Origin of the sequence: Coleofasciculus sp. H7-2 (genome assembly GCF_042747725.1) — a bacterium.
Classification (GTDB): domain Bacteria; phylum Cyanobacteriota; class Cyanobacteriia; order Cyanobacteriales; family FACHB-T130; genus FACHB-T130.
Genome location: NZ_JBHZGO010000113.1, coordinates 1 through 86364 on the forward strand (window position 1 = coordinate 1; position 86364 = coordinate 86364).

Consider the following 86364-nt stretch of genomic DNA (forward strand, 5'->3'; position numbering starts at 1 on the left):
ACTGTTCCCATGTCAGATTGCTACGATATGCTTTAGTCATTCGCTCACAAGGTGCTGGTTTCTACAAATCTCAGCATAAGCTTTGTGAGCTTTCTTACAACAGTACCCTACTTTTAAAACATCCTCTTAGGCAAATCCAGTTCAGCAGCTTTTTTTTCAGATATATCAAGACCAGACAACCATTTAATTGCAAAAGGGGCATGAACTTCTGAGAGTGTCCATAGAATAGCCCGCACAACATCAGGATCGCTGATATGAGGTTTCGTTCTTAGAACCGCTTGGGTCAGCTTATCCATTCCATGTTTTTTGAGCCATAAAGGAAATTGTTTAATGCTTTCTGGAGGAGATTTTTTATTTTTTATAGATTGGTTTATCATAGCCGTAGCTAGTTCTTGCCACTGCTTTACCCCCTGACTACCCACTTGGCTAAGACTATCTCCCAAAGTTTGCAAGAATTGGTATTGAATCCGGTCTAAGTCACTAAACCTAACAGCACTGGCGTAAACAAACAAAGCACCCCCCTGAGCTTGCAAACGGTGGCGAATGCGACTAATAAGGTGAGTTTTGCCAACTCCTTGTTCAGCTGTTATGGCGATAGAGGTAACTTTGCCTTGACCAGAGCTAACCTGTTTAATCGCTTGAAAAATAGCGTCAGAAGCATGGGCGTTCAAAGTTGGAATATCGGGAAATCCTTGCCCCCAAACATCCTGAATCCTGACAGAAGCACCTTTAAGAGCAAACGGGTTGTGACTTTCGATAGCAGCGTTGAGCTGTTCAATTGGAGAGGCAGAAAAGTTTGTCATGGCAATTTGTGTGAGGTAAGCAAACAAAAAAGGGTCAAGTTCAAATTTAGGAATTTAAGCGCTTGGCGTAGTAGCGCAATCCGCTTAGTTCAGTAGTGATTGAGTCCTCAGCTTTATCGGGGGTGATACCTGACATCTCTCCAGCCATTAGCTGAAAAATGTCGTTGGCTTGCATTTCCAGCAGCCACTCGTTGAAGTGCGATCGCGTAACTCGTTCCCCAATCTCACGCCGAATCCGGTAAATCGGTACCAGATTGTCCAGGTTATAATCCCGGTTAAGCTGGTCGTACACTTCTAACGCCACTGGCTTAAACTCGTCGTAGGACGCGATCGCTTTCCCTGTTACCTGATTCGATGTAGCAGTCGCCCCATTTGCTAGCGTTCCCGTCTCTCTAAGCCACTTCAACAAAGCATTAGCAGTTTTTGCCCCAATTTGGCTGTCAAACTCGAAATCAGCGTTTTTCAATCCCTCCCCAAGCATCTCAACGCCTTTGCCAGACAGGGATATTTTGTTTTTGGAGATAGCGATCGCTCCAGATGTTTGCAACTGTTCAAAAACGCCCTGATAATCCCCTGATTTTTCGTGCGTCCGTTTAACTCTTTCGGTTAAATCACCTTTTTTAACTTCCTCATCGGCTCCCTTCATATCCCACAAAGCAAGAAGCACGCGAGTTTTAGCTTGAGCTTCCGTACCTCTTAACCCTTTAGCTGTATCTTTTGATTTCTCTTTGGTTGTCATTTCAGTAATTCCAGATAATTGCGATCTACAATTAGTATTCCCATTCAATCTAGCCAAAGTTAGGGTTCCCGTCACTCTCAAGCAAATTGCGATGAGACACGGTAAAAAAGCCAATTTACTAAAACATTAAGTTTAATTAAAAAAAAGTTAGTATCTGGTTGCTTGTGGATATCGACTCAATTCTTCAACCATTTCAGCGCTTTGGCGTTCATCTCGGTTTAGAGCGCATTCAAAAATTATTGGCAAACTTGGGCAACCCGCACCACAAAGTGCCAATGATTCATGTCGCTGGCACGAATGGCAAAGGATCGGTTTGTGCTTACCTCTGTGCAGTGCTGACTGAGGCAGGTTATCGCGTCGGGCGATATACTTCCCCTCATTTAGTGGATTGGAATGAGCGCATCTGTCTAAAGGAACAGGCGATCTCTCTGGAAACGCTAGAAAAATTGCTGCTACAAGTCCAAGCGGCAATTCCACCCGGTGAAGAGTCACCCACGCAATTTGAAGTCATCACCGCCGCCGCTTGGTTGTATTTTGCCCAGCAGCAGGTAGATGTGGCGGTGGTGGAAGTGGGTTTAGGAGGGCGTTTGGATGCGACGAATGTATGCCCTAACCCCCTCGTCACAATTATTACTTCTCTCAGTCGAGAACACTGGCAGAACCTTGGCCCTACTTTAGCGGATATTGCCAGAGAAAAAGCCGGTATCCTCAAGGCGGGATGTCCTGCTGTCGTGGGACAGTTGCCAGAGGAGGCGAGGGCGGTGGTACAACAGCGGATTATTGAGTTAGGGTGTCCGGTTGTTTGGGCTGAACCGGCGGTGGAGTTAGGAACCGCGAAGACGCAAAGGGAAGAAAGAAGGGTGGAGTATCAGGGGATAAAGTATCCTTTGCCTTTGTTGGGAGATTTTCAGCTGAGTAATTCGGCATTAGCGATCGCATCTGTGCAAATTCTCTCCTCACAAGGTTGGGAAATTTCCGAAGCAGCGATCGCTTCTGGTATGGCAAAAACTCAATGGCTGGGGCGTCTTCAGTGGACAAGTTGGCAAAATCATCCGTTATTGATCGATGGTGCCCATAATCCAGCCGCCGCGATCGCTCTGCGCCAATATGTCGATACCCTGGATAAATCGCCGATTCATTGGGTGATGGGGATGCTTTCTACTAAAGATCATGCTGATATTTTTAGTGCATTACTCAGAAAGGGCGATCGCTTGTACTTAGTCCCTGTCCCGGATCATAGTTCCGCCGATCCAGAATATTTAGCTACCATTGCTCAAAATATCTGCCCAGAATTAGCTGATTGTCGCACCTACCCGGATCTCACCACTGGATTAGAAGCTGCCATCTCCCCAGAAAGTTTATTGGTTCTGTGCGGTTCACTTTATTTACTGGGTCATTTTCTGAAACAAAACCGCTTTGCTGCACCTACATAATCTTATTTTTAACGCAAACAGGACTTACGCAAAGCTTATACATATAGCGTTTTTTCGGGTTCAATCCCCCTGTGGTTGCCCTTACTATGTGGTGATGTGCGGCGAGTCCTGCTTATTTTTAACGCAAAGTAACGCCAAGGTAAGCGCAAAGGAACGCAGAGGAACAAAAATCCTTCTGTTCTACCTTTGCCATACATTGTGACCTCTCCCCAACCCCTCTCCTGCTAGGGAAGGGGCTGGGGGTTAGGTTTTTTTGAGTCAAATGAGAACCTCTCTATTTGTAAAAAGACAGATAATACAGCACTTTTGAAGCTAGTGAGGTACGAGGATCGCCTAAAACCTTTGATTTTGGAAGCTTGACTGTACCTCATCCAGAAAGAAAACGCTGTATTGCCCCTGTATTACTCAGCACTCGCTGCCAAGTTTTTGCACAAAATGTCGTGCTGCACTTGCTCTGGGGTTTGGTTTCCGTTGACAGTCAACAAGCGTTGGCGATGTTCGTAGTATTCCAAAATGGGAATCGTGCGTTCTTGGAATAATTGGAGGCGGCGTTGTACGATTTCTGGTTGATCGTCTGAACGCGATCGCTCTCTGGAACGGCTCATCAACATTGATTCTGGCACCTCCAGCCAAATTGCCCAATCTAGATGTTGCCCCAAACCTTCCAACAAAAAGTCTAATTCCTCTGCTTGAAAAGCAGTGCGAGGATAGCCATCTAACAGCCAACCGCCTTTGACATCCGGCTGTTGGAGACGCTGGCGCATGAATTCGATCATGACGGGATCGGGTACTAATTCACCCTTTTCTACATAGGTCTGTGCTTGGATACCGAGGGGAGTTTGGGATGCGATCGCTTGCCGCAAAATGTCGCCCGTGGCAATTCCAGGAATCCCCAGGTGACTACATAGCAGTGCAGTCTGCGTTCCCTTACCTGCCCCAGGCCCTCCCAGAATTATCAGTCTCACGGCACCTTGCTCAGAAGTGTGATTGAATTAAGCACTGTTTAGACGCTGAATTTTGATCCAGCTTTCAACCAAGCCTATGCTGGCTATTTTGCCATTGATCGGGCGATCGCGCGAGACTGACAAAGCCAAGAAGCCATTCAGGATAGTCAACTCTTGACGGATGGATATATCTAGTGTTTGATTATGAGGCAAAATAAAAAAATACACTACATATCGTTTGCTAACCAAACCTTTCTGGGGCAAGCGATTCGCTCTTCAAGATTCCTCACGATTAAACTTCGCCTTATGGTTGCCCAGCTAGAAACTCCAGCGCTTCATTCAGATCGTCGCCTGATCCCCACTATTGAAGGACTGGTGCAAGTTTTTACCGGCGCTCACCGCAGCTTTTTTACCGGCGTGATAGCCCAAGCGCTGCGAATTGCCGGTCAAGGAACCCCAGTTTTAGTGATTCAGTTCCTCAAAGGCGGAATTAATCAGGGACACGAGCATCCCATGCGCTTAGGGCAAAATCTAGATTGGGTTCGCTGCGACTTACCCCGTTGCATTGATACCCCGCACCTCGACGAGGCGGAAACTCACTCTTTACTCCAGCTTTGGCAACATACCCAAAAAGTAATCTACGACGGCAAATATTCCCTCGTCGTTCTGGATGAATTGAGCTTAGCGATTAACTTTGGCTTAATTCCGGAATCTGAGGTACTGGCGCTGCTCGAAAAACGCCCCGCTCATGTAGATATCATTTTGACTGGCCCAGAAATGCCCCAAGCGCTTCTGGATGTCGCCGATCAAATTACTGAAATACGTCGCAGTCACAGACCTTAAGGAATGCGCTCACTTCACGCTATCCTAGTATTCCGGTTGGGATTACTTGTGAACCTGTGATTAAGAACGATATCTGGATTACTGAAATGGCTCAAAAGGGTATGATTTCGCCCTTTGAGCCTAAATTAGTTCGTCGTGTGGACGATTTACCTGTTATCTCATTTGGTCTGAGCAGTTTTGGTTACGATATCAGGCTTTCGCCTGTGGAATTCCGCATTTTCAGGCATATTCCCGGCACAGTCGTCGATCCCAAAAACTTTAATCCTGAAAATTTGGAGCAGACAAAACTCCATACCGATGCCAATGGTAGCTATTTCATTCTGCCCGCTCATACCTATGGATTAGGCGTGGCATTAGAAAGACTAGAAGTGCCTGAAAATATTACTGTATTGTGCATTGGGAAAAGCACGTATGCGCGATGCGGGATTATCTGCAATCTAACGCCTGCTGAGGCTGGTTGGAGAGGACATTTAACCCTAGAGGTTTCCAATTCATCAAATGCAGATTGCCGTATTTACCCCAATGAAGGAATTGTGCAACTGTTATTTTTTGAGGGTAAACCTTGCGAGGTGAGCTATGAATCTCGGCAGGGTAAATATCAAGATCAGCCGGAAAAAATTGTTATAGCACGAATATAAGGAAATACTCAGGTGAAATACTTTCGTGTTGAGGTAGTTGCTGCCACGCCGAATCCCCAACAAGTTATTTGGGCAGCAATGCATCAAGATTACTCCGAAGAGTTGGTTTGGGATAGTTGCGATCGCTGGCCTGATGAGGAGCGAAGTGGCGAACTGATTATTAAACATTTATTATCAGGCGATCGCGGACATTACGGCCCTCTGGAACATCCTCAAATTACAGTGAATGTGGGTTATTTCCCGCACTCAATGATGCAGCAACTCCGCACTCATCGCGTCGGCGTGAGCTTTGATGTCCAATGTCTGAGCGGAGATACTGAGGTAACATTTGTCAAGGCTTCAGGTGGTTTGAGAAAGATAAAAATTGCCGAGCTTTACGATTTATGGGCAAATGGTGAAAAGGCTATCCGCGAAAGAAAAATTAAGGGTCGCCACGGAGAACTACCGGGAGAATATCGAAGAGATTCTAAATCCCGTCTTAGGAACATGAACCTCAGAGTTCTTAATGAAGATACTGGGGTTTTTGAAATTGGTCATGTTCAGGAAGTGTTCGATCAAGGAATACAGCCTGTTTATCGGTTAACTCTTGAAGATGGTAGGACATTAGACTGTACTGCTGAGCATCGTCTTCTCACCAAACAAGGTTGGCAGAAGATGAAAGAAGCGATTGGATTAATTACTAACACGAACCAAGAAGTTCTTTCTTATCAGCCTGATTGCTACTTAATGACAAATGGAGTAATTGTTGGCGAAGGATTGTATCGAGAAAGAAGTTGGCTCATTGAGCAACTATCAGCCGGATTAACTGCTCAACAGATGGCTGAGAAGGCTGGGTGTTCGGTTGAGGCTATCAAAAAGTGGGTTTATAACCACAAGCTAAATCTAAATAAGTGCAAGCCTGGAACGAAAAACCCTTGGAATAAAGGATTTCGGGGAGCTTACGTTTTAAACCTAACTTCTGAACAGCGACAGCAAAGAAGGGAAAGAGCAAAGCTATTTACACGTCGAGGTGCGGACAGTCATTTTTGGAAAGGTGGAGTAACTGAAGAACGAGTTGCTATCGGAGCCTGGACTCGTACGATTGCACCTCAAATTCACGAGAAGTTTGACTTTACTTGTCAGCAGTGTGGTGTTCGTGGGGGTCAACTTCATGCACATCACTTACTTCCAGTTTACTCACACCCAGAACAAGCTTATGATTTTGACAATCTAATCCTTGATTGTCAAAATTGTCATCGACAAATCCACAATCAAGGATTAGAACTAAAGTTTGCCCAAAACTTTCTTCCGATCCAAGAGCTTCCCGAAAAACCTAAACCGATAGGCCACAAGCTAAAAGCTCACCCGATGAAAGTTGTCCAGGTGCGATACCTCGGACTACAAAGAACTTACGATTTAGAAGTTGCTGGAAAATGGCATAATTTTGTAGGTAATGGAGTTGTAGTTCACAATTCTTTTCGCTATACAGGGCAAAGAATTGTTGATGTAACGGAGGGCAAATTAGATATAGAAGAAGCTTTCTATTTACGTCCCGTTGGTAACTATACGAACCGTCAAGGAAAACGCTATTTGTATTCGGAAGAACAACGTCAGGATGATTTGCAATGGTGCGTTTCGGCCTGCAAACATTATAAGAAACGTATAGATGAAGGACTTTCAGAAGAACACGCTAGAGGGATGATTCCTTTTGATGCCAGACAGCATTTTGTGCTGAGTTGTAATGTGCGATCGCTCATGCATCTTTTAGACCTAAGATGGAAAAAAGATGCCCAATTAGAGGCGCAAAAGTTTTGCGAGTTGCTCTATCGTCATTTTGAACAATGGACTCCGGCGATCGCTCAATGGTATTTGGAAAACCGAGCAAAAAAGGCAAAGTTAGCTCCATAGCTTGCTAAAATAAGCTTTATATGCTTATGAAGACCATGACCGCCGCAGGTTAAAAAAGCCTTCTAAGAAGTCTTGCAGGCGGGTGTTATTGCTTAATCGTTGTTGGTGCCACTCGTTAGCGGTTAGCTGAATAATTTCTGATAGGGTGGGAGAAATGGCAGGCAGTTGGCACAGAGCATCCACTTTGATTTTCTGCCGCATGGCGATCGCGATCGCTCCCATTAACTCACCCGCTTCCATTCCCACTAGCGTTGCGCCCAGAATTTCTCCATTGCGACGCACCAGAATTTTACAAAATCCCGTGATTTCCCCTAATATCTGGGCTGCTGCCACTGTCTTGAAATATTGTCGCAACACTAAGACATCTTTACCGTACTGGCGTCTCGCTTGCACCTCGGTTAAGCCAACCCGCGCCAGCATCGGTTCCGAAAAAACGCCTGTAGGAATGCCGCGATAGTCTACTTTGAAAATGGGCGCAAACAAAGCATTTTTTAGGGCGATGCAGGCTTCGTACTGGGCAATGTGGGCAGCTTGATAACCCCCAGCAACGTCACCACAAGCGTAGATGCGGGGGTTCGTTGTTTGCAGTTTCTCGTTCAACTCCATGCCACGGCGATTCATCTTGACGCCAACTCCTTGCAAGTTTAAAGATGTGACATTCGGTTGCGATCGCGTACACAGCAAAATTTCATCAGCTTCGATAGCTTTGTTGCCAGCTAGAACCCACTTTTTGCCGTCAATTCGTTTGACTTGTGTCACCTCTGTTTGAGTCAGAACCCGGACGCCCTCAATTTCTAGCTGGGAATGCACCACTCTCGCCGCCTCTGGGTCTTCTTTCGGCAGAATGTGGGAACTGCGTACCACCAGGGTGACATCTGCGCCCAACCGAGATAAAGTCTGCGCCAGTTCGGTGCCAGATGCGCCACCGCCAATCACCACCCAGCAGGGGCGGCGAGATGCATCTACAGGTAGCTGTTCGGGGGATTGCTGCCAAATATCTGTCGGCGTCAGATAGCCGGTGGCTTGGAGTCCGTCAATTTCTGCAATCCCAGGACGAGAACCCGTGGCAATCAGGTAGGCACGCGATCGCAATCTCCGTCCGTTGACGACAAAGGCGAGGTAAGGTTTTCGGCAAAATTCTCCCTCTCCAACAATCACATCAACGCCCAAAGAAGCCAAAATCGCTGGAGAATGTTGTTCTTCTAAAGTGGAGACGACGCTATCCGCCCACTGGATTGCCTCGGTGAATCGCACCCCTGGAACGGTTCGCTGTTCTGTGGAATCAGCTAGATCCCAGGGGACACCGAATCGATCGGCGTCACTCAGGGGGTGAATAACTCGCCTAACCTGAGTCAAAGCTTTGCTATAGATAGACCCTAACTGTAGGGACGATCGCCAGCGTTGCCCCTCAGGAGGCGGCTGGGGTTCGACTAAGGCGACGCGGGCTTGCAGGTTGGCAGCAGCAACTGCGGCATGACGCCCTGCCTCTGTGCCGCCTATTACGACTAAGTCGTACTCAACTGCCATGATTTGTTCTTTGTCAGTTGTTAATTGCTGATTGCTAATTATTTATGGCTAATGGCTAATGGGAAAAATGAACAATTAGCCATTAGCGATTACAAGATTGCAGCTAGACCGTCGATTAGGCGCTGGTTATCAACTTCGGAACGCACGGCGACTCGGAAGTAGCGATCGCCCAATTCTGGAAAGCTCAAGCAGTCACGAATCAGAATTTTACTCTGCTTGAGAAGTTTTTCCTGTACTTCGCTACTGGGTTGTTCTGACTCAACCAGTAAAAAGTTAGCGGCACTCGGTAGCGGTTGCAATCCCGGTATTTGCGCCAAACCTTGAAACAGGTGGGACTTTGCCGGTTCCAACCAATCCCAGGTTTGCTGTTGAAATTGTGTATCCTTTACCACAGCGACACCAGCGGCAGCAGCCAAGGTGTTTACGGGCCAAGGATCGCGCCACTGTTGCCAGCGCCGCAGGCGGTCTGGGTGAGCTATAGCATAACCTAAGCGCAGCCCTGGCAGACTGTAGAACTTGGTGAGCGATCGCAAAATCACCAAATTCGGGTACTCTTGCACCACTGGAATTAGGCTTTGCTGCTGGTCTGGCGGCAGAAAATCCATAAAGGCTTCGTCCATCACCACCAGAGCAAATTGCTCCAGATAAGGTATCAGAGTCTCCCGCAAAAACATCTGACCCGTGGGATTGTGTGGATTATTCACCAGTAAACCCATGCGATTTTGGATGTGGGATTTGGGATATTGGATTGGGAATCGCAAATCCAAAATCGAAGATCGAAAATCGGCAAGCGGGCACTCAAGTACGTTGGCGCTAAACGTCCGGAGTGCCCGCCAGTAGTCGCCAAATGCTGGTGTCACCAGACACGTTCCCGTCAGTTCTGATAAATCCCAACTTGCCCAGGTTAGTAACTCTGCCGAGCCGTTCCCAGGCAGAATCCAGTCTGGCGGGAGTTGGTGCAGCTGACCCAGAGACACCCGCAACTCCCCGTAATCTGGGTCAGGATAGGCACGTAAGCGCTCCAGATGTGCCCCAATCGCTGCGAGTGCTGACTGGGGAGGCCCCAACGGGTTAATACTGGCAGAAAAATCAACAATGAGGTCGGGGGAACAGCCTGCCAGTGCAGCTGCCCAGGCTAAGTTACCCCCGTGAACAGGCCGAGTCAAGGATGATTGCCGCTTTGGATGAGTAGTTACTCTTCGGGCGCGACTTTTTCTTTAAACAACTTACCCGCAGAAAATGCAGGAACCTTCGTTGCTGGGATTTCCATCTTGTCCCCAGTTTTAGGGTTGCGACCCTCGCGGGCTTTGCGTTCCCGCGATTCAAAAGAGCCGAATCCCACCAAAGTCACCTTATCGCCAGAAGAAACAGCTTCCATGATAGCTTCCAAGGCAGCCGTCAAAACAGCATCTGCTTGCTTCTTAGTGACAGAAGCCTTGTCTGCCACTGCATCAACCAATTCACCTTTATTCATGTTTAGTCACTCCAAATGGATTACACGGGCGTGATTATCACAGCGCTAAAGTCCCAAATAGGGGCTATAGACACCAGCCTTCGAGGGTAATTTAGCCTCAAAAAAGCTGAAACTCTCGCTGTCTCGAAGTTTCACTGCATTATTCTAAAGTCTGCGTGCTGGATATGGATCGTCGAAAGCTTTAAGTTATGTAGATTTGAGGATTTTTTTGACTAATTTTACGACAACGGGCACTTTTCGAGAGTCGCACAGCCTAATTTCCTAGCCAAAAACTCCATCTACGACACAAATAAGCCCCCTGTCGGAAGTCGAACAGGGGGAAGTTGTATTTTGTCTCCTCAAGACTCTAGCGCTACCTGTTACTGACGCTCCAATATCTGACGCGCATTTTGTCCTGGGGTGTAGCTGTAGCCAAATGCGGCACGCGACGAGTCATCGATAATCTGAGGCGTCAGCAACACGATTACCTCTTGTCGCTGATTTACCTTATTGGTACTTCTAAACAGGGCACCCAGCAGAGGAATATCACCCAAAATTGGCACTTTAGATACTGTCGTTCGCTCTGAATCTTGAATAATGCCTGACAAAATCAGCGTCTGACCATCTCGCAGGCGAAGTTGTCCAGAGTTCAGGTTACGCACCGTCAGCAAAGCGATTTGGTTGACATCATCACCAACGACTATATTTTGCTGACCCCCAATCGCAGTTACTGTGGGATTTACAGCTAAAGTGACAAAACCATTATCGTCAATCCGCTCGACTCTGATATTGAGTATTAAACCTGCCTGCTTAATTTCTGCGGTGACTGTTGTATTCGTAGTATTGTCGGTTGTTTCCGTTTCCCGCCTAATATTGCCGACGACCTCTTGAGTCAGATTGACGGTAGCCGACTGTCCTTCCTGGACAACCAGAGTCGGGTCAGTCAAAATCTTAGCATTGCCACTTTGAATCTGCGCCTGTAATGACGATAGAAACCGGCTGGGGAATTGGAAAAAGCTGGGAAGAGCTGTAGTAACTGTCCCCAGAGTTCCCGCTGTGAAGGTAGCAGTAGTAGTAGCAGGAGTACCAGCAGTACCAGGAATAATTGTCCCAGGGGTTCCTGGAGGAGAACCAGCAGGAGCAGGAATGAATTGAGCAGCAGTGCCTGGAGTACCAGGAGTTGTAGTGACAGTACTTTCGTTTGGCGTTCCCCGTGTAAAGTCGGTTATACCGGCTCGGAATGGATTTCCTGAAACTCCCGCGCTAGGTTGAGGAAATGATAAAGCCGCTCCTGGTGTCTCGTTAACCGTCACAGCAGGATTATTGCCCGGATTGATAATCACGCTTCTGGTGCCTGTTCCAGTTCCGGGAACAGGTACGGAATTGTTGAAATCTAGGAAAGTATTTCCACCTGCAAAGGGGTTCGCAATCACTGTTGGAGAAACCTGACTCCCCTGTGTCTGCGCTGCCGTAGGTGGTCTGACACCGCCATAGTTAAAGACGGCTGCTCCCCGGTCAACGTTGAAGAAACTATCCCCGATCCCGAAGGAGAAGCTAGTATTAAAGTCCTTGGTGTTTAATAGGTTGACATCAACGACCTTGACATTCACCGCCACCTGACGACGGCGGGCATCTAGCTGGGTCAGAAGGTTTGTCGCAATTTCAACTTTGCGAGGAGAGCCAACCAGAGTGATGGCATTGAGTCGCTCGTCGGCTGACACTGCTAACCCTTTGAGTAGTAAGGGGGCATTTCCCTCGGTGGCTCTGAGTGCTAGAATGCTTGGCGTTCTGATTTCTACGGTTCGAGCGGCGGCTCCCTCTCCAATGGTCTGAATTTGAATTTGCTCTGTAGGGATTTGAGTCTCTGCCCCTTGGGTCGTCAAGAAGTTTGCAGCCGCCGTGACCGGGACTTGATTGAGTCGCAGGCTGCGCGTGATGATATTTCGAGCATCGTCGGGCAGTCTGGCACCCACAAAAATTGTTCGTCCAACTCGGTTGGCTTCCAAGCCGCTCAACTGAAGGACGTAGTTGAAGACATCTTGAACTGGTTCGTTTTCGATATCGAGGGAAATGGTAGGTCCCCCCTCGGTAGTTGCACCACCCGGAGCGGGGGCTGGTTGCCCAGGAGTACCAGCTGCCGAGCCTCCCGTAAAGGCAAGGTTGAGACCAGCAGAACGGGCAAGTAGCCCTAAAACTTCTCTGACTGGGGCATCCCGCAACACTAAGCGGGGTACGCGCTCAGATGTACCGAGATCGATGACAGCGGGGGCAGCATTGGTGTTGGAGGTGGTAATATCGCCGACTGGGGGCGCGATCGCTCTCGGCAAGAAAGGTGGTGCCGGACTGACGGGTTGCACTGTCCCAGCCGCTGGAGCCGGAACTCCGTCAATGGTAATGCGCGGGTTGGGTACCAGAACGTCTGGGTTTGGCGGGTTTATGACTGGTTGAGGCGTTTGCGAAGGAACTCCTGGTAGCCCTAGGGTAGGGGTTATGCCACTGGGTGTTGGAGCCTGTGGGATTTGACCAGCTGGCGTTTGGGGGAATACACCGCCCGGAATTGGCGTTTGAGCGAGTCGGTTTGGAGCCGGTGGCGTCTGGGCCGTAGGTGCAGGTGCAGTAGGAGAAGAATTAACAGGTGTCTGGGAGGAGAGCGTCGCCGGGGTTACTCCGGTCGGCGGCACAACAGAGTTAACGTTTAAGGTTATTCCCCCCTCCTTGTTCTGGCTAATCTGCCCGGTCGGTGTGCTGTTAGCAGCGCTGACCGTTACTCGGACGCTATTGTCATCCCGCTGGCTCACGACGACTGACTTAATGCCAGGAGCTGGGTTTTCCTGACGGAAGCTGTCTCCCTCAGGTAAGCTCAGCTTGACATTCCGTACATCTGCCATTAACTCATTACCACGGCTGAGTGTGAACATCTGAGGGCGTAGGACAGAGTCCTGACCGGGGGTATCGCCCTCAGATGTCTTTAACATCACTTCAACACCGTTATCCGTGGGATTGAGTTGCACAGCGGTTACTTGCGTGGCAGCTGCTAAGACCCGTTGTGTTCCGGGTAGAACCAGTGCTGAACCGAGCAAGATTCCACCCAATATTGATAGCTGTTTCACCGTTTCCTCCTCACACAAAAGCAATTTTTGCACCTGAATAACAGCTTTCAGGTCGAATTCTCGTCACCTACTCGCTGTCTCCTACTGGGCTGGTTGAGCTGCCGCCGCCGCTGCCGCTGCCGCTGCCGCCGCCTCTTTCGCTTCCTGCTCCGATAATGGCAGCAGCACCTCTAACTTAAAAGAGGTGTTAATCAAGGTTCGCTCTTTTGGTTTGCCACTGGGGACAATTTGACCCTGCCGGTTTACCGTAATTTTCTGACTGGTCGCCGCCTCTTTCAACTCTGATTTCAAGTCTTTTACTACTAGCAGTTGCTGGAGTCGCTCTAGACTTCTCAGAATGGATTGGGTTTGTCCGTAGTCGCCTTCAAAACTTACATTGTATACCTTACGTTTGAGCTTACCATTGACTTCTGGTCCTAAAGAGCCATCATTAATAATGTCATTACTGTTGGCATCAGCGGCATCGTTTCTTCTTGGCTCATACTTGGTCAATTTGCCTTGTCTTGCCTTAACAAAACGATTGATATCCAGCATTAAGGTGTCCAGGGTTTTCGCGCTACCAAACATGGAAAGGACAGCAGCTTTTTGCTGTTTTGCCTTATTTAGGTTTACTTTCGCCTCATCAATTTTTTTCTGGAGTTGTGCCTGTTGATTAATTTGCTCCTGGGTGTTTTCTACCTCAGTTTGCAGTTGTTGATAAGAATTCCACGCAGGCAGCAATAGGTTAACCACCAAATAAGCTGCTCCTGCTAAACCCAACACTGCCAGCAAGGCACCGCTGACTGTTGGTGTGAACGTAATACCAAAGGCACTGGGATAGGCAGCCTCCTCTTGGCCTTCATTGGATGGTATAAAGTCTTGACTCACCGTCATTTTGGCAGCGCTCCTGTGTTCTGAAGGTTTCTAAGCCGAGTCGCCAATCCCACTGCACCTTTGCGCTCCCACTCTCTGAGTAATTGGGAAGCCGGGGCATCGCTCAGGCTCGTTTTAATGGTGTATTCCACCACTTTTGGCAATTTAATTTCTACTTTAGCGTTGGAATTTCCTTGATCCTGGGGCTGTTGCACCTGGGTTTGATTGTCTTTCAACTCGGCAGTCACGATTTGGGTATCTTCGCTATCGAATAATTTAGATCGCTGTAGCGTTAGCAAAAAGTCGTTCACTTCATCAAAGGAGCGAGCGTACCCTTTAATTGCCACGTTAGAGCTGGGAGGGGCAGCGGCAGCAGTGGGGCTAGGGGCTGCCGTGGTGGTAGCTGGATCTGGAGCGGTTTGTTCAATGCTGGTAATTTGCAGACCGGGTGGGACGCGATCGCGTATATCCTGCAAAATCGCTGACCAAGGAGCCAATTGATTAAACACACTGGCGAGTGCCTGCGTTTCTCCTTTAACTGTCTGGGTTTCGTTGTTGATTGCTTGAATCTGCTGTTCTTTGGCTTTGCCTTCATTCAAGCGCTGTTCCAATTGAGCTTTTTTTGCCGTCAATTGTTCGGTTTGGTTTTGCAGCAAAAACCACAACGCCCCAACCCCTGCTGGCAACAGCAGACCGACTGCCAATCCCGCCAACAGCGGCGTCATGTTTTTATTACCAGAGGGCGCTTTGGCACCGGGGACATCGCGTCGTATGATGTCCGGGCGATCCTTAAGAAAATTAATATCTAGGCTATACATCCCTTTAAACCTCTCGTAGTCCTAATCCCAATACAACTCCCAATCCCGGTCTTTGCACTGGTGAAATTTCCTCTATCATCTCCAAGGAAAGGGCTGCAACTGGGTCTACTTGCGTCGTCGGCAAGCTCAACCGTTGCGTGAAGAATTCATCCAGTTGTCCAATTCCTCCTCCTGGCCCAGCGAGTAGCAGCTGCGCCACTTCCAAATTTTCGCTCTGATTTAGATAAAAATCGATAGAGCGACGCAGTTCATCGGCAAGCTCTCCCAATACTCTAACTAAAGCTCCCATACCGGGATTGATCCCCGTTGCACCCGTGCGGACATTATCGACGGGGGTGTTGGGAATTGTCATCCCTTGCAGGATTTCCGTGTTTCTCGATGTCGGTAAATTCATCGCCCGATTCAGGGCACTCTGTAGCTGATACGTCCCAATCGGTACGGTACGGGAGAATTGGGGCACCCCATCCACGATGATGGCAATCTCGGTGCTGTCGAACTCAATGTCCACCAGAACGGCAGCTTCTTGAGGGCCAAATTGCCGCAACTGCTCTCTAATCGTCCGAATCAGAGAAAAACTACTAATCTCCAATACATCGATTTTTAATCCAGCTTCCCGGAAGGTTTCAATATAGGTGTCTGTCACTTCCTTGCGGGTAGCGACCAGCAGCACCTGCACCTTCTCAATTCCATCTTCATCGGTGAAAAATCCCAGCTTCTGGTAGTCTACATCTGCTTCTTCCCGTGGAAATGGCAAGTAGAGACCGGCTTCGTGATCCAACACCATTTCCCGCAACTCTTTGTCATCAAGTTCCGCAGGCACTGGGATAACGCGCACCACGGCTTCGCGCCCCGATACGGCAGTGGCGACGTTCTGGACTTTTATCTTACTTTCAGCGATCGCTTCCTTAATCAGTTCGGCTAAAGTCGGGGCATCCATAATCTTGCCTTCTTGAAAGACCCCTTCCGGAACTTCTTTAGAGGATAGCGTTGTTAATTTGAATCCTTGACCCTGCTTGCGTAGTTGAGCAATATTAATCCGTTCAGGGGCAATTTCTATACCAATTCCTTTGGTACGTTTAGCTAATAATCCTTTAAACCGGGTGAACATATCTTTAGGTTTGCTGAGGGAAGCAGAAAAAAGAAAGTTTAGTTAGGTAAGAGAGATTGCGTGTAGGGAGATAGAGACAGATTTATGGTACCCAATCTAGCTGACAAACACATCGGTAGAGACAAAAATACACCCTGGTAGATTCCGTACCATTAGATATACCTCATCAGGTAGGATGAGTTACTGCTAGCTGGGTTACTGCTAGCGCTGAAAGTGGAATTGCAATTTACATGATCCGTAGGAAAACCTGGAGACGATTGGGCGTATGTACCCTGTTGGGGTTCATTCTCAGCTGGGTTATCAGCTGTAGCCCAGGCTCTACCCCATCTGGAAAAGGGGAAATTGAGTTCTGGACGATGCAGCTGCAACCGCAGTTTACTGACTATTTCAACAAACTGATTGCCAACTTTGAAGCCGAAAATACCGGCGTCAAAGTGCGCTGGGTAGATGTACCCTGGAGTGCGATGGAAAGCAAAATCCTGACGGCGGTTTCAGCGAAAACGGCACCCGATGTCGTGAACCTGAATCCGGACTTTGCCTCCCAGTTGGCGTCGCGCAATGCCTGGTTGGATTTAGATACTAAAGTTCCCCAAGCGGTGCGCCAGCAATATCTCCCTAATATATGGAAGGCTAGCACGCTCAGCGACCAAAGTTTTGGCATTCCTTGGTATTTAACGACGCGGGTGACGATTTACAACCAGGATTTGTTTAAAGTAGCAGGTGTGAGCAAACCCCCGGCGACTTATGCTGAATTAGCACAAGTCGCTCAGCAAATTAAGGAAAAAACCGGCAAGTATGCGTTTTTTGTGACCTTGGTTCCAGAAGATTCGGCTGAGGTGCTGGAATCTATGGTACAGATGGGGGTTCAATTGGTGGATGCCAAAGGAGAGGCGGCTTTTAATACACCCGCAGGGAAAGCGGCGTTTCAATATTGGGTAGACCTTTACCAGAAGAAGCTGTTACCCCAGGAGGTATTGACACAAGGACATCGACGTGCAATAGAACTGTACCAAGCGGGTGAAACGGCTGTGCTGGCTTCGGGTGCAGAGTTTATGGCGACGATTGAGAAGAATGCACCAGCGATCGCGCAAGTCTCCGCTGCGGCACCCCAGATTACTGGCGAAACTGGTAAAAAGAATGTAGCAGTGATGAATCTGGTGATTCCCCGCGACACTCAGAAGCCGGATGACGCCCTCAAATTTGCTTTATTTGTCACGAACGATGAAAATCAGCTGGCTTTTGCCAAGGCGGCGAACGTGTTGCCGTCTACAGTTCAGGCAGTGCAAGAGTACCAACGCCAGATAGCCAGTAGTGCTAAGGTGTCGCCAGTGGAACAAGCTCGCGTCATTAGTGCCAGCCAATTGACAGCGGCAGAGGTTTTAGTCCCGGCGATGAAGGATCTCAACAAGTTGCAGAAGGCAATTTATGAAAATTTGCAAGCAGCGATGTTGGGGGAAAAGACAGTGGAGAAAGCAGTTGCGGATGCAGCTTTAGCGTGGAATCAACGGTAAGGATTCGCTGTTCGCTCCCCAACCCCTCCCCGGAATCGGAGCTACCGTGTACGCACATCTCTGTTCCTGATGAATCGTCTCGAGATCCCCCCTAGCCCCCGCGAAGAGAGCGCATCCCTCTCGCGCATCCGCGCCGCTACGCGAACGCTAACGCTAGTAAAAAGGGGGGAAATGGAATTCAAAGTCCCCCAATTTATCGGGGGATGCAATTGAAGATCAATCAACGTTCTGCAACTTAACCAAAGATGTGTGTACACCGTAGCTTCCCTAGTAGGGAAGGGGGCTGGGGAGTTAGGTTGAGATTATCGTAGAATTATTGGCACTTGATGTGACTTCACGGGGCAACTCTAGCCGGAAAGTTGAACCCTCTCCTGGCTGACTTTCTACTTGAATTTTTCCGTGCATCATGCGAACCAATCGATCAGTAATGGCAAGCCCCAAACCCGTACCACCATAAGTGCGCGTCAGGCTTTGACTGAGTTGCCGAAATTCCTGAAAAATTTGTTGGATTTCCGACGGATCGATACCAATACCAGTATCGCTGATGGCGATCGCTATTTGGTCGGGTGCCGGTTCGCAAGCGTCCACGGTTATGCTACCCGAATCGGTAAACTTAATCGCATTGGAAAGAAGATTGACTAATACCTGCCGCAGGCGATTACTGTCATTCACAACACAAGGGTTATCGAGACAAGCGTGAATATGCACTGATAAGTGCTTCTGCTGAGCCAAACTCTGGAGTTCTTCCACTGTTTGCTCGACTAGCTCGGCTAAGTTAAATTCTTCCAAGTTTAAATCCAGGCGTCCCGCCTCCAGCTTAGAGAAGTCCAGAATATCCTCAATCAGCTTGAGCAGGTGTTTGCCACTATTAAAAATGCGTTCTAGCATATTTAGTTGGTTTTGACCCAGCTGATGCTGAGCTTGGCGCATCAACAGTTGCGAAAAGCCTAGAATCGCGTTCATCGGAGTCCGCAGTTCGTGGGACATCAGCGCCAAAAACTGCGACTTCAGCCGGACTTCTTCTTGAAGTTGCAAATTTTGCAGATGATAAAAGCGAATTTTTTCCTCCCCTTGCTTGCGGGCGGTAATATCGCGTAGCATCCAGCGTAGAGAAGACGCCTTACCTTGCTTATCTTGGACGTTAGCGACAGTCAAAGCAGCATCAAAGAGATTGCCTTGACGCGATTTTAGTCGCACCTCCCACTCCTGAAGTAAGCCGATTTTAGGGAGCTGATTCAGTTGGGAACGAAAGGCTCGACGAGCTTCTTCAGGCACAAATATGATTAGCGGTTTGCCCACCAGGTAAGTGTGGGAGACACCGAGAAGCTCGGTGGCGGCACGGTTGGCTTCCCGAATCGTTCCAGCTGTATCTGTCACCAGATAGCCGTCTGGAGCCAACTCGAATAGGTCTTGGTAGCGTTGGCGTTCCGCTTCCAATGCCCCCCTCGTCGCTAGCAAAGTCTCATTCTGTTGGCGCAGTTCTTCTTCGGCTACGTGCAATTCTTCTAAGGCGGTTTTTAATTCCTCCAGCGATACCGCTAGCAGCTCTGGTTGTTGCCGGGGCGATTCGCTGACACGCTGCTGTAACGCCGCTGCGCGGTGGCGTGCAGTTTCTATTTTCTGGGTAAACCGCTCTCCTTTTAGGTGAAAACTCATGAAATTATTGATAAATACCTTTTTTAAACTTTTGTTAAGCTATTGAAGCACCCATTTTGCTTTTTGAGCAATTTGAAAATCAGATTAGCTGAAAGTGCCCTAAATGACTAGACAAATCGCACCTAGCTTTTCGCTTTTGGCAACAATTGCTGTGGAATTTATTCAATGAATAAATTCCAGTAACTCGAAGGGTGTGCAAAATCTCAGCAAAACATTAGGCACACACCTTGAGTTAACTGTAAGAAATTTATTTGTAAATCCTCTTTGAGACTGATAAGTTAGGTGGACATCAATCAGATGTAACCGGAGCCTAATCCACATAACCTTCATAGCCTTCTTGAACCCGGAAAAGCCCGCTCCCCCAGCCTTTTTCCCACTTCGCGCTAAGCCTCTTCTGGTTAGAAGAAAAAATAGTTAAAATATTTTAGCTTCTTTTAAGGAGAAGAAGGCTAACTTTAACTTTCTTCATCTTGTCGGATCGAGGTGCGGAAAGTGGTTGGTTTTATTACCAGTAGGTTTAATTTTTACACGTACTTAGAAAATATATATAGCAATTCTATTTGATTTGTAATATATTTTTTTGACGAACCGCCAAGAACGCCAAGAACGCCAAGAGAGAGAAAGAAGAGAATTTTAGAAATCACTTAGGATTGCTATAGCAAGACAAACTGTAGCTTTGAGATGTTTATAACGTTGGCATGATGCTGTGCAATTCTTGCATTAACACAATCACCCCTTGAATATCTTTTTTTAAGCTAAATAGAGGCATACAGGTGACTTTACACTGAATTGTCCTGCCGCGCCGGTTGATAGAATCTAGCGTTTCTTCGTAGGATTCGGACTCCCCGGTTAAACAGCTTTGAAGCGGCTGTCTGAGTTGTACCGACAAGCCAATCTCCAAATTTAGAAAGTGTTGTCCTTGGACTTCATCGCTTTGCAATCCCCAGAAATTTTCAGCTTGAGAATTCCAGATTTGGATGTTTAGCTCTTGGTTTAACACGACGATGCCGCCCGGTAGACTGGTCAAGATAGACTTTAGAAAGGCGTTGGCTTGGTTGAGGTCGTCGCTGCATAGTCGCAGTTCTTCCGTTGCTGTCTGTAGCTCTTTGTTGCTCGTGTCTAATAGTTCCGATGTTATTTGGAATTCCTCGTTACGCGCCTTGCAGTTGCTCATTGATGACTTCGAGCGTCTGCTTGGAGTATTCTATCTGTTGCAACTGTTGAAACTGGTTCCTGTTTTGGCGATCGCTCTGGCGAGTCCCTGAATACGACGGGATCGTTAGATACTCGTTGTATTGAGATAGCTCCTCGTGTTCCACCAGTAAGTCTTCCCTGTCCTGATTCATGTAGTAGCGCCGTCCTGTTCCTCCATGAATAAAAGCACTCCCCGAATCTCTCCATCCTTTGCCAACAGAGGTTTACAAGTGAATTTACACTCAATTGCCTTGCCGCGTCGGTTAGTGGCATTTAGAATAATATCTTGAAAGTTGCAGTCTCCGGCTAGGCAGTTGCGAATCGGCTGTTTGAGTTGCTCCATCGACAAGCCAATCTCCAAATTTAGAAAGTGCTGTCCTTGGACTTCATCGCTTCGCAGTCCCCACATATCTTCGGCTTTGCGATCCCAACTCTGGATATGCAAATCTCGCCCAACTACGACGACGCCACCCCGAAGACTGCCCAAAATCGACTCTAAAAAAGCGTTCGCGTCGTTGAGTTCTTCGCTGCGGCGGCGCATTTCATCGTTGAGCGTCTGCAATTCCTCATTCGTGGATTGCAGCTCTTCGTTCATCGTTTCCAGCTCTTCATTAGAAGATTGGAGTTCCTCGTTTGTCGTCTCTAACTCTTCATTGGAGGATTGGAGTTCCTCGTTTGTCGTCTCCAACTCTTCATTCGTAGACTGGAGTTCCTCATAAGCCATTTCCAGTTCTTGGTTGGATTGTTGCAGATCATCCTGTAGCCGTTTGTAGCGGCTGACATCAATGAAGGAAATACTGACGCCCAAAAGACTGCTGGTGACATCCACTAGCGGTACCACTAGCACGTCTAGAGAGATCGTTTCCCCTTTTGGGGTTTGCCACTGCACATCCCTGACAGTAATCTGTCGCCCCTCCGCGTAGGCTTGATCGATACAAGAGCGTAATTCCAGCGGACGATAAGAAATTTCCAAATCTTGCAAGGGGCGACCCTGATCCCTCGGACTCAAGGGAAACATTGCCCTCGCTTGTTCATTCACCAGCGCTAGAAAGCCATTGACATCTATCACTATCTGGGATGTTGGACTGCTGTCGAAAGCGACTTCCCGGATGCGTACATGAGTGGCTAGATTGTCCGCTGCTTCCTCGCTGCCAGATTGAGCCATAAGCAACAACCGTTCGCGTATTCCTATTCTAGGGACTTTGGTAAAGACACGCCGCTTCAAATCCGCAGGTGTAAAAGTATGGCTGTGACTGAGCAACATCTCCGCCTTACCTAAGAAGATAAAGCCATCCTCATTCAGGGCGAAGTGAAAACGGGCGAGGATTTTGGATTGGGTTTCGGCATTGAAATACATCAAAGTGTTGCGGCACACCAGCAAGTCAATGCGGGAGATGGGAGCATCAATCGTCAAGTTGTGACGCCCAAAAATCACCGAGCGGCGCAGATCCTTACGAAAGTTATAGCAGCGATCGCATTCCTCGAAGTATTTCTCTAGCATTTCGGGAGCCAGATCCGCGACATCCTTTGCTGAATAAGTGGCTTGGCGGGCTTGATTTAGGGCTTCCTCGTCTAACTCGGTGGCATAAATTTTCACCCGTTCTTTGAATTGTTCTACTCCCAGCGCTTCGGCGAACGCCATCGCTATCGTATAAGCTTCTTCTCCAGAAGCACAGCCAGCACTCCAGATGCGGATGGGTTCGTTGATGTGTTTGCGGGCGGCAATTAGAGGAATAATTTCTTCAATGATGTAGTCCCAAGCTGAGCGATCGCGGAAGAAGGCAGTTACATTAATCAACAACGTGTTGAATAGGTGAATAAATTCTTCTGGATATACTTCTAGGTAATCCATATAATCGTTGTAGCTTTCCGTTCCTACCGTCTGCATCCTTTTGAGGACGCGACGCATTAGAGTGGAGCGTTTGTAGCCAGTAAAATCAAAGCCACGGCTGCGTTTAAGATACTCCAGCAGCGCTTCAAATTCGGGGTTGATGGTTGAGGAATTCATAAGTAGCTGTTAGTTATAGCAGTTCTCGGTAGGTGCGGTACAGTTTTAACCTCGCTTCCATTCCGCCTCCAGAGGTTGGGAGCGAGGCTTGGAATTATTCACCCACAACCGCGTCGGGAAGGGGGGGTAGGTCTCGTTTGCATACCTCACCCAATTGAAAATAGCTATAATAACTGTAAGTTAATAGCTATTCGCTTAATTGAATATTTTTTTTACAGAACATCAATTTATTAAGTACATGATCGTAATTAAATATCACGCTTTGGGAGTGGTAAAAAGGTCAGTAGTCATTAGCAGCAAACCAAGGACTGAGAACCCATAACTACTGACTTTTTCCAAATTACCAGTTTTCAACAAAGTTACATTGAGTACCCCGCTTTGATTAGCGACTTTTGGTAAATTGCTAGCTTTTTACCTTATTTTTATTACCCAATTTTATCTGTAAATGATTGGCAATCGGTGACAACAATTCGCCATTCGCTATTAACAATTTAGCAGATTCACCAAAGTAGCGGCAATTTTATTTAATGGGAGTATCCAATCAACTGTTCCAGTTTCAATAGCGGCTCCCGGCATCCCAAAACACTCCGAAGATTCCCGATCTTGCGCGATCGCTATCCCGCCCATTTCTTTAATCGCTCTCACGCCGGTTGCACCATCGCTACCCGTCCCGGTGAGGACGACAGCGATCGCCCGTTCTTTAAAACTCGCCGCGACTGATTCAAATAATAGGTCAGCGGAGGGACGGACAAAATGCACCAGTTTGGTCTGGGTGAGGGAGAGGGTCGCGTCTGGGTCGATCAGTAGGTGATGATTAGGAGGAGCGATATAGATTGTCCCCGGACGCATTTGCTCTCCCACTTCTGCCTGCTTGACCGCTAGAGACGTGCGACGATTCAGGATTTCTGCGAGTAGGCTGGGGTGTTTGGGATCTAGGTGCTGTACGATGGCGATCGCTGCCGGAAAGTCTTCTGGCAAGGCAGAAAGCAACTCGCTGATAGCTTTTATCCCACCCGCAGACGCCGCCACTGCCACTACGGGAAAGGGCATCAAGGAGTGAGATTTTTCTTCTGTCTCTTGGTTCGATATTTCTTTTTTTCCGTTTTTCTTTTCTTCTACCTGTCTCCCGTTCTCCCGGTCTGCGTCCGTGTCTTTATCCCCATTGCCTAAAAGCAGTTGCCGAATCACAGTGGCGTTGTGCTGGGCTTGGTGCGCCTGCTCTTCAAAGCGTGCCGCCGATCGAGTTTGGTTGCGATCGCGTGCCCCTTGATGCATCCGACGGGACAAAGCGGCACGTTCTTCCAGTGCCCTAAACGCATTCCACAGTGCCGTCTCTAGTGCCTCAGATTGCTCTGCCAGCAGAGTCTCGGCGGAAAAGGCGTGACCCGTGCGGCAGCGGAACCGAATCAACTGACCGTCGCGCAGTTCCCACAGGGTACCCCCGCAATCTGGACAGCCAAAGCCTGAGGGAGTTCCGGGTCTATCATCTTTGTGTAGAGCCGCCATATCTAATTCCGCGATCTCGGATTCGATTTCTATCTCGTCAGTTACGGAGTCTTCTCCTTCCTCTACCACTGGCTCCTGAGCCAAGCTTACCAGGGTAGGAGCGATCGCTGACAAAGGCAAAATATAATCTACTTCTACGTTCTCAATGGCGCTGCGGGGCATTCCGGCAAACAAGGCGTCGTTGGGATCTTGAACCACTGCTACACCGCCTCGCTGCTTCACAGCTGCGAGTCCAGCCGTTCCGTCGTCGAGATTGCCTGAAAGCACCACACCCACCACGCGCCGCCCATAGAACTGCGCTGCCGTACGAAGCAGGGGATCGATGGCGGGTCTGTGACCGTTCTCCCTGGGACCGCGAGCCAGGTGAATGTATCCGCGTTTAACTAATAAGTGGTAATTTGGGGGTGCCACATAAATCCGCCCATGCTGAATTGCTTCACCGTCAGAAGGGTGACACGCTTTCAAGGAGCCGCAGCGGTTCAGAATACTTGGCATGACGCTGGTGCTGTGGGCAGGAAAGTGTATGACTACAAAGATTGCAGCTGGCAAGTCCGGCGGCAAAGCCTTCACCAGTTGAGTCAGCGCTTCTACCCCACCAGCAGAGGCACCGAGGACGATAATATCGTGACCAGGCATTTATTTTCTCAATGCAGCGGGTGAATTAGATTACCAAAGATAGCGAAGACCGAATCCTCACGACTCTCCCCAATCGAGCCAGTAGCTGAATCATCGCCGCATACGCTTCGAGATCCCGCATTGCTTACTCTAAGCTAACAGCTGTCACTCGTCATCAATCGTTGGCATGAAAGCAATAACTGAGTGTAGAGGTAGGTTTATCAGTAAAGTTATTACTCGCAGATAGCATCTCATACCAATTTACTTTTTTACCGCTACATTTTAGCTTCTATTGCCCCCCTTTTTAAGGGGAGTTGGGGGGAGCAAATGTGTCGCATCACAAAGCTCAAATACAAGACCTAACCCCCCAGCCCCCTTCCCTACGAGGGAAGGGGGAGCAAGCCCATTTAGAGATAAAAATCCAAAATCTGCGTAGGTTGGGTTGAGGAACGAAACCCAACAAATCAGGACTTACGCAACATCACCACATCTGGGGCAACCACACAGGGATTGAACCCGAAAAAACGCTATATGCATAAGCTTTGCGTAAGTCCTAAAATGCTTATGGGTGTTGGGTTTCGTTCCTCAACCCAACCTACAACTATTCGGTAGTGAACCGTATTGCCCCATCGCCAATCCCTATATCTTGATAAAGAACCGTCCCGACACAACTGACAGATGAAAACGAACTAAGCACTCACCCGGCGGGGAAATTCTACTTGGAAGGTAGATCCGTGACCTAAATGACTTTCCACTGATATTTTTCCATGCATTAATTGCACCAATGAGTGAGTGATGGCAAGTCCCAAACCCGTACCGGGATATCTTTTGGCGAGGGACTGATCGACTTGCCGAAATTCTTCAAAAATATGCTTTAAGTTTTCCTTGGCAATCCCAATTCCGGTATCTTGAACGGTGAGTACCAATTGATCCGGGGAAAGTTCTTGCACCTTCACGCACACGGTTCCGGCGTCGGTGAATTTAATGGCATTGGAGAGAAGATTCACCAAAATCTGCCGCACGCGGGCGCTCTCGTTGAATATCTGAGAGTTTTGTAAATCTGCCTGGACTTGCAGCTCCAAATGCTTTTCGGAAGCAAGCGATCGCAGTTCTTCTGCGGTTGTTCTCACCAGCACTGGCAGATTAAATTCTTCCGGTTTGAGTTCCAATCTTCCGGCTTCAATTTTGGAGAGGTCAAGGATGTCATTAATCAGCGTTAGCAGGTGTTTCCCATTGCTGAGAATGCGATCTACCATATCCAATTGCTGGGGACTGAGCTGATTTTGCCGCTGGCGCAACAGCAGTTGAGAAAAGCCGATCACGGCATTCATCGGCGTTCGCAGTTCGTGGGACATGGTGGCGAGAAACTGCGATTTCAACCGCGCGGCTTCCAGCAATTGCAGATTCTGAAGTTGAATCTGCGTGGAAAGATTTTCTAGTTCCTTGTTTTGCTGAGCCAAGATTTCGTTTTGTAAGGCTAAGCGTTCTTCGCGTTCCTCTAAAGCATTGATCAAACGGGCATTGTTAATAGCGATCGCTGCTTGTTCCCCCACCGCCGTCAGTAGATATCGGTCTTCCTCGTCAAACGCATGGGAATTTTCCCAATTGCCGATTGCCAGCACGCCCAACCGTCCAGCTTGCGCGGACTCAATCGCCACCACATAAAGCGAAGCAGGCAACTCTGAGGAGTTTACAGTGTCGGGTGTCGAGTGGAGGAAAGCGGCTTCTTCCCCTTCGATAAACTGGGAATTCCCTGTCAAAAATACCTGGGAAAGCAATCCTTCCCCCGAAGCAAAACCATCTTCCAGCCGCAATTTTTCCGTACCGATTCCCGCCGTCACCGTCAACACCAGGCGATCGCACTGGGGGTTTTGCAGCATGATAAAGCAAAACTGGGCACCTGCGATCGCATCGCAAACAGCTTGAACCATCACCCGTAACAAACCGGGTAAGTCACTCAGGCGCTGGTTCAGTAAATTCGTCAGCTGCTGGAGTGTCCGGAGTTGTTGCTGTTGTTCGCCCAGAATGATGATCGCCTTGCGTAAGTTCTCGCTCGCCGCCTGCGCCTCCCGGTACAATTTTCCATTTTCTACCGATAAGGCAGCGCGACGGGCAAGTTCCTCTGCCAGCGCCAAGTCCATTGCGTCGTAGCGGCGTTTTTCTTGAGTGGATACCAACAAAATTGCCCCCAGCGTCTGTCCGCGCACCAACAGCGGCACTACCATATAAGACTGAAAGCCGATCTCCCGAATCATTTGCAGATGTTCGGGACTGCGGGTCACAGCTACTAGCATTTCGTCGTCAATTTCATCGGCAAGTTTTGATTTGCCCGTGCGTAATACAACGCTGGCGGGGTGTTCTCCATTCGGGTCGGGGGGGAACAGATGCAGCATCTCCTGCACCAACTTCTCTTGAGTGGGGTTTCCATGAGCTGTTCCCAGCCGCTGAATTGAACCGTCTGCTGCCAGAATATCTACCATGCATAAATCGGCTAAGTGAGGCACTGCCAGTTGAGCCAGATTTTCCAAGGTAGTTTTGTAATCTAGGGAAGTAGAAAGGATACCACTGGCTTCTGCCAGGAATCGCTGGTTTTCTAATGCCCGCTTGCGCTCCGTAATGTCGCTAATAATTCCAGACATCCGGAAAGGCTTGCCGTTCCCATCTCGTTGCGCTTTGCCTCTAGCGATGCAGTAACGATAATGCCCAGAAGCGTGCAACAGCTGAAATTCCACATTACATTCAACTTGATGCTCCAGGTGAGCGCGGACTGCCTGGATGATGCGGTATCGATCTTCTGGATGCAAAAGTTGGCACAATGCCTGGTAATTGCCCACAAATTCTTCGTGGGACAAGCCGCTGATTTCAAAACAGCGGTCATTCCAATAAACTGTGTTAGTGGCGATATCCCAGTCCCAAATCCCGTCGTTCGATCCCTCTAGAACAAATCGATAGCGTTCTTCGCTTTCTTTGAGTAATTGGTTCGCCTCTGATGCCTGCCTTTCCGCTCGATAGAGGCGAATCGCATTGTACAGGCTGCGAGAGAGACTCTCTGGAGAGACTTTGCCTTTAGAAATATAGTCGGACGCTCCCGCTTTCATCAGTTCGACAGCGGTTTGCTCGTCTCCCTGACCCGTCAATACGACCAAGGGTATTTTAAACCCGGACGAGCGGATTTCCTGAACTAGGGTGAGTCCATCCCCGTCAGGCAGGCGATAGTCGAGGAAGACACAGTCAAAATTGTCGCTATGTAAAGTAGCGATCGCTCCTTGGCAGTCGCTGGCTTCCACCAATTCCATTTGTACGCCAGCCGTTTTGAGCGACCGGCGAACCGCCATCCGGTCTACTTCATCATCATCGACTACAAGTATTTTTAACTTTTCTTCCATAACTATTAAAGGAGGTAATTGGTAAAAAGTTTTAAGCGATTAATCGCGTCTGAGTTTTGAATTAAAACACTCTTTTCTAACTCAACACTCATAATCACTACCCATTACCCATTCTCCAAAATCAGGGCATCTCACTGAGCATCCAATATTGATTGAGTGTTGCCACTACCTCCACGAATTTAGCAAATGTTACGGGTTTGACAATATACCCCGCTACATTGAGATTGTAGGCTTCCACCTTGTCTTTGTCTTCATTGGAAGTCGTCAGTACAATCACTGGAATTGCTCTGAGTTCCGGGTCTGCCCGCAATTCCCGCAAAAATTCAATTCCACCCATTTTGGGCATATTTAAATCAAGTAAGACGAGCCGACGCTCTCGCGGCACCTTTGTTGAATCGTCAGTACCCCGCAACATAGCCAGTGCTTCTAGCCCATTGTTGGCGACATAAAAGGGATTTTGAATATTGTTTTTTTTGAACGCCCGTTGCACGGTCATCACATCAACTTCGTCGTCATCAACTAGCAAAAGGTTTGTCATCTTATCTCCCATGATTAAAAAAATTAGCAATTAGCGTTTTTTAATTCATTTTTTATCAATTATTCACTAGAAATACCAGACAAAAAGCTAATTGCTACTGATTGGTTGTTTGGGCCATGTAAAGTAGAAAGTTGACCCTTGATTGATTTGAGATTCTAGGCGAATGGTTCCTCCTTTGTTTTCGATAATTTTCTTAACAATGGCGAGTCCCACGCCGGTGTTTTCTACCTTATCTCGTGCCTCCAGAGTTTGAAACATGACAAAAATTTTTTCATGATATTGGGGAGCGATCCCACACCCATCATCTGCCACGGCAAATTCATAGAATGCTTCTTTATCTTGTACCGATATGGTCGCGTTTCCATCCGACCGAGGGTGGTGTTTGAGGCAGTTACCCAGCAGATTCGCAAACACCTGTTCTAGGGGCAAACGCTCGGTGAGGAAAGTAGGCATTCCGGGCTGGATGGTGATGGTGAAGGTGGGTGGAGGTGCAAGCGAGTTGACGATCTCTGAGAGTAAGGCGTCAACGTTCACAAGATCCACGATGGTCTTGACCCGCCCCACACGAGAATACTGCAAAAGACCGTTGATGAGAGCTTCCATCCGATGAACGCGCCCCCGCAGTAGATTCATATTCCGCTGGGTTTCCGGATTTAGCAAGTCGAGTAGGTCTTCTTCAATCCAAGTGGAGAGGTTAGCGATCGCTCTCAGGGGTGCCTTGAGATCGTGGGAGACAATATAAGCGAAGTGGTCGAGTTCGGCGTTACGTTTTTCTAAAGCGGCGTTGGTTTTGGCAAGGATGGTACTCAGACGGGCTAATTCCGCCGCGCGATCGCGCAAAGCTTCTTCGGCGATTTTTCGCTCGGTAATGTCAATACACGAGCCAATATAACCCGCAAAACTGCCATCCGCCAAAAATCGCGGCGTTCCCGTATCCAAAACCCAGCGATACTCCCCATCTGCCCGCAACAGACGGTACTCCATTTGGAAATTTTGGCGGACATGAAAAGCCGCCATATAAATATCCAAGCAGCGCTGTAAATCCTCTGGATGCACGCCTTCTGCCCAACCTTTGTCTAGTTCTTCCTCGAAGTTACGCCCCCGGAAGGTCAGCCAACGCTGATTGAAGAAATTACACCGTCCATCCGTACCTGCCACCCATAACAAGACGGGCGCACTATCTGCCATCGTGCGGAAGCGTTCTTCGCTCTCTCGCAATGCCGCCTCCGTGCGCTGACGCTCTGCGAGTTCTTGTTGAACCGTTTTAAACAAACCAGCGTTATCAACGGCTAAAGCGGCGCGACGGGCAAGTTCGCAAGCAAAGGTAAGGTCAGCTTGACCGTAATGACGACCCGACTCGGCTGAGGTAAAGGTAATTGCCCCCAAGGTGCGGGAGCGAGCTACCAAGGGCACCACCATTGCCGATGTAAAGCCTATCTTCCTCAAGATTTCCAGGTGTTCGGCGTCACGAGCCACCTGTACCAGTAGGGAGTCGGGAACCTCAGAGTATAATTCCGCCTGACCTGTGCGTAAAACGTTGGGAAGACCATAAGGTTCATGGGGATCGGGCGGGTAGCGCTCCTGCAATTTGTAAGCCCAATCTACCTTCGATGGGTCTTGATGGACAACTGCCAGTCGGCGAATCGTTTGATTTTCGTCCAGAATATCGATGGAACACCAGTCAGCCAGCTGAGGGACTGCCAGCTGAGCCAGGGTTTCCAAGGTAGTTTGATAGTCAAGAGAGCTAGTCAGGAGGGTTGTCGCTTCGCCCAAAAAGCGCTGTTGTTCGTCAATTTGCTGGCGAGCGCTAATGTCCGTACCCACCCCGATCGTCCGTACCGCGTTGCCGGTTTCGTCGCCAAAAACCTGACCTTTTCCAGAGATCCAGTGGGTGCTACTGTCAGGCCAAACGACGCGGAATTCCAGCTCAAAGTCAGTCTTCTGCTCCAGCGACTGAGCGATCGCCCTGTTTAAGGAATCCCGATCCTCCGGATGAACGAATTCTACGAAGGCGGCAAAGGTACCGGCAAAAGTTCCTGGAACAAGACCGTGCAGGCGTTCCAGGGTATCCGACCACGTCAGTTCGCCCGTGAGGATATTCCAGTCCCAGATCCCCATCTGTCCTGCCTTCAGGGACAATCGCAGTCGCTCTTCGCTCTTTTGCAGCGCTGCTTGCGTTTGCTGCCGACTGGTAACATCCAGAACCAGAGATAGCACTGACACCAAGTGACCCGATTCATCTAGCAAAGCCGAGTTGTACCACTCGCAGTAGACAATCGAGCCATCTTTTGTATAGTTACGGTTTTGGGAGACGCTGCGCGGTTCGCTGCCTTTGAGCAAGCGAGCGATCGCATCATTGACTACCGCTGCATCTTCGGCGCAGATAAATTGCCATTCCTGAGGATGTTTACCCGTTACTTCGGCGCTTCGCCATCCAAAGAGCGCTTCAGCTTCCCGCGACCACCTCACCACTCGAAAGTTGCTGTCCCACTCGATCAGTGCCAGGGGTGAGTTTTCCAGATGGAAGTTGAGTTTGTGCAGTTCATCTCCCGATGCCGTTGGAGTTGGCTGTAAGAAGCCGCGACCGCGTAGCATCTGCTCCCAGGAGCGATCGCGGCTTCGGTCTGGCGTTCTTAGAGACATTTGGAGATAATTGCTAACAGCACTGCCCAGCCTCGTTTCCAAAACGGAATCGCTTGAGCCTCCAGCTTCTGGATACTTCTTGGCTTGGGCGAAAGCCGCTAAAACAGCACTCCACAGACCCAGTTTCGTGCCACTATACCAGGTGCCAATCAATATGGCAGCAAAAAGGATTAGAAAAGGAGTTTCTTTTCCGCCAGTTAGAATGTTTAGAATCAGTTTAATTAGCAGTGCCAGTGTCACCGCTAATAGAGCGATACCGTAACGCATTAGCTGGGAGCCTACCACCGGCAAAAGTTTCATCCTTCTAAACACAAATTGCCATAAAAGCACTTCCTCAGTCATCAACCACTAGGAAGGTGATCGATTGTAAAGGGTTTTCGGCTGTGTTAAGGAGGATTTGCATCCAGTATTATAGAATCGCTCCAGAAAGTCCGCGCAATTCAGGTGTCGTAGCGATCGCGAAGCGTAGAAAAAGTCAGTTCGCGCACGAGTTTTCTGGAGTCTCTGTTTAGTAGAATCAACCCTGGCTTAGCATCAGCCATAGGAGCGATTAAACAGATTCGGCATCCACAATTTGCACGGTTACTCCATCGAACCTAGATTAAGGAATTATTGCTAAGGGTTCAATCCCAATAAAAAGGTTTAACCTTTGGTCAAAGTAAAAACAACTAATTCCAAGTCGCGTTCATAGCTTACCCAAAATAACAGAATAGAGTGTTGGGTTTCGTGTCAAGGAGCCAACCCAATACGGTAACAAAGGTAGGTTGGGTAGAGGCACGAAACCCAACAAATGCTTATGCGTGTTGGGTTTCGTGCCTCTACCCAACCTACAATTGAGATGATCTATCACGCCCATCTAAACTACCAAAGGTAACAGCATCCGTGCCCAGGGTCCAACCTACAAAGGTGACTTAACCGAAAAGTATTGCCGTATACCCCTACGCACTCAGAACTGATTTAGACCAGGTAAAGCGAAAGGTTGCTCCTTGACCTGCTTGAGATTCTACCCAGATGGTTCCACCTTGGGTTTCAACAATTTTTTTGACGAGGGTTAGACCAATGCCAGTGTTTTCGACGGTATCGCGGGCTTGTAAAGTCTCAAAGATGGCAAAAACTTTCTCGTGATATTCTGGGGCAATTCCCGGCCCGTTATCTGCTACAGCAAACTCATAGAAGTTGCCTTGGTCTTGAACAGATATCGTCACTTGTCCATCTGCTTGGTGATTGTGTTTAATCGCGTTGCTAATCAGATTGGCAAACACCTGTTGCAGGGGCAAGCGTTCGGTGCGTAGGGTAGGCATTCCAGGGTTGACGGCGATGGTGAAGGTGGGTGGCGGTGCGAGGGTGTCAATGACCTCTGCGAGTAGTTTTTCGACATCCACCAATTCCACAGACGCCTTGATTCGTCCAACGCGGGAATATTGAAGGACGCCATTGATCAGCGCTTCCATGCGATGGACGCGCGATCGCATTAAGTCCATATTGTGCCTGGTTTCTTCAGTCAGTTGGTTGGAGATGTCTTCTTCAATCCAATTGCAGAGATTGGCGATCGCTCTTAGGGGTGCTTTGAGGTCGTGGGAGACAATATAGGCAAACTGGTCGAGTTCTTGGTTGCGTTTCTCTAGGGAAATATTGGTTTGGGCAAGGATGGCGCTCAAACGGACTAATTCCCCCGCCCGCGATCGCAAATCTTCTTCTGCTTGTTTGCGTTTGGTGATGTCGCTGTTGATTTCCAGGGTAGCTAAGGGTTCACCCTCATCATCTGTCTGCAATGTCCATCGGCTAGAAACGCGAATCTGGGTACCGTCGCGCTTGGTGTCGAGCAGTTCGCCTTTCCAGTACCCGTCGTCAAGAAACTTTTCGTCGATTTCTTCGATATTTGGGGGAAATTCGGTTTTCAGGAGTTTGTGGGCATAGTGACCGAGGGCTTCTTTGTTCGTCCAGCCGTACAGCCGTTCTGCTCCCAGATTCCAATAAGTAATCCGATCGTAGCGATCGCGCACCAAAATCGCGTCATTTGCCAGATCCAGCAGCGTCGCTTGTTTTCGCAGCATTTCCTCAGATTGCTGGCGCTCCGTAATGTCACGCATAATCCCAATTAACAAGCGCTGATTGTAAGAGTGCATTTCGCTAAACGCTAACTCCATTGGGAACGTGGTGCCATTCTTGCGGCGTCCCACCGTTTCTTGCAGTCGTCGCATTTGCATGGGGTTTTTGCCGACAAAGTGGTTGAGAGTTTGGATGCTATTACCGCTGAACGGATGCGCTACCAATAGTTTCAGGTTCTTGCCGATCGCTTCGGCGGGTTCATACCCAAACATCAAGGCGGCAGCTTGATTAAAAGACTCAATATGACCCTGCTCGTTGATGGTGATAATCCCATCTACCACATTGTCCAAAATGGCGCGGATGCGAATATTAGTTTCGCGCAAACCCGTTTGTTGTCCCGCCAGTTCTCGATCGAGCTGATCGAACAGATACACTGCTGCCAGCGATCCCAGAAGACCAAGTGTTGCTGTAGCGCTGAGTACGCCAATCGTAATTCGCTGCTGGTGCTTTAATTCTCGGCTACGCTGGTCAAGCAGGCGAGTTTCCTCGGCGGAGAGCAGGGCAATTTGCCGACGAATGGCATCCATCGTGGTTTTGCCTTGAGACTCCAATCGGAAAGAGCCAGCGCTTCCCTGTTTGACGGCTCTTATCTTAGCCACATTCATGTTCATAATGCTGACTTTTTGCCATGCCAGCTTTTGAATCTGCTGGATTCGTTGCAGCTGTTGCGGCTTATCTTTGACGGAATTATCCAGTTCTTTGAGGAATTTAGGAAGGGTAGCGATCGCGGCGTTATAAGGTTCTAGATATTCCGGGCGATAAGTCAAGGCATAACCCCGAACCCCTGTTTCGGCATCCACTAGCGCTGTGAGCAAGCGATTGGCTTGGAATAGCACCTTCTGAGTTTTGTCAACATAATTTTGCGCCATTGCAGTACTGCGTTGCAGCCCAGCAAATACCACCACCGACGTTAAAAGACACATAATCGGGATGGCGATGATCAGGGCACCCCGCCGACGCACGGGAAGATCGGACCAGAGGAGGCGTAAGTATTGATTTCCAGAGGGAGCCATTGCGAGCGAAAGACTTTTAGCTTTTAGCTTAACTAACTTGGTCGCTGTTCCAGTGAAAGTGTAGATTTTGGCTGATAACGAGTTACTGTCTGTGTTGGGGTAGCGATCGCCCAACGCATGCCAAGTCCAAAGCTGACTCAATCCGCTTCACTGACAGGTACAGTCCTTGCGATCTTTGGTGCAACTTGGGCGTGCTGTCAATGCCTTGCTTCGGCTCTAGGGATTCCTTTAAAAAATCCCCAGCCAGGATGATTCTCATGCTGCCAACCCGGTATACTCATACCAGCGGTAGTTGAAATCTGTGCTGCTCGTGTTGCCATTGGCAAGTCAAAAATCTGAGATTCTGCTTTTTACCACATCTGGTGATTTCGATCAAGACATTTCCCCGGCTCAAGAGCCAACTGGCTCGATCGTGAGAAACCGCATTGTTTGACCTCCGCCAGCAAGGTAAAATCCTGATGAGTGCTAGTTTCTTGCAGTTATCAAGCGTACATTCGTACTAAAATTGACCAGTCGCCAAACTGTCATCAAAAAAGACTGCCACACTCAGGCTTAAGTTTATGGTTAAGTTTCCCAACTGCCCGCTTGTAAAAATATCACCTCAAAGAGAGGAGGAGGGTATAAATTACTAATACTACAACCCTCAAAGGATAGAATAAAATTGACGGCTGCAAAATCTTTAGGAAATCTTTATTTTTAGAAAGTCAATAGAATTGCAAAGTGTGGAAGTAGAAGATGAGTCAAATTCGCGTCGCTTTAATTGAAGACCACGACCTGACTAGGGTCGGCATCCGGACAGCGCTGCAACAGCGTGGAGAAATTGAATTTGTGGGCGAGGCTGCCAATGCCACTGAAGGTCTGAAATTACTGGAAACGACCAAGCCAGATGTGGCGATTGTCGATATTGGTCTGCCCGATATGGACGGAATTGAATTGACGAGGACGTTTAGGGAATGGCAGGCGGCTTCGGAGGATGGGGGTCACACCAAGATATTGGTGTTGACTTTACAGGATGACGAAGAAGCAGTACTGGCGGCATTTGCAGCGGGTGCAGATTCCTACTGCATGAAAAACATTAGTTTTGATAAGTTGCTGGAAGCGTTGCAAGTGACGCACGAAGGCAACGGCTGGATCGATCCAGCGATCGCCCGGGTTGTCTTGCAGCAGACTAGAGCTAGTCAGACAGGATTGGATCAAGCAACCGTATCCAAAACGGTGATTATCAATGCCACCGAACCGGAATACAGCCAGCTAATTGAAGCTTATCCGCTGACGGAACGGGAATTAGAAGTTTTGCAACTAATTGTCGAAGGGTGCAGCAATGCAGCGATCGCTGAAAAGCTCTACATCACTGTAGGAACCGTCAAAACCCACGTCCGGAATATTTTGAACAAGCTGTGTGCCGATGACCGCACCCAAGCGGCGGTGCGTGCCCTACGCTCTGGCTTAGTCGGATAAACACCGCTCTTCTGTGGAGCGGGCGATCGCTATGAGTTGACTTCTGCTTGACATCGGTGAACCCTCTGTAGCTGCCACAACAAAAGCAGCTATGCTCACCTCTGTATCCTGGCACTGGGATTTTACCCGCAGTCAGTTGATCGAGTAATAACCTTATTAACGGGCGTACCTCACAATGCCCTCAAAGCTGTTATTCTATCGAATCATCAATCAACAGCATCTCAAGAAATAAAAGCGATTACCGGAGTTTGATCCGGTTGGCGGTATCAAGGCAAGGGATGAGCGGTGAAATTCCCCTCAAGCTGTCGATGATCTAATTAAGCGGGAAGCGGAGTGGGCCGATGAGTCAGGCAGAAGGGAGCAAACTCAAACTGATGGTGGTTGATGACGAGCATGACAACCTAGATTTACTCTATCGGACATTTCGGCGAGATTTTCGCGTCTTCAAAGCCGACAGTGCCTTCAGCGCCATCCAAGTTTTGGACACGGAAGGGGAAATGGCTGTAATTATTTCCGACCAGCGCATGCCCCAAATGAATGGAACCGAATTCTTAAGTAAAACAGTTGAGCGCTTTCCCGATACCATTCGGATTCTCCTAACCGGCTACACTGATGTCGAAGATTTGGTGGATGCGATTAACTCCGGTCAGGTGTTCAAATACATCACCAAACCCTGGAACCCGGAGAACCTGAAAGCAGTGGTTCAACAAGCCTCGGAAACTTACCGAGTGCTAAAGCAAAGGACGAACGAACTGCGCCGCGCCTTGCGCCGAGAAGAACTCTTCAATGCAGTGACAACGGCAATTCGGGAGTCGCTGGATTACCAGAGTATGCTGCAAACAGTTGCCAATACCATTGGTCAAGCTTTTGAGGCTAGCTGTTGCATTTTGCGACCCGTGGAGAGCGATCGCTTGACAAGCGAAGTTTTTTTCTACCCAGATCCCAATGCCCAAGCCGAGAATCCGGAACCCCCATTGCCCCAACACGACTCAGACTCTTTACTGCAAGCAGCCCTGGAAAGTCGTAAGATCCAACTCGCTCAAGGCGAACAAGGGGGAACAAGCTACACTCAGTTGGGGGTGCCGCTGATCTTCCAGCAGCAGGTGCTATCGGTTCTCTGCCTCTATCAAGAAAATAGCGATCGCCTCTGGGCACCCGAAGAAGTTCAGCTGATAGAAGGCGTCGCCGAACAAGCCGCTTTGGCACTTTCTCAGGCGAAACTCTACCAGCGCACGCAGCAGCAGGCTCAGCAAATGCGTGCCGAACTAGAAGTTGCTCGTCAAATTCAAAACAACCTCCTCCGCCAAAGTTGGCCTGAAGTAGACGGGATGCAGGTGCAAGCCTGCTGCGTCGCCGCCAGAGAAGTAGGGGGTGATTTTTTTGAAGTGTACGTCCATCCCCAAGGCGATGTTTGGATAGGAGTCGGAGATGTCTCTGGTAAAGGCGTCCCAGCGGCTCTATTTATGGCAAGTGCAATTTCGATTCTGCGTCGGGAACTAGCTCAGGAAATTTCTCCGGAGCCAGATGTCGTCATGCGGAATCTTAACAGCATTATGTCCAACGATCTAGTCAGTACCAACTGCTTTATCACGATGGTGCTGGCTCGTTATACCCCAGCCACTCAAGAGCTAGTGTATGCCAACGCCGGTCACATCTATCCCTTAGTCTGGTCGAATCGGGAAGTCGTGCAACAAAGAGCGGCACCTACTTCAGACTCGGCGCTGGAACCGAATTTTCTCAAGACTCGCGGCATCCCTTTGGGGATTTTACCCATCTGGAAAGCCAAGCAGGGGCAACTGACCTTAAATTCAGGTGAAATTCTGCTACTGACGAGTGACGGGATTACCGAGGCGACTGTCACCCAAGAAAGTAGCCTTCGGTATACTGCTTCGCAAATCGCGCCGACGGCAGAGGGTAACACTGGCAGCTTTGAAGGTACGAGTAGTATGCTGACACAAGATGGGCTTTGGAAACTCGTATGCCTTGAGCCAGTGCCTTTCGATTTGACTAACTTACTAGCGCGGATTCGAGAACACACCAATAACGTTCAGGAAGACGACCAAACCATACTCTCTCTGGAGGTTCTTTAAGTACATGAAAACGGAGCTGCACGTACCAAGTGATTTGAAGTTTTTAACAATTGTTGAAAGCTGGCTTCTGGGATGTTTGGAAGTCGAACTGACCGACTCGGTGGATTGGCCTCGTCAATCGAATCGCTTGCGATTGGCTTTGGTGGAAGCATACTCGAACGTGGTGCGTCATGCTCATAAGGAGCAACCAAATTTGCCCGTGCTAATTCGCCTAGAGTTAAAAAATCGGGATATTGCTCTAGAAATTTGGGATCACGGTCAGGGATTTGACTTATCAACTTATCTCCCGCCCAACCCTGATGATAAACAGGAAAGCGGTTATGGGTGGCTGATTATGAACAGGTTAATGGATCGGGTAGAGTATCGCTTACAAGTAAACGGTCGCAACTGTTTGAAGTTAGAAGCGAGTTTGCCAGAAGCCACAAAAGCATAGCACGTTGGGATTGATGGTCTTTTATCCCATCAGGGTGCCCAAAAGTTAGATTCATCAGTCTTCAATAGAGCTTTCCCGATTAAGCTAGATAGCCTGGGTTTCTCAACTGTTACAGGCAATTCAGCTAGGCTAGCCTGGGCGATCTGGAGTTAATATTAATAATTTCAAACACAAATTATTAATAAGTAGACGGACTTAATTATTTGTAGGATGGGTAGAGGGTAAGATTTGTAGCTTGGGTAGAGCTTAAAGGCTCAACCCAACGCCTCCCTTGTTTTGGTTGGGTTACTCTCCCTTGAAGGCTAAAGCCTTACGGCATGAACGCGCCTACGTTCCCAAGGTTCAACCTACATAAAATTTTTAGTTTAATTAGGTCTACCTACTTAATTACTAATAATAATTGATTAAAACAAATTTGAATTAAATATTTGATTAGGTAGATATTTTTTAAACGAACTGCCAAAGACAAGCGAAAAAGAGAAAGAAGAGGATTTTATAGCAATCATTTTCATGAATAATTTAGGATTGCTATAAAAATCCTAAAAGGATTGCTATATTACCGATTATCCATTACCTAAGCCAAGCGATCGCAGTTCAAATCGATTGTTATATAGCAGTCCAAAATGATTCTTGAAGTCGAGATCCCCGACTTCTCCAAGAAGTCGAGATCCCCGACTTCTCCAAGAAGTCGGGGATCTGAAGGGCTAGATAGCGTCAAGGGAAATTCAATTCCAGAACCAAGTTCTAATGCTGCTCTCATGTTGCTTTAAGATTTTAGCTAAATACAATCACCATAATAAAGTCTTGATGGCGTGGTGATGTTTCGCTAAGTCAGCTTACCTAAAAATTGGAAAAAAACTATGAATTGGAAAGTATTTTGCGCGATCGCTAGTTTGACCCTGACTGCTAGCCTAACTGCTTGTTCCAGCACTCCTGCCAGCAACAATCAGGCTGCTCCTGGTGCTTCTCCTGCTGCCGATAGCAGTCAGCCTGGTGATGCCATGATGAAAAAAGATGGCGATGCCATGATGAAAAAAGATGACGCCATGATGAAAAAAGATGGCGATGCCATGATGAAAAAAGATGACGCCATGATGAAAAAAGATGGCGATGCCATGATGAAAGAAGGTAAAGCCATGATGAATAAAGGCAACGCCATGCTAAAAACCGATACCAACGCCATGATGAAAAAAGAAAGCGAAGGCATGGTGAAAAAAGGTGAGGGCATGATGAAAAAAGGTGAGGGCATGATGAAAAATGATGCTGCCATGCTCAAACAGGGTGACGCGATGATCAAACAAGGTGATGCGATGATGCAAGCATCCAAGACCAGCAAGCCCTAGTAGCACTCTACCCATTTTTTCCAATAGTAACTAGGGGAGAGTGTTTGATGGACAAGAACTTGCTACGGCGACGCCAGTTACTTTGGTATTTTGGGTTGGGAGTTGTGGGAGCGGGTTTAGCAACGACAACCCTCAAAAGTTCCAGAAAAACCGATACCTCTACCTTGTTGACTTCTACGAGAAGCGCTGCGTCAACTCCCGATGCTGTTGCTGCCTTACCTACAGCGGATAAGGCTTTACCTGAGTTTCAGGGAATTAGTCAGTGGATTAATTCTGATCCTGTGAAAACTTCAGACCTCAAAGGCAAAGTTGTGCTGGTGCAGTTCTGGACTTTTGCTTGCATCAACTGCCAGCGCACCCTACCGTATATTACCCGTTGGCATCAGGAATATGCAGCTCAAGGACTCAAGGTAATTGGCATTCATACGCCTGAGTTTCCCTTTGAACGGGATGCAAACAATGTCAAAAGAGCGCTAAAGCAACACAAAATCGCTTATCCGGTTCCCCTAGATAACGAGTTCAAAACCTGGAACGCTTACAACAACCAATATTGGCCTCACCTATTTTTGGCAGATCGTCAGGGTTTTGGGCGCTACGACCATATTGGGGAAGGCGCTTATGAGGAAACTGAACAGACTATTCGCCAACTATTAGGGTAGATCGATGAGTGTTTCTACCCTATCGATTGGTCTTGCCTTGCTGGGGGGAATTTTGACCGTGCTTTCACCCTGCGTGTTGCCGATTCTGCCAGTGCTGTTGGGGCGATCGCTCTTTTCACATCGCTACGGTCCCGTTGCTTTAATGGCTGGATTGATAGCGGGTTTTGCGGTAGCGGGTAGTTTACTGGGGGTGACGGCAAGCTGGTTTGCCGGATTAGCTAGCGTACTACGCAATGTAGCGATCGCTTTACTCCTAGTCATGGGTGTGCTATCTATTTTCCCCCAATGGAGTTACCGCCTGTTTGCTTACTTACATCTGGGCAATTGGATGCCAGAACCCGCACGGGTAGGATTATTCGGAGAATTCTGGCTGGGAACCCAGTTGGGTCTGCTTTGGACTCCCTGTGCGGGACCAGTTCTGGCTAGTATTCTAGTTTTGGCGGCTGTCAAACATCAGGTTGCAGGTTCCTTTGCGATGCTGGTTGCCTATGGTGTAGGGGCGGCGTTACCGCTGCTGGCGATCGCTTACGGAGGTCGCTATCTCAGCCGCAAATTGCTAAGCTTACGCTCCTATAGTACAGTTTTGCAGCGAGTGGGTGGCGTATTGGTGGCAGCGGGTGCGATCGCTATTCTCCTTGGTTGGGATGTACAGGTACAGCTTTGGCTAGCCCCTCTATTTCCACCTCTACCCCTATAAAATCATTCAAAAAATCCTAACTGATTAATATCTATGACTTCTTCTACTCCCGCCCGAACTCCAACTCGTCGCCTACCAAATCAAGCAATTCTTGCCAAGATATTTCATTGGATTAATATCATTAGCTTGCTATTCATGATTACCAGCGGACTCCAAATTTACAATGCGAATCCAGTTTTTGGTGGACGTAGTGGTTGGCATTTTCCGCCTTTGTTTGTACTAGGTGGTTGGCTAGGTGGAGGTAGACATTGGCATTTTGCTGCCATGTGGCTATTTGCGTTAAATTTGCTTTGGTATGGATTATATATTTTTATCACCAAGCGTTGGAAGCGTCGATTTATTGGTTCCAATGACCTGAAAGCGCTGCAAGTAAGTCAGAACCCAAAACGCCAGACTTATGCATGGCATCGATTAGTTTATACTGCTATTATTCCTATCTTACTGCTTGCCATACTGAGCGGTCTTGGGATGTATAAGCCAGCACAATTTCATTGGATTGTTGATATATTTGGTAGTTGGCAGGCACTGCGGGTAGTTCACTTTATGACAGTACCGACGGTGGTGATTTTTGCGATCGCCCACTCCTTACTGGGGCTAAAAGTAGGAGGTTCCCGTCTGCTCGAATCAATGTTTTGGTAAAGTATTTTATGCATCCGATTCAAGTTCCCCGTCGCCTATTAACCCGCCGCCAACTGATTCAGTTATCTGGAATTTCTGGCATGGGTTTACTTCTGAGTAGTTGCGGTTCAAGTCTTTTTGAAGACATCGCCGGTAAAACCTTTGAACCCCTCAACCAAAGTGTTGAAACTTTACTATTAAACCCTCAAAAGCCTGTTCCTGAATTTCCTGCCAGTGCAATTCAGCCAGATGCGCTGCTAATCAATACGTTTGACTTAACCCCACAAATTGACCCGGAAAAGTTTAGTTTAACGATTGACGGTGATGTTAACAACCCGCTGCAATTAAGCATGGCAGATATTCAAAAAATGCCCCTAACTTCGATGACAATTCGCCATATTTGCGTCGAGGGTTGGGCGGCAATTGTACAATGGGGTGGTATACGCTTGCAGGATTTAGTGGCTTTGGTGCAACCGAAAGCAAATGTCCGCTACGTTTACTTTAAGTCTGCTGATGGCTACTACGAAAGCTGGGATATTGCTTCAGCCCTGCATCCCCAAACCTTAATGGCTTATCAAAAAAATGGTCAACCTTTATCAGTTGATAATGGTGCGCCTCTACGGTTGGCTTCACCAATTAAACTTGGCTACAAGCAGAGTAAGTGGGTGACTCACATTATGCTAGTCAGCAATTTGTCACCCGCTAAGGGTTATTGGGAAGACCAAGGTTATGAGTGGTTTGGGGGGCTGTAGGCAAGCTTGATTATTTTAAAAGGCTTAGCGTCGTAAATTTAGTAACTCTTGAGGAGATGCCAAAAGTTTGATTTTGGTGTAGACAATTTCCTGCTTTTGGTTGAGGATAAATATCCAAGAGACATTGACTCCAAAAACGGGAGTCTGGACTTTACCGCTAACCTGAATCTGCGTGTCACCATCCTCTAAAGTTGCGCTAATTCCTTCACGGGGAGAGAGAGTCATTCCCTTGGCTTCTGCTTGCAGGTAGGATGCGATCGCATCATGCCCCACAATGGGCGACTCAAACGGGGGATTCATTGCCCCATCCTCTGCAAACAAAGCAGCAGTTGCCTCAAAGTCGCCTGCATTCATCGTTTCAAAATAGCGTAGCACGACAGGCTCTGTTATTCCGGCAATTGTCAGCTCGGTGGTGGATTCAGATTCGGAAGTTAAAAGTAGGTCGTCAGCTGGTGTCATGGCATTTCCGGCAAATCACACCGATCAATATTAAACAAAAAAGCAGGTTTACACCTGCGCTTATGGAGGGATTCTTCAGAAATTTCCCGGTTTTGCGCCTTGACTGGTTTCAATATTGATTTACAAACTTTAATTAAACTTTCCCAAACCGAAATCCGAGAAACTATAATGATTCGGGTCAGATGCGATCGCGCGTTGCGCTGACTTGCCAGTTCGCCATCGTTGCCTGTGAAAGTACCCGTCAGTAGTAGCGAAGTGAAACAAAAAGCCTTGGAATTGGGATTCCACAAGGCGGGAATCGCGGCTGTAGATGGGGCAGAGGTGGAAGTACAGCGGTTGCAGGCGTGGCTGGCACAAGGCTATCAGGCGGATATGGAATGGATGGCGAATCCTAAGCGGCAAGATATCCATCTAGTAATGCCAGAAGTGCGATCGCTAATTTGTATTGCCCTCAACTATTACACGCCTCACCAGCGTCCGAATGGCAGCGAATACGCCAAAATCTCCCGCTATGGCTGGGGACGGGATTATCACAAAATTCTCCATAAAAAGCTGAAAGCACTCACCACTTGGCTGCAAGAGCAGGGAGAAGGCATCTCTGCGCGTTACTATGCTGATACTGGCCCCGTGCAAGATAAAGTTTGGGCACAGCAAGCTGGAATTGGCTGGATTGCCAAGAATGGAAATGTCATTACGCGAGAGTATGGTTCTTGGGTATTTTTAGGGGAAGTATTGACCAACCTCGACTTAACGCCTGACTTGCCCCATACTGAACACTGTGGCACTTGTACTCGTTGTATAGATGCTTGTCCCACGGGTGCAATTACCCAGCCCTTTGTCGTAGACGCCAATCGGTGCATCGCTTACCACACAATTGAGAATCGGGCTGAAAAGTTACCAGATGCGCTAAGCGAAGCGATGCCGTTAGCGAAGCGGGACGGAGTACAGGCTATTCCATCTCCGATGCAAGGCTGGGTTGCCGGTTGCGATATCTGCCAGGATGTTTGCCCTTGGAATCAGCGTTTTTCTCAGCCTACGGATGTTGCCGAGTTTCAGCCTTATTCTGGAAATGTAGCTCCGATTCTGACCGAATTAGCGGAAATTTCCGATGAAGAGTGGGATCGTCGGTTTCCCGCCTCAGCGCTACGGCGGATAAAACCGGAGATGTTGCGGCGCAATGCTAGGGCAAATTTGGATTCAAATGCTTCACCTGATGCATGAAATAGTGTGAGCAAGTAGGCACTACACTAGACAAAATTCATCCCAAGTTGAGATACACCCAAAACGATGACCCTAAAAGTCATAATTTTTGATTTTGATGGCACAATTGCTGATAGCCTCGATGCCGTCGTGAATATTACTAATCGTTTAGCTGTAGAATTCGGATATCAGCCAGCCAGTCTAGAAGATATCGAAAAGATTAAAAATTTAAGTTCTAGAGAAATTATTCAATTCTCTGGCGTTTCCATCTTTAAATTACCATTTTTACTTAGGAAAGTTAGAATAAGATTAAATAATCAGATTCAAGATTTAAAACCTTTCCCAGGGATTAAAGAAACTTTTACCGAGCTTAAAGCTCAAGGTAATCAATTAGGAATTATCACGTCTAACTCTAAAGAGAATGTTACGCTTTTTTTGAAGGAGAATAATTTTATAGAATTATTTGATTTTATTTATTCAGCCCCAACAATTTTTGGAAAGCACAAAGTAATTAATAATTTTTCAAAGAAACAAAATATTCAAATTAGTGATATGGTTTATGTTGGAGATGAAACAAGAGATATCGAAGCGGCAAGAAAAAGTCGGATAAAAGTAATTTCAGTCAGTTGGGGTTTTAATTCAAAAGAAGTTTTAGCCAAACATCACCCAGATTTTTTGATTGACAAACCTAGCGAACTGTTAGAAGTTATAGGAAGCTTACAAAAACAGCCATTGTAAAGATGGATGCGGCTCTCTAAAGTTATTGTTAGGACACGCCGCTCTGCTGTCCTAGTATTAGATAAATACTGACTAGCCTATTACCTTACAGATAGCTTTGAGAACTTGTAGTAATTGGATTAAACGCTCAGAATCAATCAAGTTCAACTCTGGCATTAGCAGATAAGTCGGGGGATTTCCCCGCTGGATATACACCCATTGATATCGCAGTCCATTTGTTGTCAACCCCCAAACTGATGTTTGATGTTCTAAACTTTTATAGGCATAGGTAAGCAGTTGAGGTAAACCAGTGAAAGCCTCAACCTGACTATTTTTAGCTTCAATTACCAAAACCCAAAAAGATACGTTAGCTGTTGTCTGGGGAGTTTTATTGACTGCTAAAATATCAAACCGTCCTGTAATGATGGTGTCTTCATCGGTGATATTGATATCTGCGATGTTTTCTTCTAAGGTAATCTGAATAGGGTAGCGATAGAAGCCAGCTAATCGCAGTAATGGAGCAACGGTAAGAAGCTTTACCTGTCCTTCTGAAACTTTTCCTGCTGTCAGGTATCGCTCAAAGTCATTCCGAATTTGCACAAGTTCCTGCTGCTCAAACTCTGTTAGTGGTTCTAGAGATAATAAGGGTGTGAAGGAGCCGTTGTACTGTTTATGGAAGCCGAAAAGACGATGAATATCATCTAGAGATAAATTGCGGGCATTGAGAGTTGTCATGCTTTTATTTCAGGTAATTAACTAACAAGAGGGAATTGCGATGCCAGTCTGCGGATCGAAGAAATGGATTTTCTCAGGCATCAGCGATAACCACAAGCGATCGCCTATTCGCACCGCTTTGTCTGGTGGAATCCGTACTTGTAAGGAATACGCGATCGCTGACTCCAGCAAAGTGACAGATAAATAAGTTTCGTTACCTAGTGCTTCCACCAAATCTACTCGCACCTGTAGATTTTTGGGGGCGGGAACGCCAATGATTAAGTGTTCGGGACGGATGCCTAAAGTCAGGGATTGCCCATCGTATTTTTGCAGTGCTGACGCCCAAATATCGGGGAGAGTGAGCCGAAATTGAGAATGGGTAATAAGTAGCGGTGCTTTCACCTGCACCGGCAAAAAATTCATTGGCGGCGAACCAATGAATTCTGCGACAAAACGGTTGGCTGGGTGGTTGTAAAGTTCCAACGGTGCAGCGATTTGCTGGATTTTCCCGTGATTCATCACAGCAATGCGATCGCCCATTGTCATCGCTTCCGTTTGGTCATGGGTGACGTAAATGGTTGTTGTGCCAAGCTGTCGCTGCAATTTAACAATTTGGGCGCGAGTTTCTGCCCGAAGTTTGGCATCTAAGTTTGAGAGGGGTTCATCCATTAAAAATACTTGAGGATTGCGAGCGATCGCTCGTCCCAATGCGACTCGTTGCTTTTGTCCTCCCGATAGTTGTTTTGGCAACCTGTTTAAGAGCGGCTCAATTTGCAACAATTGAGCAACCGTTCGCACCTGCTCATTAATCGCTTTTTCTCGCGCAGGCAGATAGCGAAGACCTTTTGGAAGCGATCGCGTCATTTCCACTAACAGATTCTCCGCCCAAATGGGCAAGGAGGACTGTGGGTTGAGTGCAGGATGCCCCTCCTCTGCGCCCCCACTCCTCTGCGCCCCCACTCCTGTACGCCCCGTGCGCCGCAGTCCAAAGGCAATATTGTCATACACCGTCATGTGGGGATAGAGGGCGTAGTTTTGAAACACCATTGCGATGTCTCGTTCCTTTGGCGGCAAATCGTTCACTAGAGTGTCCCCCACCCGGATATTGCCCCCCGTCAATTCTTCCAGCCCCGCAATCAGCCGCAACAGCGTACTTTTGCCACAACCGGAAGGACCAACCAACACCATAAACTCGCCATCTTGCACCGTCAGGTTAATCCGTCGCAAGACATTCGTAGCTCCAGATGGAGGCGAAGGTTTATCATCTACAACCAGGGACCCGTCATCCACTGGCGTCAGCAGAGGTTCTGGCGCGATCGCTGCGACAACTTCCCCTTGACGAGCGGAAAAGCTTTTGTAAACGTTTTCTATAACAACTTGTGCCACGGCTATTAATACCCACTACTGAATCTATTTTCAATCACTGACTTGCAGCACAACACTCTCAGGAGAATCTGAGAACCAAAGCAATAGGGAATTTTGTGATGGAAAAGAATTAATTGCAGGACTTACGCAAAGCTTATACATATAGCGTTCTTGTCGGTTCAATCCCCCTGTGGTTGCCCTCATAGATGTGGTGATGTGCGGCGAGTCCTGAATTGCTCCGAGTTCGGGATTCATCGCCCTTTCCCATAAACCCCGAACCCCGAACTACGAACAAAGGACGACAGTAATAATTTTTTCGTCCGGGTTGAGTTCGATCAAGCGATCGCCCGTCCCATCTTTACCCCGCAACTGCATCGAATCCACCGGCATTTGCACGGGCTTTCGCTGGGCGCTTGTCAGCAAGATTATCTTCGACTTTGCTGGAGCCGCGACCATCGCTGCCATAGCATCGGTTTTGCTTGTAAAATGCAGTGACTGAGTGCCAAGATCGCCGAGATTTGCCAGTCGGATCGTACTCATCGGCAGGCGTTTGGCATACCCCAACTGGGAAACGATTAAAATGTTTTCATCATCACCCAGCGTTAAAGCTCCTACCAGTTGCTCGGAACGCCGCAGCCGCATCGCCTGCACCCCCATCGTCGTGCGTCCCATCAAGGGTAGATGGTCATCGTTGACTTGAAGCCGCAGCAAACGCCCACCCCCAGTCGCCAAGACGAGCTGTTCGCCGGTTCTAGCCAGATTGACGTACTTTAACCGATCGTCTTCTTTCAGCTTCATGAGCGTGATGCCGCGACTGGTGAGGTTAGCCAGTTCTACCAGAGGCAGGCGCTTGATTCTCCCCTGTTCGCTAAGCAAAATTAAATCGGCACTTTGCGGATCTTCAGGCAGGAAAAAGTTGGAGACAATCGTTTCTGCCGCAGTTTGAGCTGAGTTGGACAGCAAGCCAATCAGCGGCGTTCCCCGCGATTGCTTCCCGGTTGCTGGAATCTCACCAACCTTGATAGGGTAAGCTTTGCCGCCGCTGCTGACTACCACTAACTCGGCTTGGGTGCAAGTGTGCTGAGTTTTGACGACAAAATCATCCGGACGACTGCCGCCATCGCCTTTCCCAGACGCGGATTTATTCCCATTTTTAGGTAAGCGCCGGACATATCCGCGCTGGGTAAACTCCAGAACTGCCTCTTCTTCTAAGTGCCCAGGAGTGAGGAGTGCGGGTTGAGTAGAGTTTTTGGCTTCTGACTTGTGAGTTTTGCCTTTTGAGTCTGGTTTTTTTTCTGGTGGCTGAGTCTTTAATTCTTTCGCCCCAGTCAGGATCTTGCTGCGACGCGGATCGGTAAATTTGCGTTTGAGCGATCGCAAATCTTTTTTCAAAGCTTTTAGGAGTTCGCCGCGATCGCTCAGCAGGAGTTGCAACAGATGAATTCTCTCTGACAACTCCTTAAACTCAGCTTGTAAATTTTGCCGTTCCAAGCCAGTGAGGCGTCGCAGGGGCATTGACAAAATAGCATCCGCCTGAACCTCACTGATATTCAACCGTTCTTGTAGCCTTAACTTGGCGGTGCTACCATCAGGAGCATTCCGGAGAATTTCAATCACCGCATCCAACTCGGTTAAAGACGCCAGCAACCCTTCCACAACGTGAATGCGTCGTTCTGCCTCACCCAATTCGTAGGTATACTGCCGAGTCAGCGTCTGTTCTCGGAACTTGAGAAATTCCTCCAACAGCTGGCGCAACGTGAGCTGACGCGGTTGCCCATCTACCAACGCCAACAGGATCGCGCCAAAATTGGTACACAGCGCTGTTTGTCTATAGAGTTGATCGAGGACATGGTGAGGATTGGTGTCTCGTTTCAGTTCCACCACCACGCGCATTCCTTCGCGATCGCTTTCATCCCGTAGATCCGCGATCCCTTCGATTCGACCCTGATTGACCAGTTCCGCTACCTTCTCAATCCAACCCGCCTTATTCACCTGGAAAGGCAATTCCGTCACCACAATTGCCGTCCGCTTGTGTCGTCCCCGACTTGCCGCGATTTCCTCAATCTTGGCGACTCCCCGCACGGTGATGCTACCGCGACCCGTGTTGTAAGCTTCCCGAATTCCCTCTGTCCCGACAATTTCGCCTCCCGTGGGGAAATCTGGCCCCGGAACTAGCTTCCATAGCTTCTCGTCTGGGAGATCGGGTCGCTCGATCAGGGCAATTAAACCATCCACCACCTCACCCAAGTTGTGCGGCGGCACATTCGTTGCCATGCCGACGGCAATTCCAGCGCACCCGTTGAGTAACAACACTGGCAGCTGAGCTGGCAGTACGGTTGGTTCCTGTTGGGAATTGTCAAAGTTGCCGATGAAGTCAACTGTGGCTTCGCCAATTTCACTCAGAAGCGCTTCATGACTAATTGCAGCCAGTCGCGTTTCCGTGTAACGCATCGCCGCAGGTGGGTCATTATCCACCGACCCAAAGTTGCCATGACCGCCGAGGAGGGGATAGCGGCTGGAAAATTCTTGCACCAGACGCACTAAGGCGTCATAAACCGCCTGGTCGCCATGTGGGTGATATTTGCCCAAAACATCCCCAACCACCCTAGCGCACTTGCGGTAGGGGCGGTCTGGCGTCAGTCCGAGTTCGTGCATCGCATACAAGATGCGCCGATGCACCGGCTTTAAACCGTCGCGGACATCGGGTAATGCACGCCCGACGATCACACTCATGGCATATTCAAGATAAGACCGTTGCATCTCCGCGTGTAAAGGCGTGGGGATGATCTGTCCGGTTGCCAAAAGGTTCAGTTGTTTCGCCATGAGTTTTATTCCCTATTTCCTGAAAACGTAAAATTTTTTTGCATCTGGAGATTGATGACCGATAGCGTCACAAATGGCAACGTGACAAAGAACCTTTCACAGTAGTATGGAACCGCAGCTATGACCACGACTCTTCCAAAGAGCGCCATTGAAAGGAAAAACTTGATGAAAACCGTTTTGATTGTAGAAGACGATCCGATTAATGCTCGGGTTTTTTCTAAGATTCTGAGCAAGCGGGGCGGTTTGGCAGTTAAGCATACCGAAAACGTGGAAGAGGTAATGCAAATTGCCCAATCCGGTGAGGCTGACATTATTTTGATGGATGTTTCCCTGGCACATAGTGTTTACCAGGGTAAGTCGGTTGACGGCATAAAAATCACGCAGATGTTGAAGGCTGACCCGCAAACTGCTAGTTTGCCTATTATCCTGGTTACGGCTCACGCGATGGAGGGCGATCGCGAAAATTTCCTCAAACAGAGTGGTGCCGATGGCTATATTTCTAAACCAGTTGTCGATCATCAACTGTTTGTGGAGCAAATCAAGGCATTGTTGCCACAATAATACTTTTATGTTGCAGGCATAGGGCGGGCTTTTACCGCCCTGAGTTGAAATCAAGGTCTTCCATTTCTATTGTGAAGGCTCTCTGGTGGCTGCTTGCCTTTCAGCTTTTGCCCTCTTGTGTTGCCACCAGTTTAGTACATTTGTATTAATTAAGGAATCCTGGGGGGTGGTTTCTTTACCTGGCGTGACTCGCATCCCCCGACAACTCCGGCAAACCTACAGGAGGGACGATCTGGCGTTAATCCCACGAACTGGGATTTAAACTGTCGCGGACTTTGGTAAGGCACGAGGGCGCGATCGCGCTCATGGCATATTCAAGGGCATCTTCAAAATATGACGGTTGCATCTTTGCGTGTAATCCTGTCTAGAAAAACTGTCCAGTCGAAAGTCGGTTCAGTTGTTTTGCCATAAGTTCTATTTCCATTTATTGACAACAGAAAAATTGCATATTGCGATTGATGACAAATTAGGCGATAAATGCCAACGTAAGAAAGAATTTTTCATAATAGGCTTGAACCAAAAAGCCACGACCACGACTCTGCAAAAAAACGCTATTGAAGGGAAAAACTCGATGAAAACCGTTTTGATTGTAGAAGACGAGCCGATTAATGTTCGGGTTTTTTCTAAAATCCTGACAAAGCGAGCCGGTTTGCAAGTCAAACATACTGAAAATGTAGAAGAAGTAATTCAAATTGCCCAATCTAAGGAGGCTGACATTATTTTGATGGATGTTTCCTTAACAAACAGTTTTTACCAAGGTAAATCAGTGGATGGCATAAAAATCACCCAAATATTAAAAGCTGACCCCCAAACTGCCAATCTACCGATTATTCTGGTGACAGCTAATGCAATGGAAGGCGATCGCGAAAATTTCCTCCAGCAAAGTGGTGCCGATGAATACATTTCTAAACCAGTTGTCGATCATCAACTGTTTGTGGATAAAATTCTGGCACTGATACAACAAAAGTAGTTTTGATGTTAATCGTGCGGTGCAAACTTCATGCAGGTGAGTTGCTTTCGCTCTTGCTTCAAAACCTTTTGTGACGGCTGTCTCCAAGACTTGAGTATCTCAGGTTCTGTCTTTGGTTAGGTAAAACCTAGTTTAGTACACTTGTATTATTTCAGAAATAGTAGATGGGTGGCAATTTTTAAGGACTGACCAATCGTGCCCCATGTTAGAGTGCGATCGCGAAGCGCCGACCTGTCGGGCAAGCGTAACGTCTGGGCTTTCTTCGCTGTTTGTTCCCCATGAATGCCTCAATGATGCGACCTTTGTTGGCGCTGCCGCAAGCAGTTAGCGCGAGTAATACTGACTCGCGCCTACGTCTAGGTGCGATTATGCTGAATAAGTTAAAAATTTTGACCCAATAAGGAGTCAAACTCCGCCCGTAATGCCTTTATATCGGCAACTCTTGCGACTACCAAATTCTCTTTGCCAGCATCCTTAAGGCGCTTGTTCCAATATTGGATATTGTCAGAATTATTCAGCCAAAAGTCTATGATCGTATCCAAAACCTCTTCTAAATTCCAGCCTCGCTTGGGTGGAACCGTTTCGACTGATTCCAGAAAAGCATCCAGCGTGCATTTAGGGCTTCCTAAGTATTCGGCTCTATGTGGCTCTGCTTGAATAATTTCCTGTTGATGGTTGAAGAAATAAAGAATGGGAGATACCCCTAAAATTTCAAAGGTATAGTTCATAGCAGTCTCCTCAATATTTTCTTTCTTGCTGAATCCTACCAATTGTTAAAGAATAGTATGGTCACATTGCTAACATCTTTGGCATCCCGCTGAAGTAAATCTATACAATGTTTGCTAAGCGAGAAATATCCGCCAAAAGAAGTGTGCAGCCTGAACTTAGGGGTATGCCTTTCGGTAAAATTTACATCAGGATGACCAATTCAAAAAACAGGGATGCTATTTTTAACAATTTTTTTTAATTGGATTACAAATTTTTGCATGAGAAGTCAACGGCTGGCTTAAACCGTTCCAATCTTGGTGCATCGTGGAAGTCATCGCCATAACCGCCTTATTCAGCACCTATCTCGGCATCTGGCTGCAACAAACTTCTCTGAAATTCGCCCCCGCCGGAATTGCCCAAACGCTAAGTTCTACTAGCCCTTTGTTTATTTTACCTCTAGCGATTTGGATGGGTAATGTTGTCAGTTTTCGAGCTATCTTAGGCGTTTTAGTTGCACTAGGCGGTGTCGCGGTGCTATTTAGCCTCCGGTAGGAATAGGTGTTTGGTTGGGAAGCGATCGCTACTTTCTGGGTATAGAATGGCTCAAGCGATCACTTTAGCTGTCTTTGCCAGTATCTACAATTGACATCTGGCTACAACAGAGTTTCGCCAAATACATCGCTGTACTATTTTGCTTTAGTAGAGCATTAATTTAAGAAAGAAACTAATTGATGGAGTTAGAGATGTTTGGTGGTAATTGGACAACTGACAAATTGGAACGTGTACGCAAATACCTCAAAGCATATACAACAATTATGAGGAATCAGAAGTTCAAGCAATATATGTACATAGATGCCTTTGCAGGAACTGGATGGCTAACGCTTAAGCAGAATGAGCAATCAGAACAGCAATCACAATTATCGCTATTCACCGGGACTTTTGAAGAAGAATCAAAGAAAAACTTACAAGGTTCTGCACGAATTGCGCTTCAAGTCAATCCCGAATTTACAAAATATATCTTTGTGGAAAGAGATAAAAAAAGATTTGAAGAGCTAGAAACCTTAAAACTGGACTTTCCCAACAGAGATATTTTATTAAAGAATTCAGATGCAAACTTGTTTATCAGAGAAATTTGTGATAGCCAGAATTGGCTTGAAAAAAGTGAGCGTGCTGTTTTATTTTTAGATCCTTATGGGATGCAAGTTCCTTGGCAGACAGTTGAAGCTATTGCCCGAACACAAGCTATTGATCTCTGGTATCTTTTTCCAATAGGTATAGCACTCAATAGACTTCTTAAAAAAGACGGCAAAATTAATGATTCATGCCGCAAGAAAATAGATATAATAATTGGTACAGACGATTGGTACAACTTGTTTTATGCAGAAGAAAGAAGAGTAGGATTATTTGGAGAAGAAACAGTCATAGTGAAAAAGGCAAATTTTGATTCGTTAAAAAGTTATTTTATTGAACGCTTAAAGACTATATTTGCGGGAGTTGCAGATAATCCAAGACTTTTATTTACTTCTAAGAATAACCCTCTATATCTTCTATGTTTTGCATCTAGCAATCAACGGGGAACACCGACCGCCATTAAAATCGCTCAAGATATATTGAGGAGAGAATAAATGAACACAAAATCACATATTGAATGGACTGAGGTTACTTGGAATCCTCTAACAGGCTGTACAAAGATAAGTCCTGGGTGCAGTCACTGTTACGCTGAGAGAATGGCGTTGCGTCTTCAAGCAATGGGGCAACCCAATTATAAAAATGGTTTTAAGGTCACATTACATGAACATACATTGGAGTTGCCAGTACACTGGAAGAAGCCGAGAACTATATTTGTAAACTCAATGAGTGATTTATTTCATAGGGATGTGTCCATTGAGTTTATTAGGAAAGTTTTTGAAGTGATGCAAAAAGCTCATTGGCATCGTTTTCAAATTTTAACTAAAAGATCAGAGCGACTTATAGAAATAAGCGATGAACTCCCTTGGATGCCTAATATTTGGATGGGAGTGAGTGTTGAAAATCAGAACTACATATTTCGGATCGATCACCTGCGTCAAAGTGGAGCAAAAATCAAGTTTCTCTCTCTTGAACCCCTTTTAGGACCATTACATGACCTCAATTTGACAGGAATAGATTGGGTCATTGTCGGAGGTGAGTCGGGACCCAAAGCTAGACATATAGACCCAGCATGGGTTATTGATATCCGCGATCAATGTCAAAAGGCTGAAGTGCCTTTCTTTTTCAAACAATGGGGCGGAACTAATAAAAAGAAAGCTGGGCGATTACTTGAAGACCGGACATGGGATGAAATGCCTATCACTCAGCAAATCGTAAGGGATTCTAAGCAGCACTTTGAGTCGGCTATCAGACCAGAGCCACCTAAAATGGTTCTCACTTAAACTTCGCTCGCACTCTCCCCTTAACTTAAATCAAACCGCTGCTTTAGCCGCAAAGCGTCCTGTATTCCGGATAGCATCTAGAAATGCATAGACGGCTGGAGTATGAAGGGCATTTGCTAGAAGCGCTACCCCAATTACCCGCTCTAGAGGTGCTGGCAAGCTGCACACGCGCACCCCAGCGGGTACAGGTTCGGCAGCCAGACGAGGGAGAATTGCCGCCCCTAAACCTTGGGAAACCATGCTGACGATGGTGGAGTCTTCTTTAATTTCATAAGCAATGTTGAGCGGGTATTCTGCAATTGACAAATATTTGCGAATCCACTCATTGCAGGGAATGCCAGAACTAATAATTAAAGGATAAGTGGCTAACTGCTTCCAGGTAATTTTGGCACTTCTTAAATTAGTTTTTGGCGGGAGTAGGAGAACATAATCATCCCGCAAAATTTCCCAAGTTTCAAATTCATGTGCCTGCAGGTAAATAGATAAAGCCAATATCGGCATAACCTGCACGCAAAGCATCTCCTACACGCGAGTAGTCATCACCATCAACGATGCTCACAGTAATATTGGGGAAGCAACTGCGAAATCGAGCGATCGCTGTTGGGAGAATATGAGTCGCCACACTCCGAAAACAGGCAACCCGCACGTTTCCACCCTGTAAGCCTTTTTCTAAATTGGCTTCCTTCTCCATTGCTTCTAAAAGTTGTAGCAATTTACGACCATGAGCCGTAACTCCCTCTCCGACTGGGGTGAGACGCGCTCCATAACGACCGCGAGCCAGTAATACGACTCCCAATTCTTCTTCAAGACTCGCTATCGCATGACTGACTGCTGACTGCGATACCTCCAACTGCAAGGCTGATAAGCTGAAGTTGCCGTAGTCTGCCACTGCGACTAAAGCACGAATCTGGGAAAGCTTCATCCGGCTTCTATTGATTTCATTCATGGCGGTTATGCAAGCGGTGTATGCATTGTCGCAAACCCAGTTAAATCATTTCATCTTTATATATGAATTTTATTCATAGAAGCTATGCAAATATTGCTTTGTCTATCAAATAACCAAAAGTTACATTTAATTTGTCAGCGAATTTAGGTTGTGCAATCTAGAATTTTTGGTTGGCTTGGTCGGTATTTTCCAGGTTTTTCTCTAGTTCCACATCACCCATTCAGGTGATTCTACTGGAGGAAGTAACCTTCTAATCTTCAACTGTACTCTGAAATTAATATTCATCAGTTGCGGCGGAATCAATGCCGAGAACCTTGCTAAGCAAATAAGTTTGTCAAGCGTACTTTTGTGCAGCACAATCCGAAATTCATTCTACCTTGAATCCGAAGAGATTTATTATGAAAACTTCAGAAAATTGTTTTGATAGAGAAAGGCTAGAAGCTCTTTACATTCAAGAGGAGCAGCCTGTCAAGGAAACCAAAGTATTTTCTATTCTGAATAGTATTTGGCAGCATTTAGTTACATTCTTTACTAAGGAGCCAGAACTAAAAGTTTGGAAGCGTTCCGACCGCTTTGGGAATATCTGGTGGGAAGCCTACGATCCTTTCAGCGGCAGCTCTGCAACTTTTGGTTGTGAAGTTGATATGCTGGAATGGATTGAAAGAAGGTACCACAGAAACAATAATTCAATGTTTTGAAATAAGACAAAACATTAGAATCAGGGAGCTTAAAGTTAGCTTTAGCTCAACTGGATATTGATTTTAAACCGTTGAAATGGGTGTAGATACGCGAAATAGTTATCTAGATTAGCTTGCTCACTAAAGTGAGCAAGTTTCTCATCTGTCATCAGCATTCTTCTTGCGAAGTATCTTCGATCTCCTTATCGCTTAACCGCTAAGGTCAATCCATCTGCTATGGGAACAAGACTCAGAGAAACCCGTTCATCATGGTGTAATTTTTGATTAAAAGCTCGAATTGCCTGGGTGCTGTTATCCTGAACTTGAGGATCGGCAACTCGTCCACTCCACAAAACATTATCAATTGCAATCAAGCCACCGGGACGAAGTAGCTGGAGCGATCGCTCATAATACCCGTCATAATTGCCCTTATCGGCATCAATGAAGGCAAAGTCAAACGGTTCTGCTTGTCCTTGTGCCAACAATTGATCTAGCGTTTCCAGCGCCGGTGCTAATCGCAGATCGATCTTGTCCGCCACGCCAGCTTCCTGCCAATAGCGCCGCGCTACCGAGGTGAACTCTTCACTGACATCGCAAGCAATAATCTTGCCATCTGGGGGAAGTGCCAAAGCCACGCACAAAGAACTGTAGCCAGTAAAGACACCCACTTCCAGCGTTTTCTTTGCCCCCATTAGCTGAACCAACAGCGCCATAAATTGCCCTTGTTCTGGGGAAATCTGCATCATTGCGTAGGGATGATTTGCAGTTTCTTCCCGCAGACGGCGCAGAATCTCTGGTTCTCGCAACGATGAAGAAAGTAGGTAATCGTAAAGCTGGTCATCTAAGCCAAGGGTCTTTTTTGACATGATGGATTTAGAACTCGAAGAACGCACACAGCCTATCCTATCGTTCCGGCTGCGATCCGTAGGAAATAGAGGAGAAGTTAAACGCTATGCTGCGAATTATTTTGATAGTGATTTTGCTGGGACTGCTGACAGCTTGCGGCGTTGGTGTAGCAGCACCAAGTGGTCAACTGGTGCAGAAAGCGATCGCGCTTCAAGTCAGTCAAACCCAAAAGCAGCTGAGTCAGCAGTTATTCCAGCAACCCTCCAGCTTTGAAATCGCTCAAATACGAGTTACTCACGAGGAACCTTTATTGATTCAAAAGTTACCCGCCTACCACATCCAAGGCACCTACAACTTTACCCTGCAACGTCCCAGCCATCAGATAACTCAACAACAAAACCACTTTGATGTCTACTTGCAACGCCAAATCGAAGGCAAAACTTGGCGTCTGGCGATTCCTCGATCTACTAGCACAAACACTGAACCGACTTGGCGCACTTGGTTGATTCAATAAACCAATTTTGAGCCATTAATATTTAATAAATTTCTATTATCCTGTCCCATCGTTTTCTTTCTTTCCTTTGCGTTCTTTGCGTCTTTGCGGTTTAAAAATCAAGCCTCATGTGAAAGTTGCCAAACTAGCACAAATCGCTCTATTGCCACAGCTATCACCAGCCAGGATTGAGGCAATTCCTCGACAGCAGAGATGACTGAGATGTATTTCAACTTTATTGGTTTCAGCGTGGGACTGGTGGTTTTGGTGCTGGTGGCTTTTGGCGTATTGCAAGGGGTAAATGTGCCAGCGGGTAACTTTATCGATTGGGTAATTGGTGCGGCGAGTTTTTGGTGGCTGCTGGTGATTGTGACAGTTCCGTGGAATATCCATTTTGACGCTAAAGAAGTCATCGCAGAAGCAGCACTGTCAACAGAAAAAGGAATTGCGATTGACGAGAAGCAAGTTAAGTATGCCAAAGTTATCGCAAATCGGTCATTTTGGGTAGCGATCGCCCTCCATTTTCTCTCTGCTGCCGGTCTTTATACTCTAGCCGCAACGGGCATCAGTGCCGTTGGATACGTCAGTTCCGGTGCCGCTTTACTATTAACGGCTTTGCGTCCCGCCGTGCGAACCTACGAATATTTAGCCGCCCGCTTGTCGATGATTCGCCAAGAATTCCAGTATCCCCGCCAAGATATTTGGGAACTCCGCAATCGCTTTGATAATTTAGAGTCTGCCGTCAGGCAATTAGAAGCGCAAATGAATCCTGAAGAAGCATACTCTTTTGTCGCCACTCAACAGCGCTCATTCGATGAGACTCGCAAAGAATTAGCCCGCCTGAATGCCACAATCGAAGAACTGCGAGCCACAAACCAAGGCGATCACGAGCGCTTATCCAGAGAAGCGAAAAATGCGATCGCTCAACTTACAGCAGACGGACAATTTCTCGACCACGTCCGCGAAATTATCCGCTTTTTCAAAACCGCTTAATCAGGACTGAGGACTGAGGACTGAGGAGTAAGGACTGAGGACTGAGGAGTAAGGACTGAGGACTGAGGAGTAAGGACTGAGGACTGAGGACTGAGGACTGAGGACTAAGTAGAAGAAAGTGAAAAGTGAAACTCTAAGAGAGTAGGAGCGCTGAAAGACTATCCAAAACTCCTGAAACCCTTGAAAAAGCGTAGGGAATGGTAGAGCGATAGCGAAACCCAACAAACTGCACCAGTGCTGGGTTGAGTTCACGAAACCCAGCCTACACATCTGTTGCCTCTCCCCTCCTCAGAGCGCTGAAAGACTATCCAAAACTCCTGAAACCCTTGAAAAAGCGTAGGGAATGGTAGAGCGATAGCGAAACCCAACAAACTGCACCAGTGCTGGGTTGAGTTCACGAAACCCAGCCTACACATCTGTTGTTGCCTCTCCCCTCCTCAGTCCTCACTCCTCTTCCCTCAGTCCTCAGTCCTCACTCCTCTTCCCTCACTCCTCTTCCCTCACTCCTCTTCCCTCATCCCTCTTCCCTCAGTCCTCAGTCCTCTTCCCTCAGTCCTCTTCCCTCACTCCTTACAATAATCCCGCTGACTCATACAGCCTTCTGAGAGTTGCCTCAATCTTGGTGCCGTACTGCGGATCTGCCGCCCACCGTCCACTCAACTGAGAAATCAGCGGCGCGACGCCCCGCGTCACAAAGCGAAAGCGCGGATCAACCAGTTCCTGCACCAAAGGCTCCAAACTCGCGTAAGCTTTCAAGTGTTGGATATGGGCGCGGACGCCAATTCTGGCGCTGGGGAAGGTCGCGCTCTCAGAAGCACCGCCGATCGATCCCAAAGCGGCAAAATTATTTTGACTGGGCTTAATATCGCCCCCGAAGCGCAAAAAGCCGGTTTCAACACACATTTGACAGAAGGCAATGTCATAGTTGACGCCCTCGATTGTGGCTTCTTCCCGGTAAAGTTTGGGTAAGTCGGGAAACTGGGCAAGAGCATTCTCATTATTGGCTTTGAGGAACATAATCAGCTGTACCTCAGAGGTATTGCCATATCCCATAATCCGGTCTAGTTGACCGGGGCAGATGGGTAAAATGGAGCGCAAAGACACGGTGCGGGTGGCGTTGTCCCAAGCAACGGAGATATTAAAGCTTCGCAGTTCGATGGCTTTGACATAGACAACACCTTGGTAGGGCACGCGGCGGACTGAGGTGTTATTTGTCAAGTCAATCGAGAGCCTGTCCACTAGGTCGATGGGAATGTAGGCGTTGCTATTGATGAGAACGCCCTTCTCCCCGTAGACCTGGTTGTTAATGTTGATATTGATGGGAGGATAGGTGGGGGAAGTGCCAGGATCGGGGCTAGGACCACCGCCTCGGCTCCAAGATGCCAATCCGTCTGCAATTCCTAATGCGATGTCGCGGCGGCGATTCTGAATTAAGAATCGGTCATCCGGGTTAGTGAGATAGCCAACTTCCATCAGCAGGGAGGGAATGAAAGTGTCGCGGCAGAAGCTCAAACGTCCGACGCCGGTGGCGGTGTCTGGCTTGACTCCCCGGCTGGGCAGCTGGGGAACGCGGCGTAAGAGCGCCAAAAGTAGCAGTTCGGCATTCTGCTTGCGTTCCTCGTTGTTGGCAATGTAGAAGACCGTAGCGCCACGAGTCGCTGGGTTAGAATAGGCATCGGCATGGATTTCTAGCGCTACGTCGCCGCTACGAGTGCGGGCGTTGATCCAGGAAATCGACTGCGCTGAAGTCTGGTCGTCTGGGACAGAAAGAACTTCAAAACCCCGCGATCGCAGTTCTGGTACAATCTGGTCGCGCAGCAGAATCATCTCTTGAGCCTCTGTGGTGCCACCTGCCTTTCCGCCTGGATCTCCAGCACCATGACCTGCTGAAATAAAAATTCGTCCCATCTTGAAAAATTCCCCCAGCGCTAAAAGTAATCTATATTAATCAACCACGATAAGGATTTCCGGGTGCTACGGCTAGTCCAACTTGACGCTTCTTCTTTGAGAACGGAAGAGTAAATTGTTCCAGACACATATATTAATGGGTACTAAGAAGAAGAAACTGTAAGATTTTCGGTAGGGTAGAGCTGGAAATCATCAATTCATCCCCATAGATGAACAAAATCGTTGAAGTCTTACCAGATAAAACGGCGCTGATTGAGCGATCGCTCCAAGTGTGCCTCGATCAAATTCACTCTTGCATCGAACAGCGATCGCTCTGTACTATCGCCTTGTCCGGTGGCAGCACCCCCAAGCCGCTGTATGAAGCGATCGCTACCCAAAATCTGCCTTGGGATAAAATTCACATATTTTGGGGCGATGAACGCTACGTGCCGCCAGACCATCCCGATAGTAACCAAAGGATGGCGCGGAGTGCATGGCTGGATAAAGTAAATATCCCAGCCGCCAACATCCACCCCATGCCCACCGATGAAGCCGATCCAGCCGTCGCAGCGGATCGGCACGAACAACACATTAAGGAGTTTTTTCAAGTTCAACCCGGTGAATTTCCAGCCATCGATCTAATTTTGTTGGGGATGGGAGACGACGGACACACGGCTTCTCTATTTCCCCACACAGAAGCATTAAATGTACGAGATCGTCTGATTACTGTTGGCAACAAAGATGGGCAACCCCGGATCACCTTCACGGCACCCCTGATTAACCAGGCTCGCTGTGTCATATTTGTGGTTGCCGGTGCGAGTAAACGACCAGCCCTAGCTCAGGTTTTTGCCACGACATCTGACGACCAAAGCTATCCCAGTCGGTTAATCCAGCCCCAAGGAGAACTTTGGTGGCTGTTGGATGAGGCTGCGGGTCTTGAACTAAAAAGTTAAGAAGCCTCGCTATTCAGACTATATTTGAATTTTCACCTTCCACTCCCATCTCTAGGAGGGATACAGCCTGCAAGGAGGTTTTATGATTGTCTGCCCGAATTGCAATCACCAAAATCCTGATGGAGCAGCCCAGTGCGAGGCTTGCTACACCCCCTTACCCGCCACCACCGCTTGTCCCAACTGTGGCGCACCCGTTCAAACCGACGCCACCTTCTGCGGTCAGTGTGGTTCTAACCTGCGACCGAGCAGTCCAGGTGAGGTAGGAGCATCGACAGGATTAGACCCGCTCCCCAGCGTCCCTGACTTAATGGCACCCGATCCTTTAGTGGCACCCGATCCTTTAGTGGCTAGCCCTCAACCATCAATGCCCAGTTCTAGCCCGGACGTACCCGCTCCGGTGGCACCCGTTCCGGCTACAGTAGTCAGTCAGCCACCCGCACAGGAGGAGGAACAAGCAGAGGAACAAGCAAGCGTCAGTCCACCCCCAGCGGCGACTTCTGCTAGCAGCGCTCCACCTGCGATCGCAGCAACTTCCTCTGCTAGCTCAAAAACGCAGCTACAGCAGCAGAATGCTCGTCTTCTGCACATCCAAACGGATACGATGATTGAATTGCCAGCACAACTGTCGGTGATTCACATCGGCAAGCCAAATGACCAGATTCCACCTGATATCGATGTTTCAGGGTTCCCCAATTCGGAGATTGTTTCTCGGATTCATGCGGATATCCGCGTGGAGGGAGACGCCTTCTACATAGAAGACGTTGGGAGTGCTAATGGCACCTACATTAACCATAACCCCCTGCCTAGCGGCAATCGGCACCGTTTAAGAACAGGCGATCGCATTGGCTTAGGCAAAGGCGACAAGATGACATTCTTGTTCCAACTCTCTTAATCCCAGAGGCTGTTCGATGCGATCGCAAAGCCTGAAAATCATGCTGTGTCGCCTCTTGGGGTGAGGGGTCATGGCAATTGCAGACTGTTTTTTTAAGTGATAGGCTTGAGGGAAACAATTCGGCATCGGACTCAGGTTTATGTAAATTCCATTAAATAAACCTGTAAGGATGAGAAATTGGTAATCCCGTCGAATCAATTCGGGGGATACACCGACTTAACCCCCTCATGATACGATGCGATTTGTAACACCCGTGGGTGCCTTGGAACTAAAAACGCGATCCCCAGGTGGAACGAGGTCAAAAGAGTTTAGAATTCCATCTGCCCACGTTCTACCCAAAGTTCGCGGTCTGACTCCATTCATTGGGGGATTCATCTCAATTCATTGAATGGAGGAAGTCACTTCTGTTGACAGTGTTACGAGTCCCAAGCCTAGAGGCGGAAATCTTTAGAATATGTAACATCGGTGATTACCCTGACCCTGCTGCATCCTATCCAATCTATACCAGTTCAGAATTGGACTTTTGAACCCGAATCAGTAGTAATTCGGATTGGCCGGTCAACCGATAATAATGTCATTCTTTACAGTGCTGTTGTTTCTCGCCACCACGTCGAGATCCGGCGCAGTGGTTCCGATTGGGAAGTTGTTAGTATAGGTGCCAATGGCACCTATCTTGATGGAAAACGCATCGCCCAAGTGCCAGTGGTCGATGGGATGATTATTCGCCTCGCCAGCTCCGGTCCCCAAATTCAAATTCGGATTGGCTCGGCAGAAACTAAGGCAAGGCTAAATACGGTTGCGGGTAAGCAATCGGTCGCTCGAAAGTCAGAAGAGAAATCTAAAGATAAAGAGACTTTCATAGATGCCCGTTCGCTTGAAGCCGATGACAAAAATCAACCCAATGTGAAGCTGGTAGCTGCTTCGGAAAATCTTGGTAAATCTAATAAATTACCCTAGGGTTGCCAAGATTCTGTAGCGAGTCTTTACCATCGCAATTCAAGGGTTTGAAACTGTAACTTAATTTCTGCCCATATCTAGACAAAAACTCCTGATTGACCACATAATAGGGTGAATCTATTGAGGAACTCTTAAAAATGGACAATCAGGACGTGACTATAAGTATAGGTGATGCCTCTAAAGAATTGGGCGTATCAATTAAAACTGTTCGTAGGTGGGCAGATTCTGGGAAGCTTCGTTACGAACGCAGTCCAAGCGGACATAGAAGATTTTATTTAGCAGACATAAAACGAATTACGCCACGCGACTTAAAGCAGTTAGATAGCCGGATAACTATCAATTACGCTCGTGTATCTAGTCACGACCAAAAGGCAGATTTAGTGCGTCAAGTACAAATTTTAGAAGCTTTTAGTAGCGCTAATGGCTGGCAGTACGAAACTATCTCTGATTTAGGCTCAGGGCTAAATTACAACCAAAAAGGCTTGCAAAAACTGCTTAAGCGAATCATGAAAGGTGATATTGGCAGGCTTGTCTTAACTCATAAAGACCGATTGCTTAGATTTGGTTCAGAGTTAGTATTCGCTATGTGCGAAGAGTTTGAAACTGAAGTTGTAATAGTTAACAAATCAGATGAAGAGTTGACATTTGAGCAAGAACTAGTCACGGACATGATAGAACTCATTACCGTGTTCTCGGCACGTCTTTATGGTTTTCGTAGTCGCAAAAATAAAAAACTTCTTGATAATGTAGCTAAAGCTGTACAAGATTCTCAATAAATACGTTAACATTTGGGTAGATATAGGTATATATTAGAGAAGTCAGCCAAACATTGTCAAGGTCGTAAACAATGCTCCTTTCTTTCAAGACAGCGCTAATTCCCAATAACAAACAAGTTACAGCATTCAAGAAAGCTTCTGGTGTAGCGCGTCATGCCTACAACTGGGCAAACGCTGTAATTATGGACGTTTTGAAAGTTCGCGAAACCGATAAAACAGTCAAAGTGCCATCGGCTATCGACCTTCATAATAAACTAGTCGCGGAGGTCAAGACTGTTCATGAATGGTACTACGAAACTAATAAAAATGTCCCTCAGAAAGCGCTAGCAGATGTCCGGCAAGCATGGGATAGATGCTTTAAAAAAATGTCCCTACAACCTCGTTTTAAAAAGAAAGGTCAACGCGATTCTTTCTATTTGGAACAAGGAACCAAGGCTGTACCTAAGATTCAAAATGATGGCAAACGTGTTAAGCTCCCTTCTATCGGTTGGGTGCGATTATCGGAGCCATTACCAGTTACAGCAGTTCATAATTGCGTTATTAGTCGCCAAGCTGACCGATGGTTTATCGCTATTAAATATGAGATAGAGCTAACAACCGTTGCCTCTGAGCGACCTACTGTCGGCGTTGATATCGGAATCAAGGAGTTAGCTGTTTGTTCCAATGGTAAAGTGTTCAATAATCCTAAAGCTTACCGACGTATGAGTAAACGTTTAAAGCGTTCTCAACGTCGTGTCAGCAAAAAGGTCAAAGGTTCTAAGAACCGTGTCAAGGCAGTTAGAAAACTAGCCAAGCTTCACGCCAAAGTATCAAACATCAGAAAAGATTCTATTCATAAACTGACTCATTACCTCGCCAAAAACCACAGCGAGATACGGATAGAAGACTTGCATATTAAAGCTTTTCTGAAAAATCATAAATTAGCTGGTGCAATAGCTGATTGTGGAATGTATGAGTTCCGTAGACAGTTAGAGTATAAAACTGAGAAGTTTTCTAGTAAATTAATCTTGGTAGACAGAATGTTTCCTAGCTCTCAGATATGCTCTAACTGTGGGAACCACCGCCACAAGATGCCATTAAAAAACCGCGTTTATATTTGTCCTGATTGTCAACATACAGAAGACCGTGATTTAAACGCTGCAAAGAATATTGACCGATGGTTTGAGGATATTTTTATCCCTGAACGGGATAGATAGGTAAGCTCTACCGAGATAGCCTGCGGAGTGGCCAAACCTCTTAGAAGTCATTCTAAGACCACGATGAAACAGGAAGATAACACCAAAACTACTTTTGTCCAGCTAAGTCTAGATTTAGGTAGTTTTGGGTAGGTTTATCAGAGCGGTTGTGTGCGGTATATCTGTAGGGGCATGGCAATCAAAAAGCCCGTACCCAGTGGATATGGTCAAAACGTTAGAGCCGCGATAGATTCCACCTAACTAAGAAACGTTCAGGGCTTACGCAAAGCTTATACATATAGCGTTCTTGTCGGTTCAATCCCCCTGTGGTTGCCCTTACTATGTGGTGATGTGCGGCGAGTCCTGACGTTATCAACGGTATTGAGAAGAGCAATAACCGAAAATGCCAGTACAATGCCTATCTCTCAGACAGCAACGGATTGCCGAGCTGGAGATAGCATTGTGGCTTAAATTGAGATGGGGGCAGAGGGACTTGAACCCTCACGACCTTTTACGGTCAACGGATTTTCATTCTCTCGCAGCTTTCGCTACTGCCTTTTACGACTTTGAGAATTGGACTCTCTCTTTACCCTCGGCTTGACGTTAGGGTAGCTCCCGTCGAGTCTCTGCACCTTCCGAAGAGTTTTGAAGTTTGAGTTTTGAGTTTTAAATTCACTCAGTTCTCAATCCTCAAGCACTGACTTTGGCTTGGCTCAGGATTGCCATGTCTGTTGCCAGATTTAGGTTTCCCTGAATTTGAGAGCCGTCACTTGACAGATTTCTCCATCAAGGCCCAGTTTTCTAAGTCCGTAGCGTCTGCCATTCCGCCATGCCCCCGGATCGGGAGAAGTGTCGTTACGTATCTTCTACAAAACTAACTTCATTGTCTATTGCAACATTAAATGGGGACTTTGTGCAACTATTGCTTTAGTCTCACCAATTAAGCGGCTGATTCCAGCAAACGGTAAAATATGGACAGTTGGTCGGGTGTCTAAACGGAGAGTTCTCTTTTGAGAGACTTTTTGGGTTGATGTCCGCACCGGGACGCCGGTATTCACGCTCGTTCTTCTACCGCCAGAAAAAATTATGATGGTTGCGATATTGTATCTAGTTTTGAGTGGAGCTTACCTGGTGGTGATTCCCTTCGCCCTGTATGCCTACCTGCAAAAGCGGTGGTATGTTGCTAGCTCCTTTGAACGCAGTTTCATGTATTTCCTGGTTTTCTTTTTCTTCCCAGGTTTGTTGCTTCTCAGTCCATTTTTGAATTTTCGACCCCAGCGGCGGCAAGTTCAGAGTTAAGGTTTGTCGTTGGGTAAGCGCTAAATGCGACGAATTGACATCATTGGAATTGGCATCGGCGTCTTTGCCGCCGGTGGAATTGCGTATTTGCTGTTGCGGGTAGCGGGGCTAGATAGCCTGGAAGCTGGTATTTGGAGTCAAGTTTTCCTGGTGGGTGGGTTGGTTGGCTGGCTGCTGACTTACCTGTTCCGAGTGGGAACGAAACGGATGACCTATAACCAGCAGCTGAAAGACTATGAAGAAGCCGTTTTACAAAAGCGACTGGAAGAAATGACGCCAGAAGAACTGGCTGGGCTACAAGCTGAAATCGAACGGGAAAACAAATTACAAAAATAGCAGATAGTTGTCAGCGGTCAGTTGTGTAGGGGTACGGTAATGCTGTGCCCGTATAGGAGTTTGTAGTTTCTTGTTTGCCCCTGACCGCTGATCCTGGAATTGCTAACGCCCGAAGTGCCACTGATCACTGACCACTGACTTTTGACAAATGACTTCAATTTCTGAGTGCTTTGAGTCTCTGCGCGATCGCTCTGAATGTGCCTTAATTCCCTTTATCACAGCGGGAGATCCGGATCTGGAGACCACGGCTAAGGCGTTAAAAGTCCTTGATGCCGCTGGTGCTGACATGATTGAGCTGGGCGTTCCCTATTCAGATCCGTTGGCAGATGGGCCAACGATTCAAGCTGCTGCTACTAGAGCTTTGCAACGGGGAACCCGCTTGGAACAGGTGCTGGAGATGGTATCCGGCGTTAGCCAAGAGGTGCGATCGCCTATCGTTCTATTTACCTACTACAACCCGATTCTAAACCGGGGCGTTGAACCGTTCTTCAAGCAGATTGCTGATGCTGGGGTGCGGGGATTGGTGGTGCCAGATTTGCCGTTGGAGGAGTCTTCCGGGCTGCTGCAAACTGCTGCCAGCCTGGGAATTGATGTAATTTTATTGGTAGCGCCCACCAGTTCCCCAGAGCGAATAGAAGCGATCGCGCGTCAGTCTCAGGGATTCATTTACTTGGTGAGTGTGACTGGAGTGACGGGAATTCGATCTGGACTGGACTCGCGGGTGCAAGATATCCTTAAGCAGATGCGGAGCATTACGAATAAGCCCATCGGCGTTGGGTTTGGCATCTCCGAGCCAGAACAAGCCCGTCAGGTGAAAGACTGGGGGGCAGATGCCGCAATCGTAGGTAGTGCTTTTGTGAAACGTTTGGCAGAAGGAACACCAGAACAGGGGCTGGATGCGATCGCCGAGTTTTGCCGAAGTTTGAAAACGGCGATTACGACCTAACTATTGGCGCGATCTCCGTAACATCTTGAGCAATAGTAACGCCACCGATTCCTGCGCGAACCGACTCTCGTCGGCGCTTCGCGATCGCTTCTGGCGGCAGATGCATCCATGCGATTAAACTCAGGGAATTAAACGTAGGGAATCAAAGGAATTTCAATCGAAAACTCTGCTCCCTGCCCTGGTTCTGACACGCACTTGAGCATTCCGCCATGTTTCTCTACCACAATTTGGTAGCTAATGGATAGCCCCAAACCAGTTCCCTTGCCGACTGGCTTGGTGGTGAAGAAGGGGTCAAACAGACGCTTGATAACGCTCTCTGACATTCCTGGGCCATTGTCTCGAATCCGAATCACAACGACTTGGTTCTTGGTCATGGGGAATGGGTCATTGGTAATAGGCATCTTCGGCGTGTTAGGGCTTCGAGTCTCTTGCCCATTACCCGTTACCTTTTGACAATTACGGATTTCGGTGCCGATGGTAATTTTCCTCGGTTCGGGAAGGCTATCGAGGGCATCAATGGCATTGCTGAGAATGTTCATGAACACTTGATTAAGCTGACCGGCGTAGCAATCGACTAAGGGAAGATCGCCGTACTCCTTCAAGATTTGAATCCCGCCGTAAGCGCCATTCGGTTTCAAACGGCTATGGAGAATTAGCAAACTATTGTCGATGCCCTCGTGGATATCCACCGGCTTCATTTCGGCTTCATCCAGACGAGAGAAGTTCCGCAATGACAAGACAATCTGACGGATGCGGTCAGCGCCCATTTGCATGGAAGATAGCATTTTGGGCAAGTCATCGATGATGAAGTCTAAATCAATCTCTTCCTCCTGCGCTTGAATTGCGGGAACGGCATGGGTGTAGTGCTGTTGATAGAGGTGTACGAGATCGAGTAGGTCTTGAATGTAGTCGCTGGTGTGGCTGAGGTTGCCGGTGATGAAATTGACTGGGTTGTTGATTTCGTGGGCGATACCGGCGACCATTTGACCTAAGCTGGACATTTTTTCGGTCTGAATCAGCTGAGATTGGGCTTGTTTGAGATTGTGCAATGCTTGCTCTAGTTGTTGCGTCTGGGTTTGAGCGGCACGGGCGGCGGCACGACTTTGGGCGTAGAGTTCTGCTTGGTCAATGGCGATCGCTAGCTGATCCACGACGCCTTGCAGTAGCTCAATTTCGCTGTCAAGCCAGGGACGAGATCCACTGCTATGACTACAGACAATCGCGCCTAGATGACCGGCGTGGGTTTTCAAAGGTAGCAGCAGCACCGAACGAACGCCCAAATTGCTTAGTAGAGGCACGAGACTTTGCATCTCTCCATTCTCGGCATTTAAGCTGCGATCGCTTGTCAGATCGTCAACCCGCAAAGTCTGGAGTTGGCGGATTTTCTCGCTCAGGGGATCGAGTTCTTCTGGGGGACACTCGGAGAGCAAACTCGGTCTACTGGCGTCTGTTGTCGCTTCGTGAGTTACGGTCAGACTTGCCTGATTGGACTGCGCCCAGCACCACAAATATTGACATCGGTCAACTTTCAACAAACAGCGAATCTCATTCACGGCGGTTCCCAGGATGGTATCCAGGTCGAGGGAATCTCGAATCTGGCTCGCCAAGCGGAACAGCAAGGCTTCTCGACGTGCCGAGAGGGCTTCTTTCGCCCAAGACCGATCGATGGCGATCGCTAAAGCGTTGACGACCCACCCCAACGCTTGATGAACGGCTTCGCTAAAGCGTTGGCTGCCGCATACAGCCATGACGCCCACCAGTCGGTCTTCGACAATCAGGGGATAGCTTGCCAAATAGCTTTCGGGGATTCGCAAACAGCTTTCAGCTACATAATCATCGTACAGGCGGGCTTCCAACCCGCCCCCACACCGATAATTACTATCCTGAGTCAGGTAGGGTTGACGAGTTTGAGCCACGAAGCCGACTAGGGAACCGTCTAGAACCTGGTGACGCTGAGCCAACAAATCTTGCCAATACAATTCGCTCTGAGAATTAACCCTTGCGGTTGCTTGCAATTCCAAGCGATTGAGTTTTTGGTTAAATGTCCAGATACAAGCAAAAGTTGCATCAAGATGCTGCACCATTGCTTCCGTACAGCGATTGAGGCTTTCCGATAAAGAGCCAGCCGCGCCCAAGGCGATACCGACTTCTGCTTCTAGGGTGGAGAGGCGCGATCGCTCCATCAGTGCTGCCTCTGACTGTTTACGACCTGTAACATCCCGGAAATAAACCGATAGACCATCTTGATAAGGATAGCCTCGCACTTCAAACCATCTCTCCAGAGGCTCATACAACACCTCAAAGTGAACGGTTACTTGATTGGCAACTGCCCGGTGATACTCCTGATAAAAATTAGAATTGACTGTTTCTGGGAACTCATCCCAAATACACTGATTAATTAACTCGTCTTTGCTTCTAAATAAAAGTTGCTCTGCCCGCGAGTTCAGATAAGTGAATCGCCATTCGGTATCTAAAGTAAAGAAGGCATCAGTAATACTTTCCAAAATGTTCCGAGTGCGGTTCTCGCTGTTGACAGCCGCTTCGCGTGCCGCCTGTTCTCTCGCCAAAAGTTGGATGCGCTCCTCTTCCTGCCGCTTGCGCTCGTCGATATCCGTGTTCGTCCCAAACCAACTAACGATCCCACCTTCGTTATCACGCACGGGTACCGCCCGTCCCAGGTGCCAGCGATAGTTTCCGTCAGCCACACTCAGCAGGCGAAATTCAACTTCGTAAGGCTCTCCCGTAGACAGAGAATGACTCCAGCGGGCAATACAATCTGGCACATCCTCCGGATGCAGCACATTTTGCCATCCCCAGCCCACCATTTCCTCGAACGTGCGTCTGAAATATTCCAGAACGCGCTGGTTTACATAATCGAGTGCGCCATCTGGCTGTGCCGTCCATACCTGCTGCGGAATCACTTCAGCCAAGGCGCGAAAGCGCTGTTCGCTCTGTCGTTGTAATTCTTCTGCCCATTTGCGCTCAGTGATGTCTTGACGAATTGCTACATATTCAACAGGTTTTCCGTCGGAATTTAAGACGGGCACAATTGTGGTATCCACCCAGTAATAAGTTCCATCTTTGGCTCGATTTCTGATTTCGCCATGCCAGACGCTGCCACTACTGATGGTTGCCCACATCTGCTGAAAAAATTCCTTGGGGTGATGCCCGGAATTGATGATGCGGTGATTTTGTCCGAGCAGTTCTTGTCTAGAATATTGAGAAATTTCGCAGAACTTATCGTTTACATAGTTAATCTTTCCAGTTTGGTCTGTAACCGCCACAATTGAAGATTGATCGAGGGCAAACTTGATGTCTGCCACTTCTTTTAAGGATTCAGAGAGTGCCGACTCAGCTCGCTGGCGCTCTTGTTGTGCATGAGCGTCTTTAATGCTAATCGTCAGGTATCCGGCAATATCAGCCAATGTGGCGATTTCATACTCGCTCCATTTGTAAGGTTGCGGCGAGTCAAAGCACAGCAAGCCTACTAACTGGTCGGAATGCTGCAACGGTATGTCAAGCATAGACAGGGTTTGAGCAGCCAACATCACATCAGCCAGAGGTGCTAACCGGAAGTCTTGGGTGACATCGTTACAGATGAATGAGTCGCCCATCTGTAAGGCATTAAGATATTCAGATGCAACAGCTAAATCAGCCACTAATCCTGAAAGTTTCGGCATTCCTGGTGGCTCAATGGAGGAAATCACCGTCAAGATACCTTGGTGATTAACCGTTGAATAAGCCACTCGCAGATTAGGGAAATATTCGCTAATTTGTTTGAGCGTGCGTTCAATTATTTGCTCGACCGACAAACCAGATCGGGTTTTAGTTGAGATGCTGTTGAGCAACTGGAGACGAGTTTTGCTGTTCAGGAGCGCTGTCTCAGCTCGTTTAGCAAGAGTAATGTCTGTCTGAATGCCAACTAAGTAAAGTAAATCGCCCTTATCTGAGAACACGGGCGAAATTTTTAATTGGTTCCAAAAAGGTTGATTATCTTTGCGATAGTTTAGCAGCGTAACTTTAATTTCTTTCATTTGGGCGATCGCATTCCTAATTTTGGCGATCGCTTCTGGATCGGTATCGACACCTTGCAAAAACCGGCAGTTGCGACCAATCACTTCATCTGGCTGATACCCAGTGATTCGAGTAAAAGCCGGGTTTGCGTAGACAATCGGGCAATCTGGGTGGTTGGGATCGACGATGACAACTCCATCTGAAACTGACTTTACAGCTTGTGCCAGTTTCAGATTTTCTGCTGCGGCTTGACGCAAGGCGTCTTCAGTTTGTTGATGTTTGGTGATATCCATTACTGTACCGAGCGTGCGAACCGCTGTTGCCGTTTCGCTGTAAAGAACTTTGCCTTTTCCCGCTATCCAGCGGATACTGCCATTAGGACAGACAATGCGGAATTCAATCTTGTGGTCTGTTTGATCCTGGATAGAAGCAGCGAAAGCCCCGGCGACAAGTTCCCGATCTTCAGGATGAACGCAATTCAGGAAGCATTCCTGAGTTCCGTCAAAGGTGCCCGGAACTAGCCCCAATAGCCCCTCTAAATTATCAGAGCCTGTCGTATCAGCTACTTGACTCAAAAGATTAAAGTCCACAATGCTGGTGTGAGAAGCTGCTAGTCCCAACTGAAATCGTGTTTCTTTCTCCCGAAGTGCCGCTTCAGTTTGCTGTTGATTGGTGATAATGTGTTCGGGATTGGTTAAGTTTTTTCGCAGTTGTAGTTGAGCGATCGCTTGCCTTCCTAATGTCCCCAGCGCTTCCTGCTGTTCCCGGCTGAAATCTCGCGGCACATCATCAAACGCAGATAGCACGCCTACCATCACGCCCTCAGACGTGACTAAGGGCACACCCGCATAAAATCGGATTTTTGGGTCGGATTTCACTAAAGCATGGCTAGCAAACCGTTTATCTGACAGCGTATCCCGAACGAACATCAACTCGCGATCGCAGATTTCTGGTTGTAGGATGGCATAAGTGCAGAAAGCAACATAGGCGTCAGTGTCTGGGCTGGAAATGCCCAATTTTGACTGGAGCCAATGTTGTTTGCCATCCATGAAGCTGAGCAGAGCCATCTTCGTCTGACAAATATACGCTGCCAAACGTGTTAGATCGTCGAATGCAGCTACAGCTATTTGAAAATATGCTAGCTCCGGAGGAGCCGCAACGCTGATGCGATCCGGGATAGAGTCTAGTAGCGGACACCATCCCAGAGCATCAAGCGGGATTGCTCCGTTTCCAGGTATTCTTGCGTTCATTTTTAAGCGCCCTCTTCTGCGACTGCTGCACTTTTTCTGAGATAGTTGTATAAATGTTTACTCTTATTAGAACCGGATGATGAAGGCACTCTTTGAGACTTACCTCGTCTTCGTTTCCATTAAAAGCTTTCTTAATAGCTATACGATGTAGATGTTCCCTTACTTAGGAACGTGAACTTAATCTTTTATACTGCATCGCTCAGGTTAGGTTGGTTGATGTGAGTCACAAACTAAAAGAAACAAAAGAGCAAAGTTTAGGTAGGCGATACCCTCTTCACCGCAATTGCCAAGCCACCAGCCGTCTTTAGGGAAGGCTAGCTTTTTGGGATCTGCAACAATAAACGCGATCGCGCTTCTGGTTGCAGCCTGTCAACGAAGCGCTTCTAGAGCGACTTGACAGAACCTTCTGTATTTAGGATTCCCGTTCAGGATATATTTCTATCACAGACTGATTATTTTTTGATTTAACACACACCCCACCCGCTTCTTCCAGATAATTTTATCTTCAGAAAACAGATGCAACTTCAGTTCCGTCTTTTGTTACAATTATTTAAATACATTCCCGTAATTCTTCTATTTACTGCGTAATAATCATCAAGCTATAGTGCGTATAGTAGAATCTTTGTTTTAATAAAATTCAATTTTTGTAAAGTATTTTGAGATAGACAAATATTAAACAAACATTTATTAATAAGCAGCACTGAAACACTCAACAAAAGTAGAAAAGCTTTAAATTAAGAATAGCTGGGCGGGATAGATGTATTCTACAAAGGAAAGCGATGCTCTCTTACCTACTGGGGCTGACGTTAGAATAATTTGGATTGGGCTTTTTAATAGGCTTTGAACCCAATTCAACGAGTGTTAGGTTTTCGTAGACTAAAAACTGGGTAAAGAAGATGCCTTCAACTTTAAGTGAGATACCGGCTATCCTAGCAGTGGATGATAGTAGCGTCATGCAGACGCTGATCAAACGTGCCCTAGAGAGAGACTACAGAGTTTTGGTGGCAGATAATGCAGTAGATGCCTTATCGGTGATTTACCACCAGCAAATTTCAATTTTATTACTGGATGTTTCCATGCCAGGAGTGGATGGCTTAGAACTCTGTCGCACGGTTCGGAGTTTACCGCAATTTCACGATTTACCCATCATCATGCTGACAGCGCGAGACGGAGTTTTTGATAAAGTACAAGGGAGGTTGGCGGGTGCAACTGAATATTTGACAAAACCCTTTGAGGCTGAGCAACTGCGCCAGATTGTTGGCAATTTTATTGATTCAAATTGTTCAACTGAAATTTAATTTCCAGCTTTCCCTAAAAATAGAACTGTTAGCTTAGCAATACTTGTCGGTTAACGTCAGTTGGCAACACGATGCCAGTGGTTCATATCCCCGACAACTCTTACGAAGTCGGGGATCTCGCGTTCACGAATAATTTAGGACTGGTACAGTAATATCATTCCTGGGTTATTTTACTGATAGCTAATCGCAAAAACATGGGTTAGCCATTAGCCATTAGCCATTCCTACTTTTCCGTCAGCGTGAAAACGCCATCCCAGTTATCGGGAGGCGATTCTTGGAGAAACAACTGACAGCGTTTCAGGTGCAAGGCAGCCGCTTTGTCGTTTTTGTCAATTTCTTCCAGAATGGTGCCAAACTCACCCATTGCACGAGTAAACTTGCGATTTAGGTAATACTCGCGTCCCTTATGGTAAAGATCGATTGCCGTTCTCTTTTGATCGGAAATGTTTTCTTCCCGCAGCCCCACCAGTTCATAGATATTAACCGGCGTATTCTTACCTTTGACTCGAATACAGTCAAGTTCTCTTGCCCAAATCAGATCCTTGCAAGGCTGATAAGTGCTTTCGCTAATCACAATATCGCAACCATATTGTTTGCTAGCACCTTCTAAGCGAGATCCCAAATTCACTTCGTCACCAATTGCGGTGAACTCCATGCGCTTACTGGAGCCAATATTACCGCTAATTACCGTACCTGAATTAATGCCAATCCCAATCTTAAACGTTGGGAATCCTATGTTTTGGCGACAGGCATTGAATTCTGTTAAGCGATGGCGCATTTCGACTGCTGTTTGTACCGACATCCAGGCATGATCGAGCAAGGGTAAGGGAGAACCAAAGACTGCCATAATGGCATCGCCAATATATTTATCGAGGGTGCCTTTGTGGCTAAAAACAGCGTCTACCATCGACTCAAAATATTCATTGAGCATCTGCACCACGTCTTCTGCATTCATACTTTCGGTTAAGGTGGTGTAGCTGCGAATATCTGAGAACAAGATGGAAACGTCTTTTTTATCGCCTCCTAGTTTGGCATCACCGCTATTGATTAACTGTTCTGCCAATTCTTGAGTCATGTAGCGGTACATCGTACTCTTGAGCCGTTTCTCCTGAGAGATGTCATCCATCACCACCAGGGCACCGTAGACGTTGTTATTGTCGCTGGCATCGGCAATGGAGTTTATTGACAGGTGAACGCTATGTTGTTCCTCTCCTGTCGATAGCAAAGTTTGATCGGGATAGTATTGCTGGCGGCTTTTTTCTTCAGCGGCGTCTATCGCAGCTTTAAACCATTTAGAAAAGTCACCTTCTTTGATGCGGATCAGATCGTCAATTTTTTTACCTTCTATAAGGTCTTCATTTTTAAATCCTAAGAGTCGCTTGGCGCTTTCATTCGCTGCAATAATATGACCGGATTTATCAGTGGAGAGAACCCCATTAGAAAGGCTGCGGAGAATATCACGCTGCATTTGTTCTTGCTGTTTGACGGTAGCAAACAATTTGGCATTTTGCAGCGCTACACCGGCTTGAATATTAAATGCCTCCATGAAAGCTTCATCGCTTTGATTAAAGCTTGCCTTCCAGCATTCAGGGGGTTCGGGCCAAGTTTCCGGATTATAAGCAGGAAATTCTCCCTGTTTTTTCTTATTTACAAGTTGGGTGACACCAATCAACTCTTTGTCGGCGTTAAAGATTGGCATGCATAATAAGCTACAAGTGCGATAGCCATTTGCCTGATCGACTTGTTTAGAAACTTCAGAATCTGGATCGGCATAGAGGTCAAAAGAGATATTCAGGGGTTTACCGGATTCAGCCACTTTACCGACATAACCTTTTCCAACTGGCACTCGCAGTTCCCTGATGGAACCATTGGCAAGAGGAATTCTTGTCCACAAGTCATGGCGATCGCTATCTAACAGCCACAGGGTGCTACGATCTGCATTCATTAGCTCCTGGGCTTCATGCATCACCCGGTTCAGGGTATCTTCTAAGTCGAGATTGCTCTGGCTTAAGGATCGTGTCGCCTTCATCAATGCATCAGAAGCCCGCTGTCTCTGCGTTGCCATGTAAAAAGAGCGGGAACTTTCTAGAATCAAGCGAATGGAAGGAGCAAATTCTGCAAATATTTTTTCATCTTTTGAACTAAAGCCATTGAGATCGATTCGTTCTGCTAACGGCTTTCCTGGTTGATTTGGTAAGATTAATTTATTAATTAATTGAACGACCGCGACTAAATCCCCCTGTTCGTTTAACAGGGGTAAAGTTAACATAGTATAGGTGCGATAGCCATTTTCTTCGTCTTTCTTTTTGGCGAACGCAGACCGGGGATCTTCATAAAAATCAAAGGGAATATTAACACTTTTCTTATGGGTTGCGACCTCACCGGCAATCCCTTTATCGGCAGGAATCCGCAACTCTAAAGGTCGCCCCTCTGCACCTTCGGCAAGAATTGACCAGAGTTGGTTCTTTTCTTCATCAAGTAAATATATCGTTGTGCGATCTGCGCCGAGTAATTCTCCTGTTTTCAAGGTAATGGCATTCAACATTTCTTGAAGAATGGCATCAAACCCCTGGCTATCAGTCAACATTGATAGGGTTTGATTGACTACCTGGAGCTTTTCTTCGACACCTGTGACGACTTCTTTGAAAGTTTCCTTATTAAGTGGGGCAAGAAGTGCCGTAAAACTTCCTTCTTTTGTGGCTAATGCACCACCAGTAGCAGTAGGAATATTTGTAGAGGTTTGAGGGATTTGATTCCCAGTTGGATTTTCATCGTGGGGAACAACATCAATCACCCTGTCTGTATCGTTCCAAGCATGCATTTTGGTAGATGAAGGTGTCATAGATTTTTACAGATGCCTGAATTTGAGCGAGGTACGAGGCGGTGGAATTATCCTACAAATTTAACAGCCAAACTTTTTGTGCCTGGTGAGCAAATGCCATACTACTTACTCAACAGTTTACTCTTTGTTTTGGGGTTGGATAGAGGGCACGTTCTTATTTGTTGTCATTTGCCTTGCGTCCATTATGTTTGACTGCGGCTTGAGCTAGCAAGGACTCTGCAAAAGCGATCGCATCTTTGGCGGAGTGTCCCCCTGCCAGTGTTGCTAATTCTTGGCGGCGAGTCAGGTGATTGTCAAGCACGCTGACTCGTACAACCGTGCGTTCGGAAGGATGAAGGATGTAGGATGTCGGGACTTCTTCTTGCCGTAGCCCTTCAATTGCTCTCTCTAAGGGGAGGGTGGGATGAATTGCTTCGGGGTTCGTTGTTGAGACTTCGCCCTTTTTCCCAGCCTTTGATTGGGAAGGATCTTGCTTCTGGCTTCCTTCAACGACGTGTTTATCAACGCGAAAATGGCGGTCAGCCATTGCGGCGACAAGGGGTTGGTGAGTGACGCAAAGAACTTGGTGTCCCTGAGAAAGTTGGTGGAGTTTCTCAGCGATCGCTTGGGCAACCCGTCCGGACACCCCGACATCAATTTCGTCAAAAATTAGCGTTCCGGAGGCTTCCAGTTGGGAGAAACAAGCTTTGAGCGCCAGCAGGAAGCGGCTCATCTCCCCCCCAGAGGCAGTGGCAGACAGTGGTTGCATATTTTCGCCTGGGTTGGGACTAAAATAAAAGGCGATCGCGTCGGCACCTGTTGCGGTTGGGAGACAAGGGCTAATTTTGACTTGAAACTGCACCTTTTCCATCGCTAAAGGCTTGAGTTCCGCCACAAGTCTGCTTTCTAGTTCGTTGGCAGCAACGCGGCGCAAAGCTGTCAACTGGGTAGCCCTAGATGCCAAGATTTCATGACATTGAGAATAGATTTTTTCTAGTTCTTCGAGGGAGTGACCGCTATCGGTGAGGAGAGTGAGTTCACCGTGGATGCTCTGACTGTAGGCGATCGCTTCCCCCAACGTCGGACCATACTTGCGGCAAATCTGCTTCAGGGTGCGGATGCGCTCTTCCACTTCCGCCAGTCGCTGGGGATCGGCTTCTAAAGAAGCACCGTAAGCATTAATTTGCTGTCCGGCTTCCACTACTTGCGCCAGAGCCGTACTCACCATATCTAGCACGGGTTGCAGAGTGGCATCATAAGTCACCATATCAATCAGCGTTGCTTCGGCTTGACCCAATAAGTCTGCACCCGCTGACTCACCTGCATCATTTTGATAAAGAGCTTGATAAACCTGATAACTCAGCTGTTGTAACTCCACCACATGACTTAAGCGCTGGCGTTCTTGTTCGAGCTGTTCTGGTTCATCTGGTTCGCTCAAATTGGCAGCAGTCAATTCTTGGGCTTGATACTGTAGCAAGTCGAGCCGTTGCAAGCGTTGCTGCTCGGACTGACGGCGTTTGTCTCTTGCGTCCCGTGCCTGTTGAGAGTCGAGATAGGCAGCTTGAACGACTGAGCGTTGCTGTAGCACCGCTTCGCCGCCATAGACATCCAGCAACTCTCGCTGAAGCGCGGGTGCCACGAGTTGCACGGTTTGACCTTGGGCAGTAATTTCTACTAAGCGATCGCGCAGGCGATCCATTAATTGCCGGTTGACCAGAACTCCATTCACGCGAGAGCGGCTGCGGAGGCTTCCTTGCAGGCAGGCAATCTCCCGACAACAAACCACGGCTGTGTCATCAAGCAGCTCGATCTCTTGTTCAGAGAGCCACTCAGTCACAACTCGGTCAACCTTGAAGGTGGCTTCCACCAAAGCGCGATCGCTACCCGTGCGAATCGACCATTTGCTGACTTTCCCGCCCAAGGCGGCGTCAATCGCATCCAGGATAATCGACTTTCCCGCGCCGGTTTCGCCGGTCAGAACATTCAATCCAGAGCCAAATTCTAGCTCCAGATGGTCAATCAAGGCAAAGTTTTCAATCCGTAGGGACAGGAGCATGGAGCAAAATTCACCTTGAGGGAAGAGGGCAGGCAGCGGCAACTCAATGAACAATTGTCTTGTGCTAAGCAATCGATGCTCGCGAGTTATTCAAAACAGGTACTGGGCTACCAAACTTAGTTTAGTGTTTAGTTTTAAGTCCCGAAACTTTTTCAGGGTAGCGGGAAATTGACCTAATTGGCATTGTCCTAGAGCGGGAGCCGTGGTACCTCGTCCTGGCGCTTCCCTCGCTTATTGTTACAATACTTAATAGAGTTGCTCTCTCGTCGGTTCCCAAGCTTATGAATGTTAAAACAGTCTCCCCAATCTCACATCGGACAGACGCAAGCGATAGGCGAAGCGCCGACCTGTCGGTTGGCGTTTCTACAACAGGTGCGATGAAAAAGCCTGCCCAGATAGCGTCCGCCCTTGCCTCGCCGGTCGTGGTGGAGTATGAGCTTACCGCCACAGCAGAGCAATATCCAGCAGTCGTGGGTGCCCAAACCGTCTATACCCAAGCCGAAGAACTGCGCTACAACCCCGTCGCCATTACCGATTACTACCGGAGGCGTCCATTCCAAGTTTGGGGGCGATTGTTCAACATTCTGGTGCCGATACTCCGCTTTGGACTGAGTATGTGGTGGGACAAGCAAACAGGTCGAGTTGCCCAAAACGAGCGGAAACGGGCAATTCGCTTGCGGAAAATAATCACGAGACTGGGACCCGCCTATATTAAGGTGGGACAAGCGCTCTCGACTCGACCAGACTTAGTTCCGACGACTTATTTAGACGAACTGAGTCACCTGCAAGACCAGCTGCCACCATTTCCCAATGAATTAGCTTATCGGTTTATTGAGGAAGAATTAGGCGATCGCCCCGAACAAATTTACGCCGAACTCTCCCCCAACCCTGTAGCCGCTGCCTCCTTGGGACAAGTCTACAAAGGTAAGCTCAAGACTGGCGAAACCGTTGCCGTGAAGGTGCAGCGTCCGGGCTTAAGAGAAAACATTGCCCTAGATATCTACATCCTGCGTACCCTTGCCGGATGGGCGCAGAGAAATCTCAAACAGGTGCGGAGCGACCTCGTCTCCATCATGGATGAATTTGGCACCCGCATCTATGAAGAAATGGACTATACCCAGGAGGGTCACAACGCCGAGCGCTTTGCTTCTCTATACGGTCACTTACCAGATATTTACATTCCCAAGATTTACTGGAAATACACCCAGCGTCGCGTCCTGACAATGGAGTGGATTAACGGTACCAAATTGACCCAGCCAGAGGCACTCCGCGCTCAGGGAATTGATGCCGTTCACTTAATCGAGGTGGGCGTTCAGTGTTCGCTGCGGCAATTGCTGGAACATGGCTTTTTCCACGCTGACCCCCATCCAGGTAACTTGTTAGCGACTACTGACGGTCAGCTGGCTTATCTGGACTTTGGCATGATGAGCGATGTCAAGCCTTATCAGCGGTATGGCTTAATTGAAGCAGTGGTTCACATGGTCAACCGCGACTTTGAGGGCTTAGCCCGCGACTATGTGAATCTAGAGTTTTTAACCCCAGACACTGACCTGACCCCCATCATCCCAGCCCTTTCCAAGGTCTTCAGCAACGCGCTGGGAGCCAGTGTCGCGGAGATGAACTTCAAGAGCATCACCGATGATATGTCGGCGTTGATGTATGAGTATCCCTTCCGCGTTCCAGCTTACTACGCGCTGATTATCCGCTCTCTGGTCACGTTAGAAGGGATTGCGATTAATGTCGATCCCAATTTCAAAGTTCTCAGTAAAGCGTATCCCTACGTTGCCAAGCGCCTCTTGACAGACCCCTCGCCGGAATTGCGGGCATCTCTGCGTGACCTCCTGTTCAAAGACGGCAGTTTCCGCTGGAATCGTCTGGAAAATCTGTTAAAAAATGCCCGTTTCAGTGACGATTACGACCTGAATCAGGTGCTGAACCAGACCTTAGATTTTCTGTTCTCAGAGCGGGGTGCATTTATCCGGGAACACCTAACGGATGAAATTGTTAAGGGTATAGATACGCTGGGACGCCGCACCTTCCAAAATGTCACGTATTCGCTGCGCGAACGGGTGGGGATGACGGTGAATGAGGCACCGCCGTCGGTAGAAACGCCCCCCAGTCTGGAGCATATTAAACGGATTTGGGATATTCTCCAAGAAACTAGCGGGTTTGACCCGATGCAACTGCTGCCTGTGATTCCCCAATTGCTGATGAAGCCAGAAACTCAGCGCATGGGTCAAAAAATTGCCGGTGGTTTGGTGCAGCGAGTGGCGGCGCGGTTGATTCGGGACGTTTTACTTCAGGATGCGCCCCCACAAGCCTCCCAGAACGGTCACAAGCCACGCAATTATCCCCAGACATCATCGCCCCGCTTAGCGTTGCCGCCTGCTGCTGCGAGAAGGGCTGTATAGACCGTAGGTGAATGGGAATAGCTGGGTCATGGAAGGGAAGAGCGAGCGCTCTTCCATGACAATCCGGTTTGTTGGGTAGAGCGCTCAACGTTACCCAACTTCCGGCTTGATAACGTTGGTCCTGACTACAACTAACTGGTGATAATCCCTAAGAATGATGCTAGGTTGGGTTCTTGCGTAAGCGAAACTCAACTTTTACTTTTTTATACAGTTAGGTTTTGCTTTGTGTCTTGGGTTCAACCTACGAGGTGAAGGTATGTAGGTTATTTAATCCGCGATCCTAAGCTTATTTTGGCAGAAGAGATTGACGATCAAGCACATAAAAAAATCTTTACTTAAGCTGTCACACACAGGACTCGCCGCACATCACCACATCTAGGGGCAACCACAGGGGGATTGAACCCGAAAAAACGCTATATGTATAAGCTTTGCGTAAGTCCTGACACATTTAATTGGAATACAGTAAATACCTAAAGTAGAGACGCTGCATACAAAGTCTCTACTATTTCGACTGGATTTGACAATTTTTAATTAGGCATTTTAAATTTTTAATTGCTTATCCGTTTTCTTGCAGTTGATTGAGCGGCAGCTTAACAGTAAAAGTCGTGCCGATGCCAATTTCACTCTTGAGGGCGATCGCACCATCGTATAAATCTACACACTCTTTAACGATTGTCAATCCCAGCCCTGTACCAGAGATTGTGCCGACATTCTTTCCTCGATGGAATCGCTCAAACAAGCGTAGTTGGTCTTCTTTTGGGATTCCTATTCCCTCGTCCTGAATTTGGAAGATTGCCTCACGCTCCTGACAGATAAGTTCAAAATGAACTTTGCTGCCTCTGGGAGAATATTTAATTGCATTTAAAAGCAAATGATCGATAATTTGTCGCAGCAGCTTTTTATCCAGGTAGGCATTAGTACACTCACCTTGATGAATAAAAGTAATCGCGTGTTGGGAGCCAACGTTAAGTTGCAATTCTTCCACCAACTCGCGGCTAAACTCTACTAAATCCAGCGGTACGGGATTAAGCTCTAACTTGCCAGCCTCTGTTTTATCAAGAAGGAGGATGTCGTTTAACAACCGAGCCATTTGTTTGCTAGCGGCTCTTATTTTCTGGAAATGCGAGTCCTTTTGCACTTCAGACAATTTGTGTTTGTAGCGTTCCAGTAATTCAGCAGACATGGAGATTATTGTCAGCGGCGTGCGGAATTCATGAGATGCAGCTCTGATGAAGCGAGATTTGAAATTGCTGAGTTCTTTTTCTTGTTCCAGTGCCTTGCGGGTTTGTTCCGCCTGCTTGTGGCGTTCGGTGATGTCACGCAATAGCCAACGCAAACCGATTAAGTTGCCGGAGCGATCGCGTATAGCCGCCACGTTAAGTGCCGCCGAGAACGGCTGACCTTTCGAGGATTGTAAGCGCACTTCCCAGTCGTGCAACTGCGGAAAGTAATTCAATTGAGTCAATAGATCCCGAAAGGTTTTGCGATCTTCCTTAGCCACAAAAATCGCCATCGGTTTGCCTATTAGAAAATTCTGGGATCGGTTCAGCAAAGCCGCCGCCGTGCGGTTAGTCTCTTGAATGATTCCAAAGGTATTCGTTACTAAGTACCCGTCTGGGGCAAACTCAAATAGCTCTTGGTAGCGCTGGCGTTCTGCTTTTACAGTCTCGTAAGCGATCGCCAGTTCTTCGTTGCGTTGCTGCAACTCCTCTGTAGCCACCTGCAACTCTTCCAAAGCCGTGAAGAGTTCTTGCAAAGCCTCCTTTGTCAGTGTTTCCTGCGGATGCGGGAGGGATGGGGATTCCCTAGTACGCTGCCACAGCTCGTGCAGGCGCTGTTGTGCCGCCTCTATCTGTTGGTTAAAGATTTCCTCTTTCATCACGTACTTGTTCTGTGAGAATTAAGCTTAAGGGTTGATGCGCTTCCAGGAGTTTTCATAAATTCACGAGCGATCGCTTCCTTCATTCTCACAGATGCATGAATTTAGTATAAAAGCAAATACCCTCAGAAACTATGCAACCTAAGGAACAGCATTATTATTCACCACAATAATATTTGTAACTAGAGGAAGCGGCGGACTATAAAAGTGCAGATTACGATAGTAAAATCTTGCCATTGCCAGGTGGCTCTACTAATCATAATTGCTTAGCACTTAACTTGAGTATTCTTAAGCATTTCTTTCAAAGAACAGGAGCATGAAGTTTTGATTAATAATTGGCGCTGACTAATACCCAGAAATTGATTTAACTTTTTTTCTCGATTGTAATTATAATTTTGGCGTTACTCATAACCTCGTCATAATACGATTACCAACTCTTAAATTATTATTTAATTATTTATAAATACTTATAAAAGTTTAAGATAACATTATAAATTTTAAGTTTACTTAACATATTTGTTTCTTTCCAAGTATAATTAGTTGCTTAATATAGAACCACTTTGAAAATCTACCCAAACTTCTAAAAGATAGTTTTTTTGTAAATATAAAAATAAAGATGCAGTGCTAGCTTAAATTTCTTTCCGATTTAAAATTTCGTCATCAGATATTTACGATGAAGTTAAGTTCGAGGTTAGTGAGGCGAGAGTGTAGTAGCGATCGCGCCTCTCCTTTCCCTAATTTCAAACCAATATAAAAGCTTATTAGTGCAGCTAGTGAAAGTGACGATGTAATGCGATAGCGAAGCGCAGAAAAAGTCAGTTCGCGCTTTGGTGGAGATGAGCGCGATCGCGTTTTCAATAATGATATCGAGCTTGGAGAAAATCAATTCTGTCATCGCTGACCAGGTAAATTATTCGGTGTTCCTCAGTCAATCGCCGCGACCATGCGTTTGAGTCCATGTATTTAAGCGGTTCTGGCTTGCCAATACCTGTAAAAGGATCTCGCATGATATCTTCAATCAGCTTAAAGGCACGCAGTGCAGTTTTGCGGTTTGTCTTGACCCAATAGGCGAGGTCTTCCCGAAATTATGGGTGAAAAACCGCATCACGAGCCTTTATTTCTTGGGGTTGCGGTTCATCCTTCTGAGTCAATCCCTAACTCCTGGCGTAGGCTGTCAATACTCTGTGGTTCTAAAGTTTTCGCTTTGGCTCGTTCTAGAGCAGTTAGCAAACGTGCTGCATTTTTAGGTGAACGGAGTAAATAGGCGGTTTCTAGCAAACTATCCAGTTCGTCAGCAGCAATCAAGGCGACGCTTTCACCTTCCTGTCGGGTAATGATCGCCACATCTCGATCGGCAACGACGCGATCGCACAGTTCGGCTAGGTTAGCACTAGCATCAGTGAACGTTGTCTGCTTGGACATGGTGGGTAATTCCCTCATGCTGTATACCTTTCCAGTACATAATAGCTTGATTGATTGGAGGAGCGATAGCGAAGCGCAGAAAAAGTCAGTTCGCGTCTTGATTGAAAGAAGGCGATCGCTCATCCTTCCTTCTATTCCAAAGCCAGCACAAAAGCTTATCCTTACAAGTAGGAGCCTTGAGTTAAACGGAATTACATCTAAAGGGAATTAGCCAGATGCTAAAAATAACTAAAAGTTACATACTTGACGAAAATCAACAACCTGTTGCCGTACAAATCCCGATTGCTGAATTTGAACAAATCGAGAAAATCCTTGAAAAGTTCGGTTTGACAGAACGGATAGAAGAAATGGAAAATCGTGAGCAACTATCAGACGATATAGAGGATGAACCTTACGACTGGGAACCGGGAGAGATAGGTGAAGGCTATCCTGTTAAATATATTCCAGGGAAGGGAATTGTTGTTATTAAGCCATGACAATTGACTCGTTACAGACTGGAGATGTTGTAACGGCAAACTTTCCCAGACACCAACCTAGAGGACATGAACAAGAAGGCTACCGTCCTGCGATTGTGGTAGGCTTTCCTTATCAAATAGGAGTCCCCCGATTCTCGTCAGTAATTGTAATTCCTATGACAACTGATAGAGGTCAAACGTGGGCGATCGCTTCCCCAGATTTATACCCACGTTTCCCCGCTGGAATTGCTGGGTTGAAAAAACCTTCTATCGTTTTGTTGGATCAAGTAAGGGTTTTAGATGTTAACAGGATTGTTGAGTATCGGGGTTGTTTGAAACCTACCGAGTATACCCCTATCTTGGCTGTAATTCAGCGCATGATAACTCCTTGAGAGGATGCGATCGCATCCTCTCCTCCTGCTAATTCAAAGCCTTTACATTAATGTCATTTGGGGTGAGTTCAGCCTTTCCCCATATTTCAGGTAACGGAGTTACCCAAGAAATAGGTACAGAAATCACATCTAAAGTTTCCCCATCTTTAAAGACTTCCAGAGTATATCCTGCCTCCGGCTGATTCTTAGTAGGAGGTAGATGATCTAATACAACTCCCTTGTCACCTTTTTGAACTGGGCTATCAGGAATGTCTTGATTAAGTAACACCCACTGAAATAATCTTGCTGTTGTCATCGTTTTAACCTTCCTATAACTTGTCAGGATATAAAGTTATAAATTTAACAATATCTGCTCCCTCATCCTGCTGCCAGATAGTAATTACCCTAACTAGCCGACTATTAGGGCCATACCACTGGCTTTTGACCTTTAAGCGAGTACCCCAATCAGTGGACGTTACTTCTGTAACTTCAGAGCCATCTACAGCATTTAGTATATCTCTCTTCAGAATTTCCCAATTTTCAAGGTTATAGCCTGCTAAAGCCAAATACTCTGATTTATCATCTTTGGGTTGGTAAACAAGTAGGTAGTTGGTTATTTTCTGGTCTTGAATCACCAACCCCGAAGGTATCCTCATTAATTTTGTCCAACCCTTTCATATTGAATTTATTTACAACTTTTCTTTATCTTTACCTACGGTAGCTGAGATCCTTAACGAAGTGGAGGACGCTGGGATCGAACTGAATCCCGGATTAGCGGGACTTAAACAGATTTCAAGCCCAAATAAAGCCCAAAGCAGCTTGATAAGCAACGAATACGTCGTGATTGTGGTGCAACCACTCCACGAAACGGAAAGACATCGCTGTCCGAAACGCTGATA

Annotated in this window: 73 protein-coding genes and 3 pseudogenes; 36 read left to right on the forward strand and 40 right to left on the reverse strand. The window is 47.4% G+C overall.

Features of this window, described 5'->3' with window-relative positions; all coding sequences use genetic code 11:
- Positions 1–113: 113 nt before the first annotated feature.
- Together ACFW2W_RS26290 and ACFW2W_RS26295 are read right to left on the reverse strand one after the other, a co-directional pair.
- On the reverse strand, positions 114–830 hold the full coding sequence (locus tag ACFW2W_RS26290) for an AAA family ATPase (RefSeq protein ID WP_378184838.1): 717 nt from the start codon (positions 828–830) through the stop codon (positions 114–116).
- A gap of 19 nt (positions 831–849) precedes the next feature.
- The gene (locus tag ACFW2W_RS26295) at positions 850–1542 is read right to left on the reverse strand and encodes a hypothetical protein (RefSeq protein WP_378184840.1); all 693 of its coding nucleotides are present in this window, start codon (positions 1540–1542) and stop codon (positions 850–852) included.
- A 164-nt stretch (positions 1543–1706) separates the two neighbouring features.
- Between ACFW2W_RS26295 and ACFW2W_RS26300 the strand changes: the two genes are divergently transcribed.
- Entirely contained in the window at positions 1707–2975 is a 1269-nt protein-coding gene (locus tag ACFW2W_RS26300; RefSeq protein ID WP_378184842.1) for a bifunctional folylpolyglutamate synthase/dihydrofolate synthase, read from the forward strand.
- Between the two features lie 401 nt (positions 2976–3376).
- Here ACFW2W_RS26300 and ACFW2W_RS26305 read toward each other — a convergent pair whose 3' ends face one another.
- On the reverse strand, positions 3377–3940 hold the full coding sequence (locus ACFW2W_RS26305; protein ID WP_378184844.1) for an adenylate kinase: 564 nt from the start codon (positions 3938–3940) through the stop codon (positions 3377–3379).
- Between the two features lie 285 nt (positions 3941–4225).
- Between ACFW2W_RS26305 and ACFW2W_RS26310 the strand changes: the two genes are divergently transcribed.
- Genes ACFW2W_RS26310 through ACFW2W_RS26320 form a run of 3 tightly spaced genes read left to right on the forward strand, consistent with a single transcriptional unit; the run spans position 4226 to position 7287 of the window.
- Complete coding sequence (locus ACFW2W_RS26310) at positions 4226–4762, forward strand: P-loop NTPase family protein (protein WP_378184979.1); 537 nt, start codon at positions 4226–4228, stop codon at positions 4760–4762.
- Between the two features lie 56 nt (positions 4763–4818).
- Entirely contained in the window at positions 4819–5400 is a 582-nt protein-coding gene (dcd, locus tag ACFW2W_RS26315) for a dCTP deaminase (protein ID WP_378184846.1), read from the forward strand.
- A gap of 12 nt (positions 5401–5412) precedes the next feature.
- The gene (locus ACFW2W_RS26320; RefSeq protein ID WP_378184847.1) at positions 5413–7287 is read left to right on the forward strand and encodes an FAD-dependent thymidylate synthase; all 1875 of its coding nucleotides are present in this window, start codon (positions 5413–5415) and stop codon (positions 7285–7287) included.
- A 24-nt stretch (positions 7288–7311) separates the two neighbouring features.
- On the opposite strand, the gene ACFW2W_RS26325 is transcribed toward ACFW2W_RS26320, so the two are convergent.
- The 7 genes from ACFW2W_RS26325 to pilM form a co-directional block, all read right to left on the reverse strand.
- Entirely contained in the window at positions 7312–8814 is a 1503-nt protein-coding gene (locus ACFW2W_RS26325; RefSeq protein WP_378184849.1) for a dihydrolipoyl dehydrogenase family protein, read from the reverse strand.
- Positions 8815–8903: 89 nt separating this feature from the next.
- Complete coding sequence (gene cobD, locus ACFW2W_RS26330) at positions 8904–9980, reverse strand: threonine-phosphate decarboxylase CobD (protein WP_378184851.1); 1077 nt, start codon at positions 9978–9980, stop codon at positions 8904–8906.
- Positions 9981–10006: 26 nt separating this feature from the next.
- The gene (locus tag ACFW2W_RS26335) at positions 10007–10288 is read right to left on the reverse strand and encodes an HU family DNA-binding protein (protein ID WP_378184853.1); all 282 of its coding nucleotides are present in this window, start codon (positions 10286–10288) and stop codon (positions 10007–10009) included.
- A gap of 359 nt (positions 10289–10647) precedes the next feature.
- Positions 10648–13377: an AMIN domain-containing protein gene (locus tag ACFW2W_RS26340; protein ID WP_378184855.1), complete on the reverse strand. Its 2730-nt coding sequence runs from the start codon at positions 13375–13377 to the stop codon at positions 10648–10650.
- A gap of 81 nt (positions 13378–13458) precedes the next feature.
- A complete protein-coding gene (locus ACFW2W_RS26345; RefSeq protein ID WP_378184857.1) occupies positions 13459–14250 on the reverse strand; it encodes a pilus assembly protein in 792 nt (263 codons plus the stop codon).
- Positions 14247–15047 carry a PilN domain-containing protein gene (locus ACFW2W_RS26350; RefSeq protein ID WP_378184859.1) on the reverse strand — a complete coding sequence of 267 codons (801 nt, stop codon included), beginning with the start codon at positions 15045–15047 and terminating at the stop codon, positions 14247–14249. The genes ACFW2W_RS26345 and ACFW2W_RS26350 overlap by 4 nt, the downstream gene beginning before the upstream one ends.
- A 4-nt stretch (positions 15048–15051) precedes the next feature.
- A complete protein-coding gene (gene pilM / locus ACFW2W_RS26355) occupies positions 15052–16155 on the reverse strand; it encodes a type IV pilus assembly protein PilM (protein ID WP_378184861.1) in 1104 nt (367 codons plus the stop codon).
- A gap of 230 nt (positions 16156–16385) precedes the next feature.
- On the opposite strand from pilM, the gene ACFW2W_RS26360 reads away from it, so the two are divergent.
- Entirely contained in the window at positions 16386–17666 is a 1281-nt protein-coding gene (locus tag ACFW2W_RS26360; protein ID WP_378184863.1) for an ABC transporter substrate-binding protein, read from the forward strand.
- A 291-nt stretch (positions 17667–17957) separates the two neighbouring features.
- Here the strand turns inward: ACFW2W_RS26360 and ACFW2W_RS26365 are convergent, their stop codons facing one another.
- The 10 genes from ACFW2W_RS26365 to ACFW2W_RS26410 all read right to left on the reverse strand — a co-directional run bounded on the left by ACFW2W_RS26365 (position 17958) and on the right by ACFW2W_RS26410 (position 34593).
- A complete protein-coding gene (locus tag ACFW2W_RS26365) occupies positions 17958–19322 on the reverse strand; it encodes a PAS domain-containing sensor histidine kinase (RefSeq protein ID WP_378184866.1) in 1365 nt (454 codons plus the stop codon).
- A gap of 685 nt (positions 19323–20007) precedes the next feature.
- Positions 20008–20496, reverse strand: a complete 489-nt coding sequence (locus ACFW2W_RS26370; RefSeq protein WP_378184868.1) for a PAS domain-containing protein — start codon at positions 20494–20496, stop codon at positions 20008–20010.
- Positions 20474–20668 carry a hypothetical protein gene (locus ACFW2W_RS26375; protein ID WP_378184870.1) on the reverse strand — a complete coding sequence of 65 codons (195 nt, stop codon included), beginning with the start codon at positions 20666–20668 and terminating at the stop codon, positions 20474–20476. Before ACFW2W_RS26375 ends, ACFW2W_RS26370 begins: the two co-directional genes overlap by 23 nt.
- Positions 20665–22524 carry a CheR family methyltransferase gene (locus tag ACFW2W_RS26380; protein WP_378184873.1) on the reverse strand — a complete coding sequence of 620 codons (1860 nt, stop codon included), beginning with the start codon at positions 22522–22524 and terminating at the stop codon, positions 20665–20667. Before ACFW2W_RS26380 ends, ACFW2W_RS26375 begins: the two co-directional genes overlap by 4 nt.
- A gap of 483 nt (positions 22525–23007) precedes the next feature.
- On the reverse strand, positions 23008–24666 hold the full coding sequence (locus ACFW2W_RS26385) for a chemotaxis protein CheB (RefSeq protein ID WP_378184875.1): 1659 nt from the start codon (positions 24664–24666) through the stop codon (positions 23008–23010).
- 668 nt (positions 24667–25334) lie between these two features.
- A complete protein-coding gene (locus ACFW2W_RS26390; RefSeq protein ID WP_378184877.1) occupies positions 25335–28031 on the reverse strand; it encodes an ATP-binding protein in 2697 nt (898 codons plus the stop codon).
- A gap of 121 nt (positions 28032–28152) precedes the next feature.
- The gene (locus ACFW2W_RS26395; protein WP_378184879.1) at positions 28153–28581 is read right to left on the reverse strand and encodes a response regulator; all 429 of its coding nucleotides are present in this window, start codon (positions 28579–28581) and stop codon (positions 28153–28155) included.
- Between the two features lie 75 nt (positions 28582–28656).
- Complete coding sequence (locus ACFW2W_RS26400) at positions 28657–31512, reverse strand: PAS domain S-box protein (protein ID WP_378184881.1); 2856 nt, start codon at positions 31510–31512, stop codon at positions 28657–28659.
- Between the two features lie 638 nt (positions 31513–32150).
- Positions 32151–34334, reverse strand: a complete 2184-nt coding sequence (locus ACFW2W_RS26405; protein ID WP_378184883.1) for a PAS domain S-box protein — start codon at positions 34332–34334, stop codon at positions 32151–32153.
- 82 nt (positions 34335–34416) lie between these two features.
- Positions 34417–34593, reverse strand: a complete 177-nt coding sequence (locus ACFW2W_RS26410) for a hypothetical protein (RefSeq protein WP_378184885.1) — start codon at positions 34591–34593, stop codon at positions 34417–34419.
- Positions 34594–35069: 476 nt separating this feature from the next.
- Between ACFW2W_RS26410 and ACFW2W_RS26415 the strand changes: the two genes are divergently transcribed.
- From ACFW2W_RS26415 to ACFW2W_RS26425, 3 genes are all read left to right on the forward strand, one after another.
- The gene (locus ACFW2W_RS26415) at positions 35070–35792 is read left to right on the forward strand and encodes a response regulator (protein ID WP_378184887.1); all 723 of its coding nucleotides are present in this window, start codon (positions 35070–35072) and stop codon (positions 35790–35792) included.
- A 341-nt stretch (positions 35793–36133) separates the two neighbouring features.
- Positions 36134–37882 carry a SpoIIE family protein phosphatase gene (locus tag ACFW2W_RS26420; protein WP_378184889.1) on the forward strand — a complete coding sequence of 583 codons (1749 nt, stop codon included), beginning with the start codon at positions 36134–36136 and terminating at the stop codon, positions 37880–37882.
- Positions 37883–37886: 4 nt separating this feature from the next.
- Positions 37887–38315 carry an ATP-binding protein gene (locus ACFW2W_RS26425; protein WP_378184891.1) on the forward strand — a complete coding sequence of 143 codons (429 nt, stop codon included), beginning with the start codon at positions 37887–37889 and terminating at the stop codon, positions 38313–38315.
- A gap of 574 nt (positions 38316–38889) precedes the next feature.
- On the opposite strand, the gene ACFW2W_RS26430 is transcribed toward ACFW2W_RS26425, so the two are convergent.
- Positions 38890–39075 carry a hypothetical protein gene (locus ACFW2W_RS26430; RefSeq protein ID WP_378184893.1) on the reverse strand — a complete coding sequence of 62 codons (186 nt, stop codon included), beginning with the start codon at positions 39073–39075 and terminating at the stop codon, positions 38890–38892.
- A 100-nt stretch (positions 39076–39175) separates the two neighbouring features.
- On the opposite strand from ACFW2W_RS26430, the gene ACFW2W_RS26435 reads away from it, so the two are divergent.
- Genes ACFW2W_RS26435 through ACFW2W_RS26455 form a run of 5 tightly spaced genes read left to right on the forward strand, consistent with a single transcriptional unit; the run spans position 39176 to position 42384 of the window.
- Positions 39176–39658, forward strand: coding sequence for a hypothetical protein (locus ACFW2W_RS26435; RefSeq protein ID WP_378184896.1), 483 nt, complete (start codon positions 39176–39178; stop codon positions 39656–39658).
- Between the two features lie 47 nt (positions 39659–39705).
- The gene (locus ACFW2W_RS26440; protein WP_378184898.1) at positions 39706–40317 is read left to right on the forward strand and encodes a thioredoxin family protein; all 612 of its coding nucleotides are present in this window, start codon (positions 39706–39708) and stop codon (positions 40315–40317) included.
- Between the two features lie 4 nt (positions 40318–40321).
- Positions 40322–41014: a cytochrome c biogenesis CcdA family protein gene (locus ACFW2W_RS26445; RefSeq protein WP_378184901.1), complete on the forward strand. Its 693-nt coding sequence runs from the start codon at positions 40322–40324 to the stop codon at positions 41012–41014.
- A gap of 33 nt (positions 41015–41047) precedes the next feature.
- Complete coding sequence (locus ACFW2W_RS26450) at positions 41048–41653, forward strand: cytochrome b/b6 domain-containing protein (RefSeq protein WP_378184903.1); 606 nt, start codon at positions 41048–41050, stop codon at positions 41651–41653.
- Positions 41654–41661: 8 nt separating this feature from the next.
- Entirely contained in the window at positions 41662–42384 is a 723-nt protein-coding gene (locus ACFW2W_RS26455) for a molybdopterin-dependent oxidoreductase (protein WP_378184905.1), read from the forward strand.
- Between the two features lie 24 nt (positions 42385–42408).
- Here the strand turns inward: ACFW2W_RS26455 and ACFW2W_RS26460 are convergent, their stop codons facing one another.
- Positions 42409–42843: a ketosteroid isomerase family protein gene (locus ACFW2W_RS26460; protein WP_378184907.1), complete on the reverse strand. Its 435-nt coding sequence runs from the start codon at positions 42841–42843 to the stop codon at positions 42409–42411.
- Positions 42844–43071: 228 nt separating this feature from the next.
- Here ACFW2W_RS26460 and queG point away from each other — a divergent pair, with 228 nt between their 5' ends.
- Positions 43072–44064, forward strand: coding sequence for a tRNA epoxyqueuosine(34) reductase QueG (gene queG, locus ACFW2W_RS26465; RefSeq protein WP_378184909.1), 993 nt, complete (start codon positions 43072–43074; stop codon positions 44062–44064).
- Positions 44065–44130: 66 nt separating this feature from the next.
- Positions 44131–44781 (forward strand): HAD-IA family hydrolase, encoded by a 651-nt coding sequence (locus ACFW2W_RS26470; protein ID WP_378184911.1) that lies wholly within the window; start codon positions 44131–44133, stop codon positions 44779–44781.
- A gap of 72 nt (positions 44782–44853) precedes the next feature.
- Here the strand turns inward: ACFW2W_RS26470 and ACFW2W_RS26475 are convergent, their stop codons facing one another.
- The 4 genes from ACFW2W_RS26475 to ACFW2W_RS26490 are packed head-to-tail and all read right to left on the reverse strand — an operon-like array spanning position 44854 to position 49662.
- Positions 44854–45495 (reverse strand): restriction endonuclease subunit R, encoded by a 642-nt coding sequence (locus tag ACFW2W_RS26475; RefSeq protein ID WP_378184913.1) that lies wholly within the window; start codon positions 45493–45495, stop codon positions 44854–44856.
- A 21-nt stretch (positions 45496–45516) separates the two neighbouring features.
- Positions 45517–46860, reverse strand: a complete 1344-nt coding sequence (locus tag ACFW2W_RS26480) for an ABC transporter ATP-binding protein (RefSeq protein ID WP_378184915.1) — start codon at positions 46858–46860, stop codon at positions 45517–45519.
- A 30-nt stretch (positions 46861–46890) separates the two neighbouring features.
- The gene (locus tag ACFW2W_RS26485) at positions 46891–47094 is read right to left on the reverse strand and encodes a hypothetical protein (RefSeq protein ID WP_378184917.1); all 204 of its coding nucleotides are present in this window, start codon (positions 47092–47094) and stop codon (positions 46891–46893) included.
- 30 nt (positions 47095–47124) lie between these two features.
- A complete protein-coding gene (locus ACFW2W_RS26490; RefSeq protein ID WP_378184919.1) occupies positions 47125–49662 on the reverse strand; it encodes a DNA topoisomerase (ATP-hydrolyzing) subunit A in 2538 nt (845 codons plus the stop codon).
- Between the two features lie 165 nt (positions 49663–49827).
- Between ACFW2W_RS26490 and ACFW2W_RS26495 the strand changes: the two genes are divergently transcribed.
- Together ACFW2W_RS26495 and ACFW2W_RS26500 are read left to right on the forward strand one after the other, a co-directional pair.
- Entirely contained in the window at positions 49828–50223 is a 396-nt protein-coding gene (locus ACFW2W_RS26495; protein ID WP_378184981.1) for a response regulator, read from the forward strand.
- 571 nt (positions 50224–50794) lie between these two features.
- Positions 50795–51193 (forward strand): response regulator, encoded by a 399-nt coding sequence (locus tag ACFW2W_RS26500; RefSeq protein ID WP_378184921.1) that lies wholly within the window; start codon positions 50795–50797, stop codon positions 51191–51193.
- 380 nt (positions 51194–51573) lie between these two features.
- Here ACFW2W_RS26500 and ACFW2W_RS26505 read toward each other — a convergent pair whose 3' ends face one another.
- Positions 51574–51921 carry a hypothetical protein gene (locus ACFW2W_RS26505; protein ID WP_378184923.1) on the reverse strand — a complete coding sequence of 116 codons (348 nt, stop codon included), beginning with the start codon at positions 51919–51921 and terminating at the stop codon, positions 51574–51576.
- Between the two features lie 313 nt (positions 51922–52234).
- Between ACFW2W_RS26505 and ACFW2W_RS26510 the strand changes: the two are divergent.
- From ACFW2W_RS26510 to ACFW2W_RS26520, 3 genes and pseudogenes are all read left to right on the forward strand, one after another.
- Positions 52235–52453, forward strand: a pseudogene (locus ACFW2W_RS26510) (EamA family transporter); the annotation flags it as partial.
- A 179-nt stretch (positions 52454–52632) separates the two neighbouring features.
- A complete protein-coding gene (tcmP, locus tag ACFW2W_RS26515) occupies positions 52633–53526 on the forward strand; it encodes a three-Cys-motif partner protein TcmP (protein ID WP_378184925.1) in 894 nt (297 codons plus the stop codon).
- Positions 53527–54312: a DUF5131 family protein gene (locus ACFW2W_RS26520; RefSeq protein ID WP_378184927.1), complete on the forward strand. Its 786-nt coding sequence runs from the start codon at positions 53527–53529 to the stop codon at positions 54310–54312.
- 30 nt (positions 54313–54342) lie between these two features.
- On the opposite strand, the pseudogene ACFW2W_RS26525 reads toward ACFW2W_RS26520, so the two are convergent.
- A pseudogene (locus ACFW2W_RS26525) lies at positions 54343–55234 on the reverse strand (LysR family transcriptional regulator).
- Between the two features lie 422 nt (positions 55235–55656).
- On the opposite strand from ACFW2W_RS26525, the gene ACFW2W_RS26530 reads away from it, so the two are divergent.
- Positions 55657–55956: a hypothetical protein gene (locus ACFW2W_RS26530; RefSeq protein ID WP_378184929.1), complete on the forward strand. Its 300-nt coding sequence runs from the start codon at positions 55657–55659 to the stop codon at positions 55954–55956.
- A 182-nt stretch (positions 55957–56138) separates the two neighbouring features.
- Here ACFW2W_RS26530 and ACFW2W_RS26535 read toward each other — a convergent pair whose 3' ends face one another.
- Positions 56139–56801: a class I SAM-dependent methyltransferase gene (locus ACFW2W_RS26535; RefSeq protein WP_378184931.1), complete on the reverse strand. Its 663-nt coding sequence runs from the start codon at positions 56799–56801 to the stop codon at positions 56139–56141.
- An 86-nt stretch (positions 56802–56887) separates the two neighbouring features.
- Between ACFW2W_RS26535 and ACFW2W_RS26540 the strand changes: the two genes are divergently transcribed.
- Both ACFW2W_RS26540 and ACFW2W_RS26545 read left to right on the forward strand, forming a co-directional pair.
- Positions 56888–57295 carry a hypothetical protein gene (locus ACFW2W_RS26540; protein ID WP_378184933.1) on the forward strand — a complete coding sequence of 136 codons (408 nt, stop codon included), beginning with the start codon at positions 56888–56890 and terminating at the stop codon, positions 57293–57295.
- 201 nt (positions 57296–57496) lie between these two features.
- A complete protein-coding gene (locus tag ACFW2W_RS26545; protein WP_378184983.1) occupies positions 57497–58267 on the forward strand; it encodes a hypothetical protein in 771 nt (256 codons plus the stop codon).
- Here the strand turns inward: ACFW2W_RS26545 and ACFW2W_RS26550 are convergent, their stop codons facing one another.
- Positions 58268–58519, reverse strand: coding sequence for a hypothetical protein (locus tag ACFW2W_RS26550; RefSeq protein WP_378184935.1), 252 nt, complete (start codon positions 58517–58519; stop codon positions 58268–58270).
- Positions 58520–58686: 167 nt separating this feature from the next.
- Here ACFW2W_RS26550 and ACFW2W_RS26555 point away from each other — a divergent pair, with 167 nt between their 5' ends.
- Positions 58687–58872 (forward strand): hypothetical protein, encoded by a 186-nt coding sequence (locus tag ACFW2W_RS26555; protein ID WP_378184937.1) that lies wholly within the window; start codon positions 58687–58689, stop codon positions 58870–58872.
- Here ACFW2W_RS26555 and ACFW2W_RS26560 read toward each other — a convergent pair.
- The gene (locus ACFW2W_RS26560) at positions 58838–60175 is read right to left on the reverse strand and encodes an N-acetylmuramoyl-L-alanine amidase (protein WP_378184939.1); all 1338 of its coding nucleotides are present in this window, start codon (positions 60173–60175) and stop codon (positions 58838–58840) included. The genes ACFW2W_RS26555 and ACFW2W_RS26560 overlap by 35 nt on opposite strands.
- Before the next feature lie 209 nt (positions 60176–60384).
- Here ACFW2W_RS26560 and pgl point away from each other — a divergent pair, with 209 nt between their 5' ends.
- From pgl to trpA, 8 genes are all read left to right on the forward strand, one after another.
- Complete coding sequence (gene pgl / locus ACFW2W_RS26565) at positions 60385–61107, forward strand: 6-phosphogluconolactonase (RefSeq protein WP_378184941.1); 723 nt, start codon at positions 60385–60387, stop codon at positions 61105–61107.
- Positions 61108–61189: 82 nt separating this feature from the next.
- Positions 61190–61999 (forward strand): FHA domain-containing protein, encoded by an 810-nt coding sequence (locus ACFW2W_RS26570; protein WP_378184943.1) that lies wholly within the window; start codon positions 61190–61192, stop codon positions 61997–61999.
- Between the two features lie 465 nt (positions 62000–62464).
- Positions 62465–62956: an FHA domain-containing protein gene (locus ACFW2W_RS26575; RefSeq protein WP_378184945.1), complete on the forward strand. Its 492-nt coding sequence runs from the start codon at positions 62465–62467 to the stop codon at positions 62954–62956.
- A 137-nt stretch (positions 62957–63093) separates the two neighbouring features.
- Positions 63094–63732, forward strand: a complete 639-nt coding sequence (locus tag ACFW2W_RS26580) for an IS607 family transposase (RefSeq protein WP_378184948.1) — start codon at positions 63094–63096, stop codon at positions 63730–63732.
- Positions 63733–63803: 71 nt separating this feature from the next.
- A complete protein-coding gene (locus ACFW2W_RS26585; RefSeq protein ID WP_378184950.1) occupies positions 63804–64928 on the forward strand; it encodes an RNA-guided endonuclease InsQ/TnpB family protein in 1125 nt (374 codons plus the stop codon).
- A 1065-nt stretch (positions 64929–65993) separates the two neighbouring features.
- Complete coding sequence (gene ndhL, locus ACFW2W_RS26590) at positions 65994–66206, forward strand: NAD(P)H-quinone oxidoreductase subunit L (RefSeq protein ID WP_378184952.1); 213 nt, start codon at positions 65994–65996, stop codon at positions 66204–66206.
- Between the two features lie 24 nt (positions 66207–66230).
- Positions 66231–66542: a DUF3007 family protein gene (locus ACFW2W_RS26595; RefSeq protein ID WP_378184954.1), complete on the forward strand. Its 312-nt coding sequence runs from the start codon at positions 66231–66233 to the stop codon at positions 66540–66542.
- A 148-nt stretch (positions 66543–66690) separates the two neighbouring features.
- Positions 66691–67488, forward strand: coding sequence for a tryptophan synthase subunit alpha (trpA, locus tag ACFW2W_RS26600; RefSeq protein ID WP_378184956.1), 798 nt, complete (start codon positions 66691–66693; stop codon positions 67486–67488).
- 128 nt (positions 67489–67616) lie between these two features.
- Here the strand turns inward: trpA and ACFW2W_RS26605 are convergent, their stop codons facing one another.
- Positions 67617–72752, reverse strand: coding sequence for a PAS domain S-box protein (locus ACFW2W_RS26605; RefSeq protein ID WP_378184958.1), 5136 nt, complete (start codon positions 72750–72752; stop codon positions 67617–67619).
- 896 nt (positions 72753–73648) lie between these two features.
- On the opposite strand from ACFW2W_RS26605, the gene ACFW2W_RS26610 reads away from it, so the two are divergent.
- The gene (locus ACFW2W_RS26610; protein ID WP_378184960.1) at positions 73649–74050 is read left to right on the forward strand and encodes a PleD family two-component system response regulator; all 402 of its coding nucleotides are present in this window, start codon (positions 73649–73651) and stop codon (positions 74048–74050) included.
- A 223-nt stretch (positions 74051–74273) separates the two neighbouring features.
- On the opposite strand, the gene ACFW2W_RS26615 is transcribed toward ACFW2W_RS26610, so the two are convergent.
- Entirely contained in the window at positions 74274–76892 is a 2619-nt protein-coding gene (locus ACFW2W_RS26615) for a GAF domain-containing protein (protein ID WP_378184963.1), read from the reverse strand.
- 154 nt (positions 76893–77046) lie between these two features.
- Positions 77047–78927 (reverse strand): DNA repair protein RecN, encoded by a 1881-nt coding sequence (recN, locus tag ACFW2W_RS26620; RefSeq protein WP_378184965.1) that lies wholly within the window; start codon positions 78925–78927, stop codon positions 77047–77049.
- Between the two features lie 281 nt (positions 78928–79208).
- Here recN and ACFW2W_RS26625 point away from each other — a divergent pair, with 281 nt between their 5' ends.
- Positions 79209–81338 carry an ABC1 kinase family protein gene (locus ACFW2W_RS26625; protein WP_378184967.1) on the forward strand — a complete coding sequence of 710 codons (2130 nt, stop codon included), beginning with the start codon at positions 79209–79211 and terminating at the stop codon, positions 81336–81338.
- 556 nt (positions 81339–81894) lie between these two features.
- Here ACFW2W_RS26625 and ACFW2W_RS26630 read toward each other — a convergent pair.
- From ACFW2W_RS26630 to ACFW2W_RS26645, 4 genes and pseudogenes are all read right to left on the reverse strand, one after another.
- Positions 81895–83217 (reverse strand): ATP-binding protein, encoded by a 1323-nt coding sequence (locus ACFW2W_RS26630; protein ID WP_378184969.1) that lies wholly within the window; start codon positions 83215–83217, stop codon positions 81895–81897.
- Between the two features lie 691 nt (positions 83218–83908).
- Positions 83909–84112 carry a hypothetical protein gene (locus ACFW2W_RS26635; RefSeq protein WP_378184987.1) on the reverse strand — a complete coding sequence of 68 codons (204 nt, stop codon included), beginning with the start codon at positions 84110–84112 and terminating at the stop codon, positions 83909–83911.
- A pseudogene (locus ACFW2W_RS26640) lies at positions 84072–84335 on the reverse strand (Txe/YoeB family addiction module toxin). Before ACFW2W_RS26640 ends, ACFW2W_RS26635 begins: the two are co-directional and overlap by 41 nt.
- 16 nt (positions 84336–84351) lie before the next feature.
- Positions 84352–84639 (reverse strand): type II toxin-antitoxin system Phd/YefM family antitoxin, encoded by a 288-nt coding sequence (locus tag ACFW2W_RS26645; protein ID WP_378184985.1) that lies wholly within the window; start codon positions 84637–84639, stop codon positions 84352–84354.
- Between the two features lie 215 nt (positions 84640–84854).
- On the opposite strand from ACFW2W_RS26645, the gene ACFW2W_RS26650 reads away from it, so the two are divergent.
- Both ACFW2W_RS26650 and ACFW2W_RS26655 read left to right on the forward strand, forming a co-directional pair.
- A complete protein-coding gene (locus tag ACFW2W_RS26650) occupies positions 84855–85115 on the forward strand; it encodes a hypothetical protein (RefSeq protein WP_378184971.1) in 261 nt (86 codons plus the stop codon).
- Complete coding sequence (locus tag ACFW2W_RS26655; protein WP_378184973.1) at positions 85112–85486, forward strand: type II toxin-antitoxin system PemK/MazF family toxin; 375 nt, start codon at positions 85112–85114, stop codon at positions 85484–85486. The genes ACFW2W_RS26650 and ACFW2W_RS26655 overlap by 4 nt, the downstream gene beginning before the upstream one ends.
- A 28-nt stretch (positions 85487–85514) precedes the next feature.
- On the opposite strand, the gene ACFW2W_RS26660 is transcribed toward ACFW2W_RS26655, so the two are convergent.
- Together ACFW2W_RS26660 and ACFW2W_RS26665 are read right to left on the reverse strand one after the other, a co-directional pair.
- A complete protein-coding gene (locus ACFW2W_RS26660; RefSeq protein WP_378184975.1) occupies positions 85515–85781 on the reverse strand; it encodes a DUF4926 domain-containing protein in 267 nt (88 codons plus the stop codon).
- A 13-nt stretch (positions 85782–85794) separates the two neighbouring features.
- On the reverse strand, positions 85795–86121 hold the full coding sequence (locus tag ACFW2W_RS26665) for a DUF6883 domain-containing protein (protein WP_378184977.1): 327 nt from the start codon (positions 86119–86121) through the stop codon (positions 85795–85797).
- Positions 86122–86364 lie beyond the last annotated feature (243 nt).

Bases quoted from the DNA above. Each gene is read 5' to 3' on its own strand.
- ACFW2W_RS26295 (WP_378184840.1), bottom strand. From the start codon at position 1,542: ATGACAACCAAAGAGAAATCAAAAGATACAGCTAAAGGGTTAAGAGGT.
- ACFW2W_RS26310 (WP_378184979.1), top strand. From the start codon at position 4,226: ATGGTTGCCCAGCTAGAAACTCCAGCGCTTCATTCAGATCGTCGCCTG.
- ACFW2W_RS26325 (WP_378184849.1), bottom strand. From the start codon at position 8,814: ATGGCAGTTGAGTACGACTTAGTCGTAATAGGCGGCACAGAGGCAGGG.
- ACFW2W_RS26335 (WP_378184853.1), bottom strand. From the start codon at position 10,288: ATGAATAAAGGTGAATTGGTTGATGCAGTGGCAGACAAGGCTTCTGTC.
- ACFW2W_RS26345 (WP_378184857.1), bottom strand. From the start codon at position 14,250: ATGACGGTGAGTCAAGACTTTATACCATCCAATGAAGGCCAAGAGGAG.
- ACFW2W_RS26350 (WP_378184859.1), bottom strand. From the start codon at position 15,047: ATGTATAGCCTAGATATTAATTTTCTTAAGGATCGCCCGGACATCATA.
- pilM (WP_378184861.1), bottom strand. From the start codon at position 16,155: ATGTTCACCCGGTTTAAAGGATTATTAGCTAAACGTACCAAAGGAATT.
- ACFW2W_RS26360 (WP_378184863.1), top strand. From the start codon at position 16,386: ATGATCCGTAGGAAAACCTGGAGACGATTGGGCGTATGTACCCTGTTG.
- ACFW2W_RS26365 (WP_378184866.1), bottom strand. From the start codon at position 19,322: ATGAGTTTTCACCTAAAAGGAGAGCGGTTTACCCAGAAAATAGAAACT.
- ACFW2W_RS26370 (WP_378184868.1), bottom strand. From the start codon at position 20,496: ATGAGCAACTGCAAGGCGCGTAACGAGGAATTCCAAATAACATCGGAA.
- ACFW2W_RS26375 (WP_378184870.1), bottom strand. From the start codon at position 20,668: ATGAATCAGGACAGGGAAGACTTACTGGTGGAACACGAGGAGCTATCT.
- ACFW2W_RS26380 (WP_378184873.1), bottom strand. From the start codon at position 22,524: ATGAATTCCTCAACCATCAACCCCGAATTTGAAGCGCTGCTGGAGTAT.
- ACFW2W_RS26385 (WP_378184875.1), bottom strand. From the start codon at position 24,666: ATGCCTGGTCACGATATTATCGTCCTCGGTGCCTCTGCTGGTGGGGTA.
- ACFW2W_RS26390 (WP_378184877.1), bottom strand. From the start codon at position 28,031: ATGGAAGAAAAGTTAAAAATACTTGTAGTCGATGATGATGAAGTAGAC.
- ACFW2W_RS26395 (WP_378184879.1), bottom strand. From the start codon at position 28,581: ATGGGAGATAAGATGACAAACCTTTTGCTAGTTGATGACGACGAAGTT.
- ACFW2W_RS26400 (WP_378184881.1), bottom strand. From the start codon at position 31,512: ATGAAACTTTTGCCGGTGGTAGGCTCCCAGCTAATGCGTTACGGTATC.
- ACFW2W_RS26405 (WP_378184883.1), bottom strand. From the start codon at position 34,334: ATGGCTCCCTCTGGAAATCAATACTTACGCCTCCTCTGGTCCGATCTT.
- ACFW2W_RS26410 (WP_378184885.1), bottom strand. From the start codon at position 34,593: ATGAGAATCATCCTGGCTGGGGATTTTTTAAAGGAATCCCTAGAGCCG.
- ACFW2W_RS26415 (WP_378184887.1), top strand. From the start codon at position 35,070: ATGAGTCAAATTCGCGTCGCTTTAATTGAAGACCACGACCTGACTAGG.
- ACFW2W_RS26420 (WP_378184889.1), top strand. From the start codon at position 36,134: ATGAGTCAGGCAGAAGGGAGCAAACTCAAACTGATGGTGGTTGATGAC.
- ACFW2W_RS26425 (WP_378184891.1), top strand. From the start codon at position 37,887: ATGAAAACGGAGCTGCACGTACCAAGTGATTTGAAGTTTTTAACAATT.
- ACFW2W_RS26430 (WP_378184893.1), bottom strand. From the start codon at position 39,075: ATGAGAGCAGCATTAGAACTTGGTTCTGGAATTGAATTTCCCTTGACG.
- ACFW2W_RS26435 (WP_378184896.1), top strand. From the start codon at position 39,176: ATGAATTGGAAAGTATTTTGCGCGATCGCTAGTTTGACCCTGACTGCT.
- ACFW2W_RS26440 (WP_378184898.1), top strand. From the start codon at position 39,706: ATGGACAAGAACTTGCTACGGCGACGCCAGTTACTTTGGTATTTTGGG.
- ACFW2W_RS26445 (WP_378184901.1), top strand. From the start codon at position 40,322: ATGAGTGTTTCTACCCTATCGATTGGTCTTGCCTTGCTGGGGGGAATT.
- ACFW2W_RS26450 (WP_378184903.1), top strand. From the start codon at position 41,048: ATGACTTCTTCTACTCCCGCCCGAACTCCAACTCGTCGCCTACCAAAT.
- ACFW2W_RS26455 (WP_378184905.1), top strand. From the start codon at position 41,662: ATGCATCCGATTCAAGTTCCCCGTCGCCTATTAACCCGCCGCCAACTG.
- ACFW2W_RS26460 (WP_378184907.1), bottom strand. From the start codon at position 42,843: ATGACACCAGCTGACGACCTACTTTTAACTTCCGAATCTGAATCCACC.
- ACFW2W_RS26470 (WP_378184911.1), top strand. From the start codon at position 44,131: ATGACCCTAAAAGTCATAATTTTTGATTTTGATGGCACAATTGCTGAT.
- ACFW2W_RS26475 (WP_378184913.1), bottom strand. From the start codon at position 45,495: ATGACAACTCTCAATGCCCGCAATTTATCTCTAGATGATATTCATCGT.
- ACFW2W_RS26485 (WP_378184917.1), bottom strand. From the start codon at position 47,094: ATGAATCCCGAACTCGGAGCAATTCAGGACTCGCCGCACATCACCACA.
- ACFW2W_RS26490 (WP_378184919.1), bottom strand. From the start codon at position 49,662: ATGGCGAAACAACTGAACCTTTTGGCAACCGGACAGATCATCCCCACG.
- ACFW2W_RS26495 (WP_378184981.1), top strand. From the start codon at position 49,828: ATGAAAACCGTTTTGATTGTAGAAGACGATCCGATTAATGCTCGGGTT.
- ACFW2W_RS26500 (WP_378184921.1), top strand. From the start codon at position 50,795: ATGAAAACCGTTTTGATTGTAGAAGACGAGCCGATTAATGTTCGGGTT.
- ACFW2W_RS26505 (WP_378184923.1), bottom strand. From the start codon at position 51,921: ATGAACTATACCTTTGAAATTTTAGGGGTATCTCCCATTCTTTATTTC.
- tcmP (WP_378184925.1), top strand. From the start codon at position 52,633: ATGGAGTTAGAGATGTTTGGTGGTAATTGGACAACTGACAAATTGGAA.
- ACFW2W_RS26520 (WP_378184927.1), top strand. From the start codon at position 53,527: ATGAACACAAAATCACATATTGAATGGACTGAGGTTACTTGGAATCCT.
- ACFW2W_RS26530 (WP_378184929.1), top strand. From the start codon at position 55,657: ATGAAAACTTCAGAAAATTGTTTTGATAGAGAAAGGCTAGAAGCTCTT.
- ACFW2W_RS26535 (WP_378184931.1), bottom strand. From the start codon at position 56,801: ATGTCAAAAAAGACCCTTGGCTTAGATGACCAGCTTTACGATTACCTA.
- ACFW2W_RS26540 (WP_378184933.1), top strand. From the start codon at position 56,888: ATGCTGCGAATTATTTTGATAGTGATTTTGCTGGGACTGCTGACAGCT.
- ACFW2W_RS26545 (WP_378184983.1), top strand. From the start codon at position 57,497: ATGTATTTCAACTTTATTGGTTTCAGCGTGGGACTGGTGGTTTTGGTG.
- ACFW2W_RS26560 (WP_378184939.1), bottom strand. From the start codon at position 60,175: ATGGGACGAATTTTTATTTCAGCAGGTCATGGTGCTGGAGATCCAGGC.
- pgl (WP_378184941.1), top strand. From the start codon at position 60,385: ATGAACAAAATCGTTGAAGTCTTACCAGATAAAACGGCGCTGATTGAG.
- ACFW2W_RS26570 (WP_378184943.1), top strand. From the start codon at position 61,190: ATGATTGTCTGCCCGAATTGCAATCACCAAAATCCTGATGGAGCAGCC.
- ACFW2W_RS26580 (WP_378184948.1), top strand. From the start codon at position 63,094: ATGGACAATCAGGACGTGACTATAAGTATAGGTGATGCCTCTAAAGAA.
- ACFW2W_RS26585 (WP_378184950.1), top strand. From the start codon at position 63,804: ATGCTCCTTTCTTTCAAGACAGCGCTAATTCCCAATAACAAACAAGTT.
- ndhL (WP_378184952.1), top strand. From the start codon at position 65,994: ATGATGGTTGCGATATTGTATCTAGTTTTGAGTGGAGCTTACCTGGTG.
- ACFW2W_RS26595 (WP_378184954.1), top strand. From the start codon at position 66,231: ATGCGACGAATTGACATCATTGGAATTGGCATCGGCGTCTTTGCCGCC.
- trpA (WP_378184956.1), top strand. From the start codon at position 66,691: ATGACTTCAATTTCTGAGTGCTTTGAGTCTCTGCGCGATCGCTCTGAA.
- ACFW2W_RS26605 (WP_378184958.1), bottom strand. From the start codon at position 72,752: ATGAACGCAAGAATACCTGGAAACGGAGCAATCCCGCTTGATGCTCTG.
- ACFW2W_RS26610 (WP_378184960.1), top strand. From the start codon at position 73,649: ATGCCTTCAACTTTAAGTGAGATACCGGCTATCCTAGCAGTGGATGAT.
- ACFW2W_RS26615 (WP_378184963.1), bottom strand. From the start codon at position 76,892: ATGACACCTTCATCTACCAAAATGCATGCTTGGAACGATACAGACAGG.
- recN (WP_378184965.1), bottom strand. From the start codon at position 78,927: ATGCTCCTGTCCCTACGGATTGAAAACTTTGCCTTGATTGACCATCTG.
- ACFW2W_RS26625 (WP_378184967.1), top strand. From the start codon at position 79,209: ATGAATGTTAAAACAGTCTCCCCAATCTCACATCGGACAGACGCAAGC.
- ACFW2W_RS26630 (WP_378184969.1), bottom strand. From the start codon at position 83,217: ATGAAAGAGGAAATCTTTAACCAACAGATAGAGGCGGCACAACAGCGC.
- ACFW2W_RS26635 (WP_378184987.1), bottom strand. From the start codon at position 84,112: ATGACAGAATTGATTTTCTCCAAGCTCGATATCATTATTGAAAACGCG.
- ACFW2W_RS26645 (WP_378184985.1), bottom strand. From the start codon at position 84,639: ATGTCCAAGCAGACAACGTTCACTGATGCTAGTGCTAACCTAGCCGAA.
- ACFW2W_RS26650 (WP_378184971.1), top strand. From the start codon at position 84,855: ATGCTAAAAATAACTAAAAGTTACATACTTGACGAAAATCAACAACCT.
- ACFW2W_RS26655 (WP_378184973.1), top strand. From the start codon at position 85,112: ATGACAATTGACTCGTTACAGACTGGAGATGTTGTAACGGCAAACTTT.
- ACFW2W_RS26660 (WP_378184975.1), bottom strand. From the start codon at position 85,781: ATGACAACAGCAAGATTATTTCAGTGGGTGTTACTTAATCAAGACATT.
- ACFW2W_RS26665 (WP_378184977.1), bottom strand. From the start codon at position 86,121: ATGAGGATACCTTCGGGGTTGGTGATTCAAGACCAGAAAATAACCAAC.